This is a genomic window from Citrobacter sp. TBCS-15, from assembly GCF_005280815.1.
In the GTDB taxonomy this organism is placed as follows: Bacteria; Pseudomonadota; Gammaproteobacteria; order Enterobacterales; family Enterobacteriaceae; genus Citrobacter; species Citrobacter werkmanii.
In genome coordinates, this window is sequence record NZ_SZWK01000018.1 from 1 (window position 1) to 112,746 (window position 112,746).

The 112,746-nt window shown below is 52.7% G+C and carries 112 protein-coding genes, 5 tRNA genes and 2 pseudogenes (1 of these 119 only partly in view); 81 read left to right on the forward strand and 38 right to left on the reverse strand.

Features of this window, described 5'->3' with window-relative positions; translation table 11 throughout:
• Positions 1–442: 442 nt before the first annotated feature.
• From FDW96_RS00095 to aspA, 6 genes are all read right to left on the reverse strand, one after another.
• Positions 443–518, reverse strand: a tRNA-Phe gene (locus tag FDW96_RS00095).
• Positions 519–823: 305 nt separating this feature from the next.
• Positions 824–1,399, reverse strand: a complete 576-nt coding sequence (locus tag FDW96_RS00105; protein WP_006686267.1) for a transcriptional regulator — start codon at positions 1,397–1,399, stop codon at positions 824–826.
• 36 nt (positions 1,400–1,435) lie between these two features.
• Complete coding sequence (locus FDW96_RS00110) at positions 1,436–3,139, reverse strand: protein-disulfide reductase DsbD (RefSeq protein ID WP_137365019.1); 1,704 nt, start codon at positions 3,137–3,139, stop codon at positions 1,436–1,438.
• A complete protein-coding gene (cutA, locus tag FDW96_RS00115) occupies positions 3,115–3,462 on the reverse strand; it encodes a divalent cation tolerance protein CutA (protein WP_003025447.1) in 348 nt (115 codons plus the stop codon). The genes FDW96_RS00110 and cutA overlap by 25 nt, the downstream gene beginning before the upstream one ends.
• Positions 3,463–3,593: 131 nt before the next feature.
• Complete coding sequence (gene dcuA, locus FDW96_RS00120) at positions 3,594–4,895, reverse strand: anaerobic C4-dicarboxylate transporter DcuA (protein ID WP_038636462.1); 1,302 nt, start codon at positions 4,893–4,895, stop codon at positions 3,594–3,596.
• A 114-nt stretch (positions 4,896–5,009) separates the two neighbouring features.
• A complete protein-coding gene (gene aspA, locus FDW96_RS00125; protein WP_032940252.1) occupies positions 5,010–6,446 on the reverse strand; it encodes an aspartate ammonia-lyase in 1,437 nt (478 codons plus the stop codon).
• 337 nt (positions 6,447–6,783) lie between these two features.
• Between aspA and FDW96_RS00130 the strand changes: the two genes are divergently transcribed.
• Complete coding sequence (locus FDW96_RS00130; protein ID WP_006686272.1) at positions 6,784–7,260, forward strand: FxsA family protein; 477 nt, start codon at positions 6,784–6,786, stop codon at positions 7,258–7,260.
• Positions 7,261–7,309: 49 nt separating this feature from the next.
• Here the strand turns inward: FDW96_RS00130 and yjeH are convergent, their stop codons facing one another.
• The gene (gene yjeH / locus FDW96_RS00135) at positions 7,310–8,575 is read right to left on the reverse strand and encodes an L-methionine/branched-chain amino acid transporter (RefSeq protein WP_137350109.1); all 1,266 of its coding nucleotides are present in this window, start codon (positions 8,573–8,575) and stop codon (positions 7,310–7,312) included.
• Positions 8,576–8,850: 275 nt separating this feature from the next.
• Between yjeH and FDW96_RS00140 the strand changes: the two genes are divergently transcribed.
• From FDW96_RS00140 to FDW96_RS00150, 3 genes are all read left to right on the forward strand, one after another.
• A complete protein-coding gene (locus FDW96_RS00140; protein WP_000027827.1) occupies positions 8,851–9,144 on the forward strand; it encodes a co-chaperone GroES in 294 nt (97 codons plus the stop codon).
• A 43-nt stretch (positions 9,145–9,187) separates the two neighbouring features.
• On the forward strand, positions 9,188–10,834 hold the full coding sequence (gene groL / locus FDW96_RS00145) for a chaperonin GroEL (protein ID WP_006686275.1): 1,647 nt from the start codon (positions 9,188–9,190) through the stop codon (positions 10,832–10,834).
• A gap of 133 nt (positions 10,835–10,967) precedes the next feature.
• The gene (locus FDW96_RS00150; RefSeq protein WP_042312852.1) at positions 10,968–11,321 is read left to right on the forward strand and encodes a DUF4156 domain-containing protein; all 354 of its coding nucleotides are present in this window, start codon (positions 10,968–10,970) and stop codon (positions 11,319–11,321) included.
• Positions 11,322–11,409: 88 nt separating this feature from the next.
• Here the strand turns inward: FDW96_RS00150 and yjeJ are convergent, their stop codons facing one another.
• Positions 11,410–12,273, reverse strand: coding sequence for a YjeJ family protein (gene yjeJ / locus FDW96_RS00155; protein WP_061382720.1), 864 nt, complete (start codon positions 12,271–12,273; stop codon positions 11,410–11,412).
• A 184-nt stretch (positions 12,274–12,457) separates the two neighbouring features.
• Entirely contained in the window at positions 12,458–13,486 is a 1,029-nt protein-coding gene (gene epmB / locus FDW96_RS00160; RefSeq protein ID WP_042312847.1) for an EF-P beta-lysylation protein EpmB, read from the reverse strand.
• A 41-nt stretch (positions 13,487–13,527) separates the two neighbouring features.
• Between epmB and efp the strand changes: the two genes are divergently transcribed.
• The 3 genes from efp to ecnB all read left to right on the forward strand — a co-directional run bounded on the left by efp (position 13,528) and on the right by ecnB (position 14,540).
• Positions 13,528–14,094, forward strand: coding sequence for an elongation factor P (gene efp / locus FDW96_RS00165; RefSeq protein ID WP_042312845.1), 567 nt, complete (start codon positions 13,528–13,530; stop codon positions 14,092–14,094).
• 57 nt (positions 14,095–14,151) lie between these two features.
• The gene (gene ecnA, locus FDW96_RS00170) at positions 14,152–14,286 is read left to right on the forward strand and encodes a lipoprotein antitoxin entericidin A (protein WP_016151394.1); all 135 of its coding nucleotides are present in this window, start codon (positions 14,152–14,154) and stop codon (positions 14,284–14,286) included.
• Positions 14,287–14,393: 107 nt separating this feature from the next.
• Positions 14,394–14,540 carry a lipoprotein toxin entericidin B gene (ecnB, locus tag FDW96_RS00175; protein ID WP_032940256.1) on the forward strand — a complete coding sequence of 49 codons (147 nt, stop codon included), beginning with the start codon at positions 14,394–14,396 and terminating at the stop codon, positions 14,538–14,540.
• Positions 14,541–14,570: 30 nt separating this feature from the next.
• Here the strand turns inward: ecnB and FDW96_RS00180 are convergent, their stop codons facing one another.
• The gene (locus FDW96_RS00180; RefSeq protein ID WP_137365020.1) at positions 14,571–15,170 is read right to left on the reverse strand and encodes a LuxR C-terminal-related transcriptional regulator; all 600 of its coding nucleotides are present in this window, start codon (positions 15,168–15,170) and stop codon (positions 14,571–14,573) included.
• A 255-nt stretch (positions 15,171–15,425) separates the two neighbouring features.
• Here FDW96_RS00180 and sugE point away from each other — a divergent pair, with 255 nt between their 5' ends.
• On the forward strand, positions 15,426–15,743 hold the full coding sequence (gene sugE, locus FDW96_RS00185) for a quaternary ammonium compound efflux SMR transporter SugE (RefSeq protein ID WP_000118520.1): 318 nt from the start codon (positions 15,426–15,428) through the stop codon (positions 15,741–15,743).
• Here sugE and FDW96_RS00190 read toward each other — a convergent pair.
• Positions 15,740–16,273 (reverse strand): lipocalin family protein, encoded by a 534-nt coding sequence (locus FDW96_RS00190; RefSeq protein ID WP_042312840.1) that lies wholly within the window; start codon positions 16,271–16,273, stop codon positions 15,740–15,742. The genes sugE and FDW96_RS00190 overlap by 4 nt on opposite strands.
• Positions 16,274–16,367: 94 nt before the next feature.
• Positions 16,368–17,513 (reverse strand): CMY-2 family class C beta-lactamase, encoded by a 1,146-nt coding sequence (blaCMY, locus tag FDW96_RS00195; protein ID WP_137365021.1) that lies wholly within the window; start codon positions 17,511–17,513, stop codon positions 16,368–16,370.
• Between the two features lie 131 nt (positions 17,514–17,644).
• On the opposite strand from blaCMY, the gene ampR reads away from it, so the two are divergent.
• Positions 17,645–18,520: a LysR family transcriptional regulator AmpR gene (gene ampR, locus FDW96_RS00200; RefSeq protein ID WP_137365180.1), complete on the forward strand. Its 876-nt coding sequence runs from the start codon at positions 17,645–17,647 to the stop codon at positions 18,518–18,520.
• Positions 18,521–18,561: 41 nt separating this feature from the next.
• Here ampR and frdD read toward each other — a convergent pair whose 3' ends face one another.
• The 4 genes from frdD to frdA are packed head-to-tail and all read right to left on the reverse strand — an operon-like array spanning position 18,562 to position 21,852.
• The gene (gene frdD, locus FDW96_RS00205) at positions 18,562–18,918 is read right to left on the reverse strand and encodes a fumarate reductase subunit FrdD (protein WP_003025535.1); all 357 of its coding nucleotides are present in this window, start codon (positions 18,916–18,918) and stop codon (positions 18,562–18,564) included.
• A 10-nt stretch (positions 18,919–18,928) separates the two neighbouring features.
• Entirely contained in the window at positions 18,929–19,324 is a 396-nt protein-coding gene (gene frdC / locus FDW96_RS00210) for a fumarate reductase subunit FrdC (protein ID WP_006686290.1), read from the reverse strand.
• Positions 19,325–19,334: 10 nt separating this feature from the next.
• Entirely contained in the window at positions 19,335–20,069 is a 735-nt protein-coding gene (gene frdB, locus FDW96_RS00215; protein ID WP_006686291.1) for a fumarate reductase iron-sulfur protein, read from the reverse strand.
• A complete protein-coding gene (gene frdA, locus FDW96_RS00220) occupies positions 20,062–21,852 on the reverse strand; it encodes a fumarate reductase (quinol) flavoprotein subunit (RefSeq protein ID WP_038636496.1) in 1,791 nt (596 codons plus the stop codon). The genes frdB and frdA overlap by 8 nt, the downstream gene beginning before the upstream one ends.
• 324 nt (positions 21,853–22,176) lie before the next feature.
• Here frdA and epmA point away from each other — a divergent pair, with 324 nt between their 5' ends.
• The 4 genes from epmA (at position 22,177) to FDW96_RS00240 (ending at position 26,196) form a co-directional block, all read left to right on the forward strand.
• Entirely contained in the window at positions 22,177–23,154 is a 978-nt protein-coding gene (gene epmA, locus FDW96_RS00225; protein ID WP_003830517.1) for an elongation factor P--(R)-beta-lysine ligase, read from the forward strand.
• A 213-nt stretch (positions 23,155–23,367) separates the two neighbouring features.
• Entirely contained in the window at positions 23,368–24,870 is a 1,503-nt protein-coding gene (gene yjeM, locus FDW96_RS00230; RefSeq protein ID WP_137365022.1) for a glutamate/gamma-aminobutyrate family transporter YjeM, read from the forward strand.
• Between the two features lie 295 nt (positions 24,871–25,165).
• A complete protein-coding gene (locus tag FDW96_RS00235) occupies positions 25,166–25,882 on the forward strand; it encodes a hypothetical protein (protein WP_077949328.1) in 717 nt (238 codons plus the stop codon).
• On the forward strand, positions 25,882–26,196 hold the full coding sequence (locus FDW96_RS00240; RefSeq protein ID WP_079225638.1) for a YjeO family protein: 315 nt from the start codon (positions 25,882–25,884) through the stop codon (positions 26,194–26,196). The genes FDW96_RS00235 and FDW96_RS00240 overlap by 1 nt, the downstream gene beginning before the upstream one ends.
• A 55-nt stretch (positions 26,197–26,251) precedes the next feature.
• On the opposite strand, the gene mscM is transcribed toward FDW96_RS00240, so the two are convergent.
• The 3 genes from mscM to rsgA form a co-directional block, all read right to left on the reverse strand.
• On the reverse strand, positions 26,252–29,566 hold the full coding sequence (gene mscM / locus FDW96_RS00245; RefSeq protein WP_042312827.1) for a miniconductance mechanosensitive channel MscM: 3,315 nt from the start codon (positions 29,564–29,566) through the stop codon (positions 26,252–26,254).
• Positions 29,567–29,583: 17 nt separating this feature from the next.
• Positions 29,584–30,552 (reverse strand): archaetidylserine decarboxylase, encoded by a 969-nt coding sequence (gene asd, locus FDW96_RS00250; RefSeq protein WP_137365023.1) that lies wholly within the window; start codon positions 30,550–30,552, stop codon positions 29,584–29,586.
• 91 nt (positions 30,553–30,643) lie between these two features.
• Complete coding sequence (gene rsgA / locus FDW96_RS00255) at positions 30,644–31,696, reverse strand: small ribosomal subunit biogenesis GTPase RsgA (protein ID WP_170974681.1); 1,053 nt, start codon at positions 31,694–31,696, stop codon at positions 30,644–30,646.
• A 105-nt stretch (positions 31,697–31,801) separates the two neighbouring features.
• On the opposite strand from rsgA, the gene orn reads away from it, so the two are divergent.
• From orn to FDW96_RS00280, 5 genes are all read left to right on the forward strand, one after another.
• The gene (gene orn, locus FDW96_RS00260; protein WP_006686300.1) at positions 31,802–32,347 is read left to right on the forward strand and encodes an oligoribonuclease; all 546 of its coding nucleotides are present in this window, start codon (positions 31,802–31,804) and stop codon (positions 32,345–32,347) included.
• A 185-nt stretch (positions 32,348–32,532) separates the two neighbouring features.
• Positions 32,533–32,608 (forward strand) — tRNA-Gly (locus FDW96_RS00265).
• Positions 32,609–32,764: 156 nt separating this feature from the next.
• Positions 32,765–32,840: transfer RNA gene (locus tag FDW96_RS00270), tRNA-Gly, on the forward strand.
• Between the two features lie 156 nt (positions 32,841–32,996).
• Positions 32,997–33,072 (forward strand) — tRNA-Gly (locus tag FDW96_RS00275).
• A 36-nt stretch (positions 33,073–33,108) separates the two neighbouring features.
• A tRNA-Gly gene (locus tag FDW96_RS00280) sits at positions 33,109–33,184 on the forward strand.
• A 268-nt stretch (positions 33,185–33,452) separates the two neighbouring features.
• On the opposite strand, the gene queG is transcribed toward FDW96_RS00280, so the two are convergent.
• Complete coding sequence (gene queG, locus FDW96_RS00285) at positions 33,453–34,592, reverse strand: tRNA epoxyqueuosine(34) reductase QueG (RefSeq protein WP_137365024.1); 1,140 nt, start codon at positions 34,590–34,592, stop codon at positions 33,453–33,455.
• On the opposite strand from queG, the gene nnr reads away from it, so the two are divergent.
• The 22 genes from nnr to FDW96_RS00395 all read left to right on the forward strand — a co-directional run bounded on the left by nnr (position 34,591) and on the right by FDW96_RS00395 (position 57,396).
• Complete coding sequence (nnr, locus tag FDW96_RS00290) at positions 34,591–36,138, forward strand: bifunctional ADP-dependent NAD(P)H-hydrate dehydratase/NAD(P)H-hydrate epimerase (protein ID WP_137365025.1); 1,548 nt, start codon at positions 34,591–34,593, stop codon at positions 36,136–36,138. The genes queG and nnr overlap by 2 nt on opposite strands.
• Positions 36,110–36,571 (forward strand): tRNA (adenosine(37)-N6)-threonylcarbamoyltransferase complex ATPase subunit type 1 TsaE, encoded by a 462-nt coding sequence (gene tsaE, locus FDW96_RS00295; protein ID WP_008786002.1) that lies wholly within the window; start codon positions 36,110–36,112, stop codon positions 36,569–36,571. Before nnr ends, tsaE begins: the two co-directional genes overlap by 29 nt.
• Before the next feature lie 16 nt (positions 36,572–36,587).
• Positions 36,588–37,913: an N-acetylmuramoyl-L-alanine amidase AmiB gene (gene amiB / locus FDW96_RS00300; RefSeq protein ID WP_042312814.1), complete on the forward strand. Its 1,326-nt coding sequence runs from the start codon at positions 36,588–36,590 to the stop codon at positions 37,911–37,913.
• Positions 37,914–37,922: 9 nt separating this feature from the next.
• Positions 37,923–39,776: a DNA mismatch repair endonuclease MutL gene (gene mutL, locus FDW96_RS00305; protein WP_137365026.1), complete on the forward strand. Its 1,854-nt coding sequence runs from the start codon at positions 37,923–37,925 to the stop codon at positions 39,774–39,776.
• Positions 39,769–40,719: a tRNA (adenosine(37)-N6)-dimethylallyltransferase MiaA gene (miaA, locus tag FDW96_RS00310; protein ID WP_038636521.1), complete on the forward strand. Its 951-nt coding sequence runs from the start codon at positions 39,769–39,771 to the stop codon at positions 40,717–40,719. Before mutL ends, miaA begins: the two co-directional genes overlap by 8 nt.
• 84 nt (positions 40,720–40,803) lie before the next feature.
• The gene (gene hfq, locus FDW96_RS00315; protein WP_003025584.1) at positions 40,804–41,112 is read left to right on the forward strand and encodes an RNA chaperone Hfq; all 309 of its coding nucleotides are present in this window, start codon (positions 40,804–40,806) and stop codon (positions 41,110–41,112) included.
• A gap of 74 nt (positions 41,113–41,186) precedes the next feature.
• Positions 41,187–42,467: a ribosome rescue GTPase HflX gene (gene hflX, locus FDW96_RS00320; RefSeq protein ID WP_042312807.1), complete on the forward strand. Its 1,281-nt coding sequence runs from the start codon at positions 41,187–41,189 to the stop codon at positions 42,465–42,467.
• 126 nt (positions 42,468–42,593) lie between these two features.
• The gene (gene hflK / locus FDW96_RS00325) at positions 42,594–43,847 is read left to right on the forward strand and encodes an FtsH protease activity modulator HflK (RefSeq protein WP_042312805.1); all 1,254 of its coding nucleotides are present in this window, start codon (positions 42,594–42,596) and stop codon (positions 43,845–43,847) included.
• A gap of 2 nt (positions 43,848–43,849) precedes the next feature.
• Positions 43,850–44,854, forward strand: coding sequence for a protease modulator HflC (gene hflC / locus FDW96_RS00330; RefSeq protein WP_042312803.1), 1,005 nt, complete (start codon positions 43,850–43,852; stop codon positions 44,852–44,854).
• An 82-nt stretch (positions 44,855–44,936) separates the two neighbouring features.
• Positions 44,937–45,134, forward strand: coding sequence for a DUF2065 family protein (locus tag FDW96_RS00335; RefSeq protein ID WP_042312802.1), 198 nt, complete (start codon positions 44,937–44,939; stop codon positions 45,132–45,134).
• A gap of 102 nt (positions 45,135–45,236) precedes the next feature.
• Complete coding sequence (gene purA / locus FDW96_RS00340; protein WP_003025606.1) at positions 45,237–46,535, forward strand: adenylosuccinate synthase; 1,299 nt, start codon at positions 45,237–45,239, stop codon at positions 46,533–46,535.
• A 216-nt stretch (positions 46,536–46,751) separates the two neighbouring features.
• On the forward strand, positions 46,752–47,177 hold the full coding sequence (gene nsrR, locus FDW96_RS00345) for a nitric oxide-sensing transcriptional repressor NsrR (RefSeq protein WP_137365027.1): 426 nt from the start codon (positions 46,752–46,754) through the stop codon (positions 47,175–47,177).
• A gap of 38 nt (positions 47,178–47,215) precedes the next feature.
• Entirely contained in the window at positions 47,216–49,678 is a 2,463-nt protein-coding gene (gene rnr, locus FDW96_RS00350; protein ID WP_079225631.1) for a ribonuclease R, read from the forward strand.
• Positions 49,679–49,750: 72 nt separating this feature from the next.
• Entirely contained in the window at positions 49,751–50,482 is a 732-nt protein-coding gene (gene rlmB, locus FDW96_RS00355) for a 23S rRNA (guanosine(2251)-2'-O)-methyltransferase RlmB (protein WP_038636534.1), read from the forward strand.
• A gap of 124 nt (positions 50,483–50,606) precedes the next feature.
• Positions 50,607–51,011 (forward strand): YjfI family protein, encoded by a 405-nt coding sequence (locus tag FDW96_RS00360; RefSeq protein WP_137365028.1) that lies wholly within the window; start codon positions 50,607–50,609, stop codon positions 51,009–51,011.
• A 15-nt stretch (positions 51,012–51,026) separates the two neighbouring features.
• Positions 51,027–51,725, forward strand: coding sequence for a PspA/IM30 family protein (locus tag FDW96_RS00365; RefSeq protein ID WP_137365029.1), 699 nt, complete (start codon positions 51,027–51,029; stop codon positions 51,723–51,725).
• Positions 51,725–52,792, forward strand: coding sequence for a potassium channel family protein (locus tag FDW96_RS00370; RefSeq protein WP_137365030.1), 1,068 nt, complete (start codon positions 51,725–51,727; stop codon positions 52,790–52,792). Before FDW96_RS00365 ends, FDW96_RS00370 begins: the two co-directional genes overlap by 1 nt.
• Positions 52,768–53,451: a YjfK family protein gene (locus tag FDW96_RS00375; protein ID WP_137365031.1), complete on the forward strand. Its 684-nt coding sequence runs from the start codon at positions 52,768–52,770 to the stop codon at positions 53,449–53,451. The genes FDW96_RS00370 and FDW96_RS00375 overlap by 25 nt, the downstream gene beginning before the upstream one ends.
• Positions 53,452–53,470: 19 nt before the next feature.
• Complete coding sequence (locus FDW96_RS00380; RefSeq protein ID WP_137365032.1) at positions 53,471–53,869, forward strand: DUF350 domain-containing protein; 399 nt, start codon at positions 53,471–53,473, stop codon at positions 53,867–53,869.
• Positions 53,870–53,878: 9 nt separating this feature from the next.
• The gene (locus FDW96_RS00385) at positions 53,879–54,520 is read left to right on the forward strand and encodes a DUF1190 domain-containing protein (protein WP_137365033.1); all 642 of its coding nucleotides are present in this window, start codon (positions 53,879–53,881) and stop codon (positions 54,518–54,520) included.
• 2 nt (positions 54,521–54,522) lie between these two features.
• Positions 54,523–55,689, forward strand: a complete 1,167-nt coding sequence (locus tag FDW96_RS00390; RefSeq protein WP_137365034.1) for a glutathionylspermidine synthase family protein — start codon at positions 54,523–54,525, stop codon at positions 55,687–55,689.
• Between the two features lie 84 nt (positions 55,690–55,773).
• A complete protein-coding gene (locus FDW96_RS00395; protein WP_061382731.1) occupies positions 55,774–57,396 on the forward strand; it encodes an isovaleryl-CoA dehydrogenase in 1,623 nt (540 codons plus the stop codon).
• Between the two features lie 87 nt (positions 57,397–57,483).
• On the opposite strand, the gene yjfN is transcribed toward FDW96_RS00395, so the two are convergent.
• Positions 57,484–57,759, reverse strand: a complete 276-nt coding sequence (gene yjfN, locus FDW96_RS00400; protein ID WP_077223936.1) for a DUF1471 family protease activator YjfN — start codon at positions 57,757–57,759, stop codon at positions 57,484–57,486.
• 147 nt (positions 57,760–57,906) lie between these two features.
• On the reverse strand, positions 57,907–58,236 hold the full coding sequence (gene bsmA, locus FDW96_RS00405) for a biofilm peroxide resistance protein BsmA (protein ID WP_038636544.1): 330 nt from the start codon (positions 58,234–58,236) through the stop codon (positions 57,907–57,909).
• A 181-nt stretch (positions 58,237–58,417) separates the two neighbouring features.
• Between bsmA and yjfP the strand changes: the two genes are divergently transcribed.
• A complete protein-coding gene (gene yjfP / locus FDW96_RS00410; RefSeq protein ID WP_137365035.1) occupies positions 58,418–59,167 on the forward strand; it encodes an esterase in 750 nt (249 codons plus the stop codon).
• On the opposite strand, the gene ulaR is transcribed toward yjfP, so the two are convergent.
• Positions 59,164–59,919 carry an HTH-type transcriptional regulator UlaR gene (gene ulaR, locus FDW96_RS00415; protein ID WP_042312798.1) on the reverse strand — a complete coding sequence of 252 codons (756 nt, stop codon included), beginning with the start codon at positions 59,917–59,919 and terminating at the stop codon, positions 59,164–59,166. The two genes, yjfP and ulaR, sit on opposite strands and share 4 nt — an antisense overlap.
• A 108-nt stretch (positions 59,920–60,027) precedes the next feature.
• Positions 60,028–61,092 carry an L-ascorbate 6-phosphate lactonase gene (gene ulaG, locus FDW96_RS00420; RefSeq protein ID WP_038636551.1) on the reverse strand — a complete coding sequence of 355 codons (1,065 nt, stop codon included), beginning with the start codon at positions 61,090–61,092 and terminating at the stop codon, positions 60,028–60,030.
• A gap of 366 nt (positions 61,093–61,458) precedes the next feature.
• Here ulaG and ulaA point away from each other — a divergent pair, with 366 nt between their 5' ends.
• The 6 genes from ulaA to FDW96_RS00450 are packed head-to-tail and all read left to right on the forward strand — an operon-like array spanning position 61,459 to position 65,869.
• Positions 61,459–62,856 (forward strand): PTS ascorbate transporter subunit IIC, encoded by a 1,398-nt coding sequence (gene ulaA / locus FDW96_RS00425; RefSeq protein WP_040232971.1) that lies wholly within the window; start codon positions 61,459–61,461, stop codon positions 62,854–62,856.
• 15 nt (positions 62,857–62,871) lie between these two features.
• On the forward strand, positions 62,872–63,177 hold the full coding sequence (ulaB, locus tag FDW96_RS00430; RefSeq protein ID WP_001577590.1) for a PTS ascorbate transporter subunit IIB: 306 nt from the start codon (positions 62,872–62,874) through the stop codon (positions 63,175–63,177).
• A gap of 11 nt (positions 63,178–63,188) precedes the next feature.
• The gene (gene ulaC / locus FDW96_RS00435; protein WP_006686330.1) at positions 63,189–63,656 is read left to right on the forward strand and encodes a PTS ascorbate transporter subunit IIA; all 468 of its coding nucleotides are present in this window, start codon (positions 63,189–63,191) and stop codon (positions 63,654–63,656) included.
• A 12-nt stretch (positions 63,657–63,668) separates the two neighbouring features.
• Complete coding sequence (gene ulaD / locus FDW96_RS00440; RefSeq protein ID WP_042312790.1) at positions 63,669–64,319, forward strand: 3-keto-L-gulonate-6-phosphate decarboxylase UlaD; 651 nt, start codon at positions 63,669–63,671, stop codon at positions 64,317–64,319.
• 9 nt (positions 64,320–64,328) lie between these two features.
• Positions 64,329–65,183, forward strand: a complete 855-nt coding sequence (locus tag FDW96_RS00445; protein ID WP_137365036.1) for an L-ribulose-5-phosphate 3-epimerase — start codon at positions 64,329–64,331, stop codon at positions 65,181–65,183.
• Positions 65,183–65,869: an L-ribulose-5-phosphate 4-epimerase gene (locus FDW96_RS00450; protein ID WP_137365037.1), complete on the forward strand. Its 687-nt coding sequence runs from the start codon at positions 65,183–65,185 to the stop codon at positions 65,867–65,869. The genes FDW96_RS00445 and FDW96_RS00450 overlap by 1 nt, the downstream gene beginning before the upstream one ends.
• 62 nt (positions 65,870–65,931) lie before the next feature.
• Here the strand turns inward: FDW96_RS00450 and FDW96_RS00455 are convergent, their stop codons facing one another.
• Positions 65,932–67,125 carry an MFS transporter gene (locus FDW96_RS00455; protein ID WP_137365038.1) on the reverse strand — a complete coding sequence of 398 codons (1,194 nt, stop codon included), beginning with the start codon at positions 67,123–67,125 and terminating at the stop codon, positions 65,932–65,934.
• 170 nt (positions 67,126–67,295) lie between these two features.
• Positions 67,296–67,571: a DUF1471 family protein YjfY gene (gene yjfY, locus FDW96_RS00460; RefSeq protein WP_003025668.1), complete on the reverse strand. Its 276-nt coding sequence runs from the start codon at positions 67,569–67,571 to the stop codon at positions 67,296–67,298.
• A 298-nt stretch (positions 67,572–67,869) separates the two neighbouring features.
• Here yjfY and FDW96_RS00465 point away from each other — a divergent pair, with 298 nt between their 5' ends.
• The 6 genes from FDW96_RS00465 to FDW96_RS00490 all read left to right on the forward strand — a co-directional run bounded on the left by FDW96_RS00465 (position 67,870) and on the right by FDW96_RS00490 (position 71,297).
• Positions 67,870–68,634 (forward strand): TSUP family transporter, encoded by a 765-nt coding sequence (locus tag FDW96_RS00465; protein WP_137365039.1) that lies wholly within the window; start codon positions 67,870–67,872, stop codon positions 68,632–68,634.
• A 158-nt stretch (positions 68,635–68,792) separates the two neighbouring features.
• A complete protein-coding gene (gene rpsF / locus FDW96_RS00470) occupies positions 68,793–69,188 on the forward strand; it encodes a 30S ribosomal protein S6 (protein WP_003025672.1) in 396 nt (131 codons plus the stop codon).
• A 6-nt stretch (positions 69,189–69,194) separates the two neighbouring features.
• Positions 69,195–69,509 (forward strand): primosomal replication protein N, encoded by a 315-nt coding sequence (priB, locus tag FDW96_RS00475; protein ID WP_006686338.1) that lies wholly within the window; start codon positions 69,195–69,197, stop codon positions 69,507–69,509.
• A 4-nt stretch (positions 69,510–69,513) separates the two neighbouring features.
• Positions 69,514–69,741 carry a 30S ribosomal protein S18 gene (gene rpsR / locus FDW96_RS00480; RefSeq protein ID WP_000135199.1) on the forward strand — a complete coding sequence of 76 codons (228 nt, stop codon included), beginning with the start codon at positions 69,514–69,516 and terminating at the stop codon, positions 69,739–69,741.
• Between the two features lie 41 nt (positions 69,742–69,782).
• On the forward strand, positions 69,783–70,232 hold the full coding sequence (gene rplI, locus FDW96_RS00485; RefSeq protein WP_003025676.1) for a 50S ribosomal protein L9: 450 nt from the start codon (positions 69,783–69,785) through the stop codon (positions 70,230–70,232).
• A 141-nt stretch (positions 70,233–70,373) separates the two neighbouring features.
• Entirely contained in the window at positions 70,374–71,297 is a 924-nt protein-coding gene (locus tag FDW96_RS00490) for a DMT family transporter (protein ID WP_042312780.1), read from the forward strand.
• Between the two features lie 47 nt (positions 71,298–71,344).
• Here the strand turns inward: FDW96_RS00490 and FDW96_RS00495 are convergent, their stop codons facing one another.
• Entirely contained in the window at positions 71,345–71,989 is a 645-nt protein-coding gene (locus tag FDW96_RS00495) for an OapA family protein (RefSeq protein ID WP_079225627.1), read from the reverse strand.
• A gap of 219 nt (positions 71,990–72,208) precedes the next feature.
• On the opposite strand from FDW96_RS00495, the gene fklB reads away from it, so the two are divergent.
• Complete coding sequence (fklB, locus tag FDW96_RS00500) at positions 72,209–72,829, forward strand: FKBP-type peptidyl-prolyl cis-trans isomerase (RefSeq protein WP_038642968.1); 621 nt, start codon at positions 72,209–72,211, stop codon at positions 72,827–72,829.
• 308 nt (positions 72,830–73,137) lie between these two features.
• Positions 73,138–74,502 (forward strand): annotated as a pseudogene (gene cycA / locus FDW96_RS00505) (D-serine/D-alanine/glycine transporter); the annotation flags it as partial.
• Here the strand turns inward: cycA and ytfE are convergent.
• A pseudogene (gene ytfE / locus FDW96_RS00510) lies at positions 74,502–75,080 on the reverse strand (iron-sulfur cluster repair protein YtfE); the annotation flags it as partial. The pseudogenes cycA and ytfE sit on opposite strands and share 1 nt — an antisense overlap.
• A 244-nt stretch (positions 75,081–75,324) precedes the next feature.
• Between ytfE and FDW96_RS00515 the strand changes: the two are divergent.
• Complete coding sequence (locus tag FDW96_RS00515; RefSeq protein WP_137365040.1) at positions 75,325–76,896, forward strand: methyl-accepting chemotaxis protein; 1,572 nt, start codon at positions 75,325–75,327, stop codon at positions 76,894–76,896.
• 61 nt (positions 76,897–76,957) lie between these two features.
• Here the strand turns inward: FDW96_RS00515 and FDW96_RS00520 are convergent, their stop codons facing one another.
• From FDW96_RS00520 to FDW96_RS00530, 3 genes are all read right to left on the reverse strand, one after another.
• Positions 76,958–77,926 (reverse strand): DMT family transporter, encoded by a 969-nt coding sequence (locus tag FDW96_RS00520; protein WP_137365181.1) that lies wholly within the window; start codon positions 77,924–77,926, stop codon positions 76,958–76,960.
• 76 nt (positions 77,927–78,002) lie between these two features.
• Entirely contained in the window at positions 78,003–78,827 is an 825-nt protein-coding gene (locus FDW96_RS00525; RefSeq protein ID WP_038642970.1) for an AraC family transcriptional regulator, read from the reverse strand.
• Positions 78,828–78,908: 81 nt separating this feature from the next.
• Positions 78,909–79,757 (reverse strand): SDR family oxidoreductase, encoded by an 849-nt coding sequence (locus FDW96_RS00530; RefSeq protein ID WP_137365041.1) that lies wholly within the window; start codon positions 79,755–79,757, stop codon positions 78,909–78,911.
• A gap of 90 nt (positions 79,758–79,847) precedes the next feature.
• Between FDW96_RS00530 and FDW96_RS00535 the strand changes: the two genes are divergently transcribed.
• Positions 79,848–80,228 carry a helix-turn-helix domain-containing protein gene (locus tag FDW96_RS00535; protein WP_137365182.1) on the forward strand — a complete coding sequence of 127 codons (381 nt, stop codon included), beginning with the start codon at positions 79,848–79,850 and terminating at the stop codon, positions 80,226–80,228.
• Positions 80,229–80,290: 62 nt separating this feature from the next.
• Here the strand turns inward: FDW96_RS00535 and FDW96_RS00540 are convergent, their stop codons facing one another.
• Positions 80,291–82,234, reverse strand: coding sequence for a bifunctional 2',3'-cyclic-nucleotide 2'-phosphodiesterase/3'-nucleotidase (locus FDW96_RS00540; RefSeq protein WP_137365042.1), 1,944 nt, complete (start codon positions 82,232–82,234; stop codon positions 80,291–80,293).
• Positions 82,235–82,420: 186 nt separating this feature from the next.
• Here FDW96_RS00540 and cysQ point away from each other — a divergent pair, with 186 nt between their 5' ends.
• Complete coding sequence (gene cysQ / locus FDW96_RS00545) at positions 82,421–83,161, forward strand: 3'(2'),5'-bisphosphate nucleotidase CysQ (protein WP_137361574.1); 741 nt, start codon at positions 82,421–82,423, stop codon at positions 83,159–83,161.
• Here cysQ and FDW96_RS00550 read toward each other — a convergent pair.
• Complete coding sequence (locus FDW96_RS00550) at positions 83,151–83,708, reverse strand: YtfJ family protein (protein ID WP_042312764.1); 558 nt, start codon at positions 83,706–83,708, stop codon at positions 83,151–83,153. The genes cysQ and FDW96_RS00550 overlap by 11 nt on opposite strands.
• Positions 83,709–84,035: 327 nt before the next feature.
• Between FDW96_RS00550 and FDW96_RS00555 the strand changes: the two genes are divergently transcribed.
• Positions 84,036–84,242: a DUF1107 domain-containing protein gene (locus tag FDW96_RS00555; protein ID WP_003025710.1), complete on the forward strand. Its 207-nt coding sequence runs from the start codon at positions 84,036–84,038 to the stop codon at positions 84,240–84,242.
• Positions 84,243–84,309: 67 nt separating this feature from the next.
• On the opposite strand, the gene FDW96_RS00560 is transcribed toward FDW96_RS00555, so the two are convergent.
• Positions 84,310–85,650 (reverse strand): hemolysin family protein, encoded by a 1,341-nt coding sequence (locus FDW96_RS00560; RefSeq protein ID WP_003025713.1) that lies wholly within the window; start codon positions 85,648–85,650, stop codon positions 84,310–84,312.
• Between the two features lie 151 nt (positions 85,651–85,801).
• Complete coding sequence (msrA, locus tag FDW96_RS00565; protein WP_042312762.1) at positions 85,802–86,440, reverse strand: peptide-methionine (S)-S-oxide reductase MsrA; 639 nt, start codon at positions 86,438–86,440, stop codon at positions 85,802–85,804.
• Between the two features lie 212 nt (positions 86,441–86,652).
• On the opposite strand from msrA, the gene tamA reads away from it, so the two are divergent.
• The 3 genes from tamA to FDW96_RS00580 are packed head-to-tail and all read left to right on the forward strand — an operon-like array spanning position 86,653 to position 92,506.
• Positions 86,653–88,386, forward strand: coding sequence for an autotransporter assembly complex protein TamA (gene tamA / locus FDW96_RS00570; protein ID WP_042312760.1), 1,734 nt, complete (start codon positions 86,653–86,655; stop codon positions 88,384–88,386).
• Positions 88,383–92,159 (forward strand): autotransporter assembly complex protein TamB, encoded by a 3,777-nt coding sequence (gene tamB / locus FDW96_RS00575; protein ID WP_137365043.1) that lies wholly within the window; start codon positions 88,383–88,385, stop codon positions 92,157–92,159. Before tamA ends, tamB begins: the two co-directional genes overlap by 4 nt.
• Before the next feature lie 2 nt (positions 92,160–92,161).
• The gene (locus FDW96_RS00580; RefSeq protein ID WP_137365044.1) at positions 92,162–92,506 is read left to right on the forward strand and encodes a gamma-glutamylcyclotransferase; all 345 of its coding nucleotides are present in this window, start codon (positions 92,162–92,164) and stop codon (positions 92,504–92,506) included.
• A gap of 104 nt (positions 92,507–92,610) precedes the next feature.
• On the opposite strand, the gene ppa is transcribed toward FDW96_RS00580, so the two are convergent.
• Entirely contained in the window at positions 92,611–93,138 is a 528-nt protein-coding gene (ppa, locus tag FDW96_RS00585; RefSeq protein WP_038636623.1) for an inorganic diphosphatase, read from the reverse strand.
• 309 nt (positions 93,139–93,447) lie between these two features.
• Between ppa and ytfQ the strand changes: the two genes are divergently transcribed.
• The 5 genes from ytfQ to FDW96_RS00610 all read left to right on the forward strand — a co-directional run bounded on the left by ytfQ (position 93,448) and on the right by FDW96_RS00610 (position 99,297).
• Positions 93,448–94,404 carry a galactofuranose ABC transporter substrate-binding protein YtfQ gene (ytfQ, locus tag FDW96_RS00590; RefSeq protein ID WP_042312755.1) on the forward strand — a complete coding sequence of 319 codons (957 nt, stop codon included), beginning with the start codon at positions 93,448–93,450 and terminating at the stop codon, positions 94,402–94,404.
• Positions 94,405–94,554: 150 nt separating this feature from the next.
• The gene (gene ytfR / locus FDW96_RS00595; protein ID WP_137365045.1) at positions 94,555–96,057 is read left to right on the forward strand and encodes a galactofuranose ABC transporter, ATP-binding protein YtfR; all 1,503 of its coding nucleotides are present in this window, start codon (positions 94,555–94,557) and stop codon (positions 96,055–96,057) included.
• A gap of 13 nt (positions 96,058–96,070) precedes the next feature.
• Positions 96,071–97,093: a galactofuranose ABC transporter, ATP-binding protein YtfT gene (ytfT, locus tag FDW96_RS00600; RefSeq protein ID WP_042312868.1), complete on the forward strand. Its 1,023-nt coding sequence runs from the start codon at positions 96,071–96,073 to the stop codon at positions 97,091–97,093.
• Positions 97,080–98,081 (forward strand): galactofuranose ABC transporter, permease protein YjfF, encoded by a 1,002-nt coding sequence (gene yjfF, locus FDW96_RS00605; RefSeq protein ID WP_061382746.1) that lies wholly within the window; start codon positions 97,080–97,082, stop codon positions 98,079–98,081. Before ytfT ends, yjfF begins: the two co-directional genes overlap by 14 nt.
• A gap of 103 nt (positions 98,082–98,184) precedes the next feature.
• Complete coding sequence (locus tag FDW96_RS00610; protein ID WP_081953364.1) at positions 98,185–99,297, forward strand: methyl-accepting chemotaxis protein; 1,113 nt, start codon at positions 98,185–98,187, stop codon at positions 99,295–99,297.
• Positions 99,298–99,398: 101 nt separating this feature from the next.
• Here the strand turns inward: FDW96_RS00610 and fbp are convergent, their stop codons facing one another.
• Positions 99,399–100,397, reverse strand: a complete 999-nt coding sequence (gene fbp / locus FDW96_RS00615) for a class 1 fructose-bisphosphatase (protein WP_042312748.1) — start codon at positions 100,395–100,397, stop codon at positions 99,399–99,401.
• Between the two features lie 175 nt (positions 100,398–100,572).
• Here fbp and mpl point away from each other — a divergent pair, with 175 nt between their 5' ends.
• Entirely contained in the window at positions 100,573–101,949 is a 1,377-nt protein-coding gene (mpl, locus tag FDW96_RS00620) for a UDP-N-acetylmuramate:L-alanyl-gamma-D-glutamyl-meso-diaminopimelate ligase (protein WP_016151460.1), read from the forward strand.
• 99 nt (positions 101,950–102,048) lie between these two features.
• On the opposite strand, the gene yjgA is transcribed toward mpl, so the two are convergent.
• Positions 102,049–102,600 (reverse strand): ribosome biogenesis factor YjgA, encoded by a 552-nt coding sequence (gene yjgA, locus FDW96_RS00625; protein ID WP_038636638.1) that lies wholly within the window; start codon positions 102,598–102,600, stop codon positions 102,049–102,051.
• Between the two features lie 96 nt (positions 102,601–102,696).
• On the opposite strand from yjgA, the gene pmbA reads away from it, so the two are divergent.
• From pmbA to FDW96_RS00690, 13 genes are all read left to right on the forward strand, one after another.
• Positions 102,697–104,049, forward strand: a complete 1,353-nt coding sequence (gene pmbA / locus FDW96_RS00630) for a metalloprotease PmbA (RefSeq protein WP_137365046.1) — start codon at positions 102,697–102,699, stop codon at positions 104,047–104,049.
• Positions 104,050–104,135: 86 nt separating this feature from the next.
• Positions 104,136–104,522 (forward strand): cytochrome b562, encoded by a 387-nt coding sequence (cybC, locus tag FDW96_RS00635; protein ID WP_061382747.1) that lies wholly within the window; start codon positions 104,136–104,138, stop codon positions 104,520–104,522.
• 310 nt (positions 104,523–104,832) lie between these two features.
• A complete protein-coding gene (locus FDW96_RS00640) occupies positions 104,833–105,141 on the forward strand; it encodes a PRD domain-containing protein (RefSeq protein ID WP_016151467.1) in 309 nt (102 codons plus the stop codon).
• 10 nt (positions 105,142–105,151) lie between these two features.
• Entirely contained in the window at positions 105,152–105,514 is a 363-nt protein-coding gene (locus FDW96_RS00645; protein WP_008786042.1) for an SFCGS family glycine-rich protein, read from the forward strand.
• Positions 105,515–105,516: 2 nt separating this feature from the next.
• Entirely contained in the window at positions 105,517–105,816 is a 300-nt protein-coding gene (locus tag FDW96_RS00650; RefSeq protein WP_038636649.1) for a DUF4312 family protein, read from the forward strand.
• A gap of 22 nt (positions 105,817–105,838) precedes the next feature.
• A complete protein-coding gene (locus FDW96_RS00655; protein WP_006686375.1) occupies positions 105,839–106,615 on the forward strand; it encodes a DUF4311 domain-containing protein in 777 nt (258 codons plus the stop codon).
• Positions 106,616–106,626: 11 nt separating this feature from the next.
• On the forward strand, positions 106,627–107,271 hold the full coding sequence (locus FDW96_RS00660; protein ID WP_038636652.1) for a DUF4310 family protein: 645 nt from the start codon (positions 106,627–106,629) through the stop codon (positions 107,269–107,271).
• A gap of 58 nt (positions 107,272–107,329) precedes the next feature.
• Positions 107,330–108,463, forward strand: a complete 1,134-nt coding sequence (locus tag FDW96_RS00665; protein ID WP_137365047.1) for an amidohydrolase/deacetylase family metallohydrolase — start codon at positions 107,330–107,332, stop codon at positions 108,461–108,463.
• Positions 108,447–109,565 (forward strand): DgaE family pyridoxal phosphate-dependent ammonia lyase, encoded by a 1,119-nt coding sequence (locus tag FDW96_RS00670; protein ID WP_061382749.1) that lies wholly within the window; start codon positions 108,447–108,449, stop codon positions 109,563–109,565. Before FDW96_RS00665 ends, FDW96_RS00670 begins: the two co-directional genes overlap by 17 nt.
• Positions 109,562–110,302 carry a KDGP aldolase family protein gene (locus FDW96_RS00675; protein ID WP_042312737.1) on the forward strand — a complete coding sequence of 247 codons (741 nt, stop codon included), beginning with the start codon at positions 109,562–109,564 and terminating at the stop codon, positions 110,300–110,302. The genes FDW96_RS00670 and FDW96_RS00675 overlap by 4 nt, the downstream gene beginning before the upstream one ends.
• A 21-nt stretch (positions 110,303–110,323) precedes the next feature.
• A complete protein-coding gene (locus FDW96_RS00680) occupies positions 110,324–112,237 on the forward strand; it encodes a BglG family transcription antiterminator (protein ID WP_137365048.1) in 1,914 nt (637 codons plus the stop codon).
• A 77-nt stretch (positions 112,238–112,314) separates the two neighbouring features.
• Positions 112,315–112,557, forward strand: a complete 243-nt coding sequence (locus FDW96_RS00685; protein ID WP_137365049.1) for a type II toxin-antitoxin system RelB/DinJ family antitoxin — start codon at positions 112,315–112,317, stop codon at positions 112,555–112,557.
• Positions 112,547–112,746 carry the 5' portion of a type II toxin-antitoxin system RelE/ParE family toxin gene (locus tag FDW96_RS00690; protein WP_137365050.1) on the forward strand. The gene runs 85 nt beyond the window's last position, so 200 of the gene's 285 nt are visible here — the first part of the coding sequence; its start codon is at positions 112,547–112,549; its stop codon lies off the right edge, out of view. The genes FDW96_RS00685 and FDW96_RS00690 overlap by 11 nt, the downstream gene beginning before the upstream one ends.

A 112,746-nucleotide genomic window follows, 5' to 3' on the forward strand; every position in this document is an offset into this window, starting at 1 on the left:
TTTTTTGCGTCTGTGCGAAATGAAACCTGCCGGATGCGGCGTAAACGCCTTATCCGGCCTGCGCTGGACTGAACGTATTTTGTAGGCCTGATAAGCGCAGCGCATCAGGCAATTCCGCACTACGCAAAAGCTTGTCCTGCTACCCGCGCACGAGACTGAGCAACGGGTACGGTCGCCCAAGATCGTCCACCTCTGTACGTCCCGTCACGCTGAATCCCATNGCCCAAGATCGTCCACCTCTGTACGTCCCGTCACGCTGAATCCCATTTTTATATAGTATCCCTGGCGTCTGCTTACTGAAGTTGGCTGCTAACTGCGAGATTGAGTTTGCGTGTGGAGTTGGTGAGAGGTGGTGGGTCAGAAATAGAGTAAAACGATCGGCTGGAAGCTATCAGAAACTACAAAAGCAAAAACCCGCCTTGTGGGCGGGTTCTTTAAATAGTGGTGCCCGGACTCGGAATCGAACCAAGGACACGGGGATTTTCAATCCCCTGCTCTACCGACTGAGCTATCCGGGCAACGGGGCGCATTAAACCGTATTCACGTCTGTCAGTCAATCAAATTTCAGGAAAAACGGTTCAACCGCTTAATATTGCGGCAATCTGTGCGTTTGTGCCTGAAGTTTGCACAAATCTTCCAGACCGTCATGATGTCGACAGGGAATGCTGAGCGAAAGAAGAGGGCTGTATAGCAAAAGAGTAATTCGCTGCATTTTAATAAAACGCTGACCAGGGCGGTTAACAGATTATTTCGCACCACCGTGGCGATGGTGCGTTTTCAACGACTGATGCTCACTCACTTCGGCCTGGACGGGCCTGTTCGCTTAGGTTAGCGCGCCACCCATACGGCACTGGGCAAAGCGCAGAATATCTTCCGCCAGACGGTGTGCCGTTTCGACATCAGCATGGCTACGATTCACCAGCATGCGGCTCAGACATCCCTCCAGCACCAGTTCCATCTGTTTGGCGACCATGGCCGGATCGTCAACTTCCAGCGTAGTCAGTAGCTCATGAGTGAAGTCATGCGCTGCTTTTTTTTGTTGGTCGGCTAACTGGTGGATTGGATGTCCAGGATCGGGATAAAACGTGCAGGCGGCAATGAACAGGCAGCCTGGATAGCGATTATTGCTCACACATTCGGATAGCGCGCTGTAGCGTGCCAGTAATTTCTGTTCAGCGCTCAGGGTCTCATCCAGCAAAAGCTGACGCCGCCAGATATCCACCCGCTGGCTGAGGTAACGTAACGCATCATACAGGATGGCTTCTTTATCTGGCCAAAAGCGCTGTAGTTCATCAAGCGGATAATCGATACGTTCGGCCACCATTTCCAGCGTGGTATTGGCTATCCCTTGAACCTCAAGTAATTTCAGGGCTTCTCCCAGGACATCTTCACGTTGCACGGTATTCTCCTCCGTATTTCCTTTTGCAAGTGTCGCTCACGGTTGACGATCGCGCAAATGTGCGCTGAAGGTCGCTGCGTCCATAAAGCCCGTTACCCGAGCCTCCGGATGCTCTTTACCCTCGGCATCAAAAAACAGGATAGTGGGCAAACCTAAAACCTGTAGATGTTTCAGCAGAGCGACATCCCCGGCATTGTTTGCAGTTACGTCCGCCTGTAAAAGCACTGTGTCGCCTAGCGCTTGCTGAACCTGCGGATCGCTGAAGGTGTACTTCTCAAACTCCTTACAGGCCACGCACCAGTCGGCATACAGATCCAACATGACGGGCTTGCCCTTAGCTTGTGCCAGCGCCTGATTTAACGCCTCTACCGAGGCCACCGGCGTGAAGTTAAGGTGTGTCTGGGTTTGAGCATGCGGCGTGCCAAACGCCCAGTCCTGCAATGGACGTACACTGACAAGCGCTGCGGCTAACAGGACAATCTGCACGATGCGCATCCAGGCGTGCTTTGCCTGCAGGCTGGTAATGAATGCCCAGCTAAAGAACGCGACGCCCAACAGCGACCACAGTCGCACGCCCCATACGTCGCCAATGATGCGTTCAAGCAAGAAGACGGGAAGTGCCAGGATGACAAAGCCGAAAGCGGTTTTAACCTGTTCCATCCATGGACCGCTTTTAGGCAGCAGGCGGTTGCCAAAGACGGTAATCAACATCAGCGGTAAGCCCATCCCAAGCGCGTACAGATACAGCGTACCGCCTCCCAGCCACATATTTCCGCTCTGAGCGATATACAGCAAAATCGCGCTTAGCGGCGCTGTTGTGCAAGGAGAACAGATGAGACCCGCAATCGCCCCCATCGTAAAGACGCTACCGGGAGAGCCGCCTTGCTGGCGGTTACTCAGCAACGTGAGGCGCGTTTGCAATGAGGAAGGGAGTTGCAGCGTGAACAGGCCGAACATAGACAGAGCCAGCAGCGTAAAGATGATGGCAAGACCGATCAGAACATAAGGATGCTGTAACGCCGCCTGAAACTGTAATCCGGCGGCGGCAACAACCAGACCCAGCGCAGTATAGGTGAGCGCCATTCCCTGGACGTAGATAAACGTCAGCAGCAGCGCTCGCCCGGTTGATAACCGTTGCTTGCCGCCCAGCACGATGCCGGAAATCAGCGGATACATCGGCAGTACGCAGGGCGTGAAAGCGATGCCAATGCCGATTAGCAATGCCCACAGTGCGGAAAAGGGTAGTTGGGCTGCGGGCTGTGGTTTCTCTTCCGGGGCTTCAGTGACAGGAGCTGGAGCACCCCCGGCAGCAGCTGACACTTCACTTAAGGGTACTGTTTTCGTTTCCGGCGGATAGCAAAAACCGGCGTCGGCACACCCTTGATAAGTGACGGTTAATGTTGCGCCAGATGCGGCCTGATTAACCGTGACCGGAATATTCAACTGTTTACGGTAAATCTCACTTTTGCCATAAAACTCATCTTCATGCCAGACGCCAGGCGGCAGTTTTACCTCGGCAATATCGGCCTGAGATGGCGTAATGCTAATCTGTTTGCGATAGAGATAGTAGCCATCTTTTACCTGCCATGAGAGGTTCAGATCGTGTTGGTTTTGCTGAAAATCAAAAACAAACGCCCGATCGGCAGGCACAAACTGCGAGCGGCCAGGCGCGTCAAATAATCCGGCAAAGGTAGATGTGCTGCACAGCAGCAGGATCAGCGTAAGGATGCGTTGAGCCATGAGCGGTAATCAAAGTCTCCGTGAGTGACGGGTAAAACCAGAAGTTCAGGTGTTTGATACGGGTGATGTGACTTCAGGCAATCGAGAAGGGCTTGCTGGTGCGTGACGGTGGTTTTTAAAATCATCTGGACTTCATATTCCTGCTCCAGTTTACCTTCCCAATAATAGAGGGAGGTTGCTCCGGGCAGAAGTGTCACGCAGGCTGCCAGCTTTTCCGCCAGCACTTTTGCAGCCAGATCCTGGGCGGTTGCTTCATCCGGAGCAGTACAGAGCACTACAACGGTATCGGGGATGGAAATATCCTGACTCTTTACATCAAGCATAAACACCTCGAAAGAACAGAGTAACCAGCTAAAGAGTGGTCACTATACAACGGACGAGGGAAGGATGTTAGCTAAAGCGGGGTGATGAAGCGGAGGAACTGCAGGGTGCAGAGGCACCCTGCAGGAAAATTTTACAGCATGAAGCTGCCCAGCAAGAAGCCGAAGCAGACAGCCAGAACCACACCCAGAGTACCTGGGATGAAGAACGGATGGTTAAAGACGAATTTACCGATACGGGTTGTACCGGTGTCATCCATCTGAACCGCTGCAACCAGAGTTGGGTAGGTTGGCAGAATGAACAGGCCGGAAACAGCTGCGAAAGAGGCAACAGCGGTCAGCGGGGAAACGTTCAGCGCCAGAGCCATCGGCATCAGTGCTTTAGCGGTTGCTGCCTGAGAGTACAGCAGCGCAGAAGCAAAGAAGAAGATGACAGCCAGCAGCCACGGATGGCCCTGAATTACGCTACCTGCAGTATCTTTGATCCAGTCAATGTTGTGAGATACGAAGGTATCACCCAACCACGCAACGCCCAGGATACAAATACAGGCGCTCATACCGGCTTTGAAGGTACTGGAGTTGAGGATGGAATCCGTTTCAACGCGGCAGATGATGGTGGTCAGCGTCGCGATGCTCAGCATGATGATCAGGATAGCATTGGTGGTATTCATCAGCGGTTTAGCGACCAGACCCAGGCTTGGGCTGTTGACGATCGCATAGACAACAACGCAAATTACGCCCAGCAGGAACAGCCAAACGGAAGTTTTTGCGCCTGCTTTGATTTCAACTTGTCTTTCACCACGCAGTTCAACCAAACCTTCTTCCAGACGTTTACGATAAATCGGATCGTCAGACAGTTTAGAGTTGAACAGCATAGTCACCAGGAAGGACATTACCAGAACGGCCAGCAGGGTGGACGGAATAACCACGGACAGCAGGTGAATATAGCTGATGCCATGACCTTCCATTACGGAAGACATGTAAACCACGGCTGCAGAGATTGGTGATGCTGTGATCGCAATCTGAGCAGAAACCACCGCAGTTGAGAGCGGACGGCAAGGTTTGATCCCTTGTTCCTTCGCAACTTCAGCGATAACCGGCAGAGTTGCCAGAGAGATGTTACCCGTACCCGCAAAGATGGTCAGGAAATAGGTCACGATGGGTGCAAGGATCGTGATGTATTTCGGGTTCTTACGCAGCAGTTTTTCAGTTTGATGAACCAGATAGTCCAGACCACCTGCAATCTGCATAGCTGAGATGGCAGCGATAACCGCCATGATAATGGAAATGACATCGAACGGGATATTACCGGGTTTTACGCCGATAGCGGCGAGAACCAGGACACCCAGCCCACCTGCAAATCCAATACCGATACCCCCAAGTCTGGCACCTAAAAAGATTGCCAGCAAAACGATGATAAGTTCTAAAACTATCATATTAGCCTTCCTTGTTGTTTAACAAGTTGATATTAAATTGTTGTTTTTAAGTAACTTCGTGCAAGAAAAAAGGCACGTCATCTGACGTGCCTTCTCTGGTACTACCCTACACGATTACTGTTCGCTTTCATCAGTATAACGTTTTGCTTTATAAGCCGGGTGCATCAGGTTCTGTACTGAGAAGATATCGTCCAGCTCGGCTTCGGTCAACAGGCCGCGCTCCAGGACAACTTCACGTACGCTCTTACCGGTTTCGGCACAAATTTTACCAACGATGTCGCCGTTGTGGTGGCCGATGAACGGGTTAAGGTAAGTAACGATACCGATAGAGTTGTAAACGAATGCTTCGCACACTTCTTTGTTAGCAGTAATGCCGCTAACGCATTTTTCCAACAGGTTGTAGCAAGCGTTGCTCAGAATGTGAATGGATTCGAACATTGCCTGGCCGATTACTGGCTCCATAACGTTCAGCTGCAGCTGACCTGCTTCAGACGCCATAGTGACAGTGATGTCGTTACCGATGACTTTAAAGCACACCTGATTTACGACTTCCGGAACAACCGGGTTCACTTTAGCTGGCATGATGGAAGAGCCAGCCTGCAGTTCCGGCAGGTTGATCTCGTTCAGGCCGGCACGTGGACCAGAGGAGAGCAAACGCAGGTCGTTACAGATTTTGGACATCTTCACAGCCAGACGTTTCAGTGCGCCGTGCACCATAACGTATGCGCCGCAGTCAGAAGTAGCTTCAATCAGGTCTTCTGCAGGAACACAGGCAAAACCGGTTACTTCAGCCAGTTTTTTCACTGCCAGCGGAGAGTATTCTTTCGGTGTGTTCAGACCCGTACCGATTGCCGTTGCGCCGAGGTTAACTTCCAGCAGCAGCTCTGCAGTACGCCCAATGTTTTTCACTTCTTCTTTCAGCAGGATGCTGAAAGCACGGAATTCCTGACCGAGGGTCATCGGCACAGCATCCTGCAACTGGGTACGACCCATTTTCAGGATGTCCTGGAATTCATCGGCTTTTTTCTCGAAGCCTTCACGCAGCTGGTTCAGAGCATCAATCAGTTTGATGATGGATGCGTATACCGCGATACGGAAGCCAGTTGGGTATGCGTCGTTGGTAGACTGACATTTGTTAACGTGGTCGTTCGGGTTCAGGTACTGATATTCACCTTTCTGGTGACCCATCAGTTCCAGACCGATATTGGCCAGCACTTCGTTGGTGTTCATGTTGACGGAGGTACCCGCACCACCCTGGTAAACGTCTACCGGGAACTGATCCATGCATTTTCCGTTATTCAGGACTTCATCACACGCCGCGATGATGGCATTTGCCACACTCTTAGGAATGGTTTGCAGCTCTTTGTTGGCCATAGCCGCTGCCTTTTTCACCATTACCATGCCGCGAACAAATTCAGGAATGTCGCTGATTTTGTTGTTGCTAATGTAGAAGTTTTCAATCGCTCTCAGAGTGTGAACACCATAGTAAGCGTCCGCTGGAACTTCCCTGGTACCCAACAAGTCTTCTTCGATACGAATGTTGTTTAACATGTGAACCTTCTTTTTCAAGCTGCCAATGATTTGACTAAACACACAGGATATATGTGATTTCGATTGTTTCTCGACCGACGATTATCCCCTGCATCGGTCTGATACCCGAGATCATATGCTGGTTCAGGATTTCTACCGTAATCTGGATCACTTAAAACGTGGAATTTACCCCTTATTTATTATTCTGTGAAATAGATCACCCCTTTAGGATTAACACTAAATATTAGTGTACAAGCGGCTTGAAATTTTGCTAATCACCACAATATCAAATCGATGCGATTAACATAATTTTTGGACAGACGTTGTACAAAACGCCTGTTATTAACAGGAGTCCCCTTTGCGCTGGATACCATTACTTGCCATTTTTCTCTATGTTTACATAGAGATATCTATTTTTATTCAGGTTGCCCATGTGTTGGGTGTTCTGATGACCCTGATTTTGGTTATTTTTACGTCGGTTATCGGGATGTCTCTGGTTCGTAACCAGGGATTTAAGAACTTTTTACTGATGCAACAAAAAATGGCGGCAGGTGAAAGCCCGGCTGCAGAAATGATCAAGAGCGTTTCGCTGATTATTGCCGGTCTGCTATTAGTGCTGCCTGGTTTTTTTACCGATTTCCTTGGTCTTCTTCTTTTACTACCCCCGGTGCAGAAGCATCTGACGATGAAACTGCTGCCACATTTGCGTTTTTCTCGTATGCCCGGCGGTGGTTTTAGCGCCGGAACGGGTGGGGGCGAGACCTTTGACGGTGAGTTTCAGCGTAAAGACGAGCATCGCGACAGTATTGAACATAAAGACGATCGTCGGGATTAAGTATCAGTTTGTAGGCCGGATAAGCGTTAGCGCTATCCGGCAAACATGTTTATATGCCGGATGATGGCGTCAGCGTCGACTTATCCGGCCTGCGGGGTAAAAACAGCCACAGCGCCGCCAGCATAATCAGCGCATAGAGACTCTTCCAACCGACCATCGCCAGCAATAGCAGACATAGCAAACCGCCAACGATCGCCAATGCGCGATAGTGTCCTTTCAGTAATCGACAACCTGCCAGCATGCACAGCAGATAAATCATAATAAAGATGCCGTTAGCGTAGACGATTAACGCATCGAGATTGATTTGCAGCATATAGATGCACAAGGTACTGACCACGCAGCAACCTAGCACGGCGTTCAGCGCATTGCGCGGAAGATGACGAGGGGACAGACGCGCCAGATAACTCTCCGGCTTGTATTGCGCTTGCGACCAGACCAGCCGGGCGAAACTTTGAATATAAATGTTGAGACTGGCAAAGCAGGCCAGATAACCAATAATGCAGGCGACCCACAGTGCCTGTACGCCAAACAGCTGTACAACAATTTCGGGCAGTGATGCCGCCGCTGCCATTTGCTCGCCGTAAGCGTCAAAATGAAGGACGACGACGGTGCATGCCCAGTAGACAGAACCTGCCAGCAGTAGACCGATCATCAGCGCGCGCGGGAAGTCTCGCTCCGGATTTTTAAATTCAGAGGCCAGGTGGGCAAATGCTTCAAGGCCGACAAAGCACCAGAACATCACCGACAGCGCGGCGAACAGTCCGGGAAGTTCAATTTCGCTAACCGCAGGGAAAGGGATTTCATTGGGTTTTAGATCGCCCGCCCACCAGATGGCGACAATGAGGGCAACGATCAGCCCGGCAATGACCGTTTGCAGATTAGCGCTGGAGCTGGCGCCGCGGGAGCCTATGTACCAGACCAACGCCAGCGTGCCGAGTTCTGCCAGCAGAAGCTGCCCGTCATGCCAGCCAAACATCGCCTGGCCGAATCCTGCGGCAATATGTAATGCCGCAGGTAAGCCCACGGGGATTACTGATAAAAACAACCATCCGGTGACGCGCTCCAGGCGCGAGCCAAAGGCCATACCGACAAAATGCGCCACGCCGCCCGCGCTGGGGAAATGGCGGCCGAGCACGGCGAAGACAATCGCCACGGGAAAGACTAAAACAATTAGCACCGGCCAGGCCCACAAGCTATTGTTGCCAGCCACCAGCGCAGCCAGCGCGGGGACGGCAAAAACGCCTGTACCTAACAATGATGTCGACAACAGGCCAACGCCCTGAGCCAGTCCCAGCTCTTGTTTCAGTCCGCTCATAAGTTGTTATCCGGTTATGCCCGTTGACTGGGCTACAGCGCAGATTTTTGATGGTATCACAATCGGATTTGCTTATGACGACGTGACTGAAATCGTTATGGAATGTGAGGTGCGTCGGTGTTTTGACGGGATTTTCTGCTGATAAAAATTTTTTTTCGCTTGCCCCCTTGAAGGCACAAAACCCCATCCCCATCTCTCTGGTCACTAGCCGGGAAACCGTTTACGGGCCGGCGTCACCCATAACTGATAAAGACTTTCTCAAAGGAGAGCTATCAATGAGTATTCGTCCGTTACATGATCGTGTGATCGTCAAACGTAAAGAAGTTGAATCCAAATCTGCTGGCGGCATCGTACTGACCGGTTCTGCAGCAGGTAAATCAACTCGTGGCGAAATCATCGCTGTCGGTAAGGGTCGCATCCTGGACAACGGTACCGTACAGCCGCTGGACGTGAAAGTCGGCGATATCGTTATTTTCAACGATGGCTACGGTGTTAAATCTGAGAAGATCGACAATGAAGAAGTGTTGATCATGTCTGAAAGTGACATCCTGGCAATTGTTGAAGCCTAATCCGCGAACGACACTGAACATACGAATTTAAGGGAAAGAGAAAATGGCAGCTAAAGACGTAAAATTCGGTAACGACGCTCGTGTGAAAATGCTGCGCGGCGTCAACGTACTGGCAGATGCAGTGAAAGTTACCCTCGGTCCAAAAGGCCGTAACGTAGTTCTGGATAAATCTTTCGGTGCACCGACCATCACTAAAGATGGTGTTTCCGTAGCACGTGAAATCGAACTGGAAGACAAGTTCGAAAACATGGGTGCGCAGATGGTGAAAGAAGTTGCCTCTAAAGCGAACGATGCTGCAGGCGACGGTACCACCACCGCAACCGTACTGGCTCAGTCCATCATCACTGAAGGTCTGAAAGCTGTTGCTGCGGGTATGAACCCGATGGATCTGAAACGCGGTATCGACAAAGCGGTCGCTGCTGCCGTTGAAGAACTGAAAGCGCTGTCCGTACCGTGCTCTGACTCCAAAGCTATTGCTCAGGTTGGTACCATCTCCGCTAACTCCGACGAAACCGTAGGTAAACTGATCGCTGAAGCGATGGACAAAGTCGGTAAAGAAGGCGTGATTACCGTTGAAGACGGTACCGGTCTGCAGGACGAACTGGACGTGGTTGAAGGTATGCAGTTCGACCGTGGCTACCTGTCTCCTTACTTTATCAACAAGCCGGAAACTGGCGCTGTAGAACTGGAAAGCCCGTTCATTCTGCTGGCTGATAAGAAAATCTCCAACATCCGTGAAATGCTGCCGGTTCTGGAAGCCGTAGCGAAAGCAGGCAAACCGCTGCTGATCATCGCTGAAGATGTTGAAGGCGAAGCGCTGGCAACTCTGGTTGTTAACACCATGCGCGGTATCGTGAAAGTCGCTGCTGTTAAGGCACCTGGCTTCGGCGATCGTCGTAAAGCGATGCTGCAAGATATCGCTACCCTGACCGGTGGTACCGTTATCTCTGAAGAGATCGGTATGGAGCTGGAAAAAGCAACTCTGGAAGATCTGGGTCAGGCAAAACGCGTTGTTATCAACAAAGACACCACCACCATCATTGATGGCGTAGGCGATGAAGCTGCAATCCAGGGTCGCGTAACTCAGATTCGTCAGCAGATCGAAGAAGCAACTTCTGACTACGACCGTGAAAAACTGCAGGAGCGCGTAGCGAAACTGGCAGGCGGCGTTGCGGTAATCAAAGTTGGTGCTGCGACTGAAGTTGAAATGAAAGAGAAGAAAGCCCGCGTTGAAGATGCCCTGCACGCAACCCGTGCTGCGGTAGAAGAAGGCGTGGTTGCTGGTGGTGGTGTTGCGCTGATTCGCGTAGCGTCCAAAATTGCCGGCCTGAAAGGTCAGAACGAAGACCAGAACGTCGGTATCAAAGTTGCGCTGCGCGCAATGGAAGCTCCGCTGCGTCAAATCGTTCTGAACTGCGGCGAAGAGCCGTCTGTAGTGGCTAACACCGTGAAAGCGGGTGACGGTAACTACGGTTACAACGCTGCAACTGAAGAATACGGCAACATGATCGACATGGGTATCCTGGATCCAACCAAAGTAACGCGTTCTGCTCTGCAGTATGCAGCTTCTGTTGCGGGTCTGATGATCACTACCGAGTGCATGGTTACCGATCTGCCGAAAGGCGATGCGCCTGACTTAGGTGCTGCTGGTGGTATGGGCGGTATGGGCGGAATGGGCGGCATGATGTAATCATGTTGTTCTGAACCTCTCAGAATTGAAAACCCCCGGGCAGAATTGTCCGGGGGTTTTTCTTTTGGTCATCTTTTTAGTATATGATTCAGCTACGGACATAACGTCCAACTAATTGATTATGGGGAATGACATGCACGTGAAATATTTAGCAGGGATCGTTGGTGCCGCGCTACTGATGGCGGGTTGTAGCTCCAGCAACGAACTGAGTTCAGCCGGACAAAGCGTACGCTTTGTCGAAGACAAGCCAGGCGCAGAGTGCCAGCTGATTGGCACCGCAACCGGTACGCAGAGCAACTGGCTTTCTGGTCAGCATGGCGAAGAGGGTGGGTCTATGCGTGGTGCAGCGAACGATCTGCGTAACCAGGCCGCAGCAATGGGTGGTAACGTGATTTATGGCGTCAGCAGCCCATCACAGGGAATGCTGTCCAGCTTTGTGCCTACCGCCAGCGAGATGAATGGTCAGGTTTATAAGTGCCCAAATTGATAAACGCGGTTGATGCCGGATGGCGACGCTAAAGCGTCTTATCCGGCCTACGGTACACATGATCGTAGGCCTGATAAGCGCAGCGCCATCAGGCATTCTGAGCTTTATGCGCAGACTGAACGCGTAAATGATGTAGCGCGCGCAAACACTGATCCTGATTGAGCTTTTGGGTTTTATCACCCGTCAATGTTCTGACAAACACCTGGCACGGTACACCGGCAAGTTTTTTCAGTCGTGGGCTGAAGTCCAGAAGGCGTCGGGTAATGGCCTCAGCTTCTTTACTGCCGGAAAGGGCGCGAGTTTTTACTACTGAGCCACAGAATTGAGCTTTACCCTTTTCATCCTTATAGCGGTAGATAATCGCCAGGTAATGGTTAAACAGGTTAAGTTTCCATTCTGGTTGTGTATATGAATCATATTCAAGATTGTCGTTTTGCTGGCAATCAACATCGTACAGCGGTAAGAAATCCAGCAGCGATGTAATTCTTAACGCTAATTCCTGCATGCCAGCATTATTTATTGCATGAATGATTGCATGGGCTAATACCTGGATCTGCAGTTCATTAATCAGTAATTGGTGGGTTTGTCCGTCATGTAGCGTCAGAGAAAATGCTAAGCTTTCTCCTTTGTCATCCACTAACATCAGCGAATTGATGCGACGGTTTATATCCGCATTTTTTAACTCATCTTCCTGAATTAACGGGATATTCTCGTGCATCTTTTTACTGGCTTTGTCGCGTTCTTTTTCATATTGCAAACGCGCTTCTTCGCTAAGCTGGTGCTTCGCATGGAGTCTGCTCTCCAGGGCGATAAGCAAATCTCTTAGCCCCAACGGTGAGAGAAAAAACAGCGACTCTTTATTTCTTGGTTCTTTGATCTTAAGTGCCAGAGCAACAAATTCATTCTTCTGACGAATAACACCGGTATTAATACCCTTAATACTAATAACCATCCAGGGTTCTCCCTAACCATATATTTATTGGAAATCTACACTTGTATTAATTTATAAAATTTGCAAATGAGTTGTTGCACAGTGCTAGTTAAAATAGCACATATTAAAAGTGCGACTCTACCTGCTCGGATATTAAATACTCGGGATTGGTAGTGAGTGTCCATAATCGGACACTCACTAAGAATTATTGCTGGCGTAATTGCAGGTCCAACGGCGTTTTACTAGGTTCTCCGCCAATTTCTCGCGCCAGTTTAGGGACCATGTAACCGGAAACCAGCGTCAGCAGTTCACGCATAATCTGACGCGCTTCCTCGTCGCTGACCATAAAGTGGGCGGCACCCTGCACTTTATCCAGTACATGCAGGTAATAGGGCATAACACCCGCATCAAACAATGCGTTGCTAAGGTCGGCCAGGGTTTGGGCGTTATCGTTAACACCACGTAGCAATACGCTTTGATTGAGTAGCGTAACGCCTGCTTTGCGCAGTCTGAGCATCGCCTGACGAAATGTCTCATCAACTTCATTGGCATGGTTAATATGATTGACCAGCAGAATTTGCAGTGAAGAGTGAGCAAAACGTTCGGTCAGCCCTTCGGTAATACGCGCCGGGATCACAATTGGTAAACGGCTGTGAATGCGCAGACGCTTAATGTGTGGAATGGTTTCCAGCTGCGTGAGCAGCCAGTCCAGTTCGTGATCCTTGGCCATCAACGGATCGCCGCCGGAGAAGATGATTTCATCCAGTTCTGGATGGGCGGTAATATAGTCCAGAGCGACTTGCCAGTTGCGCTTGTTGCCCTGATTTTCGGCGTACGGGAAGTGTCGGCGGAAGCAATAACGACAATTTACCGCGCAGCCGCCTTTGACCAGCAGCAGCGCCCGGTTGCGATATTTGTGCAGCAGGCCGGGAACCACACTGTGCTGTTCCTCCAGCGGATCGGTCGAGTAGCCGGGTGCGGCAACAAACTCTTCCTCGGCGGTAAGTACCTGACGCAGAAGCGGATCGTTTGGATTGCCTTTCTCCATGCGCGCAATAAACGCGCGCGGCACGCGCAGGGCGAAAAGTCGTCTCGCGTCGCGTCCGGCCAACAGTTTTTCATCTGCGTCTATATTCAAAAGATGCAGAAGTTCATCGGGATCGGTCACAACATCGGCAAGTTGCGATAACCAATCTTCTCTGGATGGGGTATTTAGGGTTACAATATGCGCCATTTTGTGGCTTAGCTACCAGTTAACAATTTTCAGAGGGCCTTATGGCAACGTACTATAGCAACGATTTTCGTGCTGGTCTTAAAATCATGTTGGACGGCGAACCTTATGCGGTTGAAGCCAGCGAATTCGTTAAACCAGGTAAAGGCCAGGCGTTTGCGCGCGTTAAGCTGCGTCGCCTGCTGACCGGTACTCGCGTAGAAAAAACCTTCAAGTCTACCGACTCTGCCGAAGGCGCAGATGTAGCCGACATGAACCTGACCTTCCTGTATAGCGACGGTGAATTCTGGCACTTCATGAACAACACCACTTTCGAACAGCTGGCTGCAGACGAGAAAGCGGTAGGCGATAACGCTAAATGGCTGCTGGACCAGGCTGAATGCATCGTGACCCTGTGGAACGGTCAGCCGATCTCCGTGACGCCGCCGAACTTCGTTGAGCTGGAAATCGTTGATACCGACCCAGGTCTGAAAGGCGATACCGCTGGTACTGGCGGCAAACCGGCTACCCTGTCTACCGGCGCAGTCGTTAAAGTTCCGCTGTTCGTACAGATCGGCGAAGTGATCAAAGTGGATACTCGCTCAGGCGAATACGTTTCCCGCGTAAAATAAAACACTTATTTGATCTTGTGGCGCAGGTTGCTGCGCCATACTTTTTCCAGGGCAGGAATGATGAAACGTCTTCTCAGTCTTGTAATGCTAATCCTTTTCACCAGCACTCTACTGGCGGGCTGTAATACCGCACGCGGCTTCGGTGAAGACATCAAACATCTCGGCAATTCAATCTCTCACGCCGCCAGTTAAACTTCTCACATAATCTGAAAAACGGTTGTTTATCCATCACACTTCCGGATCTTGTCTATTATTAAGTAGCTATACACAAACAATATTGGCTAGAAAAGGAAGACGTTATGATTAAGAAGACAATTGCTGCGATCTTTTCTGTGTTGGTACTTTCTTCCGTATTAACCGCGTGTAATACCACGCGAGGCGTAGGGGAGGATATTTCTGACGGCGGTAACGCTATCTCTGGTGCGGCGACAAAAGCTCAGCAATAATGCTCAACGGTACGACGCTGGGTCGTACCGTTAACTCTCCCTGTGTGGGAGTGAGAGGAACGGTGAGAAGCGGTTCCCCAGATGAAGCTTCAGACGAATATTTCGTTTATAGGTATACACCGTTTTGCCATGAATGCTGAGCGTGGCGGCTATAACCTGGTTACTCACGCCATCCATCCACATTGACAATACTTTCTCCTCCTGCGGCGTAAGTAGTGGCGTCGCGTTTTCGGCTAATGCTAATGTGGGGCGATCTTGTAGCGCTTCCTGAATCGTGTGTGTAAGTGCGTTTAGCGAGGTGTGTTTGGTTAATACCGAATAGGCGGTGGTTTGAGAAGCTGGGATGGACGCGTGTTGTCTGTCCGCTGATTGCAGTAAGATCAGAGGTATTACGCCACAGCTCATGAAAAAGGGCTTAACTGGCGGAGTGGAATGCGCCTCGCTAATAAAACTGTATAAATCCGCAATGACCAGATGCGGTTTCCACTGCAAAATATGCTCTTTTGCCAACAGAAGATTATTAATTCCTGATACCAGAAATGAGGAGTTGAACCTGCCAGAATGATTAAGCAATGCCTCTATCCCTGTGCGGGTAAAGTGGCATCGGTCAATCACTAAAATTTTAAGCATAAACTTTTCGCATTCAGAAGAGGGGCAATCGACTTCCTGATTTCAGAAAGCCCTTCATCATAGAGAACTCCGATGAGTGCCAAATGCGGGAACTACGCCGCTAATTATGCTTAATTCTTGCTTTTAACAGACGGTGAATAAAAAGGTTGAAATTCATTTTCTGTCGGGCAAAAATGCCATTTCACACACAGCTTTGCAGGACGACCTGCAAACGCTTCTTTCACCGGGGACGGCCCCATTGTTCTGGAGCCTGATATGTCCTGGATCGTTTTATTAATTGCCGGTTTGCTCGAAGTTGTCTGGGCGATTGGCCTGAAATATACCCACGGTTTCACACGTCTGACGCCAAGTATTATCACTATTGCGGCCATGATCGTCAGTATCGCCATGCTCTCCTGGGCGATGCGCACCTTGCCAGTTGGGACCGCCTATGCCGTCTGGACCGGTATTGGCGCCGTCGGGGCGGCCATTACCGGGATTCTGCTGTTGGGTGAATCCGCCAGTCCGGCGCGTTTGCTGAGTCTGGGGCTGATTGTGGCTGGTATTATTGGTCTGAAGCTTAGCACTCACTAAGTACCAGGCTGTTTTACCCAAATCAGTTTATTGACGTCAAACCCTTCCCGGGTCGCGATAGCCAACATTTGCTGCTTCATTTCATCTGAAATGGTGGGGGTCCGTGAAAGGATCCACAGGTAATCGCGATCCGGACCGCAAACCAGCGCGTGGCGATATTCCCGGTCGAGCGCAATCACGTTATACCCGCCGTAAAAGGGGCCGAAGAATGACACCTTGAGCGCAGCCCGATTTGGGTCGCCAGTGAAATAGGCTTTACCCTCCGTTTTTTGCCACATCTCTCTGTCCGGGTTATAGCCCTTATTGATCACGTTGATACCGCCGTCGTCGCGCAAGCTATACGTTGCGGTCACTTTTTCCAGTCCACGTTCGAAGCGATGGTCTAAACGTGCAATTTCATACCAGGTACCAAGATAGCGTTTAGCGTCAAAGTTATTCACAACGGTAACGCCTTTTGGCGGTGTAGGGGTACTGCAGGCGACAACCAGAAATGCAGCGGTAACTGCAGCAACGACGGGCAGAATACGCATAAGATTTTCCTTGCTGTTTTTTTGTTAAGTGTAGATGACAGCAGGAAAAAGAAGAGGAAGAAACGAGGTCCGCTATAGCGGACCTCGTCGTCAGTTACTGTAATTTTTCAAGAATGCGCCAGGCTGCATCGACGCGAGCAGGATTTGGATAGCTTTTGTTTGCCAGCATCACGATGCCAAGATTTTTTTCTGGAACGAAAGCAACGTAGCTGCCAAATCCGCCAGTGGAGCCGGTTTTATGCACCCATGAGGCCTTCACGGCCGGGGCTGGCGGATTGACCTCAACGGCGGGAAGCGCCGCTAACGCGACTTTACTGTCGCTACCGTTGATTATCGAGTCGGCATTCACCGGCCAGTTCTGCATCTCCCAGCCTAATCCCTGGTACATATCGCCAATACGCCAGTAACGAGCCTGCGCGATTTCAATTCCCTGTCGGAGCGTTTTCTCTTGTACCTGGCTGGCGTCCATGTTGGCCTGAACCCAGCGGGTCATATCGACAAGACTGGATTTTACCCCATAGGCTTCGGCATCAAGCTGCCCCGGAGATACATGCACGGGCCTTCCTTCGCGATAGCCCCAGGCATAATCCTTTTGTTCGCTCTGCGGAACCGTAATCCAGGTATGCGTCAGTTTTAATGGTTGCAGGACGCGTTTGGTCATCGCCTCTTCATAGCGCATTCCTGAAGGTTTCACCGCCAATGCGCCAAACAGACCAATACTGGAGTTAGCATAGAGACGTTTAGCACCCGCGGCCCATTGCGGCTGCCAGTTTTGATAAAAGCGCAGTAATGCCGCTTTATCTGTAACATCGTCAGGTACCTGAAGCGGCAGACCACCCGCCGTATAGGTGGCCAGGTGCAGCAGGCTGATACCCTGCCATTGTTTGCCAGTTAATTCGGGCCAGTATTGGGTGACCGGATCGCTGAGCTTAATTTCACCACGGGCGATAGCATCGCCGCCCAGCACACCGTTGAACGTCTTACTGACTGAGCCTAGTTCAAACAGCGTTTGCTGGGTGACAGGACGGTTTTTGGCGATATCGGCTTTACCCCAGGTAAAGTAATAAGGTTTTCCCTGGTAAATAATTGCCACGGCCATACCCGGAATAGCCTGTTCTTGCATCAGCGGTGTGATGGTGCGGTTTACGATATCGGCAATCTGTTGTTCTGTTTTTTCGGCGGCAAACGTTGAGACAGAGGCTGTCAGCAGCAACGCGCAGCATAACGATTTTTTCATCATGAAATCAGTTCCGTAATAAAAAGCAAAAGGGTGTCCGGGCCCGTCAGACGCAATCAGTTTGTTTGATTTGCAGTGTGTTGACAAACGGTTAAATTTAGCAGCAGATATAAGTTTTTCTAACAGGCCAGATGATGACGCGTAGCTATATCCCCCTTAACTCGCTGCGGGCTTTTGAAGCCGCGGCCAGACACCTTAGCTTTACCCGCGCTGCAATTGAGCTCAACGTAACGCACTCTGCCATCAGCCAGCATGTCAAAGCGCTGGAACAGCAGCTAAATTGTCAGCTTTTTGTGCGCGGCTCTCGTGGGTTGATGCTGACGACAGAAGGGGAAAGTCTGTTACCTGTACTTAATGATTCTTTCGATCGTATGGCGGGGATGCTGGATCGTTTTGCCACTAAACAAACCCAGGAAAAACTTAAAATCGGGGTAGTGGGGACCTTTGCGATCGGTTGTCTTTTTCCTCTACTCAGCGACTTTAAGCGTAACTATCCGCATATTGATTTGCATATTTCCACCCACAATAACCGCGTGGATCCCGCCGCTGAGGGACTGGACTATACCATTCGTTACGGGGGAGGAGCCTGGCATGATACCGACGCACAATATTTGTGTAGCGCGCTGATGTCCCCGCTTTGCTCGCCAGAATTAGCCGCACAGATCAAGGTACCTGCAGACCTCCTGAAATTCCCGCTATTACGATCTTATCGGCGAGATGAATGGACGCTTTGGATGCAGGCCGCCGGAGAAGCGCCTCCGTCACCGACGCACAACGTGGTGGTGTTTGATTCTTCCGTCACAATGCTGGAGGCCGCGCAGGCAGGGATCGGAGTGGCGATTGCCCCGGTAAGAATGTTCACTCATCTGCTTGGTAGTGAACGTATCGTTCAACCGTTTCTAACGCAGATTGATCTGGGGAGCTATTGGATAACGCGTTTGCAATCCCGACCGGAGACATCTGCAATGCGTGAGTTTTCCCGTTGGCTGGCTGGTGCTCTGCACAAATAAAAAGGCCCGCCAATGGCGGGCCTGATAGTTAACGCATGCGATTAGATGGTCAGGATACCAATGGCCGTTACAACGGTCAGGATAGCTGCCAGTCCATAGAATACCCATTTGCCAGCAGGCACGTGGATTTTCAGGTCATGCATCGCGTGGTGCATACGGTGTAAACCGCACCACAGCGGCAGGACAATCATCAGGAACAGGAATGCGCGACCGATAAAGCTCTGTGCGAATGCCAGGACGCGTTCATAGCTGAAGGCATCAGGAACAAAGCCCAGCGGCAGCATAATGCCTACCAGCAGGATCATTACCGGCGCAATGATTGCGCTCCACATACCGCCTGCACCAAACAGGCCCCAGAATACGGGTTCGTCAGAGCGTTTTGGATTTGGATTAATCATTCCGGACTCCTTACCAGAACAGGGCAACAAACAGTATTACTACTGTCGCAACCACAGTAACCGCCCAAAGCCCTTTGATGATTGGCTCTGGCCCCATTTTTTCGTCTTTTACGATGATGTTGGCCGCTTTCGGCGCCAGCTCAAACCAGGTCTTGGTATGCAGCAGCGCGGCTGCCAGGGCGATGATGTTAAGGATCACCACCACCGGGTTCTGCAGGAACCCGACAAAGCCAGCCCAGGATTCCACACCGTGCTTAAGCGCAAACAGGCCGAAGATCAGTTCAATACTGAACCAGACAGCCGGAACGGCTGTGCCTTCACGCAGCATGTAAAAGCGATAAAACGGCAGTTTTTTCCACCAGGTGGACGTCATTGGCCGCACATAGGCGTTGCGTTTAGTCGTCATGTTGCACTCCTTAGCGTGGTTTCAGGGTTGCGATAAGAAAGTCTTTTGAACTTTCAACTTTACCCTGCTGAATGGCCGCAGCCGGATCGACGTGTTTCGGGCAGACTTCGGAGCAGTAGCCCACGAAAGTACAACTCCAGACGCCGTTCGGGCTGTTCAATTGAGCCATACGCTCTTTCTTACCGTGGTCGCGGCTATCTTCGTTGTAACGATGCGCCAGCGTAATCGCAGCCGGTCCAATGAACTCAGGGTTCAGGCCGAACTGCGGGCACGCGGCATAGCACAGACCACAGTTGATGCAACCGGAGAACTGATGATACTTCGCCATCTGCGCCGGAGTCTGGGTGTTTGGGCCCTGATCCGGTGTACGCGGGTTACCGATGATGTACGGTTTGATCGCTTCCAGGCTTTCGATAAAGTGCGTCATGTCGACGACCAGATCGCGCTCAATCGGGAAGTTGCCCAGCGCTTCAACCTTCATACCGTTGGTGTAATCACGCAGGAAGGTTTTGCACGCCAGCTTCGGCACGTTGTTGACCATCATGCCGCAGGAGCCGCAGATTGCCATACGGCAGGACCAGCGATAGCTCAGGTCCGGCGCCAGGTTATCCTTGATGTAACCCAACGCATCGAGCAGAGACGTGGTTTCATCGTAAGGAACTTCGTAGAAAGCACTGTGTGGCGCGGTATCGGTTTCCGGGTTATAGCGCACCACCTCAACTTTCAGGTTTTTCATCTCAGCCATTCGCCTTCTCCTTCTTATCGGCTGCTTCCGCTTCGCCACCGTAAACACGTTTAGCCGGTGGCAGAGTGGTGATTTTCACGTCGCTGTATTCCAGGCGAGTCGTGCCGTCAGCATCGCGGAAGGCGAGGGTGTGTTTGAGGAAGTTCACGTCGTCACGCTCGGTGCAGCCTTCATCCAGACGCTGATGCGCGCCGCGGGATTCTTTACGCGCCAGAGCGGAGTGCGCCATACATTCAGCAACGTTCAGACCGTGACCCAGTTCGATGGTGTACAGCAGGTCGGTGTTGAAGACGCTGGAGGTATCAGTGATACGCACGCGCTTGAAGCGCTCCTGCAGCTCAGCCAGCTTATCAACGGTTTTCTGCATGAGTTCCGGCGTACGGTAGATACCGCAACCTTCTTCCATGGAGATCCCCATTTCGTCACGGATCTTAGACCAGTTTTCGTTACCTTCCTGGTTAACCAGATCTTTCAGACGTTTTTCAATACCGGCAACCTGTGCATCAAGCGCGGCACTGTTTGCAGCGCCAGCCGTTGCAGCACGTTCCGCAGCCTGCTCGCCGGCCATACGACCGAAGACCACCAGTTCCGCCAGGGAGTTAGAGCCCAGACGGTTAGCGCCATGCAGACCAACAGAGGAACATTCGCCGACAGCGAACAGACCTTTAATGCGGGTTTCACAGTGCTGATCGGTTTCGATACCGCCCATGGTGTAGTGTGCGGTCGGACGTACCGGGATCGGCTCTTTAACCGGATCGACACCCACGTAGGCTTTCGCCAGTTCGCAGATGAACGGTAAACGTTCGAGCAGTTTTTTCTCGCCGAGGTGACGCAGGTCGAGGTGAACCACATCGCCACGCGGAGTGGAAATGGTGTTGCCTTTGCGCCATTCGTGCCAGAAAGCCTGAGAAACTTTGTCGCGCGGACCGAGTTCCATATATTTGTTTTTCGGCTCGCCCAGTGGGGTTTCCGGACCCATGCCGTAATCTTGCAGATAACGGTAACCATTTTTGTTGACCAGAATACCGCCTTCACCACGGCAGCCTTCAGTCATCAGGATACCGGAGCCTGGCAGACCCGTCGGGTGATACTGAACGAATTCCATATCACGCAGCGGAACGCCGTGGCTCAGCGCCATGCCCATACCGTCGCCGGTTACGATGCCGCCGTTGGTGTTGTAACGGTAAACACGACCTGCGCCGCCCGTTGCCATCACGACTGCGTTAGCACGGATCTGTACCAGCGTGCCTTCCATCATGTTCATCGCGACGACGCCGCGAGCATGACCGTCGTCAACCAGGATATCCAGAACGAAGTGTTCGTCAAAGCGTTGAATCTGTGGGAACTGTAAAGACGTTTGGAACAGCGTATGCAGCATGTGGAAGCCGGTTTTATCCGCGGCAAACCAGGTACGCTCGATTTTCATGCCGCCGAAGCGACGTACGTTGACGCTACCGTCTTCACGACGGCTCCATGGGCAGCCCCATTGTTCCAGTTGCGTCATTTCAGTTGGGCAGTGGTGGACAAAGTAATCCACGACATCCTGCTCACACAGCCAGTCTCCGCCTGCTACCGTATCGTGAAAATGGTAGTCAAAGCTGTCATGATCCTGCGCGACAGCAGCAGAGCCGCCTTCGGCAGCAACGGTATGGCTGCGCATTGGGTACACTTTTGAGATCAGTGCGATTTTAGCGTTGGGATTTGCTTGTGCGGCAGCAATTGCAGCACGTAATCCCGCGCCACCGGCGCCTATAATGGCAAGATCGGCTTGAAAGGTTTGCACGACATTCCTCCAGATTGTTGTTATTTCATCCCCGCCTGAACTCAGATGCTTCATCGGCTTCAAACAGGTTATGAACGCGTTTCCACTGCTCCTTTATAGGTACAATAGTATAGTCTTAGGGATGTGCGGGAAATTTGACGTGTTCGATTTTTTTAGCGTGTCAAAGGGGGGAATTATCATTGAATTTGATTAATTTAATTACTAAACCACCCCATGTCGCTTTTTTTACCCGATTGCCTGTGCTGATTACTACCGCGTGAAATTTGTCTCGTTAGCGCGATACGAGTAGACTTCGTGCCCTTGTCTTAAATCGGAGAAACAACCATGAGCGAAACGGCAACCTGGCAGCCGAGCGCGTCCATCCCCAATCTGTTAAAACGTGCAGCAATTATAGCGGAGATTCGCCGCTTTTTTGCCGATCGTGGCGTGCTTGAGGTTGAGACCCCTTGTATGAGTCAGGCAACGGTAACGGACATCCATCTGTTCCCGTTCGAAACACGTTTCGTCGGCCCTGGACATTCCCAGGGAATGAATCTCTATTTAATGACCAGTCCGGAATATCATATGAAGCGCCTGCTGGTGGCAGGATGTGGCCCGGTATATCAACTGTGTCGCAGCTTTCGTAATGAAGAGATGGGGCGTCATCATAACCCTGAGTTCACCATGCTCGAGTGGTATCGTCCCCACTACGATATGTATCGCCTGATGAATGAAGTGGATGATTTGCTCCAGCAGGTGCTGGACTGCTCTCCGGCGGAAAGCCTTTCTTATCAGCAGGCCTTCCAGCGTCATCTGGAGATAGATCCACTGTCTGCAGACAAAACCCAACTGCGGGAAGTGGCGGCTAAGCTGGATCTTAGCAACATCGCCGATACCGAAGAAGACCGGGACACCTTACTGCAACTGCTGTTCACGATGGGCGTTGAGCCGCATATCGGCAAAGACAAACCGACGTTTGTTTATCATTTCCCCGCCAGCCAGGCATCATTGGCGCAAATCAGTACCGAAGATCACCGCGTGGCTGAGCGTTTCGAGGTGTATTACAAAGGTATTGAGCTGGCGAATGGTTTCCATGAGTTGACCGACGCGCGCGAGCAGCAGCAACGGTTTGAACAGGATAACCGCAAACGTGCCGCACGCGGCCTGCCACAGCAACCTATCGATACCAACCTGCTTGAAGCGTTAAAAGTGGGCATGCCGGATTGCTCTGGCGTGGCGCTCGGCGTTGACCGTCTGGTGATGCTGGCGTTGGGCGCGGAAAGCCTGGCTGAGGTTATCGCATTTACCGTCGATCGCGCGTAATTCACGCTCTCTCCATACAAAGTGGCGGATAAACCGCCACTTTGTAGCATATTTTTTCAATTACCCTCTAATAGCCACAATTTACATCTGGATGTTTGGTATCTTTCAGGTATCAATTCTGTGTTAATTTTTTATCGCTGAACTCCGCAATGAGAGCAGTGCCAATCGGTGAGCGGCGTTTGTTAAACGCTTGCCAGAGTAAGGGATGGTTTAATGACCCAAACAATAAAAAAGATGAGCCTGATTGGTCTCATCCTTATGATATTTACGTCTGTTTTTGGTTTTGCTAACAGCCCCTCCGCGTTCTATTTAATGGGGTATAGCGCGATTCCATGGTATATATTTTCCGCATTATTATTTTTTATTCCATTTGCTTTAATGATGGCGGAAATGGGTTCTGCCTATCGGAAAGAAGAGGGGGGAATCTATTCGTGGATGAATAATAGCGTTGGCCCACGCTATGCGTTTATCGGCACGTTTATGTGGTTTTCTTCCTATGTGATATGGATGGTAAGCACGGCGGCAAAAGTCTGGGTACCTTTTTCGACCTTCTTATTTGGCGCAGACATGACGCAGCACTGGCGTATTGAGGGGCTTGAGCCTACGCAGGTTGTCGGTCTGCTCGCCGTCGGCTGGATGATTCTGGTGACCTGCGTGGCCTCACGGGGGATTAATAAGATTGCCCGTATTACGGCTGTAGGTGGAATTGCCGTAATGTGTCTTAATTTAGTTTTGTTGTTAGTGAGTGTCGCTATTTTGTTATTAACGGGTGGCCACTTTGCGCAGGATATTAATTTTATCTCCTCGCCTAATCCGGGATATCAGTCCGGTCTGGCAATGTTGTCATTTGTTGTATTTGCTATTTTTGCTTACGGCGGAATTGAGGCCGTGGGTGGACTGGTAGATAAAACAGAAAAGCCAGAAAAGAACTTCGCGAAAGGGATCGTCTTTGCCGCTATTGTCATTTCTGTCGGTTATTCACTGGCCATATTTTTATGGGGCGTTAGCACCAACTGGCAACAGGTATTAAGTGATGGCTCGGTCAACCTCGGCAACATCACCTATATCCTGATGAAAAGCCTCGGGATGACGTTGGGTAATGCGCTGCACCTTTCCCCGGAAAGCGCGATGGCGTTGGGCGTATGGTTCGCGCGTATCACCGGCCTTTCTATGTTCCTCGCCTATACTGGCGCTTTTTTCACGCTCAGCTACTCGCCGCTGAAAGCGATTATTCAGGGAACGCCGAAGGCATTGTGGCCCGCGCCGATGACCAGGCTGAATGCGGTGGGGATGCCGACGACGGCAATGTGGTTGCAGTGTTTACTGGTGAGCCTGTTTATCCTGCTGGTTTCGTTTGGCGGCGACACGGCCTCAGCGTTTTATAACAAACTGACCCTGATGGCGAACGTCTCCATGACGCTGCCGTATCTGTTCCTTGCGCTGGCTTTCCCATTCTTTAAAGCGCGTACGGATCTGGAAAGGCCGTTTGTGATTTTTAAAACGCGGGCGGCGACGTTACTGACAACAGGCGTGGTGGTATTGGTGGTGACGTTTGCCAACGTGTTCACTATCATCCAGCCGGTGATTGAAGCCGGGGACTGGAACAGCGCATTGTGGATGACCGGCGGCCCGATCTTCTTCTCGCTGCTGGCGATGGCGATTTATCAGAACTACAGCCGCCGCATGGCGAAACAGTTTCGCTGGGTGACAGACTGAGGAAAGGTACATATTGAATTTTCCCAAAGCCCGAATGGAACACCCTCCGGGCTTTTTCATATAAAATAATTTCGAGATTTTTATCAGAATGATATTTGCATATATATTTTATGATTGTTTACATATCACATCCAGGGAAGTGATTTCTTATGGTGAAAATCATTGCTACTATGAATCTATTTGTAAATATAATTTTTGATTGCTTTTTCTATACATGTGATGTCTATCTCATTACTAATTGAGAACCATAGCTATTGTCGGGTCAATGCTAAATTAACTTTGGTGATGAATTTTCATGATGATTAGCTCTCCACCTTTTTGTGAGATCGATGAATATGGTTTTCCTCATTGGAATGGGTTAGATTTTTTTCGATGGTATGCCTTACCTACTAATTGGCGTTTTATGACTGGGAAAGCATATCTCTGGTATTATAAAACAGCTTGGTTAGTTCACCATAGGGCAATTATAAAACAATACGCTTTTGAAGCAAGAATCCCTGAATTACTCCTTGCAGGTGTTGCTGTTGCTGAAGTAGGCGGAACTCCAGAGAGATTTAAAGGTGTTGGTGTTCTGCAATTTAGACAGATAATTGAAGAAATATTGGGAAAGAACAGTAATGAATCGTCTAATGCTACATCGGTCGGTTCAATTGCTATCCAGATAGGTGTTGCAGCCAAAACTATAGGTATCCACCCTGATAAATTGACTCATTTTCAGCAATTTCGCCTGTCGCAGTGTTTACTTGATAACAGCTTTAACATTCGGGTTGTAGCATTCCATTTACATGATCTTATTTTATATGATAATCCAGACGCTGATACTTTGTACTTGACTGACGAGCAGATAATATTGGCAGGTTCCAGATATAATCGTGGAATAATGAGAAGTAAAGATGATATTGTTCAATCAATTAGTGAGTTGCCCGGTTCTCCGGGGCGTGAATATAGTGAATATGGTCGTCGAATTATAGAAAAGAAAGATATAATACTTAAAATTATGCGAGGCGGTTAATGAGTTGGAAGTCTTTTACGTTGAATTTTATCTGGAGTATAGTAAGTATTATATCGATAATTATATTTTCAACGCAGGACAAGGAATGGTTTATCGATGGCAGGGGAATCAATGATATCTGTGATGTCATGAAATATATTGAGAATGATGATATTCGAACTGTGGGTATAGCTTTAACTCTACCTCTGTTTATTCCTTTTATCTATGCAACTGTATGGAGAAGGCAACGTAGTATCTGGCAATATTCTGTTATAGCGGCTCTCCTGTTCTTTTGGTTATGGCGCTTTGTTATACGATACCAATTATGTTGGTAAATAAGACGTTGGGTAGTGCTCAACACACCCAACGTTCATCTTATTGTGACACGATTTACAAACTCCCCGCCGGGCGGTTGCCTCTGCCCGCAGAACTTAACGTTCTTCCCGTTTGTTTACCGCCAAGGCTCTCCAGACGCATCTGGAACGGCGGGAATGGCATATCAATACCGTGTTCGCGGAAGCCTGCCAGAATCAGCTGGTGGATCTCATGACGCAGCGGCATACGGTGTCCCATCTCTGCGGCATAAATACGCAGTTCGAAGATTTGAATCCCCTGCTGCAGATCTACCAGAAAGACTTCTGGCGCCGGGTTATCGATAACCAGCGAACAGCGCTGCGCGGCAGTCAGCAAAATCTGCGTGACCTCCTCGCTGTTAGCCTCTGACGGCGCCGGGATAGTTAACACCACACGGGTGACCGAATCTGACAACGACCAGTTGATAAACTGCTCGGTGATAAAGGCCTTATTGGGCACGATGATCTCTTTGCGGTCCCAGTCGCTGATGGTGGTGGCGCGAGTGTTAATCTTCGTCACGCTACCGGTAAGATCGCGAATGGTCACCGTGTCGCCAATGCGAATCGGTTTCTCAAACAGGATAATCAGGCCGGAAATAAAGTTGGCGAAGATTTCCTGCAAACCAAAGCCCAGACCAACACCGAGAGCAGCCACCAGCCATTGCAGTTTGGACCACTCAATGCCGATCATCGAGAAGCCAACCAGACCGCCAATCAGCATCAGCAAATACTTGGTAATGGTGGTAATGGCGTAACCGGTGCCGGGGGTTAAATCCAGATGTTGCAGCAGCGCCAGCTCCAGCAACGCGGGGAGGTTGCGCACTAACTGGGTGGTGATGATAAATACCAGTATCGCGATGAGCACCGCGCCCAGCGTGATTGGCTCTAAGCTTTCCACGCCCTGAACCGTAGAGGTGACATCCCACAACGAGATGTTTTCCAGGAAGCCAAATGCGGAATGAATTTCTGACCACAGTACAATGACTGAAAGCAGGGCGATAAGCATCAAAATAGAGCGCACCAGACGTAGCGATTGTGCGCTGATCGCGTCGAGATCCACTTCGCTTTCATCAACGTCAATTGCGCCTTCAAGACTGGTGGAGTGCGGCGGTTCTTCTTCACCCCGCGCGCGCTGTGCCAGCATTTCGGCGCGTCGATGCTTGGCGCGGTCGAACGCCAGGCGGCGGCGCTGGATCAGCATCCAACGGCGAATAACGTGATACACCACCAGTAACAAGAACCAGATAGCCACGGACGTTTCCAGACGTGCCAGTAGAGCTTGTGATGTGGCGAGATAGCCGACTGCGGCCGCGAGGATGGCAATCAGCGGAGCACCCATCAACATATTCCACAGCATGCTGTTGACCATGTTATCGCTGTTGCCCTCTTTATCGAGGTACAGCGGTATTCCGGCGCGCTTCAGGCTCAGAGTCACGACCGCCAGCGCGCCGCAAATCAAGATAAAGCACAAGCGTCCCAATGAGGCGGAGAATTCCCGGTCATTGAGGTTATCAAACATGATTACCGCCATGATCAGTGGGACAATCAGCCCGATACTCATCAGGTAATAGTGCATGGCCTTCGCGACGCGATTACGCGGCCAGCCAAAGTGGGCAATGAACAGACCGTTAGGGCGTGCAAAGGTGGCGCAAATCATCACCGCCCACAGCATGGGCACCGTGGCGGTTACGCCATCGCCGATAGCGACGGCCAACGGATAAGGCCAGGCTTCCTGCAAGCCGTAACCCAGGGTGGCCCACAGCACCGGTAGCGGTGAGGCGACGAGAATCGACCAGAATACCGTGCGTATCGTTAGCCAGAAGTGGTCCTGGGTCACTTTACCCACTCGCGCGGACGAGCGTTCAAGAAAACGGGTAAAGTGTTTGCGAGAATAGAGGCTAAATCCAACCAGCACCAGCGCACCGAACAGCGGTAGCAGCGTTTCCTTGCTGGTCAGCATCATGATGCTGGCTTTACCTAACTGATTAAATGTATCTAATGAGATCAGACGCCGCAGATCCTGAACAATGTCGACAGGCCAGGAGAGGGAGATAGGGCTGACGTCAGACGTCCAGAACAGATAGCGGTGTGTCGCTTCGTTGACCTCTTTTAGCGCATCTTCCAGTTGGCTATTGGAGACTTTCAGCTTGGTCAGTTCAAGGATCAGCGTATCGCCACCCTGTAACAGTGAGTTCAGCAATTCACGCTGAGTGCGCAACTGGGCGTTGAGGATGCTGCTCTGTTCCGCGGTCAGTGGTTGCCCATCGGCCTGATGGATCTGGCGCAGTTGCGGCTGTTTATTGAGTAGATCTTCATAGCGCATACGATGTACGCGTAGCTGCGCCATTTCGGTATCTAACTGCTGAGGTTTGGGCATTTCGGGCAGACGAGACACCTGTGCGCGTAGCGCTTCTCCCAGCATATTCGAAACCCCAAGCCACTGGGATTGTTCGCGCAGCGTATTCAACGCCTGACGCACCTGCAGCGTTTGGCTGGTGGCCTGACGCTGTTGCGATGCGACCAGGTCCATTCGCTGTGCCTGTTGGTTTAAGGCTTGGGACAGTTCGCGGTTAACCTTGAACTGGTCAACAATGCCTTCGGGCAATCCCGCACTGTTTTCCGCCAGCAGTTCGGTGCTCTCCAGCGCTCGCTCAGCTTCACGCTGCCGCTGACTGTTGAGTTGATTACGTAATGCCTGCAGATAAGCGTCGAGCTGTTGGCTCTGTTTTTCCGCCAGTTCGGAGCGCATACGTGCCAGTTCCTGGCGGTTATTGGCGGAAAGCTGCGCCAGCTCCAGTTCATCGACCAGGGCTTTGAGTTTGGCTGATTCAGCCTGCATCGCCTGATTCTGCGCGGGATTGGCGTTGGCGGTACCAATACGCCGCTCAAGCTCATTTAGCTGGCGGCGGGCATCGGTTTGCTGTTGAGGGAGCTGGCTTAACGAGTCGGCGATTTCCCGGGCGCGATCCTGCTCCTGCTGGGCCTGACGACTCTTTTCCAGCAACTGACTGCTGACCTGGAGGATCTCCTGGTTTAACGCATCAGTTGTCAGTCCGCTTGGTACGTTGCGCGGTTCGTCACGCAGATTGCTAAGCTGTGCGCGTAGCGTTGCGGAGAGCTTGGGGAAGTTATCAATAACCTGCTGATATTGCGCAGCGCGCTCAAGAGAGCCTTTACGCTCCTCAAGGGCATTCAGCGCGGACTGGAGCGCCTCAACGGTTTCTGGCTGAGCGGGTTTCGCCGCCTTGGCCTGCTCCAGTTCCTGGGTGAGTTGTTTGGCATCGGGGGCCGTCGCAGCGTACGCCCCCAGGCTGAGGCACCAGGCCATCAGAAAAGTGATAATCAGGCGCACAGCAGCGATTCCTATGTTTAAGTTTCGTCTTTTTTGTCGTCAACCAGCGGGCTGGCGTCGTGTTCTGCCTCGATCTCTTCTTTCGGCAGTGGGGCAGGTTCTGCCTCTGGCGTCACGAAAGTCTCTGTTGAGATGGCCATTGGCTGACCGATTTTCGTGACTGAAAGGTCCTGCAATTGCTCAACCAGGTTAACTTTGCCCGGTGCAAACAGGTTGATGACAGTAGAACCGAGCTTAAAGCGGCCCATTTCCTGACCTTTGAGCAGTGCCACTGACCCTTCGCTTTCGCCTTCCGGCCAGGTCCAGCGTTTAATTACGCCTTCACGCGGCGGGGTAATGGTGCCAGCCCAGACGGTTTCAATACTGCCAACGATAGTTGCCCCGACCAGAATTTGCACCATCGGGCCAAACTCGGTATCAAACAGGCAAATAACGCGTTCGTTACGGGCAAACAGGTTCGGTACGTTTTGCGCCGTCAGGATGTTTACAGAGAAGAGGTCACCCGGCACGTACATCATTTCGCGCAGGATACCGTTACAGGGCATATGTACGCGGTGGTAATCGCGTGGTGATAAGTACGTGGTCACAAACGTACCGTTGCGGAATTTGTCCGCCATCTGGTAGTTGCCGGCCAACAGCGCTTCAAGCGTATAGCTGTGCCCTTTGGCCTGTAACAGCTTGTCTTCATCGATGTTACCTAATTGGTTAATCACACCGTCAGCAGGCATGACCAGTACATTAGGATCGGTGTTAATTGGACGAGCTTCGTCGCGCAGGGGACGAACAAAGAAGTCGTTAAAGGTGCGGTAGCTGGCTGTATCCGGCTTTTGCGCCTCTTTCATATCGACCTTGTAATATTTCACGAACAGATCGATTACCAGTTTGGTCAGCCATCCCGCTCGTTTGCTCGCACCCCAACCCGCCAGGCGAGTGAGCCATAGTTTCGGCAGAATGTATTGTAGCGAAAGCTTAAATGAGTTTAACAAGGTAGCCTCCAGGCCATAATTTGTTCCCGATCCGGCATACGGGCCGGATCCTGAAAAAGGGGGACGATTCTAGCGATGCTTAGCTTAGTTGTCAGTTGTCTGTATCAGAAAAGTTTTTACGCGTTTTTACCTGCGCCATGCTTTCCAGGATGCGGTGATAATTTTCAAACCGAGTTTCGGCTATTTCCCCTTTTTCTACAGCCTCACGGATAGCACAGCCTGGATCGGTATCATGCTTGCAGTCGCGGTATTTACAATGACCCAGGTAGTCATGGAATTCGACAAAACCATGGGTGATTTGTTCCGGTTCCAGATGCCACAGTCCGAACTCGCGTACGCCCGGGGAGTCAATAACGTCGCCACCATGTGGGAAGTGATACAGGCGAGAAGCGGTAGTGGTGTGCTGCCCAAGACCGGAGTTATCGGAGACATCGTTGGTCAGGATCGCTTCCTGCAGGCCGAGAAGATTATTGAGCAGGCTGGATTTACCTACACCCGACTGGCCAGCAAAAATGCTGATGCGATCGGTTAATGCTTCTTCAAGCGGTTTCAGACCGTCTTTAGTGCGGCTTGATACCATCAACACGCGATAGCCAATGTTGCGATAGATATCCATCTGTTCGTTAACAAAGGCCATGCCCTCGGCATCCAGCAGATCGATCTTATTCAGTACGATAATCGGTTCGACGTGTAGCGTTTCGCAGGCAACCAGATAGCGGTCGATAATATTGAGTGACAGCTCGGGTAAGATGGCTGAGACAATAACAATTTGGTCGATGTTGGCAGCAATCGGCTTTACCCCGTCGTAAAAGTCGGGACGTGTCAGTACCGAGGTGCGCTCGTGTACCGCCTCTACGATGCCTTTGACATTTACGCCTTCTGCGGCCTCTTTACCTGGACGCCAGACGACGCGATCGCCGGTAACCAGCGAACGAATTGTGCGGCGGATGTTGCAGCGGTGAATGTCGCCGTCAGCAGATTCCACGTCGGCATGCATGCCAAAACGGCTGATCACGATGCCTTCAGCAGTTTCGCCAAACAGGTTGTCGTCATAGTCGGGCTTCTCCGCGGACGTTTTAAGACGACGCTGGTGATTGGCGTTCACACGGCGCTGTTGGCCTTTGGAGAGTTTATTCTTACTCAATCGGACTGGCTCCTGGTCGCCCATGATGGGCAAAACATTTATGATACACGCAATTTTAGATGAATATAGTCACACTGAATGTGACGCTGAAGGGTGGAAAATAGCATGAGTGCCAATGAAAACAACCTGATTTGGATCGATCTGGAGATGACTGGTCTGGATCCCGAGCGCGATCGCATTATTGAGATCGCCACACTGGTGACGGATGCCAACTTAAATATTCTGGCTGAAGGACCGACGATTGCGGTGCACCAGTCTGACGAACAACTGGCATTAATGGATGACTGGAACGTACGTACGCATACCGGTAGCGGGCTGGTGGAACGGGTAAAGGCGAGCACCATGGGCGATCGCGAAGCAGAACTGGCTACGCTGGCATTTTTGCAAGAATGGGTTCCGGCAGGAAAATCACCTATCTGCGGCAACAGCATCGGGCAGGATCGTCGTTTCCTGTTTAAATACATGCCGGAGCTGGAGGCGTATTTCCATTACCGCTATCTCGACGTCAGCACGCTGAAAGAGCTGGCGCGTCGTTGGAAGCCGGAGATCCTTGCTGGCTTCACCAAGCAAGGAACGCATCAGGCGATGGATGACATCCGTGAGTCGGTTGCTGAGCTTGCTTACTATCGCGAACATTTTATTAAGCTTTGATTTTATTCTCCGGTGACTTGCGTCACCGGGGTTTTGACGCTAAATTGTTCAGCTTGATTGTAAAGTAATCACTTGAACGGATTTTCAAAAAAAACGTATTCAGGGGGGTTGCAGCTAAACGGATTTCTCGTATAATGCGCCTCCCGTAACGACGCAGAAATGCGAATTACGACAGCAACAAATTTGCGGGAATAGCTCAGTTGGTAGAGCACGACCTTGCCAAGGTCGGGGTCGCGAGTTCGAGTCTCGTTTCCCGCTCCAAAATTTGAAAGTGCTTGTTAAGCACAGACCACCAATCGCAGGATTTCGAATTGCGACAAGGCGGCAACTGAATGAGTCCTTAGGAGCTTACTGAAGTAAGTGACTTAGGCGAGTGAAGGCAGCCAACGCAGTAGCGGTTCGAAAGACGAAGATTATGCGGGAATAGCTCAGTTGGTAGAGCACGACCTTGCCAAGGTCGGGGTCGCGAGTTCGAGTCTCGTTTCCCGCTCCAAAATTTGAAAGTGCTTGTTAAGCACAGACCACCAATCGCAGGATTTCGAATTGCGACAAGGCGGCAACTGAATGAGTCCTTAGGAGCTTACTGAAGTAAGTGACTTAGGCGAGTGAAGGCAGCCAACGCAGTAGCGGTTCGAAAGACGAAGATTATGCGGGAATAGCTCAGTTGGTAGAGCACGACCTTGCCAAGGTCGGGGTCGCGAGTTCGAGTCTCGTTTCCCGCTCCAAAATTTGAAAGTGCTTGTTCAGCACAGACACACCAAGCGGGAATAGCTCAGTTGGTAGAGCACGACCTTGCCAAGGTCGGGGTCGCGAGTTCGAGTCTCGTTTCCCGCTCCAAATTCTTATCTCAAAAAAATATCCACAACGAAGAATCGCGTTGGGGACGTTTTGTTTCGTCGTTGACATACTCTTGTAAACAGACTTATCCACAGGCCCGGGTATTATTCCTGGAATGCAAAAAACTTCGCCTGGTTAATAGTATCATTTTAACACATTGAAATTATTGGATTAATTATCATTTCAAATTGTTAATGCGATCACTTGACGATTTTTTCCCTCTTGAATATCAATGTGTTTTTATTTTTATACACAAGCTGTGGATGACTTAAGCGTCGCGCGGTAGACCCTTTTCGATGACCCTGACTAAACGTTGTTTCTTCGGCAACTGCACCTCAACTACGCAGGCATTTCGCTTCTCAATTTGCTGAGCGACCGCCCACGCTATGTGTTCGTCGAGAAGTGGGTGCTCACCTCTGCGCTTTTCCAGTGCGTTAATTACGGCTTCATCCCAGGGTGCATTGCCCAACGCAACAGCGATATTTCGCAGCCAGCGCAGATGGCCAATACGACGAATGGCAGACCCCTCCGTGACTTTTAAAAACCACGCTTCGCTCCAGCTAAACAGCTCTATTAACTCCGGAGCATGCAGCTGCTTACGTGGGCTAAAGTCATCCTCTACCGTCAGTTGCGAATAGCGGTTCCAGGGACAAATGAGCTGACAATCATCGCAGCCGTAAATTCGATTCCCCAGCAAGGGACGAAACGCTTCCGGGATAGCGCCTTCCAGTTCGATAGTGAGATAAGAGATACAACGGCGCGCATCTACGGTGTAGGGTTCAACGATGGCCCCGGTGGGACAGATGGTCATACAGGCGACGCATTTCCCGCATCCTTCTTCTACTGGCTTATCGACCGGCAAGGGCAGGTTGACCAGCAATTCACCGAGGAAGAAAAATGAACCGGCTTCGCGATTGAGGATAAGTGAGTGCTTACCTGTCCAGCCAAGCCCGGCTTTTTCCGCCAGCGGACGCTCAAGAATGGGCGCGGAATCGACAAAAGGTCTAAAATTCAGCGAAACGCAGTGTTGTTGAATCATCTCGCCCAGCTTTTTTAAGCGGTTACGCAGCAGCTTATGGTAGTCGCGCCCCAGTGCGTAGCGACTGACGTAACCCAGAGAGGGATTTTTCAACGTACTGGCAAAGGCCGCGTTGGCTGGGAGATAGTTCATACGTACGCTGATGACACGTAGCGTACCGGGCAATAATTCGTGAGGTCGGGCGCGCATCATGCCGTGACGGGCCATCCAGTCCATCTCGCCGTGATAGTGTTGATCCAGCCAGGCCTGCAGTTTGGGCTCCGCTTCGCTGAGGTCGGTATCGGCAATACCGACCTGCTGAAAGCCAAGCTCCAGCCCCCACTGCTTAATATTTTGCGCTAACTGATTGAGATCGAGGGGCTCTGACATGATGGACCATACAATGAAGAAAAACCCCGCAAGTATACCACACTCCATCTGGCACGCCGATGACATCAGGCGGATGGAGCGAGAGGCAGCAGACAGTTTAGGGCTGACGTTGTACGAACTGATGCAACGGGCGGGAGAGGCCGCGTTTCAGGTCGCCCGCGAAGCCTATCCGCACGCTCAACACTGGCTGGTGCTGTGCGGTCATGGCAACAACGGCGGCGATGGCTACGTAGTGGCAAGGCTTGCCAAAGCGCAGGGACTTAAGGTCACGCTGCTGGCGCAAGAGAGTGACAAACCGCTCCCGAAGGAAGCACAGCAGGCGCGCGATGCCTGGCTTAACGCCGGTGGCGTCATTCATGCTGCGGATATCACCTGGCCTGGTAGCGTGGACGTCATCATCGACGCGCTGTCAGGGACTGGCTTAAAGTACGCGCCGCGTGACTCTCTCTCGGTATTGATTGAACGTGCCAATACTTACCCAGCTCCCATCGTGGCGATCGATATTCCTTCCGGCCTGCTGGCACAAACCGGAGCGACACCGGGATCAGTCATCAATGCGGCGCATACCGTCACCTTTATTGCACTCAAACCAGGCCTGTTAACGGGTAAAGCGCGCGATGTCACCGGACGCCTGCATGTTAACGCGCTTGGGTTGGACGACTGGCTGGTTGGGCAGAATGCGCCAATTCAACGTTTTGATGCTCAACAGCTTGCGCACTGGCTAACGCCACGCCGACCTACCTCGCACAAAGGTTCCCACGGTCGGCTGGTGATTATCGGCGGTGACCACGGGACGGCAGGCGCAATACGTATGGCCGGTGAAGCGGCGCTGCGTGCAGGCGCCGGGCTGGTCAAAATGCTGACCCGCAGTGAAAACATCGCGCCGATTCTGACCGCCAGGCCCGAACTGATGGTTGATACGCTAACGCCGCAAACTCTGGATGAAAGCCTGGCGTGGGCGGATGTTGTTGTGATTGGCCCTGGGCTTGGTCAGCAGGAGTGGGGCAAAAAAGCGCTGCAAAAGGTCGAGAATTTTCGCAAACCGATGCTCTGGGATGCCGATGCACTGAACCTGCTGGCAATCAACCCCGATAAACGTCACAATCGCGTGATCACGCCGCATCCGGGAGAAGCCGCGCGACTGCTGGGCTGTTCCATTGCAGAAATTGAAGACGATCGCTTACTTTGTGCACAACGTCTGGTAAAACGGTACGGAGGCGTGGTAGTGCTGAAAGGCGCGGGTACGGTTGTTGCTGCTGAACAGGCTGAGTTGGGTATTATTGATACCGGCAATGCAGGCATGGCCAGCGGCGGAATGGGTGATGTGCTTTCCGGTATTATTGGCGCATTGCTCGGACAGAAGCTTACCCCGTATGATGCAGCATGTGCGGGATGTGTTGCGCACGGTGCGGCGGCGGATGTGCTGGCGGCGCGTTTTGGTACGCGCGGCATGCTGGCGACCGATCTCTTTACTACGCTACAGCGTATTGTTAACCCTGATGTGATTGACGTTTATCATGATGAATCGAGTAATTCCACTACCTGATGAACAGGCGACTTTAGACCTTGGATTGCGGGTAGCCAAAGCCTGTGACGGCGCGACGGTAATTTATTTGTACGGCGACCTGGGTGCGGGCAAAACCACTTTCAGCCGTGGATTCCTGCAGGCGTTAGGCCACAAAGGTAATGTAAAAAGCCCGACTTACACGCTGGTTGAACCCTATTCGCTCGATAATTTGATGGTTTATCACTTCGATCTGTATCGACTTGCGGACCCGGAGGAGCTGGAATTTATGGGGATCCGTGATTATTTTGCCAATGATGCCATCTGCCTGGTGGAATGGCCACAACAAGGTAAAGGTGTACTGCCAGACCCGGACGTCGAAATACACATTGAATACCAGGCACAAGGTCGAGAGGCGCGCGTAAGCGCAGTCTCCTCATCGGGTGATTTATTGCTGGCGCGTTTAGCCGATTAACCTTAAGGGTGGCGGGATGATTTATCGCATCAGAAACTGGCTGATGGCAACCCTGGTCCTGCTGTGCGCGCAGGCAGGGGCCGCCAGCCTCTCCGATCTTCAGGTTTCCAATGGTGATCAACAGGCGCGGATTACGCTGAGCTTTATTGGCGATCCTGAATACGCCGTTTCGCAGGATGGGAAACGAACCGTCGCGCTGGATATTAAACAAACCGGTGTGATTCAGGGATTACCGCTGCTGTTTAGCGGTAATAATCTGGTCAAATCTATTCGTTCCGGTACGCCAAAAGACGCGCAGTCTCTGCGCCTGCTGGTGGATTTAACCGAGAACGGTAAAGCAGAAGCCGTTAAACGACAAAACGGCGGCAATTATACCGTCGTGTTTACCATCAAAGCGGATACGCCGCCGCCACCGCCTCCGGTGGTCGCGAAGCGTGTCGAGGCGCCGGTTGTCGCCCCGCGTCCTGTCGAGCCTGCACGTAACCCGTTTAAAGCGGAAAACGACCGCACCACGGCGGTTACCAGCAGTAATACGTCCACGCGACCTGCGGCGCGCGCCAGCACCAACAGCGGCGACAAAGTGGTTATCGCCATTGATGCCGGGCACGGTGGACAGGATCCCGGCGCAATTGGCCCCGGCGGTACGCGTGAGAAAAATGTCACGATTGCCGTGGCGCGTAAACTACGCAGTTTGCTGAATGATGACCCGATGTTTAAAGGTGTTCTCACCCGCGATGGCGATTACTTCATCTCGGTGATGGGGCGTTCCGACGTTGCGCGTAAACAAAACGCCAACTTCCTGGTTTCGATTCATGCGGATGCCGCGCCAAACCGGGATGCCACTGGCGCTTCCGTCTGGGTACTGTCAAACCGCCGGGCGAACAGTGAAATGGCCGGCTGGTTGGAGCAGCACGAGAAGCAATCGGAACTGTTAGGCGGTGCGGGTGATGTGCTGGCCAACAGCCAGGCCGATCCTTACCTCAGTCAGGCCGTGCTGGATCTGCAGTTCGGTCATTCGCAACGCGTCGGGTATGATGTGGCGACCAGCATGATCGGTCAGTTAGAACGTATTGGCTCAATGCATAAACGTCGGCCGGAACATGCCAGCCTGGGCGTATTACGTTCGCCTGATATCCCGTCAGTGCTGGTTGAAACCGGCTTTATCAGTAACAACAGCGAAGAGCGTCTGTTGGCGAGTGATGATTACCAGCAGCAACTGGCCGAGGCGATTTACAAAGGATTGCGTAACTATTTCCAGGCGCACCCGATGCAAACCGGGCCGCAGGGAGCGCCGGCGCAAACCGCCAGTGCCGTGTCGCCTGGCAACACGTTAACAAATTAAGGATTAGCCATGCCGATTCAGGTTCTACCGCCACAGTTGGCGAACCAGATTGCCGCGGGCGAGGTGGTAGAACGGCCTGCGTCAGTGGTGAAAGAGCTGGTGGAAAACAGTATCGATGCCGGCGCGACGCGTATTGATATTGATGTCGAACGCGGCGGCGCGAAGCTTATCCGTATTCGTGACAACGGCTGCGGGATTAAAAAAGACGAGCTGGCGCTGGCGCTGGCGCGTCACGCCACCAGTAAAATTGCCTCGCTTGACGATCTCGAAGCCATCGTGAGCCTCGGGTTTCGCGGCGAAGCGTTAGCCAGCATTAGCTCAGTCTCTCGTTTAACCCTGACGTCGCGCACGCAAGAGCAATCTGAAGCCTGGCAAGCCTATGCCGAAGGGCGCGACATGGATGTCACAGTGAAACCCGCCGCGCATCCGGTGGGCACCACGCTGGAGGTGTTGGATCTGTTCTACAACACCCCGGCGCGGCGCAAGTTTATGCGCACCGAGAAAACCGAATTTAATCATATCGACGAGATTATCCGCCGCATTGCGCTGGCGCGGTTCGATGTGACGATTAATCTGTCGCACAACGGCAAAGTGGTGCGTCAGTACCGTGCAGTGGCAGCAGATGGGCAAAAAGAGCGCCGACTGGGCGCGATTTGCGGTATGCCGTTTCTGGAACATGCGCTGGCGATTGAATGGCAGCATGGCGATTTGACGCTGCGGGGCTGGGTAGCCGATCCGCACCACACGACGACGGCGCTGGCGGAAATCCAGTACTGCTACGTGAATGGCCGGATGATGCGTGACCGCCTGATCAACCACGCTATCCGCCAGGCCTGTGAAGATAAGCTGGGCGCCGATCAGCAGCCTGCATTTGTTTTATACCTGGAAATCGATCCGCATCAGGTGGATGTCAACGTGCATCCCGCCAAACATGAGGTCCGTTTCCATCAGTCGCGTCTGGTGCATGATTTTATCTACCAGGGCGTATTGAGCGTCCTGCAACAGCAGCTTGAAACGCCGCTGCCGTTGGCTGATGACGACGAGCCCGCCCCCCGGCACATCCCGGAAAACCGCATTGCAGCCGGACGTAACCATTTTGCTGAGCCCGCTCCGGCGCGTGAAGCTGCTGCACCTCGCTACTCTGCCCCCGCTGGCGGTGGTGGTCGTCAGGCGGGCGCCAGCTGGCCTCATGCCCAGCCTGGATATCAAAAGCAGCAGGGTGAGATTTATCAGCAACTGCTGCAGACGCCAGTTCCAACGCGTAAAGCGCCGGAATCTGAAGCGCCATCAGCACCGCTGACCGGCAATAGTCAAGGTTTTGGTCGGGTGCTAACGATTGTCGGTGCGGACTGTGCCTTACTCGAATGTGATGGTCATATTCGGTTACTGGCATTACCGGTGGCGGAACGTTGGCTGCGTCAGGCGCAGTTAACGCCGGGAGAGGGTACTGTTTGCGCCCAGCCGTTGCTGATTCCTTTACGTCTAAAAGTGACCGCCGATGAAAAAGCGGCGCTGCAGAAAGGGCAGAGCCAACTGGCCGATCTGGGCATTGAATTTCAACTGGATGCGCAGCATGTGACCATCCGGGCAGTGCCTTTACCCTTACGCCAACAAAATTTACAAATCTTGATTCCTGAACTGATAGGCTACCTGGCGCAGCAGTCCGTATTTGAACCGGGCAATATTGCACAGTGGATTGCACGTAACCTGATGAGCGAGCATCCGCAGTGGAGCATGGCCCAGGCGATTACGCTGCTAGCGGATGTTGAGCGGCTTTGCCCACAACTCGTGAAGGCACCGCCGGGTGGTCTGTTACAACCTGTTGATTTACATTCGGTAATGAATGCCCTGAAACATGAGTGATACCCGTAAGGCGAGCCTGCCAAAGGCGATTTTTTTAATGGGGCCAACGGCCTCCGGTAAAACGGCATTAGCAATTGAATTGCGTAAAGTTTTGCCTGTAGAGTTGATAAGCGTTGATTCCGCCCTTATTTACAAAGGGATGGATATCGGTACAGCCAAGCCTGATGCAGATGAATTACAGGCCGCGCCGCACCGATTGCTGGATATTCGCGATCCGTCGCAGGCGTACTCTGCTGCGGATTTTCGCCGCGATGCGTTAGCCGAGATGGCCGATATCACCGCCGCGGGGCGTATCCCGCTGCTGGTGGGCGGCACAATGTTATATTTCAAAGCCTTGCTTGAAGGGCTGTCGCCGTTACCGTCGGCAGACCCGGACGTCAGGGCCAGAATTGAGCAGCAGGCGGCAGAGCACGGGTGGGACGCATTGCACCGACAGCTTCAGGAGATCGATCCCGTGGCTGCCGCGCGTATTCATCCAAATGATCCGCAAAGACTTTCCCGGGCACTGGAAGTTTTTTTCATTTCGGGTAAAACTTTAACGGAGCTGACGCAAACGTCAGGAGATGCTTTGCCGTATGAGGTGCATCAGTTTGCAATCGCCCCGGCGAGCCGTGAACTGCTCCATCAGCGAATTGAGCAGCGTTTTCATCAGATGTTAGCTTCAGGTTTTGAAGCAGAAGTCCGGGCGCTTTTTGCCCGTGGAGATTTGCATACGGATTTGCCTTCCATTCGTTGTGTCGGGTATCGCCAGATGTGGTCATACATTGAAGGCGAAATTTCATACGATGAAATGGTTTATAGAGGTGTTTGCGCCACGAGGCAGTTGGCGAAGCGGCAGGTAACCTGGTTGCGTGGTTGGGAAGGGGTGCACTGGCTTGACAGTGAAAAGCCTGACCAGGCGCGAAACGAAGTATTACAGGTTGTTGGTGCTATCGCGAACTGAATGTGTACAATTGAAACGTATCGTGCGCAATTTTTCAGAATCGAAAGGTTCAAAGTACAAATAAGCATATAAGGAAAAGAGAGAATGGCTAAGGGGCAATCTTTACAAGATCCGTTCCTGAACGCACTGCGTCGGGAACGTGTTCCAGTTTCTATTTATTTGGTGAATGGTATTAAGCTGCAAGGTCAAATCGAGTCTTTTGATCAGTTCGTGATCCTGTTGAAAAACACGGTCAGCCAGATGGTTTATAAGCACGCGATTTCTACTGTTGTCCCGTCTCGCCCGGTTTCTCATCACAGCAATAATGCCACCGGCGGCACTGGCAGCAACTACCATCACGGTAGCAACGCGCAAGGTTCATCTGCGCAACAGGACAGCGAAGAAACCGAATAAGGTTGATCGCTGTTTTACATACGGGGAGCCAGCGAACCTGCGTTCCCCGTTGATACATATTAAGGGGTTGACGCTTGTTTGACCGTTATGATGCCGGTGAGCAGGCGGTACTGGTACACATCTATTTTTCGCAAGACAAAGATATGGAAGACCTCCAGGAGTTTGAATCTCTGGTTTCTTCCGCCGGTGTCGAAGCAATGCAGGTGATTACCGGGAGCCGTAAAGCACCGCACCCGAAGTATTTTGTTGGTGAAGGTAAGGCAATCGAAATTGCCGAAGCCGTAAAAGCGACTGGCGCTGCGGTGGTGATTTTTGATCATGCTCTAAGCCCTGCCCAGGAACGTAACCTGGAACAATTGTGCCAGTGTCTGGTTATCGACAGGACTGGTCTTATTCTGGATATTTTTGCCCAGCGTGCGCGAACCCATGAGGGTAAGTTGCAGGTTGAGCTGGCGCAGCTGCGCCATATGGCTACGCGTCTGGTCCGTGGCTGGACCCACCTTGAAAGGCAAAAGGGCGGGATTGGTTTGCGCGGTCCGGGTGAAACCCAGCTCGAAACCGACCGTCGTTTGCTGCGTAATCGCATTTTGCAGATACAGTCGCGCCTGGAAAAAGTTGAAAAGCAACGTGAGCAGGGGCGACAGTCGCGTAAGAAAGCGGATGTCCCGACCGTATCACTGGTGGGATATACCAACGCCGGAAAATCCACCCTGTTCAATCAGATAACTGAAGCCCGAGTCTACGCAGCGGATCAGCTGTTTGCGACCCTGGACCCGACCCTGCGCCGGATCGACGTTGCGGATGTCGGTGAAACCGTGCTGGCGGATACCGTAGGGTTTATCCGTCACTTACCGCACGACCTGGTGGCGGCGTTTAAAGCCACCTTGCAGGAAACACGTCAGGCGACATTGCTGCTGCACGTTATTGATGCAGCAGATTTTCGTGTGCAAGAAAACATCGAGGCCGTTGATACGGTGCTTGAGGAGATCGATGCGCATGAGATCCCGACCCTGCTGGTGATGAATAAAATCGATATGCTGGATGACTTTGAACCGCGTATCGACAGAGATGAAGAGAATAAACCCATTCGCGTTTGGGTTTCAGCGCAAACGGGAATAGGAATACCACAGCTTTTTCAGGCTTTGACTGAGCGGCTTTCCGGTGAGGTAGCGCAGCATACGTTGCGTTTGCCGCCGCAGGAAGGGCGTCTGAGAAGCCGGTTTTACCAACTTCAGGCAATAGAAAAAGAGTGGATGGAGGAGGACGGCAGCGTAGGTCTGCAGGTTCGTATGCCGATCGTAGACTGGCGTCGCCTCTGTAAACAAGAACCGACCCTGGCAGATTACATTATCTGACCGGGAGGAAATGCCTGGGGATTTTTTGCCCAATACTCATCGAATTTTGGGTTGCAGGTCGGCGGTAACGCCCCTGTAGTGCAAAAAACGGGGTATATCACCGCATAACAAATATGGAGCACAAACATGGCGTGGAATCAGCCCGGTAATAACGGACAAGACCGCGACCCGTGGGGAAGCAGCAAACCTGGCGGCAACCCTGAGGGAAATGGAAACAAAGGTGGTCGCGATCAGGGACCTCCCGATCTGGATGATATCTTCCGCAAACTGAGCAAAAAGCTCGGTGGTCTGGGCGGTGGTAAAGGTACTGGTTCTGGCGGCGGTAGTTCATCGCAAGGTCCGCGTCCGCAACTGGGCGGTCGGGTCTTTACTATCGCAGCGGCCGCTATCGTCATTATCTGGGCGGCCAGCGGTTTCTATACCATTAAAGAAGCGGAACGCGGCGTGGTGACACGCTTCGGTAAATTCAGCCATTTGGTTGAGCCGGGTCTGAACTGGAAACCGACCTTTATCGACGAAGTGACCCCGGTCAACGTTGAAGCCGTGCGTGAACTTGCCGCATCCGGCGTCATGCTGACATCTGACGAAAACGTCGTGCGCGTTGAAATGAACGTGCAGTACCGCGTAACCGATCCGCAGCGTTACCTGTTTAGCGTAACCAGCGCGGATGACAGTCTGCGTCAGGCAACCGACAGCGCACTGCGTGGCGTTATCGGTAAATACACTATGGACCGTATCCTGACCGAAGGGCGTACCGTTATTCGTAGCGATACCCAGCGTGAACTGGAAGAAACGATCCGTCCGTACAACATGGGTATCACCCTGCTGGACGTCAACTTCCAGGCAGCACGTCCGCCGGAAGAGGTTAAAGCCGCGTTTGACGATGCGATTGCCGCGCGTGAAAACGAACAGCAATACATCCGTGAAGCGGAAGCGTACACCAACGAAGTGCAACCTCGTGCGAACGGTCAGGCGCAGCGTATTCTGGAAGAAGCGCGTGCTTACAAAACGCAAACCATCCTGGAAGCACAGGGTGAAGTGGCTCGCTTCGCTAAAATTCTGCCGGAATATAAAGCCGCACCGCAAATTACTCGCGAGCGTCTGTATATCGAGACCATGGAAAAAGTGCTGAGTCATACTCGCAAAGTTCTGGTTAACGATAAGGGCAGCAATCTGATGGTTCTGCCGCTGGATCAAATGCTGAAAGGCGGTAGTGCGCCAGCAGCCAAGAGCGACAGCAGTTCAAACCTGCTGCGTCTGCCGCCAGCGACGACCTCCAGCACTGGAGCAAGCAACACCTCGTCCACCAGTCAGGGCGATATTATGGACCAACGCCGCGCCAACGCGCAGCGTAACGACTACCAGCGTCAGGGGGAATAACGATGCGTAAGTCAGTTATTGCGATTATCATCATCGTTCTGGTAGTTCTGTTCATGTCTGTCTTTGTGGTCAAAGAAGGCGAGCGCGGTATTACTCTGCGCTTTGGTAAAGTTCTGCGTGACGATGACAACAAGCCGTTGGTCGTTGCACCAGGCCTGCACTTCAAGATTCCGTTTATTGAATCCGTGAAAATGCTGGATGCGCGTATCCAGACCATGGACAACCAGGCCGATCGCTTTGTCACCAAAGAGAAGAAAGACCTGATCGTTGACTCTTACATTAAGTGGCGCATCAGCGACTTTAGCCGTTACTACCTGGCAACGGGCGGTGGCGACGTTTCTCAGGCGGAAGTTCTGCTGAAACGTAAGTTCTCTGACCGTCTGCGTTCTGAAATTGGTCGTCTCGACGTGAAAGACATCGTTACCGATTCCCGTGGTCGCCTGACTCTGGAAGTCCGTGACGCGCTGAACTCCGGTTCTGCTGGCACGGAAGATGAAGTCGCGACACCGGCGGCGGATAGCGCGATTGCCGAAGCGGCTGAACGTGTTCAGGCTGAAACGAACGGTAAAGTACCGGTCATCAACCCGAACAGTATGGCGGCATTGGGCATTGAAGTGGTTGACGTGCGTATTAAGCAAATCAACCTGCCTGCTGAAGTGTCTGAGGCTATCTACAACCGTATGCGCGCTGAGCGTGAAGCGGTAGCTCGTCGCCATCGTTCACAAGGTCAGGAAGAAGCGGAAAAACTGCGTGCAACGGCGGATTATGAAGTAACGAAAACGCTGGCAGAAGCTGAACGTCAGGGCCGCATTATGCGTGGTGAAGGCGATGCGGAAGCGGCTAAGCTGTTTGCCGATGCGTTCAGCCAGGATCCTGACTTCTACGCTTTCATCCGTAGCCTGCGCGCTTACGAGAAGAGCTTCGAAGGTAACCAGGACGTGATGGTCATGAGCCCGGACAGCGATTTCTTCCGCTACATGAAGACACCGAATACCGCGACACGCTAAAATAGTTTCAGCGGTTTTAAACCAGCAAAACCACCGGCGTCCCCAGGGATGCGGTGGTTTTCTTTTTATATAAGGTCGATGAATGAATTCAACAATCTTACTGGCGCTCGCGCTGGTTTTGGTGCTGGAAGGCCTGGGTCCTATGCTTTATCCCAGCGCATGGAAGAAAATGATCTCCGCGATGGCGCAACTTCCCGAAAATACTTTGCGTCGTTTTGGTGGAGGTCTTGTGGTCGCGGGCGTTGTGGTCTACTACATGTTGAGGAAAACGATTGGCTGATCAATAAGTAGCCTAATTTGCGGATTTTAGCATGCAAAAAGTGCTGTATATCTGAAAAAGCGGTGGTAGAATCCATTTTTAAGCAAACGGTGATTTTGAAAAATGGGTAACAACGTCGTCGTACTGGGCACCCAATGGGGTGACGAAGGTAAAGGGAAGATCGTCGATCTTCTGACTGAACGGGCTAAATATGTTGTGCGCTACCAGGGTGGTCACAACGCAGGCCATACTCTCGTAATCAACGGTGAAAAAACCGTCCTCCATCTTATTCCATCAGGTATTCTTCGCGAGAATGTCATCAGCATCATCGGTAACGGTGTTGTACTGTCTCCGTCCGCGCTGATGAAAGAAATGAAAGGGCTGGAAGATCGTGGTATCCCGGTTCGCGAGCGCCTGCTGCTGTCTGAAGCGTGTCCGCTGATCCTTGATTATCACGTTGCGTTGGATAACGCTCGTGAGAAAGCGCGTGGCGAGAAAGCGATCGGTACTACCGGTCGTGGTATCGGTCCGGCTTATGAAGACAAAGTGGCTCGTCGCGGTCTGCGCGTTGGCGATCTGTTTGATAAAGCAACCTTCGCTGAAAAACTGAAAGAAGTGATGGAATATCACAACTTCCAGTTGGTGAATTTCTATAAAGTCGAAGCCGTTGACTACCAGAAAGTGCTGGATGATGTGATGGCGATTGCCGACATCCTGACCTCTATGGTTGTTGATGTTTCCGATCTGCTGGACCAGGCGCGTAAGCGTGGCGATTTCGTCATGTTCGAAGGCGCGCAGGGTACGCTGCTGGATATCGATCACGGTACCTATCCGTACGTAACCTCCTCCAACACCACTGCGGGTGGCGTGGCGACCGGCTCCGGCCTGGGTCCACGTTATGTGGATTACGTTCTGGGCATCATCAAAGCTTACTCTACTCGTGTCGGCGCAGGTCCGTTCCCGACTGAGCTGTTTGATGACGTTGGTGAGTTCCTGTGCAAACAAGGTAACGAGTATGGCGCAACCACCGGCCGTCGTCGTCGTACCGGTTGGCTGGACTCCGTTGCCGTACGTCGTGCAGTACAGATTAACTCCCTGTCTGGCTTCTGCCTGACCAAACTGGACGTGCTGGACGGTTTGAAAGAGGTGAAAATCTGTGTCGCTTACCGTATGCCGGATGGCCGTGAAGTTACAACGACTCCGCTGGCGGCTGACGACTGGAAAGGTATCGAGCCGATTTACGAAACCATGCCAGGCTGGTCTGAATCCACCTTTGGCGTGAAGGAACGTAGCGGTCTGCCGCAGGCAGCACTGAACTACATCAAGCGTATTGAAGAACTGACCGGTGTGCCGATTGATATTATCTCAACTGGCCCAGACCGTACTGAAACCATGATCCTGCGCGACCCGTTCGACGCATAATTCTGGTTATGGCGTAGCGTCGGATGGCGCTGCGCTTGCACTCTCTTAGGCCGGATGAGGCGTTTTGCATCAGAATCCGGCTTAAAATCACGTAAGTTCCTCGCTTTTTTCCTTCCCGAACTGAAATAAATTAGCGACCTGGCTGGTGGCTGGTTTATCATCAATATAATTAATACCACCAGGTTTATCCGTTTTATCCCTTTTCCTGAGGTTGATGTGCAGTTAACAAGTTTCACCGATTACGGATTACGTGCGCTAATCTACATGGCGTCACTTCCCGAAGGACGTATGACCAGTATTTCTGAGGTGACAGAAGTCTACGGCGTGTCCCGTAATCATATGGTCAAAATAATCAATCAACTTAGCCGGGCGGGTTTTGTTACTGCTATTCGAGGAAAAAATGGCGGTATCCGCCTGGGTAAACCCGCTAAGGATATTTGTATTGGTGATGTGGTTCGCGAGCTGGAACCCTTATCGCTGGTCAACTGTAGCAGCGAGTTTTGCCACATAACCCCTGCCTGCCGACTCAAACAGGCGCTTTCTAAAGCAGTGCAAAGTTTTCTCACGGAACTGGACAACTACACACTTGCTGATTTGGTTGAACAAAATCAACCGCTTTATAAATTATTGCTGGTGGAGTGACGAAAATCTTCATCAGAGATGACAACGGAGGAACCGAGATGTCACAAGATCCTTTCCAGGAACGCGAAGCTGAAAAATACGCGAACCCTATCCCGAGCCGGGAATTTATCCTCGAACATTTAACTAAACGTGAAAAACCGGCCAACCGCGATGAGCTGGCCGCTGAACTCAACATTGAAGGTGAAGAACAGCAAGAAGCGCTGCGTCGTCGCCTGCGCGCGATGGAGCGTGACGGGCAACTGGTCTTCACTCGTCGTCAGTGCTACGCGCTGCCGGAACGTCTTGACCTGCTGAAAGGTACCGTTATTGGCCACCGTGATGGCTACGGCTTTCTGCGCGTCGAAGGCCGCAAAGATGACCTGTACCTGTCCAGCGAGCAGATGAAAACCTGCATTCATGGCGATCAGGTGCTGGCGCAGCCGCTGGGCGCGGACCGTAAAGGACGTCGCGAAGCGCGTATTGTGCGCGTACTGGTGCCGAAAACCAGCCAGATTGTCGGCCGCTACTTCACCGACGCTGGGGTCGGGTTTGTCGTCCCGGACGACAGCCGCCTGAGCTTCGACATCCTTATTCCGCCGGAACAGGTGATGGGGGCTCGTATGGGCTTTGTGGTCGTGGTTGAGCTGACCCAGCGTCCAACCCGTCGCACTAAAGCGGTGGGTAAAATCGTTGAAGTATTGGGCGACAACATGGGCACCAGCATGGCTGTTGATATGGCCCTGCGTACCCACGAAATCCCGTATATCTGGCCACAGGCAGTCGAAAAACAGGTCGCCGGACTGAAAGAAGAAGTGCCGGAAGAAGCGAAAGTTGGACGTGTCGATCTACGCGATCTCCCGCTGGTCACTATTGATGGCGAAGATGCGCGTGACTTCGACGATGCGGTTTACTGCGAGAAGAAACGCGGCGGTGGCTGGCGTTTATGGGTGGCGATTGCTGACGTAAGCTATTACGTTCGTCCGCCGACTCCGCTGGATCAGGAAGCGCGCAGCCGTGGCACGTCTGTCTACTTCCCGTCGCAGGTTGTCCCGATGCTACCGGAAGTGCTGTCTAACGGATTGTGTTCGCTGAACCCGCAGGTGGACAGGTTGTGTATGGTCTGTGAAATGACCATTTCGTCGAAAGGCCGCTTAACCGGCTTTAAATTCTACGAAGCGGTAATGAGCTCCCATGCGCGTCTGACTTACACCAAAGTCTGGCATATGCTGCAAGGCGATCAGGAACTGCGCGAGCAGTACGCGCCGTTGGTTAAACACATTGAAGAGCTGCATAACCTCTACAAAGTACTGGATAAAGCCCGTGAAGAGCGCGGCGGTATCTCATTTGAAAGTGAAGAAGCGAAGTTTATCTTCAACGCTGAACGTCGTATCGAACGTATTGAGCAGACGCAGCGTAACGACGCGCACAAGCTGATTGAAGAGTGCATGATCATGGCGAACATCTCAGCGGCGCGATTCGTTGAGAAAGCCAAAGAGCCAGCGTTGTTCCGTATTCACGATAAGCCGACGACCGAAGCGATTACCTCCTTCCGTTCCGTACTGGCAGAGCTGGGGCTGGAGCTGCCTGGCGGCAACAAACCTGAGCCGCGCGATTACGCTGAACTGCTGGAGTCGATTGCTGACCGTCCTGATGCGGAAATGCTGCAAACTATGCTGCTGCGCTCGATGAAGCAGGCGATTTACGATCCGGAAAACCGTGGTCACTTCGGCCTGGCGCTGCAATCTTATGCGCACTTTACCTCGCCGATCCGTCGTTACCCGGATCTCTCTTTGCACCGTGCAATTAAATATTTGTTGGCGCAGGAGCAGGGCCATAAAGGCAACACCACGGAAACCGGTGGTTACCATTATTCGATGGAAGAGATGCTGCAACTGGGCCAGCACTGTTCGATGGCCGAACGCCGTGCGGACGAAGCTACGCGCGACGTCTCTGACTGGCTGAAGTGTGACTTCATGTTGGATCAGGTAGGTAACGTCTTTAAAGGCGTGATCGCCAGCGTGACCGGGTTTGGCTTCTTTGTCCGTCTTGACGAACTGTTTATCGACGGTCTGGTGCATGTCTCCTCCCTGGATAACGACTACTACCGCTTTGACCAGGTTGGGCAGCGCCTGACGGGTGAATCAAGCGGTCAGATGTATCGCCTGGGCGATCGCGTGGAAGTTCGCGTGGAAGCGGTCAACATGGACGAGCGTAAAATCGATTTCAGTTTGATCTCCAGCGAACGTGCGCCGCGCAATGAGGGGAAAACCGCGCGCGAAAAAGCCAAAAAAGGCGATGCAGGTAAAAATACCGGTAAACGTCGTCAAATGGGCAAAAAGGTGAATTTCGAGCCGGACAGCGCTTTCCGCGGCGAGAAGAAAGGCAGAGCCAAACCTCAGGTGGATAAAAAAACGGCTGAGAAGAAAGGCGATAAAAAAGCGAAAAAGCCATCGGCAAAAACGCTTAAAATCGCTGCCGCCACCAAAGCTAAACGCGCGGCGAAAAAGAACGTCGCACAATAACAGTCATAAACTGTAAGCCGGGCAACTGTCATGTTGCCCGGCGTTACGCACAAACTATTAACGAGTACATTCATGAGTGAAATGATTTACGGCATCCACGCGGTGCAGGCTCTGCTGGAACGTGCGCCTGAGCGCTTCCAGGACGTCTTTATTCTCAAAGGCCGTGAAGATAAACGCCTGCTGCCGTTGATCCATGCCCTGGAAGCGCAGGGTGTTGTCATTCAGCTGGCTAACCGCCAGTTCCTGGATGAGAAAAGCGAGGGTGCGGTACATCAGGGGATTATTGCGCGCGTGAAGCCGGGTCGTCAGTATCAGGAGAACGATCTGCCGGATCTGATTGCCGCGCTCGATCAGCCGTTCTTTTTGATCCTTGATGGTGTCACCGATCCGCATAACCTGGGCGCATGCCTGCGTAGCGCGGATGCTGCTGGTGTACATGCGGTTATCGTACCGAAAGATCGCTCCGCACAGTTGAATGCGACGGCGAAAAAAGTGGCCTGTGGCGCAGCAGAAAGCGTACCGCTGATCCGCGTAACTAACCTGGCGCGCACGATGCGTATGCTGCAGGAAGAGAATATCTGGATTGTGGGCACCGCTGGTGAAGCCGACCATACTCTCTATCAGAGCAAAATGACCGGACGTATGGCGCTGGTCATGGGGGCTGAAGGCGAAGGTATGCGTCGTCTGACTCGTGAGCATTGTGACGAACTGATCAGTATCCCGATGGCAGGGAGCGTTTCGTCGCTAAACGTTTCAGTCGCGACCGGCATCTGCCTGTTTGAAGCAGTCCGCCAGCGCGGCTAAACTTATTTTTCAGACAAAGCCACTCGGATTCGGGTGGCTTTTTTTTATTTTAAACGAGTATGATAAAGGCTAGAAAATGATATTCATTTTATTTATTACTAATTAAATTATATATGGATAATATATGGCATGGACACCGCAGTTACTTGCTGAAGCACTACAAACTAGCCCTGAATTAAATATAGATATTGAATATGATGAGCAATCATTGATCGTTAAAATGAATGATTATGGCGATTTACCTCTCAATATTGTGTTTACTTCTCGCCAGATTATTATTGAAACAGTTATTTGTCCTGTTAGTAGTATTCATCAGCAGGATAAATTTAATATTTTCTTATTACGTAATCAGAAACTCCTTCCACTCTCTTCCGTAGGGATCTCCCGCGTTCAGCAGGATGAATATTACGTCGCATTTGGGGCTCTTTCGCTTAATTCATCGTTGAATGATGTGCTGCTCGAGATGACGACGCTTGCGGATAACGCGCTGGATCTGGCTGAAATTACAGAAGAATACACTCACGAATAACAAGGAACGCTATTTATGGGAATTTTAAAAAGCCTGTTTACCCTCGGCAAGTCCGTACTTTCTCAGGCGGAAGAGTCAATTGAAGAAGCGCAGGGGGTCCGCATGCTGGAACAGCATATCCGTGATGCGAAAGGTGAGCTGGATAAAGCTGGAAAATCACGAGTAGACCTGCTGGCGCGCGTGAAGCTGAGCCATGACAAGTTGAGCGATCTGCGCGAGCGTAAATCCAGTCTGGAAACGCGAGTGCTGGAAGCGCTGAGTAAAAACGCTAACCCGTCACTGATCAACGAAGTTGCAGAGGAAATTGCCCGCCTGGAGAATGTCATTGCTGCAGAAGAGCAAGTACTCGCTAACCTTGAAGTGTCGCGGGATGGCGTTGAAAAAGCGGTGAGTGCAACCGCACAACGGATTGCACAGTTTGAACAGCAGCTTGAGGTGGTAAAGGCGACGGAAGCGATGCAGCGCGCCCAGCAGGCAGTGACTACCTCGACCGTCGGCGCGTCTTCCAGCGTGTCTACAGCCGCAGAGTCGCTCAAGCGTTTACAAACGCGGCAGGCAGAGCGTCAGGCTCGCCTGGATGCGGCTGAGCAGTTGGAGAAAGTCGCAGATGGACGTGACCTCGACGAGAAACTGGCTGAGGTCGGCATCGGGGTAAGCAATAAAAGTTCTGCTCAGGATGTGCTGGCGAGACTGCAACGGCAGCAAGGCGAGTAATGCTGTTCACTTGGGTCATCAAAACGTGCCAACGGCACCTTTCAAGACTGACCTGGCCTGCATTACTAGGGTTGTTCGCAGGGCAGTATCTGTTTTGTTACCTGGTGCTGAGATTACTTGGTGAGGCGGTGCTGGTTGGTCGTCTGAGCGATTTTATTTATTACTGCTCAGTCGTCGGCTCTACGTTGGGTTTTGGTGACATGAGTCCGCAAACCGCCGCAGGCCGGATTTTTACGGCGATCTGGCAAATTCCTGTCAGCGTTGGTTTATTTGGCGCATTAATGGGAAAGGTTATTGGCCTGGTGCAAGGGATGTTAGCGAAAGAAATGATGGGGATGGGAGATTATCGGCATTTGCGTAACCATATGCTGGTGGTCGGCTGGCGGGGCCACCAGACGGAAAAAATGATATCGCTGCTGCTGTATGACACCCGGCGCGTTTTTGAGCGGGTGCTCCTGTGTGAATCAGATGATATTCAGCATCCTTTATCAGGAAATAACTGGGTTGATTTCATTCGTATCCGTAATTTTAATGACCCGCAAGAGCATGCTCGCATGGGGTTATGCAATTGCCAGAGTGTGATCATATTTGCTCGTACAGATGAACTCACGTTTACCATCGCGCTTTCACTGGTAGATTCCATTCCTGAACAATGCCATGTTGTTGCTTATATGGAAGATGAGCGTTACGCAGGATTGCTGGAAGTTCATTGTCCGCGCATTGAAATTGTGCGCAATCTCTCCGCTGAGCAACTTTCTCGCTCCATTCAGGACCCAGGGTCTTCGCAGTCGGTCGCATCCATCATGAATCCCATGCTGGGTGATACGGGGTTTGCCGTGCCAATACCTGAAGAGGTGGTTTCAATTCGTTATGGCGACCTCATGCGCTATATGAAGCTTCGTCACGATGCCACGGTTTTGGGGATTAGCAGCTGTAAAAATGGTCGGGGGATGGAATTAAATCCGGTCATTTCGACAGAGGTAAAAGGAGGTATGTGGCTGCATCTGATAGGTAATAGCCGCATTCTGGCGAAAGAAATTGCATGGCTAGAGATAGAGGGAAAATGATGACAAGTTTTTTCCAGCGTTTATTTGGTAAAGCAGCTGCCGATGCGCCAGTACGCGGGCCGTTGGGGTTACATCTGAATGCAGGGTTTACGCTCAATACGCTGGCGTTTCGCCTGCTGGAAGAGTCGTTGCTGATCGAATTACCCGGTGAGGAGTACACCGTCGCCGCGGTTAGCCATATTGATTTGGGGGGCGGAAGCCAGATTTTCCGCTATTACACCTCTGGAGAGGAGTTCCTGCAAATCAATACCACAGGCGGCTCAGATATTGATGATATCGATGATATCAAATTTTTTGTTTATGCAGAAAGTTATGGGATTTCGCAGAAAAAACACTGGCAGTCTGCCATTAGTCCATCCGCGATAGGTACGCCAACGCTTAACTGGCAGGAAGTATGCTGGCAGCGCTTCTTTAACGATGAAGAGCCGGGGAACATTGAGCCGGTTTATATGCTGGAAAAAGTGGAAAATCATCAGCATGCCACATGGGATGTTCATAATTTTACCATGGGCTACCAGCGGCAGGTTACAGATGATACCTGGGAATACCTGTTGTTAAACGGTGAAGAGTCGTTCAATGAGCAGGGAGAGCCAGAGTGGGTATTCTCACGGGCGCTGGGTGTAGATATTCCATTAACATCACTTAATGTAATTGGTTAATTTCAGAGAAGGTTACACAATGCACATACTGGATTCATTACTGGCTTTTTGCGCCTATTTTTTTATTGGCGCGGCCATGGTGATCGTTTTTCTGTTTATCTACTCAAAAATCACCCCGCACAACGAATGGCAACTGATTAAAAATAATAATACGGCAGCATCACTGGCCTTTAGCGGCACGTTGCTGGGCTACGTTATTCCATTATCCAGCGCGGCAATTAACGCCGTCAGCGTCCCGGATTATTTCGCCTGGGGCGGCATCGCGCTGGTGATACAACTCGTCATTTACGGCGGTGTGCGCTTATACATGCCGACACTGAGTGAAAAAATTATTAATCATAATACTGCAGCGGGATTATTTATGGGAACTGCTGCCCTGGCGGGGGGCATTTTTAACGCCGCCTGCATGACATGGTAATGGACGATCATGGCAAGAAAAAGTAAATCCGGAAACAAAAACAGGACGCCAGGGCATTCCGCCATCACGCGAATCGGACGCCCGGTCGATCCTTTTGCAAAAAAACGCAGTCGCTACAGCGGAAAATATCTGACGCTGGCCATTATGGGCGGAGCGGCATTTTTTATCATCAAAGGATGCAGCGACAGCGGTGATAATGATAACGACGGTGATGGCGTTTTTTACTCCACAATTCAGGACTGTATAGCGGACAATAACGAATTCAGCGTCTGCATTGATGCCTGGAGCAACGCAAAAAACGCGTTTAACGCACAACTTCCCCAGCAGATGAATCTGGAGAACTGCCAAAGGCAGTTCGATAACTGCTCGTATGATAACGCTTTACAGAGCTGGGTGCCGGCGATGAGCGGGTTTTTACTCAGTCGGGCGATCCGCAAAGACAGGGATGAACAGTATGTTTACACAACCGGTGGTTCTTCCTATGTTTCGCGCCCGGTCTGGCGTACGACTTCCGGGGATTACAGCTGGCGTTCCGGTAGTGGAAAAAATGATACCGCAACCAGCCATAGCTATACGACGAAGAAAGTCTCGACGGTTTCACGCGGCGGCTACGGGCGTTCGTCCAGCGCGCGTGGGCACTGGGGAGGTTAACGATGCTGCGACATGATGTCCCTGTTCGCCCGGATCTGGACAAGATCGCCTACGATCACGGCTTCGATTTTCATATTATCGATAACGAAATTTACTGGGATGAGAGTCGGGCATACCGCTTCACGCTCCGGCAAGTGGAAGAGCAGATCGAAAAACCTACTGCGGAACTGCACCAGATGTGTCTGGATGTCGTCGAACGGGCAGTTAACGACGAACTGATTATGCAACAACTGGCGATCCCGCCGCTGTACTGGGACGTTATTGCCGAAAGCTGGCGCCATCGCGATCCCTCCCTGTATGGCCGCATGGATTTTGTCTGGTGCGGAAATAACGCCCCGGTCAAGCTGCTGGAGTACAACGCGGATACGCCAACGTCGCTCTATGAGTCAGCCTATTTCCAGTGGTTATGGCTGGAAGATGCGCGTCGCAGCGGGGTGATACCACGCGACGCCGACCAGTACAACGCCATTCAGGAGCGGCTGATCTCCCGTTTTGCTGAGCTTTATAGTCCGGATCCCTTCTATTTCTGCTGCTGCGAAGATACCGATGAAGATCGTACCACGGTGTTGTATTTGCAGGATTGTGCGCAGCAGGCCGGGCAAGAATCACGGTTTATTTACGTGGAGGATCTGGGGCTTGGCGTTGGTGGCGTTCTCACTGACCTTGACGATAACGTCATTCGTCGCGCCTTTAAGCTCTATCCCCTGGAGTGGATGATGCGAGATGAGAATGGCCCCTTGCTGCGCCATCGCCGCGAACAGTGGGTTGAGCCGTTGTGGAAGAGCGTACTCAGCAATAAAGGGTTGATGCCTTTGCTGTGGCGATTTTTTCCTAACCATCCCAACCTGCTGCCCGCTTGGTTTGACGGTGAAACGCCACAAGTTGCGGCTGGGGAAAGCTATGTACGCAAACCGATATTTTCCCGCGAGGGGGGAAACGTCACCATTTTTGATGGTCAGCAGCAGATTGTGGAGCATGCTGAGGGTGACTACGCCGAAGAACCGATGATCTATCAGGCATTTCAGCCGTTACCGCGCTTTGGCGACAGCTACACGCTGATCGGCAGTTGGATCGTGGATGATGAAGCCTGTGGTATGGGGATCCGCGAGGATAATACCTTGATCACTAAAGATACTTCTCGTTTTATTCCTCACTATATTGCGGGCTAACCGCACTTTTGTGATCTCTCTCCGCCGTCATGCACGCAGCAGCGACCATACTTAATGGCGCAGCCGTTGAAGGAGGGAGACACAATGCACTGGCAAACGCATACCGTTTTTAACCAACCTGTACCGCTCAATAACAGTAACTTATATCTGTCCGACGGCGCCCTGTGTGAAGCGGTTATCCGCGAAGGCGCGGGCTGGGACAGCGATCTGTTGGCGAGTATTGGCCAGCAGCTAGGCACCGCGGAATCGCTTGAACTGGGCCGTCTGGCCAATGCTTTTCCACCCGAACTTTTGCGTTACGACCCGCAGGGGCAGCGACTGGACGATGTGCGTTTCCATCCTGCCTGGCATTTGCTGATGCAGGGACTGTGCGCTAACCGTGTACATAACCTTGCCTGGGAAGACGAAGCGCGGCAGGGAACATTTGTTGCCCGTGCGGCGCGTTTCATGCTGCATGCGCAGGTGGAAGCAGGCACTTTGTGTCCGGTGACCATGACCTTTGCCGCCACGCCGCTGTTACTGCAGATGCTACCTTCACAATTTCACGACTGGTTTACGCCGCTGCTAAGCGACCGCTATGACTCGCATTTACTGCCGGGTGGGCAAAAGCGTGGGCTGCTGATTGGCATGGGAATGACCGAGAAACAGGGTGGCTCAGATGTGCTGAGCAATACTACTCAGGCGGAACGCCTCGCAGACGGCTCGTATCGGTTGGTGGGACATAAGTGGTTTTTCTCCGTGCCGCAAAGTGATGCTCATTTGGTGCTGGCGCAGGCAAAGGGAGGATTATCCTGCTTTTTTGTACCGCGATTTTTACCCGATGGGCGGCGTAATGCCATCCGTCTTGAACGGCTTAAAGATAAGTTAGGCAACCGCTCCAACGCCAGCTGCGAGGTTGAATTCCACGATGCGATTGGCTGGCTGCTGGGTGATGAAGGGGAAGGTATACGCCATATCCTGAAAATGGGCGGGATGACGCGTTTTGATTGTGCGCTCGGCAGCCATAGCATGATGCGACGTGCCTTTTCCGTGGCGATTTATCATGCGCACCAACGACAGGTATTTGGCAAGCCATTGATTGAACAGCCGATGATGCGTCAGGTCTTAAGCCGAATGGCGCTACAGCTGGAAGGTCAGACCGCGTTACTGTTTCGACTGGCGAGGGCCTGGGACCGCCGCGCTGAGGCCAAAGAAGCGCTGTGGGCTCGGTTGTTCACGCCAGCGGCGAAATATTCTGTCTGCAAAAGTGGGATGCCGTTTGTCGCTGAGGCGATGGAAGTATTGGGTGGGATTGGCTACTGCGAGGAGAGTGAGCTGCCACGTCTGTACCGTGAGATGCCGGTAAACAGTATTTGGGAAGGCTCCGGCAACATTATGTGCCTTGATGTATTGCGGGTGCTGACAAAACAACCCGGTATCTACGATATGCTCAGCGAAGCCTTTGCAGAGGTCAAAGGGCAGGATCGTCATTACGATCGGATGGTTCGTCAATTGCAGCAACACCTGCGTAAACCCAGTGAAGAATTGGGCCGGGAGATTACGCAGCAGCTTTTCCTGCTCGGTTGCGGGGCGCAAATGTTGCGCTATGCCTCTCCGCCAGTGGCGCAGGCCTGGTGTCAGATGATGTTGGATACGCGTGGTGGACGACGATTGTCTGAACAGGTACAGAATGATCTGCTGCTACGGGCAACGGGAGGATTACGGTAATAATATGCCTGATGGCGACGCTGGCGCGTCTTATCATAATGCCTGGGTTAAAACAGGCCGGATAAGTTTACCCCATCCGGCAATCTGTTACGCATAGAGTATGGCCTGGACGCGCCAGTTATCGGGGTGCTGATCTTCATACATTTGAATGATCCGATACCATGAGGCGCCTTGTTCATCCGCTTTTAACGCAACGACGCGTTCTACATCCTGCGGATTTCCTGCAATGTTACTGACGGATATCAGCCCTATTTCGTTCAGGCCGGTAACACAGTCAGCACTGGCGAACTCGGCAGACTGCGCCGTAGTACCTACCAGTCCGGTAGAAAGCAGCAGTGAGGATAAGGCTAGTGATTGTTTCATCGTCAGCTCCATTATTCGTACCCCTACACACGGCAGGGCATTCCATCGCGATAATAAACCTCAAGCTTCCTGCTGTTGGTTTATTGTGCACAGGTAAACGCATAGGGGCGCAAAGCAATGTAAAGCTGACTAAATTTCAAGCCAATGTTATTTACGATACAAAATCGCTTGTGAATACCATTGGCCTGTCACAATGGTCTCATCGACTAATAAGACCACATAATAATCAGCTTTTGCCGCGACGGCTTTGTCGCGGATTTCAGCCAGCGCATCATCCGGTGAGCCTCTTACCAGCGCGCTGACCGTCCCTATTCGCTGTAACCCATTACTCTGGTTACGGCGAATCTCCTGCGGGTGGTCGGCAACGGGCGGTGCGGGTTGCGGCGTTCCCTGTAGCACGCTACAGGCGCTTAAAAATAAAACCAGCAACAAAGAGGCAAACCGACGCATAACTCTATCTCGTTTCCTGATAGCCATAGTGTAGTGCCTTATTAATTTCCCTTTAGGGGAATGTTCCCGAATTGTTATCTCTCACGCGATTTTCGAATGAAAATGTTGCGAAAGCGTAACCCAGTTCTCAACATTATGAATCATTGTCGAACACATTCGCTTGCGTTAAGTATTGCTGCATGGCATACCAGAAAGAAAGAGGCGACAAATGATCGAAATTGAAACACGACAGTTGGCGGGTATCCCTGTTCTGTACGCCGTTCCGGCTGGCAAACGCGACTGTTCACTCCCCTGTATTATTTTTTATCACGGATTTACATCTTCCAGCCTGGTCTACAGCTATTTTGCCGTTGCTCTGGTTCAGGCCGGATTCCGGGTAGTGATGCCAGATGCGCCAGACCATGGTGCCCGCTTCAAGGGTGACGCACAGGGGCGGATATACCGCTTTTGGCACATATTGCAGCAAAACATGCAGGAGTTTTCGACGTTACGTGCGGCGCTGGTGGCAGAAAATTGGTTGTCAGATGAACGGCTTGCCGTAGGCGGGGCGTCAATGGGGGGAATGACGGCCCTGGGCATTATGGCCCGCTATCCCGAGGTTAAATGTGTAGCCAGCCTGATGGGTTCGGGCTACTTTACCCGGCTTGCGCAGACGCTTTTTCCGCCTTTATTGGTCCAGACGCCAGAACAGCAGGCTGAGTTTGATGCCCTCATCGCGCCGCTGGCCGAATGGGAAGTGACGCACCAGTTGCCACGCCTGGCCGACAGGCCGTTGCTGCTATGGCACGGGCAGGAAGATGATGTGGTACCGGCCGTTGAAACCTTCCGCTTACAGCAGGCGCTGATTCAGGCCGGTCTGGACAATAATTTGACCTGCCTGTGGGAAGCAGGCGTACGCCACCGCATTACGCCAGAAGCGCTGGCTGCGACGGTGACGTTTTTCCGCCAGCACCTTTAAACGCGCATAATGCTCACGCCCTGAGCTTCGAGCTGTTGCAGGATCTCAGGGTTCGCATTTTTGCCGGTAATCAGCATATCGATTTGATCGGCGCGGCTGAACAGCATCCCGGCGCGTTCACCGACCTTACTGCTATCGACCAACACCACCAGTTTGCCCACCACGTTAAGCATCTTCTGCTCCGCCATCGCGGTCAGCATATCGGTTTTATACAGTCCATCTGCGGTCAACCCTTTGCCGCTGGTGAACATCCAGTGCCCGGCATACAGGCTATTTTCACTACCTTGCGGGCTAAGCGTGATGGATTGGCTTTTGTTGTATTGCCCTCCCATGATGATCACGCTCTCATGCTCCTGGTCGATCAAATAGTTCGCCAGCGGCAGATAATTAGTGATGATCTGCACTGGCTTGCCGCACATTTCACGTCCGAGCAGGAAGGCGGTCGAGCCGCAGTTGATCACCACGCTTTCACCCGCATTCACCAGTTGGGATGCGGCCTTGGCAATACGAACTTTTTCATCGTGGTTCTGTGCCTGGTGCAGATTCATTGGCGTCCAGCGCGGGCGCTGCTGAGTGATGGCTTCTGCGCCGTTACGAACTTTCTTGAGTTTGCCGCTTTCGTCGAGTTTGTTGATATCCCGGCGGGCTGTGGCGGGGGAAATTCCCAGGCGCTCAATTACGTTCTCAACGGTAACAAAGCCCAACTGCGCCAGCATATCCAGCAATATTTGATGTCTTTGTGCTTCAGTCATGAGCTATTCCGATACAAATTGATTTGAAAAGATGATATTTGAAATAGCCTGGAAATACTAAAGTAAATGGGGAAAAAATGCCGGGTTATGCCCGGCATTTGGTGTGAATCACAAGAAGGATTTAAACGGTAGATCCGGTTCAATTGTGAAACAGTCATCAAAGCCGCGTGGATAGTGATATTCAAAGTTATCTTTATCCAGCGGCCAGGTGAATTTGCCACCTACCTGCCAGATGAATGGCTTAAAGCCATACTTCAGCCGATCTTTTTTCATCTCCCACAGCACGCGAATCTCCTGAGGATCGGCCTGGAAATTTGACCAGATGTCATGATGGAAGGGGATGACGACTTTTGTATTCAACGCTTCGGCCATACGCAGCATGTCGGAGCTGGTCATCTTGTCGGTAATGCCACGCGGGTTTTCGCCATAGGATCCGAGCGCGACGTCGATCTGATGCTCATTGCCGTGTTTTGCATAATAGTTGGAGTAGTGTGAGTCGCCGCTGTGATACAGCGTGCCGCCCGGTGTTTTGAACAGATAGTTAACGGCGCGCGCGTCCATACCGTCCGGCAGCACGCCCGCCGCTTTCTGATCGGCGGGAAGAGTAATCAACGCGGTACGATCAAACGCATCAAGCGCGTGAATTTCAATATCTTTCACTTTAACCACATCGCCGGGTTTTACCACGATGCAGCGATCTTTCGGCACACCCCAGCCGACCCACAGATCCACACAGGTTTGTGGTCCAATAAACGGCACGTCGTCCGCGCAGTTCTGCATGACCGCAGCCGCGACATTTACGTCGATGTGATCGTTATGATCGTGCGTAGCCAGCACCGCATCGATCTGACGAATGGCAAACGGATCAAGCACAAACGGCGTGGTACGCAGGTTTGGCTGCAGTTTCTTCACGCCCGCCATGCGTTGCATCTGGTGACCGGTTTTCATCAGCGGATTACCGTGACTTTGTTTACCTGTTCCGCACCAGAAATCGACGCAGACGTTAGTCCCGCCTTCCGACTTTAGCCAAATTCCGGTACAGCCAAGCCACCACATAGCAAAGGTGCCAGGTGCGACCTGTTCCTGTTCGATCTCTTCATTCAGCCAGCTTCCCCACTCCGGGAATGTGCTCAGAATCCATGATTCGCGCGTGATGCTTTTTACTTTACTCATCGCATTTACCTTCATGTTGGTTCAAGTTGAATCAAATTATGATTTGTTTTGATTGATACTGACATCAATTTATCAAGAAGGCAATGCGTGGATTTTTCTGATTCCGTCGTAAAGCGTCTATAACTCACAACGTAACGGGATGCTTTGCAGGAATCTATTTCTGTATTTTATTGTTTTTATGAGTTTTATTTTTTGCTCTATGAATGCTCAATAAAACCCTGTCTCGGGTAAGAGATTTATTTGCGTACTCCATCACATTTAATCAAATTCAATCTTGTTGTGATTACTTTTGAAAATTAGAGTGGAGGCACAACATCCTGAGCATCTGTAATGAATGTTCAGCAACTTCGTCTACTGGAGATCGTTATGGAGATCCTCTACAACATCTTTACCGTCTTTTTTAATCAGGTCATGACCAACGCGCCGTTGCTGTTGGGTATTGTGACCTGCCTCGGCTACATCCTGTTGCGCAAAAGCGTCAGCGTTATTATCAAAGGCACGATCAAAACGATTATCGGTTTTATGCTGCTGCAGGCGGGATCGGGCATTCTGACCAGCACGTTTAAACCGGTAGTGGCGAAGATGTCCGAGGTTTACGGTATCAATGGTGCGATTTCCGATACCTATGCCTCCATGATGGCAACCATCGAACGAATGGGGGATGCCTACAGTTGGGTAGGGTATGCCGTATTGTTGGCGCTGGCGCTGAACATTTGTTACGTACTGCTACGGCGTATTACCGGCATTCGCACCATCATGCTCACCGGGCACATCATGTTCCAGCAGGCGGGCTTGATTGCGGTCTCTTTCTATATCTTCGGCTATTCCATGTGGACAACCATTATTTGCACGGCGGTGCTGGTGTCGCTCTACTGGGGGATTACCTCCAATATGATGTACAAGCCGACGCAGGAAGTGACCGACGGCTGCGGTTTTTCCATCGGCCACCAGCAGCAGTTCGCTTCATGGATTGCCTACAAGGTCGCGCCTTATCTGGGTAAAAAAGAGGAGAGCGTAGAAGATCTCAAACTGCCTGGCTGGCTGAATATCTTCCATGACAACATCGTTTCGACCGCGATTGTCATGACCATTTTCTTCGGGGCGATCCTGCTCTCTTTCGGCATTGATGTGGTTCAGGCGATGGCAGGGAAAACGCACTGGACGGTGTACATCCTGCAGACCGGTTTTTCGTTTGCCGTCGCGATCTTCATCATCACCCAGGGCGTACGTATGTTCGTCGCCGAACTTTCAGAAGCGTTCAACGGTATCTCGCAGCGTCTGATTCCCGGTGCGGTATTGGCGATTGACTGTGCGGCGATATACAGCTTTGCTCCCAACGCGGTGGTGTGGGGCTTCATGTGGGGCACCATCGGCCAACTGATTGCAGTCGGCATCCTCGTGGGCTGCGGCTCTTCCATCCTGATAATCCCCGGCTTTATCCCGATGTTTTTCTCTAATGCCACTATCGGCGTGTTTGCTAATCACTTTGGCGGCTGGCGCGCGGCGCTCAAGATTTGTCTGGTGATGGGGATGATTGAAATCTTTGGCTGCGTCTGGGCGGTAAAGCTCACCGGTATGAGCGCCTGGATGGGGATGGCGGACTGGTCAATTCTGGCGCCGCCGATGATGCAGGGCTTTGCCTCCATCGGCATCGTGTTTATGGCCGTCATTATTCTGATTGCACTGGCTTATATGTTTTTCGCAGGACGCACGTTGCGCGCTGAGGAAGACGCAGAAAAACAACTGGCAGAACACTCTGCTTAATAAGGAGTTCCGATTATGACCGTACGTATTCTGGCTGTGTGTGGCAATGGGCAGGGCAGTTCCATGATCATGAAGATGAAAGTGGACCAGTTTTTAACCCAGTCAAATATTGACCATACCGTGAACAGCTGCGCAGTGGGTGAGTACAAAAGTGAACTGAACGGCGCGGATATCATCATCGCCTCTACCCATATTGCCGGTGAAATTACCGTAACCGGCAATAAATATGTTGTTGGCGTACGCAACATGCTGTCGCCCGCCGATTTTGGCCCAAAACTGCTGGAAGTGATCAAAGCGCATTTCCCTCAGGACGTGAAGTAAGGACACGGCATATGAAATTACGTGATTCGCTGGCAGATAATAATTCCATCCTTTTGCAAGCCGAAGCCAGTACCTGGCAGGAAGCGGTAAAGCTGGGCGTCGATTTGCTGGTTAAGGCAGACGTGGTTGAACCGCGCTACTACCAGGCCATTCTTGATGGGGTAGAACAGTTCGGTCCGTACTTTGTGATTGCCCCAGGACTGGCGATGCCGCACGGTCGCCCGGAAGAAGGTGTGAAGAAGACCGGCTTTGCGCTGGTGACGCTGAAAACCCCGCTGGTGTTTAACCACGAAGATAACGACCCGGTGGACATTCTGATCACGATGGCGGCGGTCGACGCCAACACGCATCAGGAAGTTGGCATCATGCAGATCGTGAATCTGTTTGACGATGAAGCCAATTTCGACCGTTTACGTGCCTGCCGCACCGCGCAGGAAGTGCTGGATTTAATTGATAACGCCACTGCGGCGGCTGTTTAAAAGGATACCGAAATGCCATTACCTATGTTGCAGGTTGCGCTGGATAACCAATCAATGTCTTCTGCGTATGAAACGACGCGTCTGATCGCCGAAGAGGTCGATATTATTGAGGTGGGCACCATTCTTTGTGTTGCCGAGGGCGTACGTGCCGTACGTGACCTGAAGGCGCTTTACCCACATAAAATTGTGCTGGCGGACGCCAAAATCGCCGATGCGGGTAAAATCCTCTCCCGCATGTGTTTCGAAGCTAACGCTGATTGGGTCACTGTCATCTGCTGTGCGGATATCAATACCACCAAAGGTGCGCTCGAGGTGGCGAAAGAATTTAACGGCGACGTACAGATTGAACTGACCGGTTACTGGACCTGGGAACAGGCTCAGGAGTGGCGTGATGCGGGTATCGGGCAGGTTGTCTATCATCGCAGTCGTGATGCGCAGGCCGCAGGTGTGGCGTGGGGAGAGGCGGATATCAGTGCCATCAAACGCCTGTCTGATATGGGCTTTAAAGTCACCGTAACCGGCGGCCTGGCGCTGGAGGATCTGCCGCTGTTCCAGGGGATCCCGATTCACGTGTTTATAGCTGGTCGCAGTATTCGTGATGCCGCTTCTCCGGTTGAGGCAGCGCGTCAGTTCAAACGTTCCATCGCCCAGTTGTGGGGCTAAGGAGCGACTATGTTGTCGAAACAGGTCCCGCTCGGTATTTATGAAAAAGCGCTCCCCGGAGGGGAGTGCTGGCTGGATCGCTTGCGGCTGGCGAAAGAGTTAGGTTTTGACTTTGTCGAAATGTCGGTTGATGAAACCGACGCCCGCCTTGCGCGCCTTGACTGGAGCCGCGAGCAGCGTCTGGCGCTGGTGACCGCCATCGCCGAAACGGGAGTACGCGTCCCTTCTATGTGCCTGAGCGCTCACCGCCGTTTCCCGCTAGGGAGCGAAGATGATGCGGTGCGCGATCAGGGACTGGCGATCATGCGGAAAGCCATTCAGTTTGCGCAGGATATTGGTATTCGCGTGATTCAACTGGCGGGTTATGACGTCTATTACCAGCAGGCCAATAACGAAACGCGTCGTCGATTTCGCGAGGGGCTAAAAGAGAGCGTTGAGATGGCGAGTCGCGCGCAGGTGACGCTGGCGATGGAAATCATGGATTATCCGTTGATGAATTCGATCAGTAAGGCGCTGGGTTATGCCCACTATCTCAATAATCCGTGGTTCCAGCTGTATCCCGATATTGGCAATTTGTCAGCGTGGGATAACGACGTACAGATGGAGCTACAGGCTGGAATAGGCCATATCGTGGCTGTCCACGTGAAGGACACCAAACCCGGCGTGTTCAAAAATGTGCCGTTTGGTGAAGGCGTTGTCGATTTTGAACGTTGTTTTACGACGCTCAAACAGAGTGGGTATTGCGGGCCATACCTGATTGAGATGTGGAGTGAAACGACGGACGATCCGGCGCATGAGGTGGCGAAGGCGCGCGATTGGGTGAAAGCGCGGATGGCCAGCGCAGGTCTGGTGGAGGCGGTGTAATGCAAAAACTTAAACAGCAGGTTTTTGAAGCCAACATGGATCTGCCGCGTTATGGGCTGGTGACGTTTACCTGGGGTAACGTCAGCGCCATCGACCGCGAACGGGGGCTGGTGGTGATTAAGCCCAGCGGCGTCGACTATCAAACGATGCAGGTTGACGACATGGTGATCGTGGATTTGGATGGCAATGTGGTGGAAGGACGCTATCGTCCTTCTTCCGACACCGCCACTCATCTGGCGCTGTATCATCGCTATTCCTCTCTCGGCGGCGTGGTGCACACCCACTCAACCCACGCGACGGCGTGGGCGCAGGCAGGGCGGGCAATTCCGGCACTCGGCACGACGCATGCGGATTACTTCTTTGGTGATATCCCCTGCACGAGGGCATTAACTGAAGCAGAGGTTCAGGGCGAGTATGAGCTGAATACCGGCAAGGTGATTATCGAAACGCTGGGGAACGTGGAGCCTCTCCATACGCCCGGCGTAGTGGTGTATCAGCATGGCCCGTTTGTCTGGGGTAAAGATGCTCACGACGCGGTACACAACGCTGTGGTGATGGAAGAGGTCGCGAAAATGGCATGGATTGCGCGTGGCATTAATCCGGCTCTTAGCCCCATCGACAGTTATCTGATGAATAAACACTTCATGCGTAAGCACGGCCCAAACGCCTACTACGGGCAGAAGTAACGTCTTTGCCCCGGACAACGTGCATCTACGGATGTGCGTCACCGATCTGTTCGGGGCAATCTTCAGCGTTGCTGGTAAGCCGCTGGTGTAAATCGCATTCCTGCTAAAACTATCGCACAAATGACAGCACCAGCGTAAAACGTCGAGGCTGCGCCCATCGTTTCCCACAGAATGCCCGCGCCGGTACTGGCTAACAGTAGGGCGATGCCACTGATCAGATTAAACATACCGAAGGCTGTACCGCGTAGCTCTGCTGGCGCGGTATGCGCAATCATGGCAGCCAGCAACCCTTGCGTCATGCCCATATGAATCCCCCACAGTCCCACGCCTATCAGTAACGTGCTCCAGTGGTGACTCAGCGCCAGAGTGATATCCGCCGCGATCAGGACCAGCAGGCCCGCCTGTAACATGCGGGTGTGGTTCATGCTGTCAGACATTTTACCAAAAGGATAAGCCGACAGACTGTAGACCAGATTCATGGCGACCATCACCAGCGGAATGGCAAACAGCGGAATATCCATTTGATATGCGCGCAACACGAGAAACGCTTCGCTAAAGCGGGCGAGCGTGAAGAGCGCGCCCAGTCCCACGACCCACCAGTAGGCTGCGCTCAGCTTTTGCAGGTTTTCCCGTCGTAACGGGTTGGTGCGTTTATCAGTGACGGGGGTTTTCGGTTCACTCAGGCCAAACCATAGTAGGGCAATAGAGAGCACTCCAGGGATGACGGCAACCCAGAAGATAGTGTGAAAATCGTTGTTCCATAGCAGCATTAGCCCGACGGCGAGCAGGGGGCCCAGAAATGCGCCAACGGTATCCAAAGACTGGCGCAGGCCATAGGCGGCACCGCGGATCTCGGACGGGGTGACATCCGCGACTAACGCATCCCTGGGAGCGCCGCGAATACCTTTACCCACACGATCAATCATGCGAGCGCTGAGTACCATGCCTGATGAGCCAGCCATCGCGAACAGGGGCTTACTCAGTGCCCCCAAACCATAACCGAGCATCGCCAGACCTTTGCGCTTTCCCAGATAATCACTGAGGACGCCGGAAAAAACCTTAATGATCAGCGCAGTGGCTTCAGCTAATCCTTCAATCAGGCCAATGATAATGACGCTGGCTCCCAGCGTGGTTGCCATAAACAACGGCAGCAGGCTATGGATCATTTCGGAGGAGACATCCATGAGCAGACTCACGCCGCCCAGCACCCAAACGCCTTTTGGTATGCGATTCAGCGTCGCATAGCGTGCAAACATGGTTTCGCTCCAGAGAATCAGTTCGGTAATGCTTTATTTAATCAGTAAATGATGACCAGGATAAGATACAAAGAAAAATAATTCTCATTTACCTGATGCGCAAAAAAAAGCCCCCGGTGAAGGGGGCAAGTCAAACTGTGGCAATGTTCTCGTTGGTTATTTGCGGGTAGCTAGCGATAAATGTCTGCACTGGCGTGCATATTTCCGTTACTACCGGGCTCCCTGGTGAGGATCACGTGGTAGTATGTTGCGCCTTGCGCATCGGTCTCTTCATTCAGGGCCTGAGTGGCTTCACTTTCAGTGGCGAAGTTATGATTTATGTAAATAACGCCTAAGCTCTGCACATCATCCATATTCCTGGCCTGATGATTGTCAATTTTGATGGCTGCCGTTGCATTTGCACTGAGCAAAAGCACAGCCAGAAGGGTCAAAACACGGGCTCGCATATGTACCTCCTCGACTGCGGTCTCTGGTTGCCTCTCTCCTGTGAGTGATGAGCTTCTGATGTAATTTTAACCGCTACCGGCGCAGGCGTTAGCGACCATTTCTGATGCAGTTGTTCAAAAAATTACCGCATGCCCACCTTTTCTTTTATTTACAGGTAACTGATAGATACCGCTGCGTTAAAAAATACCTGTCTTTCGCGCACAAGCTCTTACCAAATAGTCAATTTAAACGGATGGATACCCTGTTTATAGTGAGCCGTATAATTAATATAACTTTATGATAATAAGGCAAAAACTTATGGGTACTTCATTCATGGATTTCAGCTACTTCGTGATTATGTTTATGGTCGCGCTGGTGGCTGGCTTTATTAACGTGGTGTCGGGCGGCGGCGGGTTTCTCTCTATTGGCGCACTGTTAATTTCTGGTTTACCCCCGGCGAACGCGCTGGCAACCAATAAAATTCAGGCGCTGGGCAGTTCGCTGACCTCCGGTATTTACTTTTTACGCCGGGGACATATCAATGTGCAGGAGCACAAGTACGTCTTCCTGTCTGCTTTTATCGGCTCAGCGTTAGGCACGACGCTCATTCAGTTCATTGAACCGGAAGTGTTGAAAAAACTGCTTCCGGTACTGATTATCGCCGTCGCCATCTACTTTATTTCTGCTCCCAACCTCAGCGAACCGAAGAGAAAGCAGCAGGTATCCCTGTTTTTCTTTTCCCTGATCTGCGGCGGCTGCATAGGCTTTTATGATGGATTTCTTGGCGCTGGTGCTGGCTCCTTTTATACGCTCTGCTATATCCTGTTGTGGGGATACAGCATCGATAAGGCGCAAATTCACTCGAATTTTATTAACCTTGCGTCGAACATCGCCTCGATTTTGTTCTTCATTTTCGGCGGCAAAATGATCTGGTCGCTGGGACTGGTGATGTTTGCCGGGCAGTCCCTCGGCGCGCGCCTTGGCGCAACGGTGGTACTGACGCGCGGGAAGAAAGTTATCCGGCCGATGATTGTCATTGTCTCTATTTGCATCAGCGTCAAGATGCTGCTGGATATGTATTAATCGCGGCATGGTAAATAATCGTACAAGCACCTTGAGTTTACCGGCTGACCCCAGTATTATGACGCGTCATTTTTCAGCCGACCTTTAACACGTTCCTTGCCTCCATGGGCCTCGGCTGACCCAGACAGGAGGCTGAATAATCCGTAAGGAGCAATTCGATGCGTCATTACGAAATCGTTTTTATGGTCCATCCTGACCAGAGCGAACAGGTTCCGGGTATGATCGAACGCTACACTGCTGCCATCACTGGTGCAGAAGGCACGATCCACCGTCTGGAAGACTGGGGCCGCCGTCAGCTGGCTTACCCGATCAACAAACTGCACAAAGCTCACTACGTTCTGATGAACGTTGAAGCGCCGCAGGAAGTGATCGATGAGCTGGAAACTACCTTCCGCTTCAACGATGCCGTTATCCGCAGCATGGTTATGCGTACTAAACACGCTGTTACCGAAGCATCTCCGATGGTTAAAGCGAAAGACGAGCGCCGTGAGCGTCGCGATGATTTCGCAAACGAAACCGCAGATGATGCTGAAGCTGGGGATTCTGAAGAGTAATTTCTGATGACCAACCGTCTGGCGTTGTCCGGCACCGTGTGCAGGGCCCCCCTTCGAAAGGTCAGTCCATCAGGAATTCCTCATTGCCAGTTCGTGCTTGAGCATCGTTCTGTGCAGGAGGAAGCCGGGTTTCACCGGCAGGCGTGGTGCCAAATGCCCGTTATTGTTAGCGGACACGAAAACCAGGCCATTACTCACAGTATAACGGTCGGTAGCGCAGTAACCGTTCAGGGGTTCATCTCTTGCCATAAGGCAAAGAACGGCCTGAGCAAAATGGTTCTGCATGCCGAGCAGATTGAATTGATAGATTCTGGAGACTAGCCATATGGCACGTTATTTCCGTCGTCGCAAGTTCTGCCGTTTCACCGCGGAAGGCGTTCAAGAGATCGACTATAAAGATATCGCTACGCTGAAAAACTACATCACCGAAAGCGGTAAGATTGTCCCAAGCCGTATCACCGGTACCCGTGCAAAATACCAGCGTCAGCTGGCTCGCGCTATCAAACGCGCTCGCTACCTGTCCCTGCTGCCGTACACTGATCGTCATCAGTAATCGGTCACGGTCCATTAATACGACTTTGAGAGGATAAGGTAATGCAAGTTATTCTGCTTGATAAAGTAGCAAACCTGGGTAGCCTGGGTGATCAGGTTAACGTTAAAGCGGGCTATGCTCGTAACTTCCTGGTACCACAGGGTAAAGCTGTTCCTGCTACCAAGAAAAACGTTGAATTTTTCGAAGCGCGTCGCGCTGAGCTGGAAGCTAAACTGGCTGACGTACTGTCCGCTGCTGAAGCTCGTGCTGAGAAAATCAACGCACTGGAAACCGTAACCATCGCGTCTAAAGCAGGCGACGAAGGTAAACTGTTCGGTTCCATCGGTACTCGCGACATCGCTGACGCTGTAACTGCAGCTGGCGTTGAAGTAGCTAAGAGCGAAGTTCGTCTGCCGAACGGCGTTCTGCGTACCACTGGCGAGCACGAAGTGAGCTTCCAGGTTCACAGCGAAGTGTTTGCTAAGCTGACTGTAAACGTAGTTGCAGAATAAGTTTTTATTCTGATAACCGCGTAAAAGCGCCGGCCCTGTGCCGGCGTTTTGCTTTTCTGTTCCCCGCTTTTCTCTCTGGCTATTCTTTGTCCTTTTCGGGATAATTACAAAAATAAAACATTATTTCAAAGTGGTGATGGAATGGAACCAACGCACCAACCTCTGTTTGCGCGTAAAAATGTTGTCTATCTGAGCGCGGCGTTCTGCTGCTTGCTGTGGGGAAGCGCCTATCCGGCGATCAAAAGCGGATATGAAATCTTCCAGATTGCCACGGATGACATCCCCTCGAAAATTGTCTTTGCCGGCTATCGCTTTCTGTTTGCGGGATTATTGCTGCTCCTGCTGGCGATGGCGCAACGTAAACCGATTGGCCGGTTAAGCCCGCGTCAATATGGTCAGCTCACGCTGTTGGGGCTGACGCAGACTTCGCTGCAATATATTTTCTTTTATATTGGCCTGGCGTTCACCACGGGGGTGAAAGGGTCCATCATGAACGCGACAGGCACGTTCTTCAGCGTGCTGCTGGCGCATTTTATCTATCAGAACGATAAACTCAGTTACAACAAGGCGCTGGGTTGTATCCTGGGCTTTCTCGGCGTGATGGTGGTGAACTTTAACAGCGGGCTGGATTTTAGCTTCAGCCTGTTAGGGGACGGCTCGGTAGTGATGGCAGCCTTTATTCTCTCCGCCGCTACGTTATACGGCAAACGCATTTCTCAAACGGTGGACCCGACGGTAATGACGGGGTATCAGCTGGGCGGTGGCGGTCTGGCGCTGGTGATCGGCGGTTACGCTTTTGGTGGTACGCTGACCGTACACGGCGCGTCTTCGTTGGCGATTCTGGGCTACCTGACGTTGCTCTCTTCGGTGGCATTTGCCTTGTGGAGTATCTTGCTCAAGCACAACCGCGTGGGGATGATTGCGCCGTTTAACTTCCTGATCCCGGTGTCGGGGGCGGTGCTGTCGGCGATTTTCCTCGGCGAAAATATTCTCGAATGGAAATATGCAGTAGCGTTGGTGCTGGTCTGTTCGGGGATCTGGTGGGTGAACAAGGTGAAACGCTAACGCTTCACCTTGCTGCCTGATGGCACTGCGCTTATCAGGTGTGCTGGCTATCGGGCGCGAATAAAACTGCCGTTAGGCTGGCGGGTAAACAGGACCTGCTGGCCATTACCCGTATCGATGGTTAACCCTGTCACTACGCCACTGGCATTCTGCCTGATCTGCACCATCTGTCCGTCTTTCAAATTGCTCAGCGGTTTTCCGGCACCTTCTACCTGCGCCATGGCGTACACATCGGTTGGCGGGAGATTATGGTCACGGAATACCTGGGCCAGCGTTTTACCCGAATCTACGCGGTAGGAACGCCACTGCTGGTCAATCCCGCTATCCGGCTGAAGAGGTTGTGTCTGAGATTGCTGGGCCTGCGGCTGTGCGTCTGGTTCCCCTTCCTGGATGGGTTCCGGCGCAACCGGCGCGACCTGGCCAGGATCGTTTTGCGGGGCGACCAGCTGTGCCTGCAACTGAGCCTCTGTCGGCGGCTGTGACTGCGACTGCAAATCCAACTGGGCAGTACGCGTGACCACTGGCGCATCGCTGGTGTCGCTGGAAGGGAGCAGGAAACCGATCACCAGCACGATAGCAGCAGCAATAATGCCGCGGCGGTGCATCGGCGGCAGCGGGTCCATAATGCGAAAATTGTCCGGTGCATGCCAGATTTTCGCCAGGGTTGGTTTTAATTCAAAGCGCCCGGGCATGGCTTTCCTCCTGCTCCGCGTCTCGTTCCTCAGTCATAGAGTATAGATCGCTAACTCTATGATACTTGTTCGGGTACCCGCTTTCGTGACATTCATGCGGACAATAGTCATTGTTTCTTTTTCCTCGCGATTTGTCATCAGTTCCCGAGACAAAGTTTTACCGGATGCGGCATGGCTGATATGCTGCCCGCTACTTTACATCCGATGAAAGGAAATATGATGGCTACCCCGACTTTTGACACTATCGAAGCGCAAGCAAGCTACGGCATTGGTTTGCAGGTAGGACAGCAGCTGAGCGAATCCGGACTGGAAGGGCTGTTGCCTGAAGCGCTGGTAGCGGGTATCGCTGACGCGCTGGAAGGCAAGCATCCGGCAGTGCCTGTTGATGTTGTGCATCGCGCACTGCGTGAAATCCATGAACGTGCAGATGCAGTTCGTCGCGAGCGTTTCCAGGCTATGGCCGCTGATGGCGTTAAATATCTGGAAGAAAACCGTGAGAAAGAGGGTGTGAACAGCACTGAATCCGGTTTGCAGTTCCGTGTTCTGACCCAAGGCGAAGGTGCTATCCCGGCACGCACTGACCGTGTTCGCGTGCACTATACCGGTAAACTGATCGACGGTACCGTGTTTGACAGCTCTGTCGCACGTGGCGAACCGGCTGAATTCCCGGTTAACGGCGTAATTCCAGGCTGGATTGAAGCGCTGACTCTGATGCCGGTGGGTTCCAAATGGGAACTGACTATTCCTCAGGAACTGGCTTACGGCGAGCGTGGCGCTGGCGCGTCCATTCCTCCGTTCAGCACGCTGGTATTCGACGTTGAACTGCTTGAGATTCTGTAAGCAGTGACTTCTGTTCCCCCCGAGGCCGGGGGGAGCAAAGAAATAGCGTGAAAAGCTATAGTTACGCTGTTGTCGATATTTTATATTGCAAATGCTTCACCAGCGTGTATTTTTGTGAGCTGATTCGCGCTATCAGAGTGATATGACACTCACTTTAAACATTAAATTAACATTATATCTAAATCTTAGTATTCATCCCGCCAATTCTTACCTAATATCGATGAGTCCTGATAACAGGATCGTCGTATCATAGACACATTAAAGGCCGTAGAGCCTGAACAACACAGACAGGTACAGGAAGAAAAAACATGGTAGATCAGGTAAAAGTCGAAGCCGCAGAAGAGGCTTCGTCTGAACAGTCGCTACGGCGCAATCTCACAAACCGTCATATTCAACTTATTGCCATTGGCGGCGCTATCGGTACCGGCCTGTTTATGGGTTCCGGTAAAACCATTAGTCTCGCCGGACCGTCGATCATCTTTGTGTATATGATCATCGGTTTTATGCTGTTTTTCGTGATGCGCGCAATGGGAGAGTTGTTGCTCTCGAATCTGGAGTACAAATCCTTTAGTGATTTTGCCTCCGACCTGCTCGGGCCATGGGCCGGGTATTTTACCGGTTGGACTTACTGGTTCTGTTGGGTTGTTACCGGGATGGCAGACGTTGTCGCCATTACCGCGTATGCGCAATTCTGGTTCCCCGAACTCTCAGACTGGGTCGCCTCGCTGGCGGTGATCGTGCTACTGCTGAGCCTTAACCTCGCCACGGTAAAAATGTTCGGTGAGATGGAGTTCTGGTTCGCGATGATCAAAATTGTTGCCATTATCGGTCTGATTGTCGTTGGCCTGGTGATGGTACTGACGCACTTTCAGTCGCCAACCGGCGTTCAGGCATCGTTCACGCATCTGTGGAATGACGGTGGCTGGTTCCCGAAAGGGCTGAGCGGCTTCTTTGCCGGCTTCCAGATTGCGGTGTTCGCGTTTGTGGGCATTGAACTGGTGGGGACAACCGCTGCGGAAACCAAAGATCCGGAGAAATCTCTGCCGCGCGCCATTAACTCGATCCCGATCCGTATCATCATGTTCTACGTTTTCGCGCTGATTGTGATTATGTCCGTCACGCCGTGGAGCTCGGTGGTGCCATCCAAGAGCCCATTCGTTGAACTGTTTGTCCTGGTCGGTCTGCCCGCGGCGGCGAGCCTGATCAACTTTGTGGTGCTAACTTCTGCGGCCTCTTCTGCAAACAGCGGCGTGTTCTCTACCAGCCGCATGCTGTTTGGTCTGGCTCAGGAAGGCGTGGCGCCTAAAGCGTTTGCCAAGCTGTCTAAACGCGCGGTTCCGGCGAAAGGTTTAACCTTCTCCTGCATCTGCCTGTTGGGCGGCGTGGTGATGCTGTATGTGAATCCGAGCGTGATTGGCGCGTTCACCATGATCACCACCGTGTCGGCGATTTTGTTCATGTTCGTCTGGACCATCATTCTTTGCTCGTACCTGGTGTACCGTAAGCAGCGTCCGCACCTGCATGAAAAATCAATCTACAAGATGCCGCTCGGTAAGCTGATGTGCTGGGTATGTATGGCGTTCTTTGTTTTCGTACTGGTACTGCTGACGCTGGAAGAAGATACCCGCCAGGCGCTGATCGTGACGCCGCTGTGGTTCATCGCGCTGGGTCTGCCGTTATACATGGCTTTCCAGGTGGTGCAGGCTTCTGGCGGCGGCGTCACGTTGTGGGTGATGTGTTTGATCACTTCGACCAGTTCACCGGCATCGTCATGCTCGCTTTCCATCACGCTGATTGGTCCCATCGCCTGGCTACCCATGCCCTGTTTAATCATCGGGAACAGGATCTGCTCTTCCTTCATCATGTGGCTGGACAGCTCTTCATGCAGCATGCTCAGGTTCTTCGCCAGACCGCGCGGTACGTTCGGTTTGTCTGCGTGAACGCGTTCAACTTTCGTGGCCTGCAGGATCAGTTCCGGCAGCTGTTCGCGATGTCTGTCGTGATAACGCACGATGATATGGTCGATGATTTCAGCCAGCGCCACGGTACGCCAGTCTTTCTCCAGCGGCTGTTCAGCCAGCTGCGCGAGCTGCGCCTCAATAACGTCTAAATCCAGCTCTTTACGCGCGGCAGCGCGTGCCAGCGTTTGCTTACCGCCGCAGCAGTAATCCATATCGTATTTACGAAACAGGGCCGAAGCGCGAGGAATAGAGAGCGCCAGTTCACCTAAAGGTTGATCGCGATAAGACATTGCCGTTACCTCATTCTCAATAATATAAGATGCATTTTAAATGCATCTTATAAGGAAGGCTATAACCCTTTCGGGGTGGGGTGTTTTGTGATGAGCGTCACGAAAATTTCTTAATTCGTTAAGGTGCTGAATCTTATTGGAAAGGAGAGATACGGCGAAAAAAGCTGCGCCAGAGAATTAAATAAGCGCACGCCGCTGCCGATAGTTAGACCTCAGACAATACCTGCATAATAAAAGGCAACAGATGTTCAAACGAATCAAAGTGATAACCTTACTTATCACCGTGCTACTCGCGCTGGGCGCGATGCAGCTCATCTCCGCAGGCGTCTTTATTGGCGCACTCAATAACGATAAACAGAACTTTAATGTCTCTCAGCTTTCCAGTCAGAACGTGGCTGAATTTACCGATGCGTGGATTAGCCTGAACCAGGCTCGCGTCACGCTCAACCGGGGTATGCTGCGTTTACAGGGAACGATGGCCAGCGAGATCAACGGCGGTCAGTTGAAAGAGCTGGTGAACACGGCGAATCGTCTGCTGGCCGAGTCGAAAGAGCATTACGATAAATACTACGCCCTGCCAGAAACGCCGGGGCTGGATGAGCGTCTGGCCGATCGACTGGAAGAACAGTACGGCATCTATTCTGCGACGCTGGCTAAAATGAACGCGCTGCTGGCTGAAGGTAAGCTGGAAGAGATGTTCAAGCAGAATGCTGAGCAGAAGCAGACGGCCATGCAGGAAGTATATCGGGAATGGCGTGCCGCGCAAACGGCGTTGGCCACGGCCGGCGTGCAGGACAATGAGAGTGATTACCGCAAGATAATCTGGCTGTTGTCTGCCGTGATGTTGACTGTCGTCACTGTGATTGTCGCCAGTTGGCTGGCGATGCAGCGCGTGTTGCTCAAGCCGCTCCACGAGGTGATGGGACATATTCGCCACATCGCTGCGGGTGACCTGACGCATAGCATCAACGCCGATGGCAGCAATGAAATGGCGCTGCTGGCAAGTAATGTGCGTGACATGCAACAGGCGCTGGCGAATACGGTCAGCGTGGTGCGTGACGGGGCTGACACTATCTACACCGGCGCGGGTGAAATTGCCGCAGGCAGTAACGATCTCTCCTCACGTACCGAGCAGCAAGCCGCCTCTCTGGAAGAGACCGCTGCCAGCATGGAACAACTCACCGCCACCGTGAAGCAGAACGCAGATAACGCGCGTCAGGCGACCAGTCTGGCAAAAAATGCCTCACAGACGGCGTTGAAAGGTGGAACCGTGGTTGATGGCGTAGTGCGTACTATGGACGAAATCGCCACCAGTTCCAGCAAAATCGCGCAAATTACCACTGTTATCGACGGTATTGCCTTCCAGACCAATATTCTGGCGCTGAACGCGGCGGTAGAAGCGGCGCGTGCGGGCGAACAGGGACGTGGTTTTGCCGTGGTCGCTGGCGAAGTTCGTACTCTGGCGCAGCGTAGTGCTCAGGCGGCAAAAGAGATTAAGGCGCTGATTGATGACTCGGGCAATCGGGTCAATGCCGGTACGGCGCTGGTGCATGAAGCAGGCGAAACGATGGCGGAGATTGTCAGCGCCGTGACCCGCGTGACCGACATTATGGGCGAAATTGCCTCTGCTTCTGATGAACAGAGCCGGGGTATCGATCAGGTAGGCCAGGCCGTTGCCGAGATGGATCGCGTGACGCAGCAAAATGCTTCGCTGGTGGAGGAGTCCGCTTCCGCAGCCGCCGCGCTTGAAGAGCAGGCAGCACGACTGAACCAGACCGTGGCTGTATTTAAAGTGTCGCGCCGGATGACGGCGTAAACGCCTTATCCGGCCTACATGAGATCGTACAGTCCTTGTAGGCCTGATAAGCGCAGCGCCATCAGGCATCCCCTGAAACCGGCACTACCGCCGGTTTCTGCGGTTTTGACCGCACCGCAATTACCACGCCTGTTACCAGTAGCGCAATACCGCTTAGCGTCAGCAGCGGCGGAAAATCCTGGCGCAGCATAAAGGTATACAGCAGGCCAGCCAGCGTTTCGAAGACAATCAGCGGGCCGAGGATCACCGTCGGCAACTTCTGGCTGGCGATGTTCCAGCACAGGGCGCCCACCCACGAACACAATACCGCAATGGCTATCATCAGGCCGATAAACACATCCGGACGCGGGCCGAAGGGCAGGGCGAAACCTGGCGTTTGCCCATGCAGCCACAGACACGCTGCAACATACCCCAGCAGAGAAACGGGCAGCGTCACCAGCGCCTGAGCCGTCGCCCACATCATCGGATGCTTATCTGGATTCTCGCGCAGCCAGCGGGCATTACGCAGTGCATACCACGCCCAGCACACCACTGAAACAAGCGCCAACACGATACCGGAGCCATAACGCCAGCCGCTAAAATTGGGTAATCCCTGGTTCAGCTCCGAGATATTCACGCACAGCAGGCCAATAGCAATCAATATCAGCGCAGGTGACAGACGCCACCAGGATAATTTACCGTCACGCTGGCTATAGAGCAGGTTGGCGAAGACCGGGATCACCACCGGTAATGTACCAATAATCATCGTTGACACCGGCGCGCCGGTACGCTGGATGGCGCTGGCCAGGCAAACGTAATAAATCAGGTTACCCATCATCGTTAGCGCCAGCGCTGTTATCCAGTCTTTACCCGTCAGCTGGCGCAGACGCGCGCGTCCCAGCCAGGCGATCGGCACGGCGATCAGCCCCAGCGCCAGATAGCGTCCCATCGACTGCAACACTGCCGGGTATTCCGGTACGATCAGCGGCCCGACAAAAATTAATCCCCACATCAGCCCTGCCAGCAGGGCGTACAGCACGCCGCTAATCATTGTTAACATCCACATCATTAAACATTGCGTTGAGTGTAGGCAGGGAGAGTGCAGCCGTATTGTATGAGATTGCGCATTAGCGCGAATAAACCTGCTTCTGATAACGTACCGGCGTAATGCCGTAGCGATGAGTAAATGCGCGGGTGAGATGCGACTGGTCGGTCAAACCGGTTGCGGCAGCGACCTCTGCGGCGGGCATTCCGTGAGTGAGAAAACCTTTGGCGCGCCACAGGCGAATGGCCATCAGCATTTGGTGCGGCGTAACGTGGAAATGAGATTTAAACTGGCGTTGAAAATGCCAGGGACTCAGTGAGGCAACCCGCGCCAGTTCGTCGAGCGTTATCGGGTGCATGTAATTATCATGCAGATACTCGCGTACCCGTTCAAAGCGATGCGCCCCTTCTGCAGATGTTGGCGCATGGCGGGCCAGCGGCTGGAAGGTGTCGATCAGATCGAGCAATAACCCTTTTTGCGCCAGCGCATCCTCTGTGTTCCACAGGCCGTGGATCAGCGAGCAGATCTGCCGCGAGCGCAGCGGATCGTGACGCGTTACGTCATGAAACCACCAGTGGCGGATCCCAGTGACTTCTTCCAGAAGATCGGGCTCAAGATAGATCATCCGATAGCGCCAGCCGTCGGCGGTTTCGGCTTCGCCGGTATGCAACTCATCGGGATTCATGGTGACGACAGAATGGGCGGGCGCGACGTACTGCGTACCGCGATAGCGAAAACGTTCGGCTCCGGCTTCTATCGCGCCAATGCCAAACGCTTCATGGGTATGTGGTTCAAAGGCGTAACGTGAGATGTGCGCATGATACAGCTCAACGCCCGGCACCTGCGCCAGATGGCGAAAGCGGGCGCTGTCTTTCTCATCAATAAACTGCTCAGGTACACCTTGCACGTTTTCTCTCCCCACGCATCATCCTGTCATTATCAGAGAGGATGCGCGGGGATGCCACCACAATTAACTAATTTTTAACACTTACACGATGCCTTTGACGCTGTCAGCCAACGAGGTGGTTGGGCGGCCAATCAGTTTGCTCAGCGTATGGCTGTCATCGAACAGACCGCCTTTAGAGGCGCCGACGTCAGAATCCGCCAGCATGTCCGCCAGCCCGGCAGGCAGACCAAAGTTTTTCAGCGCCGCGGCAAAATCAGCTTCGCTCAGGTTCTGATACACCACTTTTTTACCGCTCTGCTTTGCCAGCTCGGCAGCCAACTGGCTTAGAGTCCAGCCTGCGTCGCCCGCCAGTTCGTAGGTTTTACCGGCGTGCCCCTCTTCACTAATGACGCGCGCGGCGGCTGCGGCATAGTCGGCACGGGTTGCCGAGGCGATTTTGCCTTCTCCCGCCGCCCCGATAAAGACGCCGTGTTCCAGTGCAGCTGGCGCGCTGGCGAGATAGTTTTCGGTGTACCAGCCGTTACGCAGCAGCGCGTAGGCGATACCGGATTCAGCCAGCATCTTCTCGGTTGCCACATGCTCATCAGCCAGCCCTAGCGGGGAGGCGTCGGCGTGCAGCAGGCTGGTGTAGGCGATGAATTTCACGTGCGCGGCTTTCGCTGCGTTAATCACGTTGTGATGCTGCGGGGCGCGTTGTCCCACTTCGCTCGACGAGATTAGCAGTAGCTTGTCAATACCCTGTAAGGCAGCCGTCAAGGCGGCTTCATCGCTGTAATCCGCCTGACGAACGGTAATGCCCTGCTGGCTAAGCGCCGTCGCTTTAGAGGGATTACGCACAATTGCCACAATCTGGCTGGCAGGAACGGTTTTCAGTAGCGATTCAATAACGTGTTGGCCCAGTTGGCCGGTGGCACCGGTAATTGCGATCATGGGGTAACTCCTTGGTATTGGTCTTGTGTTTAATCACGCTAACACTTAAACTAACTTTTAGTAAGTACGCACAAAAAGGTTAGTATGAAAATGACAGCGTCGACGCTCTCCCAGCAATTACGCGATGGCAATTTGTTTGCCGAACAGTGTCCCTCCCGCGAGGTGTTAAAACACGTCACCAGCCGCTGGGGCGTGTTAATTCTGGTGGCGCTGCGCGACGGTACGCACCGTTTCAGCGATTTGCGCCGTAAGATGGGCGGCGTCAGCGAAAAGATGCTGGCGCAATCGCTGCAGGCGCTTGAGCAGGACGGGTTTATCAATCGAGTCTCTTATCCGGTGGTGCCGCCGCATGTGGAATATAGCCTGACGCTGTTGGGCGAGCAGGTGAGCGATAAAGTCGCCGCGCTGGCGGACTGGATAGAACTGAATTTGCCGCAGGTTTTGGCGCAACGGGAAGAGCGGGTTGCGTGATAGGTTGGCAGTGTGTTTTGTCGGCCGGATAAGACGCTGTTGCGTCGCATCCGGCACGAAAGTTACTTACTCAAATCCAGCTGATAAATAGCGAAACCGATGTCATCGGTCGCGACTTTCTTCAGCGGATACTGGCCTTTCTCTTTAATAAATGCAGCGGCTTTATCAGACGGTGATGTTTCAAAGCGAATATCCAGTGGTGTGTCGCTATGAATTGGCGCCAGACGCCAGTTGTTATCTGCCGCCGGGTGAATTTCACCGGCACGCTTCGTCTCAGCACCAATCCACGCGGCCAGCACCGAGCGGTTTTCATCCGGAGAAGCAAACGCGATGTGGCTGTCGCCGGTTCCGGCAAACTTACCGCCGTAGGCGCGGTAGTTGTTGGTCGCGACGAGGAAGGTGGCATTCGGATCGATTGGTTTGCCGTTAAAGGTCAGATTTTTAATACGTTCCGCTTTCGGGTTAATGGTCTGACATTCACCGTCGTAGCGGGCGGGTTGTGAAACATCAATCTGATAATTCACGCCGTCAATCACGTCGAAATTATAGGTACGGAAGCCATCCCAGTTAATCAACGACTGTGGTTTGCTGCTGTGGATATCAATCTGATTGAACTGCCCGGCGGAACATTCCAGCCACTCTTTCACCTCTTTACCGCTGGCTTTCACCACCACCAGAGTGTTGGGATAGAGATACAAATCAGCGGCGTTACGGAAGGTTAACTGGCCTTTTTCGACTTCGACAAAGCTGGCCGGATCGTTCTTGCGTCCACCGACCTTAAACGGCGCGGCCGCGGAAAGTACCGGCAATTTTGCCAGGTCCGGATCGCCCTGGATAAAGTGCTCCACATACGCTTTCTGGGCGTTATTCACCACCTGCACGGTCGGGTCATCCTGAACCAGCGCCAGATAGCTGTACATGTTGTCGGCGGATTTACCGATCGGTTTGCTGACAAACTCACGCGTGGCGTCGTGATCGGCTTTCAGGATCTCAACGATTTTTTTGTCTTCTGCTGCCAGTGATTTTTTCGCCGCGGCGTCATAAATGGGGCGTGCCTCTGCTTTCGCCTGGCTGACCTGCCATTTACCGCTATCGTTATTCAGTACCAAATCCACGACGCCCAGATGATCGCCCCACATGCCAGGCATCACCGCCGGCACGCCATTGAGCGTACCTTTTGTGATATCTGCACCTTTAATGTTGGCAAAATCTTTCCCCGGGAAGACGGCGTGAGCATGACCAAACATAATGGCATCCACGCCCGGTACTTCACTGAGATAATAAACGGAGTTTTCCGCCATCGTCTGATACGGGTCGGCAGAAAGGCCGGAGTGAGCAACCACCACCACGACATCAGCGCCTTTTTTCCGCATTTCCGGCACATACTTACGTGCGGTTTCGGTGATGTCATTTACCGTCACTTTGCCGCTGAGGTTGGCTTTATCCCAGGTCATTATTTGTGGTGGCACGAAGCCGATATAGCCAATCTTCAGCGTCTGCTTGTTACCTTCCTGGTCAATTACCTCAGTGTCTTTGATCAGATAAGGCGTAAACAGCGGCTTTTTGGTCTTAACGTCGATGATATTGGCGTTAACGTAGGGGAACTTCGCTCCGGCCAGCGCGTTATGCAAATACTCCAGACCGTAGTTGAATTCATGATTGCCGAGGTTGCCCACCGCGTAATCCAGCGTATTGAGCGCCTTATATACCGGGTGAGTTTCGCCCGCTTTCAGCCCTTTGGCCGCCATGTAATCCCCGAGCGGGCTGCCCTGAATCAGATCGCCGTTATCAACCAGCACGCTGTTTTTGACTTCACCACGCGCGGCGTTGATCAGACTTGCCGTACGCACCAGGCCAAATTTTTCAGTCGGCGTGTCTTTGTAATAATCGAAATCCATCATATTGCTATGTAAATCAGTGGTTTCCATTATTCGCAGATCGACGGTCGCGGCATTGACGCTGGCTGCAATCAGCGTTGCCAGAAGCGTTGCACTAAACTTAATCATCAGGGGCATCCTTTTAAGATCTAAGCCACAAAAGAAAATGTATATAAATCTTCTTGCTTACAGAACTGTGAATCATGACATGAATATAGCGTTTAAAACCGCAGACGCTATCACAGTTGGCGGATCCCCTGACGATCGGGTATAAGTAAAACAACGAGTTAACACCACTGACAAACGAGGTGGAGAATGTTAGAACATGTATGCCAGCTTGCACGGAACGCGGGCGATGCCATTATGCAGGTCTACGATGGAATCAAACCGATGGAGATTACCAGCAAGCAGGATGATTCTCCGGTCACGGCGGCGGATATCGCTGCGCATACGGTGATCCTCGAAGGATTACAGGCGCTGACGCCGGATATTCCGGTTCTGTCTGAAGAAGCCCCTCCTGGCTGGGATGTTCGCCAGCACTGGCAGCGCTACTGGCTGGTCGATCCGTTGGACGGTACCAAAGAGTTTATTAAACGTAACGGTGAATTTACCGTCAATATTGCGCTGATTGAGCAGGGAAAGCCGGTGCTTGGTGTGGTTTACGCGCCAGTAATGAAGGTCATGTACAGTGCGGCAGAAGGTAAAGCGTGGAAAGAAGAGTGCGGTGTGCGCAAACAAATCCAGGTACGTGACGCGCGTCCACCGCTGGTGGTGATTAGCCGTTCGCATGCCGACAATGAGTTAAAAGAGTATCTGCAACAACTGGGCGAGCACCAGACCACGTCGATTGGATCGTCGCTGAAATTCTGCCTGGTGGCGGAAGGGCGCGCGCAGCTGTATCCGCGTTTTGGGCCAACTAACGTCTGGGACACTGCCGCTGGCCACGCCGTTGCCGCCGCAGCCGGAGCGCACGTTCACGACTGGCAGGGGAAACCTCTGGACTACACCCCACGTGAATCGTTCCTCAACCCCGGCTTCCGCGTCTCTATTTACTGAGCAATTTATGCAGCAGGGTAATCACCTGCTGCACCTCTTCCTGCGTTAATGCGCCATCTTTTGCCCACTGTACGCGTCCGTCCTTATCGAGTACCGCAATAGCTGAGCTTTCTTCATCCAGTTGCCAGGCTTTACGCGCAATGCCGTTGCTGTCGACGATAAATTGTGACCATGGGTAGAGCTTCTTATTGCTCTCCAGACTGCTGCGCACAAACATACCGGAGCCAGGAATGGCGTCATCCGTGTTGACGATAGTGGTGGTCTGGTATTTGTCGTGCGGCAGGTTCGCCGCTTTGATGGCTTCAATCAGGTTCGCGTTTTTCTCTTTGGCGGAGGTGCGTCCGGCAATGTGTTGCACAATGCGTACTTTGCCGGGCAGTTGCGCGCTATTCCAGCTTTTGTAGCTAAACTTATCGTTATCGAGAATCAGTTCGCCGCGATCGGCGATCCCCACCGGCGGTACGCGCTGGTCAGTCTCAAACTTATGGGCGGAGGCAATCATCGGCAGCAGCAGGCACGACAGCGCCAGCAGTTTTCGTAAGGTCATAGGTTTTCCTTCTTTCTTTATTTTGCAGGTGATCCGACCACTTGGGCCTGGAATTTAATCATATGTGCGATTGATGCTTTTTCCCGCAAGCGCGATGCCAGTTTGCGGACGGGCGCACAAATCCTGCGAAAATCGAAGGCTTATACTGAAGACAGCGAAGCGTTGAAAAGATAATTCTGAATAATTGTAACTGGAAGGTAAATAAACTTATACACGCTGGAAACATCAACGAGATAGTCTATAGTCATAGGGCATTAAAATTTGCGCCTGAGGATTGTCGGACCGATTGTGGTACCGCAAAGGCGTAATGCTCAGCAGGAGACAACAATGAAAATTTTCCAACGATACAACCCGCTGCAGGTGGCGAAGTACGTGAAGATCCTGTTTCGTGGACGGTTATATATCAAGGATGTAGGCGCTTTTGAATTTGATAAGGGTAAGATTCTTATCCCAAAAGTGAAGGACAAGCTGCATTTTTCCGTGATGTCCGAAGTTAACCGTCAGGTCTTGCGTCTGCAAACTGAGATGGCTTGATCAAAGTGCTATGCGGTAGTTAAAAAAACGGCTCCAGGACAGGAGCCGTTGATGTTTCTGCAAGGCGCTATGACGCCTTTGCCTCTTCCTTCGCATCCGGCAGTTTCGGTACCAGAACGGTAGGTTTACTGTCCAGACGCGTCACCAGCAGCTGATCGATCTTGTAGTTATCGATATCCACTACTTCAAATTTGTAGCCTGAATACTTCACCGAGTCGGTGCGTTTCGGGATTTTACGCAACATGAACATCATAAAGCCGCCGATGGTTTCATAGTTGCCGGACTGCGGGAATTCGTCGATATCCAGGACGCGCATGACGTCATCAATCGGCGTACCGCCGTCGACTAACCATGAGTTTTCATCACGCGCCACGATCTGCTCTTCCAGGCCCTGACCGACTAAATCGCCCATCAGCGTCGTCATCACATCGTTGAGCGTGATAATCCCCACCACCAATGCATACTCGTTCATGATGACGGCAAAATCTTCGCCTGCGGTTTTGAAGCTTTCCAGCGCTTCAGAGAGCGTCAGCGTATCCGGGACAATCAGCGTATTGCGGATCTGCACGCCGCTGTTCAGCGCCATACTCTGGTTGGCCAGCACGCGGTTGAGGAGATCCTTTGAATCGACATAGCCAATGATGTGATCGATATCTTCGTTACACACCAGAAATTTGGAGTGCGGATGTTCCGCCACTTTGTTCTTCAGGCTCTGCTCGTCTTCGTGAAGATCGAACCAGATAATATTCTCGCGCGAGGTCATAGAAGACGGTACGGTGCGGGATTCCAGTTCGAACACATTTTCAATCAGCTCATGTTCCTGCTTGCGCAGAACACCCGCCAGCGCACCGGCTTCGACCACGGCGTAAATGTCGTCTGACGTGATGTCATCTTTACGCACCATCGGAATTTTAAACAGGCGGAAAATGTTATTTGCCAGACCGTTAAAGAACCACACCAATGGGCGGAAGACCAGCAGACAGAAGCGCATCGGGTTGATGATACGCAAAGCCACAGCTTCTGGCGCAATCATACCGATGCGTTTCGGGGTTAAATCCGCGAACAGGATGAACAGGCCAGTAACCAGTGAGAAGGACAGAATAAAACTTAACTGTTCGGACAGCTCTGGAGCGAAGTACTTTGAGAACAGGCTGTAAAACGCCGGGGAAAAGGCCGCATCACCAACGATACCGCCGAGAATGGCGACCGCGTTTAGGCCAATCTGCACCACGGTAAAAAACATGCCGGGGTTTTCCTGCATCTTCAAAACACGCTGTGCGTTCACATTGCCTTCATCGGCAAGCAGCTTAAGTTTGATTTTGCGTGATGCGGCAAGCGAGATCTCGGATATCGAGAAAAACGCACTCACGGCGATCAGGCAGAGAATGACTAAAATACTGTTTAACATATCTTATCCGACCGTTCGGGTCAGATCCTCGGAAGGGAGAAGTTGATAAATCCGTGTGAAATACACATTGAAAACCGGCTCGTGGAAGTGAGCCGGTAAATTCAGGAGCTAGTATAGCGTAAGGTACTGTAACGTCGCCAGAGGGGGAAATTTATCCTTGTGGTGGCAAACACACGCCAATCCCGCCAATCCCGCAGTATCCGTAAGGATTTTTGTGCAGATATTGTTGGTGATCGTCTTCGGCATAATAGAACGGGGTTGCCGTACTGATTTCCGTTGTAATGGTGCGCTCGTCGCCAGCGGCGGTCATCGCCGCCTGAAAACGCTCAAGGCTGGCCTGTGCCGCGGCGGTTTGCTCTGGCGTTAAGGGATAAATAGCGGAACGATACTGCGTACCGTGGTCGTTCCCCTGACGCATACCTTGCGCCGGATCGTGATTTTCCCAGAACACCTGCAGCAGTTGCTCGTAGCTGATAACATGCGGGTCATAGACGACGCGCACCGCTTCGGCATGCCCGGTATCGCCAGAACAGACTTCCCGATAGGTCGGGTTAGGGGTATAGCCGCCGGTGTATCCGGCTGCGGTGCTGTACACGCCGGGTAATGACCAGAATAAACGCTCCACGCCCCAGAAACATCCCATGGCGAAAAGGGCGATTTCCATACCGTCGGGCACGTTGGTCATCGAATGTTGGTTAACCGCATGCAGCGTTGCCACTGGCATCGGGGTGTTGCGTCCAGGTAGCGCATCTGCTTGAGTAACGAGATGCTTTCTATCAAATAAACTCATGGCCGTTCTCCCGAAATCAGTCATTTGGGTTAAGGTTGTAACGAGACGCGTCTTTGCCCACAATAAACGGCATGAATACGTCTAGAGTTAAACATAAGAAATATTTGGGTTGTCGTCTGTTTTTCAACTCTTATTGTTGATTTTTTGTTAAGCCGAGGAACGGCATAGTATTTTTTTCCAGGGGTGGGAAAAAAGGATATTCAGGAGAAAATGTGCCACATATCCGTCAGTTATGTTGGGTGGGATTACTGTGCTTAAGTGGCTCCGCCGCCGCCGCGAATGTTCGCTTACAGGTCGAAGGATTATCAGGACCGCTGGAGAAAAACGTCCGTGCGCAGTTGTCCACGATTCAAAGTGATGAAGTCACTCCAGACCGACGCTTTCGTGCGCGCGTTGATGATGCCATCCGCGAAGGGCTAAAAGCGCTGGGCTACTTTGAGCCGACCATCGATTTTGAGCTGCGCCCGCCACCGGCAAAAGGACGCCAGGTGCTGATTGCCAAAGTAACCCCCGGCGAGCCGGTGCTGATTGGCGGCACCGAAGTGATTTTGCGCGGTGGCGCGCGTACGGATAAAGATTATCTGGATCTGCTGAAAACGCGCCCGGCAATCGGCACCGTGTTGAATCAGGGTGATTATGACAACTTCAAAAAATCCCTCACCAGCGTGGCGCTGCGCAAAGGCTATTTCGACAGTGAATTTAATAAAAGCCAGCTTGGAATAGCGCTTGAGCGCCGTCAGGCGTTCTGGGATATCGATTACAACAGCGGTGAACGCTATCGCTTTGGGCATGTCACCTTTGAAGGCTCGCAAATTCGCGATGAGTACCTGCAAAACCTGGTGCCATTTAAAGAAGGTGAAGAGTACGAGTCGAAAGATCTGGGGGAACTTAACCGTCGTCTGTCGGCGACCGGATGGTTTAATTCTGTGGTTGTCGCGCCAGAATTTGATAAAGCCCGCAAAACCAAAGTGTTGCCGCTTAAAGGCGTGGTCTCGCCGCGAACCGAAAACACCATCGAAACCGGGGTTGGTTATTCAACTGACGTCGGGCCACGGGTAAAGACCTCGTGGAAAAAGCCGTGGATGAACTCCTATGGCCACAGCCTGACCACTAGCGCCAGTATCTCTGCGCCAGAGCAGGTCCTTGATTTTAGTTATAAAATGCCGCTGTTAAAGAACCCACTGGAGCAGTATTACCTGGTGCAGGGGGGCTTTAAGCGTACTGATTTAAACGACACCGAGCAGGACTCCACGACGCTTGCGGTTTCCCGTTACTGGGACCTTTCCAGCGGCTGGCAGCGCGCGATTAACCTGCGCTGGAGCCTCGACCACTTTACGCAGGGTAACGTCACCAATACCACCATGCTGCTCTATCCGGGCGTGATGATTAGCCGGACGCGTTCGCGCGGCGGTCTGATGCCCGTCTGGGGCGATTCTCAACGCTATTCCATTGATTATTCCAATACGGCCTGGGGTTCAGACGTTGATTTCTCCGTCTTCCAGGCGCAAAACGTCTGGATCCGTACGCTGTACGACAGGCATCGCTTTGTGATGCGCGGTAACCTCGGCTGGATTGAAACCGGGGACTTCGACAAAGTGCCACCGGATCTGCGTTTCTTCGCCGGGGGCGATCGCAGTATTCGCGGTTACAAATACAAATCTATTTCGCCCGAAGGCAGCGACGGTAAGCTGAAAGGGGCCTCGAAGCTGGCAACCGGCTCGCTGGAATACCAGTACAACGTGACCGGGAAATGGTGGGGCGCAATGTTTGTCGATAGCGGCGAAGCGGTCAGCGATATTCGCAAAAGCGATTTCAAAACCGGCGCCGGGGTCGGTGTGCGCTGGCAGTCGCCGGTCGGACCTATCAAGCTCGACTTTGCCGTCCCTGTCGGCGACAAAGATGAACATGGTTTACAGTTTTACATCGGTCTGGGGCCTGAATTATGAGTTTATGGAAGAAGATAAGCCTCGGCGTGCTAATTTTTATCCTGCTGTTGTTAGGCACGGTGGCGTTCCTTGTCGGTACTACCTCGGGCCTGCACCTGATCTTCAAGGCAGCTAATCGCTGGGTTCCGGGGCTGGAAATTGGTCAGGTCACCGGCGGCTGGCGGGATTTATCGCTCAAAAATATTCGTTATGACCAGCCTGGCGTGGCGGTGAATGCCGGTGAAGTGCATCTGGCCGTCGGGCTGGAGTGTCTTTGGGATAGTAGCCTGTGCGTCAACGATCTGTCGCTGAAAAATATCAACGTGGCGATCGACAGCAAAAAGATGCCGCCTTCAGCACCGGTTGAGGAGGAGGATAGCGGCCCGCTCAACCTTTCCACACCTTATCCGATCACGCTTTCACGCGTGGCGCTGAATAACATCAATATCAAAATTGACGACACCACAGTTTCAGTGCTCGATTTTACCTCCGGCCTGAACTGGCAGGAAAAAACGCTGACCCTGAAGCCAACGTCATTACAGGGCCTGCTGATTGCCCTGCCTAAAGTGGCGGAAGTGGCGCAGGAAGAGGTCGTTGAACCGAAGATTCAAAACCCGCAGCCGGATGAAAAACCGCTCGGTGAAACGCTAAAAGATCTGTTCTCAAAGCCGGTGCTACCGGAAATGACCGATGTCCATCTGCCGCTCAATCTCAATATTGAAGAGTTTCGCGGCGAGCAACTGCGCGTGACCGGGGATACGGATTTAATTGTGCATAACATGCTGCTCAAAGTGAGCAGCATTGACGGCAACATGAAGCTCGACGCGCTGGATATCGACTCTAATCAGGGTACGGTAAACGCCAGCGGTACGGCGCAGCTCACCAACACATGGCCGGTGGATATTACCCTCAACAGCACGCTGAACGTCGATCCATTAAAAGGCGAAAAGGTGAAGCTGAAGGTCGGTGGCGCGCTGCGTGAACAGCTGGAAGTCGGCGTCAATCTGTCTGGCCCGGTTGATATGGACCTGCGCGCGCAAACGCGTCTGGCAGAAGCCGGATTACCGCTCAATCTGGAAGTGGTGAGTAAGCAGGTTTACTGGCCGTTTACCGGCGACAAGCAGTTCCAGGCCGATGACATTAAGCTCAAGCTGACCGGCAAAATGACCGACTATACGTTGTCGATGCGTACCGCGGTGAAAGGGCAGGATATTCCTCCGGCTACCATCACACTGGATGCCAAAGGCAACGAACAGCAGATCAATCTCGATAAACTGAGCATTGCGGCGCTGGAAGGGAAAACCGAGCTGAAAGCGCTGGTGGACTGGCAGCAGGCGATCAGTTGGCGCGGGGAGTTAACGCTGGACGGCATCGACACTGCGAAAACAATCCCGGACTGGCCGTCAAAGCTGAATGGTCTGGTGAAAACGCGCGGGAGTCTGTACGGCGGAAGCTGGCAGATGGAGATTCCTGAGCTGAAGCTGACCGGTAACGTGAAGCAGAACAAGGTTAATGTGAATGGCTCGCTGAAGGGGAACAGCTACCTGCAGTGGACGATCCCTGGCCTGCATCTGGAACTGGGACGCAACAGTGCGGACGTGAAAGGGGAACTGGGGGTCAAAGACCTTAATCTCGACGCGACGATTGATGCCCCAAGCCTGGATAACGCGCTGCCGGGATTAGGCGGTACGGCGAAAGGGTTGGTAAAAGTTCGCGGGACGGTAGAAGCGCCACAGCTGTTGGCGGACATCACCGCTCGCGGCCTGCGCTGGCAGGAGCTTTCCGTTGCTCAGGTTCGCGTCGAAGGCGACGTGAAATCGGCGGAGCAAATCGCCGGTAATCTCAACGTTCGCGTAGAACGGATTGTACAACCTGACGTGAATATCGGCCTGGTGACGCTTAACGCCAAAGGCAGTGAGAAGCAGCATGAGCTACAGTTGCGCATTCAGGGGGAGCCGGTCTCCGGACAGCTCTCCCTGGCAGGCAGCTTTGATCGCAAAGAGCAGCGCTGGAAAGGGGAATTAAGCAATACCCGTTTCCAGACACCGGTTGGTCCGTGGGCGCTCAATCGTGCTATCGCGTTGGATTACCGCAATCAGGAGCAAAAAATCAGCATTGGGCCGCACTGCTGGAACAACCCGAATGCGGAGCTATGCGTACCGCAAACCATTGATGCCGGTGCAGAAGGACGCGCGGTGGTGAATCTCAACCGTTTCGACCTGGCGATGCTGAAACCGTTTATGCCGGATACGACTCAGGCCAGCGGGGTGTTCACCGGCAAAGCCGATGTCAGTTGGGACACGACCAAAGAGGGGCTGCCGCAGGGGCAAATCACGCTTTCCGGACGCAACGTGAAGGTCACGCAAAGCGTGAACGATGCGCCGCTGCCAGTGGCATTTGAAACGTTGAATCTGACCGCCGACCTGCACGACAACCGTGCCGAACTGGGCTGGCTGATTCGCCTGACCAATAACGGACAGTTTGACGGAAAGGTGCAGGTAACCGATCCACAAGGGCGCCGTAACCTGGGCGGCAACGTCAATATCCGCAACTTCAATCTGGCGATGGTGAACCCTATCTTCTCACGTGGTGAAAAGGCCGCGGGGACGATCAACGCCAACCTGCGTCTGGGCGGCGATGTGCAAAGCCCACAGCTGCTTGGACAATTGCAACTGAGCGGACTGGATATAGACGGTAACTTTATGCCGTTTGACATGCAGCCAAGCCAGTTAGCCGTTAACTTCACCGGAACACGCTCAACGTTGGCGGGTGTGGTGCGTACGCAGCAGGGGGAAATCAACCTGAGTGGCGACGCTGACTGGAGTCAGATCGACAACTGGCGGGCGCGCGTTGCGGCGAAAGGCAGTCGGGTGCGGATCACCGTGCCGCCGATGGTGCGTCTGGATGTCTCGCCGGATGTGGAATTTGAAGCGACACCGAGCCTGTTTACCCTGAACGGCAATGTCGATGTGCCGTGGGCGCGTATCGTGGTCCACGATCTGCCGGAAAGCGCGGTAGGGGTGTCCAGCGATATGGTGATGCTTAATAACGATCTCCAGCCTGAGAAACCACAGACCGCCGGGATCCCGATCAACAGCAACCTGAACATCCACGTTGGTAATAACGTGCGTCTTGATGCCTTTGGTCTGAAAGCGCGGCTGACGGGCGATCTGAAGGTGGTGCAGGATAAACAGGGGCTTGGGCTTAACGGACAGATTAATATCCCGAGCGGTCGCTTCCATGCCTATGGTCAGGATCTGATTGTGCGTAAGGGCGAGCTGTTATTCTCCGGTCCGCCGGATCAGCCGTTGCTCAATATTGAAGCGATTCGTAACCCGGATGCTACCGAAGATGACGTGATCGCCGGCGTTCGCGTCACGGGCACGGCTGATGAACCGAAAGCGGAGATCTTCTCCGACCCGGCGATGTCGCAGCAAATGGCGCTGTCCTACCTGCTTCGTGGGCAAGGACTGGATAGTGAACAGAGCGACAGCGCGGCGATGACTTCAATGCTTATTGGCCTGGGGGTTGCACAAAGTGGTCAGGTTGTGGGTAAAATCGGGGAGACATTTGGCGTAAGCAATCTGGCACTGGACACGCAAGGGGTGGGTGACTCATCTCAGGTCGTTGTCAGCGGATACGTACTGCCAGGTCTGCAGGTGAAATATGGTGTGGGTATATTTGACTCCTTAGCGACACTCACGCTACGTTATCGTCTGATGCCTAAGCTATATCTGGAAGCAGTGTCTGGCGTAGATCAGGCACTTGATTTGCTCTATCAGTTCGAGTTTTAGCAATGCGAATATTTGTCTACGGCAGTTTACGAACCAAACAAGGCAACAGCCACTGGATGACCAATGCCCTGTTGCTGGGAAATTTCAGTATCGACAACTACCAGTTGTACAACCTGGGCCACTATCCAGGCGCCGTTCCGGGAAATGGAACAGTACACGGGGAAGTTTATCGTATTGATAACGCCACGCTGGCAGAGCTTGACGCTCTGCGTACCCGTGGTGGTGAATACGCACGCCAGCTAATTCAAACGCCGTACGGAAGTGCATGGATGTACGTGTACCAACGTCCGGTTGATGGCTTAACGCTGATTGAAAGCGGTAACTGGTTAGACAGAGACCAGTACTGATATGAACACGCCACCCTCGGGTGGCGTTGTTTTATGTGCCCGTTGCACTCGCATTTGGGCACAAAAAAGCCCCGACATGCGGGGCTAAGCATCATAAGTAAGAATTACTTCTTCGCGCGCTCGAAGGAAGCAACGATTTCAGCTTTAGCCGCTTCGGCGTTGTCCCAACCGTCAACTTTTACCCATTTGCCTGCTTCGAGATCTTTGTAATGCTCGAAGAAGTGGGTGATCTGCGCTTTCAGCAGTTCCGGCAGGTCGGACACATCTTTGATGTGATCGTATTCTTTGCTCAGCTTGGTGTGCGGTACCGCAACCAGTTTCGCATCTTCACCGGATTCGTCGGTCATTTTCAGAACGCCAACCGGACGGCAGCGGATCACTGAACCTGGCTCCAGCGGGTACGGAGTCGGGACCAGAACGTCAACCGGATCGCCATCCAGAGACAGGGTGTGGTTGATGTAACCGTAGTTGCACGGATAGAACATCGCGGTGGACATGAAGCGGTCAACGAACAGGGCGCCGCTCTCTTTGTCAACTTCGTATTTGATCGGATCTGCGTTGGCAGGGATCTCGATAACAACGTAGATATCTTCCGGCAGGTCTTTACCGGCAGGGACGTTGAGTAAGCTCATGTCTGTTTCCTTTAAATAAGCTATGGCAAACAAGTGGCGGGTATTATAGCCAACTCGCGCAGAATGTCTCCGCTTGTTTTCGCTTTCTCTACTCCCATTTTCTTCTTTTTGCTCCTCTCTGGTGACAGAAAAATCCATATCTTCAGCCGCATTTTTCATAGTGATATGAAAGCGATTACAAACTTGTGATTAACGTTTTATTTACTTTTTTGAAGTGTGATGTAACGCAATCCGTTACATGCTCAATTGTCTATAGTTTTTTCGCGACGGTTTATTAACCAACAATAATCACCCTACGAGGACGCACTTATGTGGAAGCGCTTACTTATAGTCACAGCAGTTTCGGCAGCCATGTCGTCTATGGCAATAGCAGCCCCTTTAACCGTAGGATTTTCGCAGGTTGGCTCTGAATCCGGCTGGCGCGCCGCAGAAACCAACGTGGCGAAAAGCGAGGCCGAAAAACGCGGAATTACGCTGAAAATCGCTGACGGCCAGCAAAAGCAGGAAAACCAGATTAAAGCAGTCCGTTCATTTGTTGCCCAGGGCGTCGATGCCATCTTTATTGCGCCGGTCGTGGCAACAGGTTGGGAGCCGGTGTTAAAAGAGGCCAAAGATGCCGATATTCCGGTCTTTTTGCTTGATCGTTCCATCGATGTAAAAGACAAATCTCTCTATATGACTACCGTCACCGCCGATAACGTGCTGGAAGGCAAATTGATCGGCGACTGGCTAATTAAAGAGGTGAACGGCAAGCCGTGTAACGTCGTTGAGTTACAAGGGACCGTTGGTGCCAGCGTGGCGATCGATCGTAAGAAAGGGTTCGCTGAAGCCATCGCTAACGCGCCAAACATCAAAATTATCCGCTCTCAGTCCGGCGATTTCACCCGCAGTAAAGGGAAAGAAGTGATGGAGAGCTTTATCAAAGCGGAAAACAACGGCAAGAACATCTGCATGGTTTACGCCCACAACGATGACATGGCGATCGGCGCTATTCAGGCGATCAAAGAGGCTGGCCTGAAACCAGGCAAAGACATTCTGACGGGGTCAATCGACGGCGTACCGGATATCTACAAAGCGATGATTGATGGCGAAGCCAATGCCAGCGTCGAGCTGACGCCGAATATGGCAGGCCCGGCATTTGACGCGCTGGAGAAATTCAAAAAAGACGGCACGATGCCTGAGAAGCTGACCATTACCAAATCGATCCTCTATCTGCCGGATACCGCGAAAGAAGAGCTAGAGAAGAAGAAAAACATGGGCTACTAAGCCTTCATGAAACTGCCGGGGGCGCTGCGTTTGCCCGGCCTACATTAAGCTCTTTTGTAGGCCGGATGGCGCTACGCTTATCCGGCCTACATTAAGCTCTTTTGTAGGCCGGATAAGCGTAGCGCCATCCGGCGTGATGCAGGGGGAACCATGACCACCGACCAATACCAGGAAATCCTCCGTACAGAGGGCTTAAGCAAATTCTTTCCCGGCGTCAAAGCGCTGGATAACGTGGATTTCAGCCTGCGACGCGGCGAGATCATGGCATTGCTCGGCGAAAACGGGGCGGGGAAATCGACGCTGATCAAAGCGTTGACCGGTGTTTATCATGCCGATCGCGGCACGATTTGGCTCGAAGGCCAACCAGTCTCCCCCAAAAATACTGCCCATGCCCAGCAACTGGGGATTGGCACCGTGTACCAGGAAGTGAACCTGCTGCCCAATATGTCGGTAGCGGATAATTTGTTTATTGGCCGCGAACCGCGACGCTTTGGCCTGTTGCAGCGTAAACAGATGGAAAAGCGCGCGACGGAGCTGATGGCGTCGTACGGTTTTTCTCTTGATGTGCGCGAGCCTCTGAACCGCTTTTCCGTGGCAATGCAGCAGATCGTCGCCATTTGCCGGGCGATCGATCTCTCTGCGAAGGTGCTGATCCTCGATGAACCTACCGCCAGCCTCGATACCCAGGAAGTTGAAATGCTGTTCGGCCTGATGGGGCATCTGCGCGATCGCGGCGTCAGTCTGATCTTCGTCACCCATTTCCTCGATCAGGTTTATCAGGTCAGCGATCGCATCACCGTCCTGCGTAACGGTGGCTTTGTGGGCTGTCGTGAAACTCGCGAGCTGCCACAGATCGAACTGGTCAAAATGATGCTGGGTCGCGAACTGGATACCCATGCGCTACAACGTGCGGGCCGCACGTTGCTGAGCGATAAACCGGTGGCGGCGTTTAGCGGCTTTGGCAAGAAAGGCACCATCGCGCCGTTCGATCTGCAGGTGCGTCCAGGTGAGATCGTCGGTCTTGCCGGACTACTGGGATCCGGGCGGACGGAAACCGCGGAAGTGATCTTTGGCATTAAACCCGCCGACAGCGGCAGCGCACTGATCAAAGGTAAACCGCAGACCTTGCGATCGCCGCATCAGGCTTCGTGCCTGGGGATCGGTTTTTGCCCGGAGGATCGCAAAACGGATGGCATAATCGCCGCCGCCTCGGTACGCGAAAACATCATTCTGGCGTTGCAGGCGCAGCGCGGCTGGTTGCGCCCAATTCCCCGTAAAGAACAAAACGAGATTGCCGAGCGCTTTATTCGCCAGCTTGGTATTCGCACCCCTAACGCTGAACAGCCGATCGAATTTCTCTCCGGCGGCAATCAGCAAAAAGTCTTGTTGTCGCGCTGGTTACTGACCAAACCGCAGTTTCTGATCCTCGATGAACCCACGCGCGGGATCGATGTCGGCGCGCATGCCGAGATCATCCGCCTGATCGAAACGTTGTGCGCCGATGGTTTGGCCCTGCTGGTTATCTCATCGGAACTGGAAGAACTGGTGGGCTATGCCGATCGGGTCATTATTATGCGCGATCGCAAACAGGTGGCCGAGATCCCACTGGCTGAATTGTCCGTCCCGGCGATCATGAACGCCATTGCGGCCTAAGGAGACTATGGTGATGCCTCAATCTCTCCCTCAATCCAATCCGCCTAAACGACGGTTTCATTGGCCCAAGGGGATGCCACAGCTGGTAGCGTTGTTGCTGGTACTGCTGGTGGACAGTCTGGTTGCGCCGCACTTCTATCAGGTGATTTTGCAGGATGGTCGGCTGTTCGGTAGCCCGATTGATATTCTCAACCGCGCTGCACCCGTGGCGCTGTTGGCGATTGGTATGACGCTGGTGATTGCCACTGGTGGCATTGATCTTTCCGTTGGCGCCGTGATGGCCATTGCCGGGGCGACGACCGCTGCGATGACGGTGGCCGGGCACAGCCTGCCGGTGGTGCTGCTTGCCGCCTTAGGCTCTGGCATTCTGGCGGGATTGTGGAACGGAATTCTGGTGGCCATCCTCAAGATCCAACCGTTCGTCGCCACGCTGATCCTGATGGTCGCCGGGCGCGGAGTGGCGCAGTTGATCACCTCCGGGCAGATCGTCACCTTCAACTCACCTGAGCTTTCCTGGCTTGGCAGCGGCTCGCTGTTACTGTTCCCCACGCCGGTGATTATTGCGCTACTGACGCTGGTGGTGTTCTGGCTGCTGACACGTAAAACGGCGCTGGGCATGTTTATTGAAGCGGTGGGTATCAACATTCGTGCGGCGAAAAACGCCGGGGTCAACACCCGCATTATTGTGATGCTCACCTATGTACTGAGCGGCCTGTGTGCCGCTATCGCCGGGATCATTGTCACGGCGGATATTCGCGGCGCGGATGCGAATAACGCCGGATTATGGCTGGAGCTGGACGCTATTCTGGCGGTGGTCATTGGCGGCGGCTCGTTGATGGGCGGGCGTTTTAACCTGCTGCTGTCGGTGATCGGCGCGTTAATTATTCAGGGAATGAACACCGGGATTTTACTGTCGGGCTTCCAGCCGGAACTGAATCAGGTGGTCAAAGCCGTCGTGGTGTTGTGTGTGCTGGTTGTGCAGTCACAACGCTTTATCAGCCTGATAAAAGGAGTGCGTGGTCATGATAAAACGTAATTTACCGCTGATGATCACCCTCGGCGTGTTTGCGCTGGGCTACCTCTACTGCTTGACGCAATTTCCGGCTTTTGCTTCCACCCGGGTGATTTGCAATATCCTGACCGATAACGCTTTTTTAGGGATTATTGCCGTCGGCATGACCTTCGTAATCCTCTCTGGCGGGATCGACCTTTCCGTTGGCTCGGTAATCGCCTTTACCGGCGTATTTCTGGCAAAGGCGATTGGCTACTGGGGTATTTCTCCGTTACTGGCGTTCCCGCTGATTTTGCTGATGGGCTGCGCGTTTGGCGCGTTTATGGGATTGCTGATTGATGCGCTGAAGATCCCGGCGTTTATCATTACCCTGGCGGGAATGTTCTTTTTGCGCGGCGTTAGCTATCTGGTTTCTGAAGAGTCGATCCCAATTAACCATCCGGTTTATGACATGCTCTCCAGCCTGGCATGGAAAATCCCCGGCGGCGGCCGTCTGAGCGCGATGGGATTGCTGATGCTGGTGGTGGTGGTCATCGGCATCTTTCTGGCGCACCGTACGCGGTTCGGTAATCAGGTTTATGCGATTGGCGGCAACGCCACCTCTGCTAACTTGATGGGGATCTCCACTCGCAGCACCACCATCCGTATTTATATGTTGTCTACCGGTTTGGCTACGCTGGCTGGCATTGTTTTTTCCATTTACACCCAGGCCGGCTATGCGCTGGCGGGCGTCGGTGTCGAGCTGGATGCGATTGCCTCAGTCGTGATTGGCGGTACGCTGTTGAGCGGCGGAGTGGGTACGGTTTTAGGCACCTTGTTTGGCGTGGCTATTCAGGGGCTGATCCAGACCTATATTAATTTTGACGGCACATTAAGTTCCTGGTGGACCAAGATCGCGATTGGTATTTTATTGTTTATTTTTATTGCCTTACAACGCGGTCTCACGGTGCTTTGGGAAAATCGTCAAAGCTCGCCGGTCACCCGCGTAAGCACGGCGACAACACCAAAGTAACATCATGATTTTTCACAAGACATTTAAATAGCTAAACTTTTTCCGGTTGTAGTCGATAGGTTCTGTACAGGTCTGTTTTAACCCTACAACCGGAAATATAACAATGCCAAAATCCCTTTCAATTCGATCAAGTTTGTTGGTGTTATTGTCTCTGCTGGCGTTTCTTCTTTTGCTGACCGGCGGAATGGGGCTATACGCCTCTACCCGCATTATTACTTCATTGATTTATCACGGTATTATGAGTGCAGCGATGCTGGCGGCCATCGCATTGCTGGCGGTTATTTGGTTTATGCTGCGAAATAAGTTTCTCAAACCGCTGGATAATATTGTTGAACAGCTGGAACGTCTGGCGACGGGAGATTTATCGTCGGTTGCTGCGCTGTCGGCCAGCGCCGAATTCAACCGCCTGAACGCAGCGATGGATGACATGCGTCATGCGCTGGGCGACTCGGTGCAACGCGTGCGTGATGCCAGCTCGCAAATTGATATTGGCAGTCGTGAACTGACGGCCGGGAACCAGCATCTGGCGCAGCGCACTGAATCGACAGCCACGTCGCTGGAACAAACCGCCGCCAGCATGGAGGAGTTAACGGCAACCGTGAAACAGAATGCGGACAACGCCGAACAGGCGCACCAGTTGGCAAAATCGGTATCGGATACCGCCGATCGCGGCAGCGAGATGGTGTGCTATGTGATCGAGAAAATGCGCGATATTGCCGGCAGTTCCAGCCGCATTGCCGACATTCTTAGCGTGATTGACGGCATTGCATTTCAGACCAATATTCTGGCGCTCAATGCCTCCGTTGAAGCGGCGCGGGCCGGTGAGCAAGGACGGGGTTTTGCGGTTGTCGCAGGTGAAGTACGTAATCTGGCCAGCCGCAGCGCCGAAGCGGCAAAAGAGATCCGCGCGTTAATCAGCGATTCGCACACCCACGTCGGTGAAGGCAGCGAACTGGCGCAGCAGGCGGGTGAAACCATGGATGAAATTGCCACTGAAGTGATGCGCATGACTAAGCTGATGCGTGAAATCGCCAGCGCGTCCCAGGAACAGAGTCGCGGCATAGAGCAGGTGAATATCGCGGTGATGCAGATGGATGAAACGGCGCAGCAAAATGCGGCACTGGTACAGCAGTCTTCAGCGGCTACCCGCTCGTTGGAAGAGCAGTCACATGCGCTGCTGGAGGCGATGGCGGCGTTTAAGCTACAGACAGTGTAACCGAACGTAGGCCTGATAAGGCGAAGCCGCCATCAGTCAATGAATTGCCGGATGGCAACGCTGCGCGTTTTATCCGGCCTACGTCCGTACGATCAAGACAATTACGCGTCCGGGAACTCGCGGATAAAGCGTTCTACATCTTCAACCATATGGTCGTTGCCCACGAAGAAGGAGCGGCGCTGGTGCAGGCTTTCCGGAATGATATCCAGAATACGCTCTTTACCATCGCTGGCTTTGCCGCCCGCCTGTTCGGCCAGGAAGGCCATCGGGTTGCATTCGTACAGCAGACGCAGTTTCCCTTGCGGGTGGCTGGCGGTGCTTGGGTACAGGTAGATCCCGCCTTTGAGCAGATTGCGATGGAAATCCGCAACCAGAGAGCCAATGTAGCGCGAGGTGTACGGGCGCTGGGTTGACTTATCTTCTTCCTGACAGAATTTAATGTACTTCTTCACGCCATTCGGGAATTTGATGTAGTTGCCTTCGTTAATGGAGTACGTGCTGCCTTTCGCCGGGAAGCGCATACGTTCCTGGCTGAGGCAGAATACGCCCAGAGAAGGATCGTAGGTAAAAGCGTGTACGCCACAGCCGGTGGTATATACCAGCATGGTGGAAGAACCATAAACAACGTAGCCCGCAGCAACCTGCTTGTTGCCCGGCTGCAGGAAATCCTCTTCCGTAACCGGTGTGCCGACTGGGGTTACGCGGCGATAAATAGAGAAAATCGTACCGACAGAGACGTTAACATCGATGTTGGATGAGCCATCCAGCGGATCCATTAGCACAACATATTTTGCGTGTTCGCAGCCTTCGAAGACGACGATTTCATCTTCTTCTTCCGAGGCGATGCCCGCCACAATGTCGCGCGCCTTCAGTGCAGCTTTCAGTTTTTCGTTCGCGAACAGATCGAGTTTCTGCTGAACCTCTCCCTGCACGTTCTCAGCACCGCTGGCACCCAGGATATCGACCAGACCGGCCTTGTTGATATCGCGGTGGATGATCTTGGCGCCCAGCTTTATTGCCGACAACAAAGCAGTGAGTTCACCGGTAGCATGAGAAAACTCGTGCTGCTTTTCGACAATAAATTCACCTAACGTTTTCATAACACTTTCCCTGCAATTTATGTGGAGTAAAGCGACCGCAACAATATTAACAAATATTTCCATTGTTGCGCTTAGGTGAATCGCGCCAGCAAACTACGGAATATCCTGAAATGCGTTTCTCACTTGCCGGACATGTGCGTAAAATGGCCCCCAGATTAAAAAAGGATAGTGACGTATGCGCATTCATATTTTGGGAATTTGTGGCACTTTCATGGGCGGTCTGGCGATGCTCGCGCGCTCGCTTGGTCATGAAGTAACCGGTTCGGACGCCAATGTGTATCCGCCGATGAGTACCTTACTTGAGAAGCAAGGCATTGATTTGATTCAGGGGTACGATGCCAGCCAGCTCGACCCGCAGCCGGACCTGGTGATCATTGGCAACGCCATGACCCGTGGTAATCCCTGCGTGGAAGCGGTGCTTGAGAAGAACATTCCGTACATGTCTGGCCCGCAGTGGCTGCATGACTTTGTCTTGCGCGATCGCTGGGTACTGGCGGTTGCGGGGACGCACGGCAAAACCACCACTGCCGGAATGGCGACCTGGATCCTTGAAGCCTGCGGCTATAAGCCAGGCTTTGTGATCGGTGGCGTTCCGGGCAACTTTGAGGTTTCTGCGCGTCTGGGCGAAAGCGACTTCTTCGTGATTGAGGCGGATGAGTACGACTGCGCCTTCTTCGATAAGCGTTCTAAATTCGTGCATTACTGCCCGCGCACGCTGATCCTCAACAATCTTGAGTTCGATCACGCGGACATCTTTGACGATCTGAAAGCTATTCAGAAACAGTTCCATCACCTGGTGCGTATCGTGCCGGGCCAGGGACGCATCATCTACCCGGAAAACGACATCAATCTGAAACAGACGATGGCGATGGGCTGCTGGAGCGAACAAGAGCTGGTGGGCGAACAAGGCCACTGGCAGGCGAAAAAACTCACTACCGATGCCTCCGAGTGGGAAGTGTGGCTGGACGGTGAAAACGTTGGCGTAGTGAAGTGGGGGCTGGTTGGCGAACATAACATGCACAACGGTCTGATGGCGATTGCGGCTGCCCGTCATGTTGGCGTAGTGCCTGCCGACGCGGCGAATGCGCTGGGCTCATTCATCAACGCCCGTCGTCGTCTTGAACTGCGCGGCGAAGCGAACGGCGTGACGGTGTATGACGATTTTGCTCATCACCCGACGGCGATTCTGGCAACGCTTGCTGCACTGCGCGGTAAAGTGGGCGGCACTGCGCGCATTATCGCGGTCCTGGAACCTCGCTCGAACACCATGAAAATGGGCCTGTGCAAAGATGACCTGGCGCCATCGTTAGGTCGTGCGGACGAAGTGTTCCTGCTGCAACCGCCGCACATTCCGTGGCAGGTAGCAGAAGTCGCTGAAGCCTGCGTACAGCCTGCGCACTGGAGCGGCGATGTGGATGCGCTGGCAGATATGGTGGTGAAAACCGCACAGCCAGGCGATCACATCCTGGTGATGAGCAACGGCGGGTTTGGCGGCATTCATCAGAAACTGCTGGATGGCCTGGCGAAGAAAGCTCAGGCAGAAGAAGAGTAAAAAAATGCCCGGTGGCGCTATGCTTACCGGGCCTACGATGCGTTGTAGGCCGGATAAGGTGTTTGTACCGCCATCCGGCACTTTCGGCAGACGAAGAGGTTACGCCTCGTTTTCCGCCAGTTCACGCAGGTACTGGAAAATCTGACGCGCTGATTTCGGCGGCTTGTTGCCCGCTTTTTCTTTCCTGGCGTTACGCACCAGCGAACGCAGTTGCTGACGATCGGCATCAGGCCACAGGTTCATCACTTCTTCGATGGCTTCATCGCTACCGTCAACCATACGGTCACGCAGTTGCTCCAGCTTATGGAAGACAACGACCTGCTGGTTGTGGCGGTTTTTCAGCTTGTCCAGCGCCTGACGGATAGGATCAACATCGCGCTGGCGCAACATTTTGCCAATCAGCTGCAGCTGGCGGCGGCGACCTTCCATCTTAATGCGCTGGGCCAGCTCAATGGCGGCACGTAAATCCGCGTCGAGCGGGATTTTATCCAGCGCGTTTTTCCCCAGTTCTACCAGTTCCACACCCAGGCGTTTTAACTCCTCGGCGTCACGTTTTATTTCACTTTTACTGACCCAGATAATTTCATCGTCTTCGTCTTCGATGTCATCACCGGGAACGTCGTCGAGCCAGTCTTCGGGCTGCTTAGTCATGTCAGGCTCCTTAAAAAAAAGAGGCTAATGTTACCAGTTAAGATGCGCACTGAAAAACGGTTCTCTGTTAGACTTCAGAGAAACTCTCTCTACATTATGGCATTTGCGATGAAAGTAATCTCACAAGTTGAAGCGCAGCGTAAGATTCTGGAAGAAGCGGTCTCGACGGCTCTGGAATTAGCGTCAGGTAAGTCGGATGGCGCGGAAGTCGCTGTTAGCAAGACCACGGGTATTAGCGTCAGCACCCGTTATGGTGAAGTGGAGAACGTAGAATTCAATAGCGATGGCGCGCTGGGGATTACGGTTTATCACCAGAACCGTAAGGGCAGCGCATCCTCCACCGATTTAAGTCCGCAGGCGATTGCCCGTACCGTCCAGGCCGCGCTGGATATTGCACGCTACACTTCGCCGGATCCGTGCGCGGGCGTGGCAGATAAAGAACTGCTGGCCTTTGATGCGCCCGATTTGGACCTGTTCCACCCCGCGGACGTTTCCCCTGATGAAGCCATCGAACTGGCTGCTCGTGCTGAACAAGCGGCGCTGCAGGCTGATAAGCGTATCACCAATACCGAAGGCGGCAGTTTTAACAGCCACTATGGCATCAAAGTGTTTGGCAACAGCCATGGCATGCTGCAGGGCTACTGCTCCACGCGTCATTCCCTTTCCAGCTGTGTGATCGCGGAAGAAAATGGCGATATGGAGCGTGATTACGCTTACACCATTGGCCGGGCGATGGGCGATCTGCAAACGCCGGAATGGGTAGGGGCAGACTGCGCGCGCCGTACCTTATCTCGCCTGTCTCCGCGTAAGCTTTCCACCATGAAAGCGCCGGTCATTTTCGCCAATGAAGTGGCGACCGGACTGTTCGGACACCTGGTCGGCGCGATTGCTGGTGGCTCCGTATATCGCAAATCCACCTTCCTGCTGGACTCGCTGGGCAAACAAATTCTGCCGGAATGGTTGACCATTGAAGAGCATCCACATCTCCTGAAAGGGCTGGCCTCCTCGCCATTTGACAGCGAAGGCGTACGCACAGAGCGCCGTGACATTGTTAAAGACGGCATTTTGACCCAGTGGCTGCTGACCAACTACTCTGCCCGTAAGCTGGGGCTGAAGAGCACCGGTCATGCGGGCGGGATTCACAACTGGCGTATTCCTGGACAAGGTCTAAGCTTCGAGCAGATGCTCAAAGAGATGGGCACGGGCCTGGTGGTGACTGAGCTGATGGGGCAGGGCGTAAGCGGCATTACCGGCGATTACTCGCGTGGCGCGGCGGGCTTCTGGGTCGAAAACGGCGAAATTCAGTACCCGGTGAGTGAAATTACCATCGCCGGCAACTTAAAAGAGATGTGGCGTAATATCGTCACCGTCGGCAACGATATTGAAACGCGCAGTAATATTCAGTGTGGTTCAGTCCTGTTGCCGGAGATGAAGATCGCCGGGCAATAATACCCGTCATACTTCAAGCTGTGGCGTGAATTATTGAGGGTATCTGGCGTTTGTTTATTTTTGAATAATAAAAAAGGAAGTGAGCAATGCGTAAACACCTGTTAGCGATCGTCGCAGCTTCAACGCTGGTTCTTGGTTCTTCTGCATTTGCAGCCGATCTTGAAGACGATATGGGGATCCTCAACGACAACCTGAAAATCGTCGAAAAAACGGATAATGCGACTGAGCTGAAAGACGCTTTAACCAAAATGCGTGCAGCCGCGCTGGACGCGCAAAAGGGAACGCCGCCGAAGCTGGAAAACAAATCCCCGGACAGCCCGGAGATGAAGGATTTCCGCCACGGCTTTGACACGCTGATCGGTCAGATCGACGGCGCGTTGAAGCTGGCGAACGAAGGTAAAGTCAAAGAGGCGAAAGCCGTTGCGGAAGACCTGAAAAAAACACGCAACGAAAACCACAAGAAGTTCCGTTAATCTGCTCTATCCGGCCTGCATAATCGTAGGCCGGATAAGACGCCAAAGGCTATCCCCGTCACATTTTTTCAACTTTAGAGTTAGGGAAATCATTCGCCGAACCGGCTGTTTTCTGCTCATCTCTTGCGATACCCGTCACAATTTCCCGCCACTAAAGCGCAAATATCGCCTTTTCTGCGGCATAGATCACTATCGCTGCGCCTCTTTCCACTTCGAAGTGGAAAACAACTCGCTACAAACTTTTAACCCCCACCGCTAATTTACCCTCAGAGCCATTAGTGGGGTAAGACGAGTGAATAACGGAGCTGTAATGAATGACATGGGGGAATCGGTTGAACTGGCCGACCGCATGCTGGCGCAGGTGTATGCCTTGCTGCGTGAACGCCACATTATTCCCAACGCCGTACAGGAACAGATGCTGACGTCGCATGTTCGCGCCATGGCGCACCGCTCGGTAACGGGTGAACCCTTACCAGAAGTCGATGCCAGCTTGTTCGATGAAATATCTGCCGAATCAATGGCGCTTGCCCGCGACGTGGTCGCTGAGTTTGGCAATCTTCCTGAGGAAGAGGCCTGGCTGCTGTCGGTGCACTTCGAAGTCGCGAAAGACAACCTGTAAGGAGCAAAAGATGGAACAAATTACCGTAGTGATTGGCGATCGTCTGGGTAAAGGCCAGAAAGTGGCGGCAGGCGTTGAGAAAGCGGGTGGCCGAGCGGTCGTGGTGCCGGGTGTGGCGGCAGATATGAAGCTGGGCGATGTGATGAAAGCGGAAAACGCCACCTTTGGCATCTCGTTTTGCGGCAGCGGCGGGGCGGGCGCGATTACCGCGCAAACCAAATATGGCTACAAGGCGAAATATGGTATGCGCTCGGTCGATGAAGGGGTAACCGCCATCAATGAAGGCTGCAACGTGCTGGGGTTCGGTTTTATGGACAAAGAAGAACTCGGTGAGCGCCTGGTACAGGCGTGGCAAAAGAAATACGGCGCTTAAGCATGAAAGAGCAATTCACCACCACGGTGAGAGTCACGGGCAAGGGGGAGGCCAAAGCGCGCGCCTTTGCCGATGCTCTGAACCACGTTCAGGCTGCGGTGATGAAAGCGTCCCCGCATATCTTACTGCGTATTGAGCCACAGGATGTGCAGGTTGTTCAAGCGCGTGAAACGGTGCGCAAAGAGGCGTTTTTGTTCCTCTTCCTGCGCCGGGAAAGACGCACCTTCAGCGTGGAGCTGGACGTGACCGTCAACGTGACTGCCATCAATCTCGACAAGGTGGATTTCGTTACGCAACGCTGATTCTTTATTAAAAGGCATAATTATGTTCCTGATAATATTAATAAAATCGCTCATCATCGGCGGCCTGGTTGGCGTCGGTGTCGGCGCTGGGGCTGCACGCATGTTTCATGCGCCGACCACTCAAGGGATGGGCGCGTTTCGTACTCTGGGAGAACTGAATTCCTGTGAAGGGGATCCGGCTTCTCACTTCTCGTTCGGCCTGGGCTTTTTCTTTAACGCCTGGGCTTCTTCCGTTGCCGCAGGGGCGTTCACGCAGGACGTCGACCATCGCATCATCCCCAACTGGGGTGCCGCCGCGCTGATGATTAAAAATCGCAACGTTGGTGAAACGCTGCATGATCCTAAGCGCATGGCGATTGCCTGCGGTGTTATCGGCATGATTGTCGTGACCTTCCTGAACCTCACCGCGTCATCCGTACCGGAAGCGCTACAGGTTACTGCCGTTAAGGTGCTGGTGCCCGCGGCAAACCTGCTGGTCAACACCGTGATGCCAGTGATCTTCTGGCTGGCGGCGATTGATGCCGGCAAGAAATCCGGCTTCTGGGCTACCGTTTTTGGCGGCGCGGCGCAGTTAATTATGGGCAACGCCGTCCCGGGTCTGGTGCTTGGCATTTTGATCGGCAAAGGTGTTGAAGAGAGCGGCTGGAACCACGTGACGAAAGTGATGATGGTGGCTATCGTCGCGCTGTTCGTCCTGAGCGGCTTCTTCCGCGGCTTCGATATGAAGATGATCGAATCCTTCCATCTGACCGTGCCTGACTGGTTGGAACTTATCCACAACTCGCTCAGCGGTAAATAACGGAGGCCATCATGGAACAGAATAAAGGTTTTTGGTTCGCCGACTGGTCGTTCCCGATCTTCGTTGGTCTGCTCTCATCCGGCGTGTTTGCCGGAACGCACATGTACTACCTGTACGGTATCGGCGCATTCAACGAAGTGGCGTTCGTGGCGATGTTGAAAGCGGGAATGGACACCGGCTCCTACGGGGCGGTAGCGGCATTTGGCGCCAGCTTCCTGTTTGCCCGCATCATTGAAGGTTCGCTGGTGGGGATTCTGGATATCGGCGGGGCGATCCAGACCGGGGTCGGGTTAGGCGTTCCGGCGCTGCTGCTGGGCGCGGGCATTATCTTCCCGGTCGCCAACTTCGCTGCCTCGTTGGTCACCGGCCTGGTGATTGGTCTGGCGATTGGCTACATCATCATTCTGGCGCGTAAGTTCACCATCAATCAGAGCGACTCAACCTACGGAGCGGACGTGATGATGGGGGCCGGTAACGCTTCTGGCCGCTTCCTCGGTCCCTTGATTATCCTCAGTGCGATGACGGCCTCCATTCCGATTGGCGTCGGTTCACTGCTGGGTGCGCTGCTGTTTTATATCTGGCAAAAACCGATCACCGGCGGGGCGATTCTCGGCGCGATGATCCTCGGTTCCATCTTCCCGATTGCCATTAGCTAACGGTTGATTTGTAGGCCGGATAAAGCGGTTACGCCGCCATCCGGCAAAGGAGAGAACGATGTTTGACTTACTCCTGCGCCATGCGCGTCTGGTCGATGACACGCTGACTAATATTGCCCTTCAGGGTGGCAAAATCGCGGCGTTGGGTGACGTTGATGGTCCGGCGCTGAAAACCATTGACCTGCGCGGCGAATGTTACGTTAGCGCGGGCTGGATTGATTCTCACGTTCACTGCTACCCGAAATCGCCGATTTACCATGACGAACCGGACAGTGTGGGTGTTGCCACTGGCGTTACCACCGTGGTGGATGCCGGTAGCACAGGCGCTGATGATATTGACGATTTTTATACGCTGACTCGTGATGCGGCCACCGAGGTTTATGCGCTGCTGAATGTTTCACGCGTTGGGCTGATCGCCCAAAACGAGCTGGCTAACATGGCCAATATTGACGCCGATGCGGTGCGGCAGGCGGTGAAACGTCACCCGGACTTTATCGTCGGCCTGAAGGCGCGCATGAGCAGCAGCGTGGTAGGGGTTAACGGCATCACGCCGCTGGAGCGCGCCAAAGCGATGCAGGCGCAGAACGGTGGCCTGCCGCTGATGGTGCACATCGGCAACAACCCGCCGGATCTGGATGAGATCGCCGAGCGCCTGAGCGCAGGCGACATCATTACCCACTGCTACAACGGTAAGCCGAATCGCATTCTGACGCCGCAAGGCGAGCTGCGGGCGTCAGTGACGCGGGCGATTTCACGCGGGGTGCGTCTGGATGTTGGGCATGGCACCGCCAGCCTGAGCTTTGCAGTGGCGAAACGCGCCATCAGCCTGGGCATTTTGCCGCACACCATCAGCTCCGATATTTACTGTCGTAACCGTATCAGCGGCCCGGTGCATTCCCTGGCGAATGTGATGTCGAAATTCCTCGCCATTGGCATGTCGCTTCCGCAGGTCATTGAATGCGTTACCGCCCATGCTGCCGATGGTCTGCGCCTGAAACAGAAGGGGCGACTGCAGGTCGGTCTGGATGCCGATTTAACCCTCTTTACGCTTAAGCGCCAGCCAACCGTGCTGGTAGATGCAGAAAACGACAGCCTGCAGGCTGAACAACTGCTGGTGCCGCTTGCCGCAATACGTGCGGGCAAGGGCTATATGACCGAACAAGGGAGCGCGGAACATGCCTTCGATTTTTGAGAAATACAAATTAAAACAGGTGATTAACACATCAGGTCGCATGACGGCACTCGGTGTGTCTACGCCGCGACCCGAAGTGGTTGAGGCCGCGATGGCCGGGATGAACCAATATTTTGAGATGAAAGACCTGGTGAATAAAACTGGTGACTACATCGCGAAATTGCTGGAAGTGGAAGGGGCAACCGTTGTCTCCTGCGCTTCGGCTGGGATCGCCCAGTCGGTCGCGGCTGTGCTGGTTAAAGACAGCGACTGGCTGCTGGAGAACCTGCACGTCACGCCCATCGACAACAACGAAATCGTGTTGCCCAGAGGCCACAACGTCAACTTTGGCGCGCCGGTGGGCACCATGGTAGCGCTTGGCGGCGGCAAGGTCGTAGAAGCCGGTTATGCCAACGAATGTTCCGCAGCGCAGTTAGCGGCAGCCATCACACCGCGCACCGCGGCCATTCTGTATATCAAATCTCACCACTGCGTACAGAAAAGTATGCTCAGCGTGGAGCAGGCTGCGGTGGTGGCGCGCACGCATAATCTACCGCTGATTGTGGACGCGGCGGCGGAAGAAGATTTGCAGTGCTACTACCGCGTGGGCGCAGATCTCGTTATCTATAGCGGTGCGAAGGCAATTGAAGGGCCAACCAGCGGTCTGGTGATCGGTAAAACTCAATACGTTGAGTGGGTGAAGCGTCAAACGGCAGGTATTGGCCGGGCAATGAAGGTGGGTAAAGAGGGAATACTTGGCCTGACCTGCGCTATTGAACTGTACCTCAACGCGCAGAAAGAGAGCGGTGCGGAAATGGTCGAGAAAATGACGCCGTTTATTAATAACTTGAATCAGCTTCACGGCGTAAGCGCCCGCGTGGTGTGGGACAGTGCAGGGCGCGACATCGCGCGTACGGAAATTAAGTTTGACGAAGCGGTAACCGGGATCGCCACTGGCGAACTGGTCGACGCGCTGAAGCAAGGGGAGTACGCGATTTACTTCCGTGGTTACAAAGCCAACGAAGGCATTATCGAAGCCGATGTGCGCAGCGTCGATCGCGCGCAGCTGGAGATTGTGGCCCGTCGAATTGGTGAAGTGATTTCGCAGGAGAAAAAAGCATGAAACTGATCCCTAACTTTTATCGCGACCGCGTCTGCCTGAACGTACTGGCAGGCTCCAAAGAAAATGCCCAGGAGATTTACGAGGCGGCGGAAGGGCACGTGCTGGTTGGCGTATTGTCAAAAAATTACCCGGATGTCGCAAGCGCGGTAACGGATATGCGTGAATACGCGGCGCTTATCGACAATGCGCTCTCCGTGGGGCTGGGGGCGGGCGATCCTAACCAGTCGGCGATGGTCAGTGAAATTTCCCGTCAGGTGCAGCCCCAGCATGTCAATCAGGTCTTTACCGGCGTGGCGACCAGTCGTGCGCTGCTGGGCCAGCAGGACACGGTGGTCAACGGTCTGGTTTCACCAACCGGTACGCCGGGGCTGGTAAAGATTTCCACCGGTCCGCTAAGCAGCAAAGCACCGGACGGCATTGTGCCGGTAGAAACCGCCATTGCGCTGCTCAAAGATATGGGCGGCAGCTCAATTAAATACTTCCCGATGGGCGGCCTGCAATGCCGTGACGAATACATCGCGGTCGCCCAGGCCTGCGCGCGTCATGACTTCTGGCTGGAGCCAACGGGCGGGATCGATCTGGATAATTTCAGTGAAATCCTGCAGATCGCCCTCGATGCCGGAGTGAGCAAAATCATTCCTCACATCTATAGTTCGATTATTGATAAGGTGAGTGGTAATACCCGTCCGGACGACGTACGCCAACTGATGGCGATGACCCGGGCCTGCGTAGGCTAATTGACTGATGAGGAAACTGACGTGCGATTCCCCAACCAACGTTTAGCGCAGCTATTTGGCATGTTGCAAAACGAAGCGCTTCCACAGGACGAGCTGGCGCAGCGGTTGTCGGTTTCCACACGCACCGTACGGGCGGACATCACCGCGTTAAACGCACTGCTCACCCAGTATGGCGCGCAGTTTGTCCTCTGCCGGGGTAACGGTTATCAGCTCAAAATTGACGATCCGGCAAGTTTTCATGCCCTGCAGACGCAGCAGCCCGACACGTTGCTGCGTATCCCACGCACCAGCCAGGAACGGGTTCACTGGCTGATAGCTCGCTTTCTGACGTCGGCCTTTTCGCTGAAGCTGGAAGATTTGGCTGATGAATGGTTTATCAGCCGCGCGACGCTGCAAAACGATATGGCTGAGGTGCGCGAGCATCTGCAACGTTATCACCTGACGCTGGAAACGCGCCCCCGTCATGGCATGAAGCTGTTCGGCAGCGAGATGGCGATCCGCGCCTGTTTGACCGATCTGCTGTGGATGCTGGCACAGCAGGATCCGCAGCACCCATTGGTGACCGAAGAAGCATTGAACGCCGGGATCCCTGAGCAACTGCAACCCGTTTTGCAGGACATTTTTTCCCGTTTCCATATCCGCCTGACCGATGAGGGCGAGCTGTTTTTGCGTTTGTACTGCGCGGTGGCAGTACGGCGGATTAGCGAAGGGTATCCGCTACCGGAATTTGCCGCAGAGGAAGCCGATCAATCTGTATGCCTGGCCACGCGGGAAATCGCGGCGGTATTGCATCGGTTGGCGGATAAACCGCTCTCCATTTCTGAAGAGAACTGGCTGCAGGTGCATATTGCCGCCCGTCAGGTTCAGGAGATCGCCCCCAGTGCTATTAATGCGGATGATGACGAAGCGCTGGTTAATTACATCCTGCGGTTTATCAACAGCCAGTACAATTACAACCTGTTGAATGACAAACAGTTACATGCCGACCTGCTGACGCATATTAAAACGATGATCACCCGGGTGCGCTACCAGATAATGATCCCTAATCCGCTGCTGGAAAATATTAAACAGCACTATCCGATGGCATGGGATATGACGCTGGCCGCCGTCTCGGGATGGGGCAAATATACGCCGTACACCATCAGTGAAAATGAGATTGGTTTCCTCGTCCTGCATATCGGTGTTGGGCTGGAGCGTAGTTACAACATTGGTTATCAAAGGCAACCGAAAGTTCTGCTGGTATGCGATGCCGGAAATGCGATGGCGCGGATGATTGAAGCAGTGCTGGCGCGTAAATATCCGCAGATAGAAATCGTCGATACCGTGACGCTGCGCGACTACGAACATCGGGAAAGCATCAGCGAAGACTTCGTGATTTCGACCGCGCGAATCGGAGAAAAAGATAAGCCTGTGGTGATGATTGCGCCGTTCCCTACCGATTATCAACTGGAGCAGATTGGCAAACTGGTGCTGGTCGACAGAACCCGTCCGTGGATGCTGAACAAATTTTTCGATGCCGCCCATTTCCGCATTATCGATGGCCCAATGGATCAACAAACGTTGTTCAATACATTATGCCGTCAGTTGCAGGATGAAGGCTTTGTCGATGCGGAGTTTCTTGATTCGGTTGTCGAGCGTGAGGCCATCGTCAGCACTATGCTGGGTGACGGCATCGCCCTGCCGCACTCCCTCGGTCTGTTGGCAAAGAAAACGGTGGTCTACACCATCCTCGCCCCGCAGGGAATTGCCTGGGGCGATGAAACGGCGCACGTGATCTTCCTGCTCGCCATCAGCAAAAGCGAATACGAAGAAGCGATGGCTATCTACGATATTTTCGTCACTTTCCTGCGCGAACGCGCCATGACGCGGCTCTGCGCGTGCCGGAATTTCACCGAGTTCAAAACGGTCGCGATGGAGTGCGTGAGTCGTTTTTGAGAGGTGTTATCCAGAATTCGATGTAATGCGAATGTAATGCTAAACTGCATTACACATTCGATTCTACTGGAGGCATAATGGCCACGCTGAACGTCCGTCTGGATGACAAACTCAAAAATGAGGCTTATGCCGTGCTGGAAAAACTGAACATTACTCCAACGGAAGCCGTGCGATTACTGTTCCAGTACGTCGCGGAAACGGGGCGCATGCCAGTGAAAACTGTCACTCTTAGCGACAGTGAAGATGCACTGATTCAGACAGTTCGGGAGAGGCTGTCTAGTCCGCAAAAGGGAATCAAGGTTCGTCTGGATGACTTATGAACTGGAATTCGACCCGAGGGCCTTAAAAGAGTGGCATAAGCTGGGCGATACGGTGAAGGCTCAGCTTAAGAAAAAGTTGGCTGATGTGCTATTGAACCCCAGAATTGACTCTGCCCGTTTAAACGGTCTTCCTGACTGCTATAAAATTAAGCTTAAATCGTCCGGCTATCGTCTGGTGTACCAGGTTCG

Excerpts from the sequence above, each read along its gene's own strand:
- epmB (WP_042312847.1), bottom strand. The coding sequence starts at position 13,486 with ATGGCGCATATTGTAACCCTAAATACCCCATCCAGAGAAGATTGGTTA.
- FDW96_RS00385 (WP_137365033.1), top strand. The coding sequence starts at position 53,879 with ATGGCAAGAAAAAGTAAATCCGGAAACAAAAACAGGACGCCAGGGCAT.
- orn (WP_006686300.1), top strand. The coding sequence starts at position 31,802 with ATGAGTGCCAATGAAAACAACCTGATTTGGATCGATCTGGAGATGACT.
- ppa (WP_038636623.1), bottom strand. The coding sequence starts at position 93,138 with ATGAGCTTACTCAACGTCCCTGCCGGTAAAGACCTGCCGGAAGATATC.
- FDW96_RS00610 (WP_081953364.1), top strand. The coding sequence starts at position 98,185 with ATGCCAAAATCCCTTTCAATTCGATCAAGTTTGTTGGTGTTATTGTCT.
- frdC (WP_006686290.1), bottom strand. The coding sequence starts at position 19,324 with ATGACGACTAAACGCAACGCCTATGTGCGGCCAATGACGTCCACCTGG.
- FDW96_RS00550 (WP_042312764.1), bottom strand. The coding sequence starts at position 83,708 with ATGACCTTACGAAAACTGCTGGCGCTGTCGTGCCTGCTGCTGCCGATG.
- efp (WP_042312845.1), top strand. The coding sequence starts at position 13,528 with ATGGCAACGTACTATAGCAACGATTTTCGTGCTGGTCTTAAAATCATG.
- FDW96_RS00365 (WP_137365029.1), top strand. The coding sequence starts at position 51,027 with ATGGGAATTTTAAAAAGCCTGTTTACCCTCGGCAAGTCCGTACTTTCT.
- FDW96_RS00530 (WP_137365041.1), bottom strand. The coding sequence starts at position 79,757 with ATGATCGCAATTACCGGTGCCACCGGCCAACTGGGCCAACACGTTATT.
- amiB (WP_042312814.1), top strand. The coding sequence starts at position 36,588 with ATGATTTATCGCATCAGAAACTGGCTGATGGCAACCCTGGTCCTGCTG.
- FDW96_RS00650 (WP_038636649.1), top strand. The coding sequence starts at position 105,517 with ATGAAAGAGCAATTCACCACCACGGTGAGAGTCACGGGCAAGGGGGAG.
- FDW96_RS00150 (WP_042312852.1), top strand. The coding sequence starts at position 10,968 with ATGCACGTGAAATATTTAGCAGGGATCGTTGGTGCCGCGCTACTGATG.
- FDW96_RS00455 (WP_137365038.1), bottom strand. The coding sequence starts at position 67,125 with ATGTTTGCACGCTATGCGACGCTGAATCGCATACCAAAAGGCGTTTGG.
- miaA (WP_038636521.1), top strand. The coding sequence starts at position 39,769 with ATGAGTGATACCCGTAAGGCGAGCCTGCCAAAGGCGATTTTTTTAATG.
- FDW96_RS00335 (WP_042312802.1), top strand. The coding sequence starts at position 44,937 with ATGAATTCAACAATCTTACTGGCGCTCGCGCTGGTTTTGGTGCTGGAA.
- ecnA (WP_016151394.1), top strand. The coding sequence starts at position 14,152 with ATGATGAAACGTCTTCTCAGTCTTGTAATGCTAATCCTTTTCACCAGC.
- fbp (WP_042312748.1), bottom strand. The coding sequence starts at position 100,397 with ATGAAAACGTTAGGTGAATTTATTGTCGAAAAGCAGCACGAGTTTTCT.
- FDW96_RS00540 (WP_137365042.1), bottom strand. The coding sequence starts at position 82,234 with ATGATTAAGTTTAGTGCAACGCTTCTGGCAACGCTGATTGCAGCCAGC.
- FDW96_RS00645 (WP_008786042.1), top strand. The coding sequence starts at position 105,152 with ATGGAACAAATTACCGTAGTGATTGGCGATCGTCTGGGTAAAGGCCAG.
- msrA (WP_042312762.1), bottom strand. The coding sequence starts at position 86,440 with ATGAGTTTATTTGATAGAAAGCATCTCGTTACTCAAGCAGATGCGCTA.
- yjeH (WP_137350109.1), bottom strand. The coding sequence starts at position 8,575 with ATGAGCGGACTGAAACAAGAGCTGGGACTGGCTCAGGGCGTTGGCCTG.
- yjgA (WP_038636638.1), bottom strand. The coding sequence starts at position 102,600 with ATGACTAAGCAGCCCGAAGACTGGCTCGACGACGTTCCCGGTGATGAC.
- FDW96_RS00665 (WP_137365047.1), top strand. The coding sequence starts at position 107,330 with ATGTTTGACTTACTCCTGCGCCATGCGCGTCTGGTCGATGACACGCTG.
- yjfN (WP_077223936.1), bottom strand. The coding sequence starts at position 57,759 with ATGAAACAATCACTAGCCTTATCCTCACTGCTGCTTTCTACCGGACTG.
- pmbA (WP_137365046.1), top strand. The coding sequence starts at position 102,697 with ATGGCATTTGCGATGAAAGTAATCTCACAAGTTGAAGCGCAGCGTAAG.
- purA (WP_003025606.1), top strand. The coding sequence starts at position 45,237 with ATGGGTAACAACGTCGTCGTACTGGGCACCCAATGGGGTGACGAAGGT.
- ytfT (WP_042312868.1), top strand. The coding sequence starts at position 96,071 with ATGCCTCAATCTCTCCCTCAATCCAATCCGCCTAAACGACGGTTTCAT.
- frdD (WP_003025535.1), bottom strand. The coding sequence starts at position 18,918 with ATGATTAATCCAAATCCAAAACGCTCTGACGAACCCGTATTCTGGGGC.
- ulaA (WP_040232971.1), top strand. The coding sequence starts at position 61,459 with ATGGAGATCCTCTACAACATCTTTACCGTCTTTTTTAATCAGGTCATG.
- hfq (WP_003025584.1), top strand. The coding sequence starts at position 40,804 with ATGGCTAAGGGGCAATCTTTACAAGATCCGTTCCTGAACGCACTGCGT.
- yjfY (WP_003025668.1), bottom strand. The coding sequence starts at position 67,571 with ATGCGAGCCCGTGTTTTGACCCTTCTGGCTGTGCTTTTGCTCAGTGCA.
- FDW96_RS00450 (WP_137365037.1), top strand. The coding sequence starts at position 65,183 with ATGCAAAAACTTAAACAGCAGGTTTTTGAAGCCAACATGGATCTGCCG.
- FDW96_RS00110 (WP_137365019.1), bottom strand. The coding sequence starts at position 3,139 with ATGGCTCAACGCATCCTTACGCTGATCCTGCTGCTGTGCAGCACATCT.
- cybC (WP_061382747.1), top strand. The coding sequence starts at position 104,136 with ATGCGTAAACACCTGTTAGCGATCGTCGCAGCTTCAACGCTGGTTCTT.
- FDW96_RS00465 (WP_137365039.1), top strand. The coding sequence starts at position 67,870 with ATGGGTACTTCATTCATGGATTTCAGCTACTTCGTGATTATGTTTATG.
- dcuA (WP_038636462.1), bottom strand. The coding sequence starts at position 4,895 with ATGATAGTTTTAGAACTTATCATCGTTTTGCTGGCAATCTTTTTAGGT.
- FDW96_RS00370 (WP_137365030.1), top strand. The coding sequence starts at position 51,725 with ATGCTGTTCACTTGGGTCATCAAAACGTGCCAACGGCACCTTTCAAGA.
- FDW96_RS00560 (WP_003025713.1), bottom strand. The coding sequence starts at position 85,650 with ATGTTAAACAGTATTTTAGTCATTCTCTGCCTGATCGCCGTGAGTGCG.
- cutA (WP_003025447.1), bottom strand. The coding sequence starts at position 3,462 with ATGCTTGATGTAAAGAGTCAGGATATTTCCATCCCCGATACCGTTGTA.
- FDW96_RS00180 (WP_137365020.1), bottom strand. The coding sequence starts at position 15,170 with ATGCTTAAAATTTTAGTGATTGACCGATGCCACTTTACCCGCACAGGG.
- FDW96_RS00520 (WP_137365181.1), bottom strand. The coding sequence starts at position 77,926 with ATGATTAGCGGCGTGCTGTACGCCCTGCTGGCAGGGCTGATGTGGGGA.
- yjfF (WP_061382746.1), top strand. The coding sequence starts at position 97,080 with ATGATAAAACGTAATTTACCGCTGATGATCACCCTCGGCGTGTTTGCG.
- yjeJ (WP_061382720.1), bottom strand. The coding sequence starts at position 12,273 with ATGGTTATTAGTATTAAGGGTATTAATACCGGTGTTATTCGTCAGAAG.
- FDW96_RS00240 (WP_079225638.1), top strand. The coding sequence starts at position 25,882 with ATGAGTTGGAAGTCTTTTACGTTGAATTTTATCTGGAGTATAGTAAGT.
- FDW96_RS00655 (WP_006686375.1), top strand. The coding sequence starts at position 105,839 with ATGTTCCTGATAATATTAATAAAATCGCTCATCATCGGCGGCCTGGTT.
- ytfR (WP_137365045.1), top strand. The coding sequence starts at position 94,555 with ATGACCACCGACCAATACCAGGAAATCCTCCGTACAGAGGGCTTAAGC.
- FDW96_RS00555 (WP_003025710.1), top strand. The coding sequence starts at position 84,036 with ATGAAAATTTTCCAACGATACAACCCGCTGCAGGTGGCGAAGTACGTG.
- ulaG (WP_038636551.1), bottom strand. The coding sequence starts at position 61,092 with ATGAGTAAAGTAAAAAGCATCACGCGCGAATCATGGATTCTGAGCACA.
- aspA (WP_032940252.1), bottom strand. The coding sequence starts at position 6,446 with ATGTTAAACAACATTCGTATCGAAGAAGACTTGTTGGGTACCAGGGAA.
- ecnB (WP_032940256.1), top strand. The coding sequence starts at position 14,394 with ATGATTAAGAAGACAATTGCTGCGATCTTTTCTGTGTTGGTACTTTCT.
- FDW96_RS00660 (WP_038636652.1), top strand. The coding sequence starts at position 106,627 with ATGGAACAGAATAAAGGTTTTTGGTTCGCCGACTGGTCGTTCCCGATC.
- FDW96_RS00670 (WP_061382749.1), top strand. The coding sequence starts at position 108,447 with ATGCCTTCGATTTTTGAGAAATACAAATTAAAACAGGTGATTAACACA.
- queG (WP_137365024.1), bottom strand. The coding sequence starts at position 34,592 with ATGTCAGAGCCCCTCGATCTCAATCAGTTAGCGCAAAATATTAAGCAG.
- rnr (WP_079225631.1), top strand. The coding sequence starts at position 47,216 with ATGTCACAAGATCCTTTCCAGGAACGCGAAGCTGAAAAATACGCGAAC.
- ampR (WP_137365180.1), top strand. The coding sequence starts at position 17,645 with ATGACGCGTAGCTATATCCCCCTTAACTCGCTGCGGGCTTTTGAAGCC.
- FDW96_RS00495 (WP_079225627.1), bottom strand. The coding sequence starts at position 71,989 with ATGCCCGGGCGCTTTGAATTAAAACCAACCCTGGCGAAAATCTGGCAT.
- groL (WP_006686275.1), top strand. The coding sequence starts at position 9,188 with ATGGCAGCTAAAGACGTAAAATTCGGTAACGACGCTCGTGTGAAAATG.
- tamB (WP_137365043.1), top strand. The coding sequence starts at position 88,383 with ATGAGTTTATGGAAGAAGATAAGCCTCGGCGTGCTAATTTTTATCCTG.
- epmA (WP_003830517.1), top strand. The coding sequence starts at position 22,177 with ATGAGCGAAACGGCAACCTGGCAGCCGAGCGCGTCCATCCCCAATCTG.
- hflC (WP_042312803.1), top strand. The coding sequence starts at position 43,850 with ATGCGTAAGTCAGTTATTGCGATTATCATCATCGTTCTGGTAGTTCTG.
- frdB (WP_006686291.1), bottom strand. The coding sequence starts at position 20,069 with ATGGCTGAGATGAAAAACCTGAAAGTTGAGGTGGTGCGCTATAACCCG.
- FDW96_RS00445 (WP_137365036.1), top strand. The coding sequence starts at position 64,329 with ATGTTGTCGAAACAGGTCCCGCTCGGTATTTATGAAAAAGCGCTCCCC.
- fklB (WP_038642968.1), top strand. The coding sequence starts at position 72,209 with ATGGCTACCCCGACTTTTGACACTATCGAAGCGCAAGCAAGCTACGGC.
- rpsF (WP_003025672.1), top strand. The coding sequence starts at position 68,793 with ATGCGTCATTACGAAATCGTTTTTATGGTCCATCCTGACCAGAGCGAA.
- FDW96_RS00140 (WP_000027827.1), top strand. The coding sequence starts at position 8,851 with ATGAGTATTCGTCCGTTACATGATCGTGTGATCGTCAAACGTAAAGAA.
- cysQ (WP_137361574.1), top strand. The coding sequence starts at position 82,421 with ATGTTAGAACATGTATGCCAGCTTGCACGGAACGCGGGCGATGCCATT.
- yjfP (WP_137365035.1), top strand. The coding sequence starts at position 58,418 with ATGATCGAAATTGAAACACGACAGTTGGCGGGTATCCCTGTTCTGTAC.
- mpl (WP_016151460.1), top strand. The coding sequence starts at position 100,573 with ATGCGCATTCATATTTTGGGAATTTGTGGCACTTTCATGGGCGGTCTG.
- FDW96_RS00235 (WP_077949328.1), top strand. The coding sequence starts at position 25,166 with ATGATGATTAGCTCTCCACCTTTTTGTGAGATCGATGAATATGGTTTT.
- mutL (WP_137365026.1), top strand. The coding sequence starts at position 37,923 with ATGCCGATTCAGGTTCTACCGCCACAGTTGGCGAACCAGATTGCCGCG.
- tsaE (WP_008786002.1), top strand. The coding sequence starts at position 36,110 with ATGATGAATCGAGTAATTCCACTACCTGATGAACAGGCGACTTTAGAC.
- ytfQ (WP_042312755.1), top strand. The coding sequence starts at position 93,448 with ATGTGGAAGCGCTTACTTATAGTCACAGCAGTTTCGGCAGCCATGTCG.
- bsmA (WP_038636544.1), bottom strand. The coding sequence starts at position 58,236 with ATGGCTATCAGGAAACGAGATAGAGTTATGCGTCGGTTTGCCTCTTTG.
- FDW96_RS00395 (WP_061382731.1), top strand. The coding sequence starts at position 55,774 with ATGCACTGGCAAACGCATACCGTTTTTAACCAACCTGTACCGCTCAAT.
- rplI (WP_003025676.1), top strand. The coding sequence starts at position 69,783 with ATGCAAGTTATTCTGCTTGATAAAGTAGCAAACCTGGGTAGCCTGGGT.
- yjeM (WP_137365022.1), top strand. The coding sequence starts at position 23,368 with ATGACCCAAACAATAAAAAAGATGAGCCTGATTGGTCTCATCCTTATG.
- nnr (WP_137365025.1), top strand. The coding sequence starts at position 34,591 with ATGATGGACCATACAATGAAGAAAAACCCCGCAAGTATACCACACTCC.
- FDW96_RS00685 (WP_137365049.1), top strand. The coding sequence starts at position 112,315 with ATGGCCACGCTGAACGTCCGTCTGGATGACAAACTCAAAAATGAGGCT.
- blaCMY (WP_137365021.1), bottom strand. The coding sequence starts at position 17,513 with ATGATGAAAAAATCGTTATGCTGCGCGTTGCTGCTGACAGCCTCTGTC.
- FDW96_RS00190 (WP_042312840.1), bottom strand. The coding sequence starts at position 16,273 with ATGCGTATTCTGCCCGTCGTTGCTGCAGTTACCGCTGCATTTCTGGTT.
- FDW96_RS00390 (WP_137365034.1), top strand. The coding sequence starts at position 54,523 with ATGCTGCGACATGATGTCCCTGTTCGCCCGGATCTGGACAAGATCGCC.
- FDW96_RS00535 (WP_137365182.1), top strand. The coding sequence starts at position 79,848 with ATGACAGCGTCGACGCTCTCCCAGCAATTACGCGATGGCAATTTGTTT.
- ulaC (WP_006686330.1), top strand. The coding sequence starts at position 63,189 with ATGAAATTACGTGATTCGCTGGCAGATAATAATTCCATCCTTTTGCAA.
- FDW96_RS00580 (WP_137365044.1), top strand. The coding sequence starts at position 92,162 with ATGCGAATATTTGTCTACGGCAGTTTACGAACCAAACAAGGCAACAGC.
- FDW96_RS00515 (WP_137365040.1), top strand. The coding sequence starts at position 75,325 with ATGTTCAAACGAATCAAAGTGATAACCTTACTTATCACCGTGCTACTC.
- FDW96_RS00380 (WP_137365032.1), top strand. The coding sequence starts at position 53,471 with ATGCACATACTGGATTCATTACTGGCTTTTTGCGCCTATTTTTTTATT.
- rpsR (WP_000135199.1), top strand. The coding sequence starts at position 69,514 with ATGGCACGTTATTTCCGTCGTCGCAAGTTCTGCCGTTTCACCGCGGAA.
- FDW96_RS00675 (WP_042312737.1), top strand. The coding sequence starts at position 109,562 with ATGAAACTGATCCCTAACTTTTATCGCGACCGCGTCTGCCTGAACGTA.
- priB (WP_006686338.1), top strand. The coding sequence starts at position 69,195 with ATGACCAACCGTCTGGCGTTGTCCGGCACCGTGTGCAGGGCCCCCCTT.
- FDW96_RS00640 (WP_016151467.1), top strand. The coding sequence starts at position 104,833 with ATGAATGACATGGGGGAATCGGTTGAACTGGCCGACCGCATGCTGGCG.
- ulaB (WP_001577590.1), top strand. The coding sequence starts at position 62,872 with ATGACCGTACGTATTCTGGCTGTGTGTGGCAATGGGCAGGGCAGTTCC.
- hflK (WP_042312805.1), top strand. The coding sequence starts at position 42,594 with ATGGCGTGGAATCAGCCCGGTAATAACGGACAAGACCGCGACCCGTGG.
- ulaD (WP_042312790.1), top strand. The coding sequence starts at position 63,669 with ATGCCATTACCTATGTTGCAGGTTGCGCTGGATAACCAATCAATGTCT.
- rlmB (WP_038636534.1), top strand. The coding sequence starts at position 49,751 with ATGAGTGAAATGATTTACGGCATCCACGCGGTGCAGGCTCTGCTGGAA.
- sugE (WP_000118520.1), top strand. The coding sequence starts at position 15,426 with ATGTCCTGGATCGTTTTATTAATTGCCGGTTTGCTCGAAGTTGTCTGG.
- FDW96_RS00375 (WP_137365031.1), top strand. The coding sequence starts at position 52,768 with ATGGCTAGAGATAGAGGGAAAATGATGACAAGTTTTTTCCAGCGTTTA.
- FDW96_RS00490 (WP_042312780.1), top strand. The coding sequence starts at position 70,374 with ATGGAACCAACGCACCAACCTCTGTTTGCGCGTAAAAATGTTGTCTAT.
- ulaR (WP_042312798.1), bottom strand. The coding sequence starts at position 59,919 with ATGACTGAAGCACAAAGACATCAAATATTGCTGGATATGCTGGCGCAG.
- FDW96_RS00360 (WP_137365028.1), top strand. The coding sequence starts at position 50,607 with ATGGCATGGACACCGCAGTTACTTGCTGAAGCACTACAAACTAGCCCT.